This is a genomic window from Streptomyces nojiriensis (assembly GCF_017639205.1).
In the GTDB taxonomy this organism is placed as follows: domain Bacteria; phylum Actinomycetota; class Actinomycetes; order Streptomycetales; family Streptomycetaceae; genus Streptomyces; species Streptomyces nojiriensis.
Genome location: NZ_CP071139.1, coordinates 3,907,672 through 4,022,207 on the forward strand (window position 1 = coordinate 3,907,672; position 114,536 = coordinate 4,022,207).

General features: G+C 72.4%; 94 protein-coding genes, 2 tRNA genes, 1 pseudogene and 1 riboswitch (2 of these 98 only partly in view). Of the genes and pseudogenes, 35 read left to right on the forward strand and 62 right to left on the reverse strand.

All coding sequences use genetic code 11. The annotated features are described in order from the left end of the window. Positions 1 to 1,019, reverse strand: partial view of a urocanate hydratase gene (gene hutU, locus JYK04_RS18120; RefSeq protein WP_189735556.1) — the 5' portion only. 646 nt of this gene lie to the left of the window's left edge; only the first 1,019 of its 1,665 coding nucleotides appear in the window; it begins with the start codon at positions 1,017 to 1,019; its stop codon lies beyond the left edge, outside the window. A gap of 95 nt (positions 1,020 to 1,114) precedes the next feature. Here hutU and JYK04_RS18125 point away from each other — a divergent pair. Continuing rightward, positions 1,115 to 2,475 (forward strand): annotated as a pseudogene (locus JYK04_RS18125) (type III PLP-dependent enzyme domain-containing protein). A gap of 66 nt (positions 2,476 to 2,541) precedes the next feature. Here the strand turns inward: JYK04_RS18125 and JYK04_RS18130 are convergent. Then, a complete protein-coding gene (locus tag JYK04_RS18130; protein ID WP_189735554.1) occupies positions 2,542 to 3,099 on the reverse strand; it encodes a TetR/AcrR family transcriptional regulator in 558 nt (185 codons plus the stop codon). Positions 3,100 to 3,204: 105 nt separating this feature from the next. Here JYK04_RS18130 and JYK04_RS18135 point away from each other — a divergent pair, with 105 nt between their 5' ends. Then, the gene (locus JYK04_RS18135) at positions 3,205 to 4,353 is read left to right on the forward strand and encodes an FAD-dependent oxidoreductase (protein ID WP_189735552.1); all 1,149 of its coding nucleotides are present in this window, start codon (positions 3,205 to 3,207) and stop codon (positions 4,351 to 4,353) included. Positions 4,354 to 4,356: 3 nt separating this feature from the next. Here JYK04_RS18135 and JYK04_RS18140 read toward each other — a convergent pair whose 3' ends face one another. Then, complete coding sequence (locus JYK04_RS18140; protein ID WP_189735550.1) at positions 4,357 to 5,199, reverse strand: MurR/RpiR family transcriptional regulator; 843 nt, start codon at positions 5,197 to 5,199, stop codon at positions 4,357 to 4,359. Between the two features lie 140 nt (positions 5,200 to 5,339). Here JYK04_RS18140 and JYK04_RS18145 point away from each other — a divergent pair, with 140 nt between their 5' ends. Continuing rightward, positions 5,340 to 5,723: a hypothetical protein gene (locus JYK04_RS18145; protein ID WP_189735547.1), complete on the forward strand. Its 384-nt coding sequence runs from the start codon at positions 5,340 to 5,342 to the stop codon at positions 5,721 to 5,723. Between the two features lie 429 nt (positions 5,724 to 6,152). Here the strand turns inward: JYK04_RS18145 and JYK04_RS18150 are convergent, their stop codons facing one another. After that, complete coding sequence (locus tag JYK04_RS18150; protein ID WP_189735724.1) at positions 6,153 to 7,535, reverse strand: cystathionine beta-synthase; 1,383 nt, start codon at positions 7,533 to 7,535, stop codon at positions 6,153 to 6,155. Between the two features lie 128 nt (positions 7,536 to 7,663). On the opposite strand from JYK04_RS18150, the gene JYK04_RS18155 reads away from it, so the two are divergent. The 3 genes from JYK04_RS18155 to JYK04_RS18165 all read left to right on the forward strand — a co-directional run bounded on the left by JYK04_RS18155 (position 7,664) and on the right by JYK04_RS18165 (position 11,252). Continuing rightward, positions 7,664 to 8,662 carry an SGNH/GDSL hydrolase family protein gene (locus JYK04_RS18155; RefSeq protein ID WP_189735545.1) on the forward strand — a complete coding sequence of 333 codons (999 nt, stop codon included), beginning with the start codon at positions 7,664 to 7,666 and terminating at the stop codon, positions 8,660 to 8,662. A 130-nt stretch (positions 8,663 to 8,792) separates the two neighbouring features. Beyond that, on the forward strand, positions 8,793 to 10,013 hold the full coding sequence (locus JYK04_RS18160; protein ID WP_189735543.1) for an acetyl-CoA C-acetyltransferase: 1,221 nt from the start codon (positions 8,793 to 8,795) through the stop codon (positions 10,011 to 10,013). A gap of 423 nt (positions 10,014 to 10,436) precedes the next feature. Further along, a complete protein-coding gene (locus JYK04_RS18165) occupies positions 10,437 to 11,252 on the forward strand; it encodes a hypothetical protein (protein ID WP_189735722.1) in 816 nt (271 codons plus the stop codon). Here the strand turns inward: JYK04_RS18165 and JYK04_RS18170 are convergent. Continuing rightward, positions 11,236 to 11,580: a hypothetical protein gene (locus JYK04_RS18170; RefSeq protein WP_189735542.1), complete on the reverse strand. Its 345-nt coding sequence runs from the start codon at positions 11,578 to 11,580 to the stop codon at positions 11,236 to 11,238. The genes JYK04_RS18165 and JYK04_RS18170 overlap by 17 nt on opposite strands. Before the next feature lie 101 nt (positions 11,581 to 11,681). Here JYK04_RS18170 and JYK04_RS18175 point away from each other — a divergent pair, with 101 nt between their 5' ends. After that, a complete protein-coding gene (locus tag JYK04_RS18175) occupies positions 11,682 to 11,912 on the forward strand; it encodes a DUF4287 domain-containing protein (protein ID WP_030010339.1) in 231 nt (76 codons plus the stop codon). A gap of 122 nt (positions 11,913 to 12,034) precedes the next feature. Here JYK04_RS18175 and JYK04_RS18180 read toward each other — a convergent pair whose 3' ends face one another. Continuing rightward, entirely contained in the window at positions 12,035 to 12,883 is an 849-nt protein-coding gene (locus JYK04_RS18180) for a Bax inhibitor-1/YccA family protein (RefSeq protein WP_189735539.1), read from the reverse strand. Positions 12,884 to 13,136: 253 nt separating this feature from the next. On the opposite strand from JYK04_RS18180, the gene JYK04_RS18185 reads away from it, so the two are divergent. Then, positions 13,137 to 14,267, forward strand: a complete 1,131-nt coding sequence (locus JYK04_RS18185) for an FAD-dependent oxidoreductase (RefSeq protein ID WP_189735537.1) — start codon at positions 13,137 to 13,139, stop codon at positions 14,265 to 14,267. A gap of 82 nt (positions 14,268 to 14,349) precedes the next feature. Here the strand turns inward: JYK04_RS18185 and JYK04_RS18190 are convergent. After that, positions 14,350 to 14,434: transfer RNA gene (locus JYK04_RS18190), tRNA-Leu, on the reverse strand. A gap of 408 nt (positions 14,435 to 14,842) precedes the next feature. On the opposite strand from JYK04_RS18190, the gene JYK04_RS18195 reads away from it, so the two are divergent. After that, on the forward strand, positions 14,843 to 15,607 hold the full coding sequence (locus tag JYK04_RS18195; protein WP_189735720.1) for an ABC transporter ATP-binding protein: 765 nt from the start codon (positions 14,843 to 14,845) through the stop codon (positions 15,605 to 15,607). 58 nt (positions 15,608 to 15,665) lie between these two features. Then, the gene (locus JYK04_RS18200) at positions 15,666 to 18,215 is read left to right on the forward strand and encodes an ABC transporter permease (RefSeq protein ID WP_189735535.1); all 2,550 of its coding nucleotides are present in this window, start codon (positions 15,666 to 15,668) and stop codon (positions 18,213 to 18,215) included. Between the two features lie 82 nt (positions 18,216 to 18,297). Here JYK04_RS18200 and JYK04_RS18205 read toward each other — a convergent pair whose 3' ends face one another. The 9 genes from JYK04_RS18205 to JYK04_RS18245 all read right to left on the reverse strand — a co-directional run bounded on the left by JYK04_RS18205 (position 18,298) and on the right by JYK04_RS18245 (position 28,984). Continuing rightward, complete coding sequence (locus JYK04_RS18205) at positions 18,298 to 19,698, reverse strand: SAM-dependent methyltransferase (RefSeq protein ID WP_189735533.1); 1,401 nt, start codon at positions 19,696 to 19,698, stop codon at positions 18,298 to 18,300. A gap of 187 nt (positions 19,699 to 19,885) precedes the next feature. Further along, positions 19,886 to 21,268 (reverse strand): NAD(P)/FAD-dependent oxidoreductase, encoded by a 1,383-nt coding sequence (locus JYK04_RS18210; protein WP_030724662.1) that lies wholly within the window; start codon positions 21,266 to 21,268, stop codon positions 19,886 to 19,888. A 390-nt stretch (positions 21,269 to 21,658) separates the two neighbouring features. Continuing rightward, positions 21,659 to 22,600, reverse strand: coding sequence for a Ppx/GppA phosphatase family protein (locus JYK04_RS18215; RefSeq protein WP_189735531.1), 942 nt, complete (start codon positions 22,598 to 22,600; stop codon positions 21,659 to 21,661). Then, entirely contained in the window at positions 22,597 to 23,148 is a 552-nt protein-coding gene (locus tag JYK04_RS18220; RefSeq protein ID WP_189735529.1) for a DUF501 domain-containing protein, read from the reverse strand. The genes JYK04_RS18215 and JYK04_RS18220 overlap by 4 nt, the downstream gene beginning before the upstream one ends. A 56-nt stretch (positions 23,149 to 23,204) precedes the next feature. After that, positions 23,205 to 23,693: an FtsB family cell division protein gene (locus JYK04_RS18225; RefSeq protein WP_189735527.1), complete on the reverse strand. Its 489-nt coding sequence runs from the start codon at positions 23,691 to 23,693 to the stop codon at positions 23,205 to 23,207. Positions 23,694 to 23,792: 99 nt separating this feature from the next. Continuing rightward, positions 23,793 to 25,073, reverse strand: a complete 1,281-nt coding sequence (eno, locus tag JYK04_RS18230; RefSeq protein ID WP_189735525.1) for a phosphopyruvate hydratase — start codon at positions 25,071 to 25,073, stop codon at positions 23,793 to 23,795. 291 nt (positions 25,074 to 25,364) lie between these two features. Continuing rightward, positions 25,365 to 26,093 (reverse strand): transglycosylase family protein, encoded by a 729-nt coding sequence (locus tag JYK04_RS18235; RefSeq protein WP_189735523.1) that lies wholly within the window; start codon positions 26,091 to 26,093, stop codon positions 25,365 to 25,367. A 3-nt stretch (positions 26,094 to 26,096) separates the two neighbouring features. Continuing rightward, positions 26,097 to 26,269, reverse strand: a riboswitch (cyclic di-AMP (ydaO/yuaA leader). Positions 26,270 to 26,545: 276 nt separating this feature from the next. Further along, the gene (locus JYK04_RS18240) at positions 26,546 to 27,493 is read right to left on the reverse strand and encodes a LysM peptidoglycan-binding domain-containing protein (RefSeq protein ID WP_229875107.1); all 948 of its coding nucleotides are present in this window, start codon (positions 27,491 to 27,493) and stop codon (positions 26,546 to 26,548) included. A gap of 177 nt (positions 27,494 to 27,670) precedes the next feature. Then, positions 27,671 to 28,984 carry a cytochrome P450 family protein gene (locus tag JYK04_RS18245; protein ID WP_189735519.1) on the reverse strand — a complete coding sequence of 438 codons (1,314 nt, stop codon included), beginning with the start codon at positions 28,982 to 28,984 and terminating at the stop codon, positions 27,671 to 27,673. A gap of 130 nt (positions 28,985 to 29,114) precedes the next feature. On the opposite strand from JYK04_RS18245, the gene JYK04_RS18250 reads away from it, so the two are divergent. After that, complete coding sequence (locus JYK04_RS18250; protein WP_229875106.1) at positions 29,115 to 30,311, forward strand: globin domain-containing protein; 1,197 nt, start codon at positions 29,115 to 29,117, stop codon at positions 30,309 to 30,311. Between the two features lie 18 nt (positions 30,312 to 30,329). On the opposite strand, the gene JYK04_RS18255 is transcribed toward JYK04_RS18250, so the two are convergent. Next, a complete protein-coding gene (locus JYK04_RS18255; protein WP_189735515.1) occupies positions 30,330 to 31,367 on the reverse strand; it encodes a nucleoside triphosphate pyrophosphohydrolase in 1,038 nt (345 codons plus the stop codon). A gap of 54 nt (positions 31,368 to 31,421) precedes the next feature. After that, complete coding sequence (locus JYK04_RS18260; protein WP_030012746.1) at positions 31,422 to 32,045, reverse strand: SurA N-terminal domain-containing protein; 624 nt, start codon at positions 32,043 to 32,045, stop codon at positions 31,422 to 31,424. A gap of 278 nt (positions 32,046 to 32,323) precedes the next feature. Here JYK04_RS18260 and JYK04_RS18265 point away from each other — a divergent pair, with 278 nt between their 5' ends. Then, on the forward strand, positions 32,324 to 34,759 hold the full coding sequence (locus JYK04_RS18265; RefSeq protein ID WP_189735512.1) for a YfhO family protein: 2,436 nt from the start codon (positions 32,324 to 32,326) through the stop codon (positions 34,757 to 34,759). Here JYK04_RS18265 and JYK04_RS18270 read toward each other — a convergent pair. The 3 genes from JYK04_RS18270 to JYK04_RS18280 form a co-directional block, all read right to left on the reverse strand. Next, positions 34,743 to 36,251, reverse strand: a complete 1,509-nt coding sequence (locus JYK04_RS18270; protein WP_189735511.1) for a serine/threonine-protein kinase — start codon at positions 36,249 to 36,251, stop codon at positions 34,743 to 34,745. The two genes, JYK04_RS18265 and JYK04_RS18270, sit on opposite strands and share 17 nt — an antisense overlap. After that, entirely contained in the window at positions 36,248 to 36,838 is a 591-nt protein-coding gene (locus JYK04_RS18275) for a hypothetical protein (protein WP_229875105.1), read from the reverse strand. Before JYK04_RS18275 ends, JYK04_RS18270 begins: the two co-directional genes overlap by 4 nt. Before the next feature lie 168 nt (positions 36,839 to 37,006). Further along, the gene (locus tag JYK04_RS18280) at positions 37,007 to 39,037 is read right to left on the reverse strand and encodes an N-6 DNA methylase (protein ID WP_189735507.1); all 2,031 of its coding nucleotides are present in this window, start codon (positions 39,035 to 39,037) and stop codon (positions 37,007 to 37,009) included. Between the two features lie 210 nt (positions 39,038 to 39,247). On the opposite strand from JYK04_RS18280, the gene JYK04_RS18285 reads away from it, so the two are divergent. Continuing rightward, positions 39,248 to 39,961, forward strand: coding sequence for a hypothetical protein (locus tag JYK04_RS18285; RefSeq protein ID WP_189735505.1), 714 nt, complete (start codon positions 39,248 to 39,250; stop codon positions 39,959 to 39,961). Between the two features lie 96 nt (positions 39,962 to 40,057). Here the strand turns inward: JYK04_RS18285 and mfd are convergent, their stop codons facing one another. Beyond that, positions 40,058 to 43,591: a transcription-repair coupling factor gene (gene mfd, locus JYK04_RS18290; RefSeq protein ID WP_189735503.1), complete on the reverse strand. Its 3,534-nt coding sequence runs from the start codon at positions 43,589 to 43,591 to the stop codon at positions 40,058 to 40,060. Between the two features lie 232 nt (positions 43,592 to 43,823). Between mfd and JYK04_RS18295 the strand changes: the two genes are divergently transcribed. Continuing rightward, on the forward strand, positions 43,824 to 45,230 hold the full coding sequence (locus tag JYK04_RS18295) for a DUF2079 domain-containing protein (RefSeq protein WP_373297391.1): 1,407 nt from the start codon (positions 43,824 to 43,826) through the stop codon (positions 45,228 to 45,230). Positions 45,231 to 45,313: 83 nt separating this feature from the next. On the opposite strand, the gene JYK04_RS18300 is transcribed toward JYK04_RS18295, so the two are convergent. After that, positions 45,314 to 47,899: an ABC transporter permease gene (locus JYK04_RS18300; protein ID WP_189735501.1), complete on the reverse strand. Its 2,586-nt coding sequence runs from the start codon at positions 47,897 to 47,899 to the stop codon at positions 45,314 to 45,316. Continuing rightward, positions 47,896 to 48,672, reverse strand: coding sequence for an ABC transporter ATP-binding protein (locus JYK04_RS18305; protein ID WP_373297390.1), 777 nt, complete (start codon positions 48,670 to 48,672; stop codon positions 47,896 to 47,898). Before JYK04_RS18305 ends, JYK04_RS18300 begins: the two co-directional genes overlap by 4 nt. Positions 48,673 to 49,058: 386 nt before the next feature. Between JYK04_RS18305 and JYK04_RS18310 the strand changes: the two genes are divergently transcribed. Further along, a complete protein-coding gene (locus JYK04_RS18310) occupies positions 49,059 to 50,672 on the forward strand; it encodes an MFS transporter (RefSeq protein ID WP_229875104.1) in 1,614 nt (537 codons plus the stop codon). An 81-nt stretch (positions 50,673 to 50,753) separates the two neighbouring features. After that, positions 50,754 to 51,629, forward strand: coding sequence for a hypothetical protein (locus JYK04_RS18315; RefSeq protein ID WP_229875103.1), 876 nt, complete (start codon positions 50,754 to 50,756; stop codon positions 51,627 to 51,629). A gap of 17 nt (positions 51,630 to 51,646) precedes the next feature. Here JYK04_RS18315 and JYK04_RS18320 read toward each other — a convergent pair whose 3' ends face one another. Next, complete coding sequence (locus tag JYK04_RS18320) at positions 51,647 to 52,210, reverse strand: CGNR zinc finger domain-containing protein (RefSeq protein ID WP_189735497.1); 564 nt, start codon at positions 52,208 to 52,210, stop codon at positions 51,647 to 51,649. An 81-nt stretch (positions 52,211 to 52,291) separates the two neighbouring features. On the opposite strand from JYK04_RS18320, the gene JYK04_RS18325 reads away from it, so the two are divergent. Together JYK04_RS18325 and JYK04_RS18330 are read left to right on the forward strand one after the other, a co-directional pair. Continuing rightward, a complete protein-coding gene (locus tag JYK04_RS18325) occupies positions 52,292 to 53,167 on the forward strand; it encodes an alpha/beta fold hydrolase (protein WP_189735495.1) in 876 nt (291 codons plus the stop codon). Positions 53,168 to 53,244: 77 nt separating this feature from the next. After that, a complete protein-coding gene (locus JYK04_RS18330; RefSeq protein ID WP_189735493.1) occupies positions 53,245 to 54,342 on the forward strand; it encodes an alpha/beta fold hydrolase in 1,098 nt (365 codons plus the stop codon). Between the two features lie 228 nt (positions 54,343 to 54,570). Here JYK04_RS18330 and JYK04_RS18335 read toward each other — a convergent pair whose 3' ends face one another. The 3 genes from JYK04_RS18335 to JYK04_RS18345 all read right to left on the reverse strand — a co-directional run bounded on the left by JYK04_RS18335 (position 54,571) and on the right by JYK04_RS18345 (position 59,099). Further along, entirely contained in the window at positions 54,571 to 55,443 is an 873-nt protein-coding gene (locus JYK04_RS18335; protein WP_189735491.1) for a cellulose-binding protein, read from the reverse strand. Positions 55,444 to 55,582: 139 nt separating this feature from the next. After that, complete coding sequence (locus tag JYK04_RS18340; protein ID WP_189735489.1) at positions 55,583 to 58,096, reverse strand: SUKH-4 family immunity protein; 2,514 nt, start codon at positions 58,094 to 58,096, stop codon at positions 55,583 to 55,585. 7 nt (positions 58,097 to 58,103) lie between these two features. Continuing rightward, positions 58,104 to 59,099, reverse strand: a complete 996-nt coding sequence (locus JYK04_RS18345) for an SMI1/KNR4 family protein (RefSeq protein ID WP_189735488.1) — start codon at positions 59,097 to 59,099, stop codon at positions 58,104 to 58,106. A gap of 230 nt (positions 59,100 to 59,329) precedes the next feature. Here JYK04_RS18345 and JYK04_RS18350 point away from each other — a divergent pair, with 230 nt between their 5' ends. Next, entirely contained in the window at positions 59,330 to 59,908 is a 579-nt protein-coding gene (locus JYK04_RS18350) for a YwqJ-related putative deaminase (protein WP_229875102.1), read from the forward strand. A gap of 2 nt (positions 59,909 to 59,910) precedes the next feature. Beyond that, complete coding sequence (locus JYK04_RS18355; protein ID WP_189735486.1) at positions 59,911 to 60,417, forward strand: SUKH-3 domain-containing protein; 507 nt, start codon at positions 59,911 to 59,913, stop codon at positions 60,415 to 60,417. Between the two features lie 578 nt (positions 60,418 to 60,995). On the opposite strand, the gene JYK04_RS18360 is transcribed toward JYK04_RS18355, so the two are convergent. Continuing rightward, positions 60,996 to 62,264, reverse strand: a complete 1,269-nt coding sequence (locus tag JYK04_RS18360) for a sensor histidine kinase (RefSeq protein ID WP_189735484.1) — start codon at positions 62,262 to 62,264, stop codon at positions 60,996 to 60,998. A 161-nt stretch (positions 62,265 to 62,425) separates the two neighbouring features. On the opposite strand from JYK04_RS18360, the gene JYK04_RS18365 reads away from it, so the two are divergent. The 5 genes from JYK04_RS18365 to pth all read left to right on the forward strand — a co-directional run bounded on the left by JYK04_RS18365 (position 62,426) and on the right by pth (position 66,618). Continuing rightward, positions 62,426 to 62,497: transfer RNA gene (locus JYK04_RS18365), tRNA-Gln, on the forward strand. Positions 62,498 to 62,606: 109 nt separating this feature from the next. Further along, entirely contained in the window at positions 62,607 to 64,052 is a 1,446-nt protein-coding gene (gene glmU, locus JYK04_RS18370; protein ID WP_189735482.1) for a bifunctional UDP-N-acetylglucosamine diphosphorylase/glucosamine-1-phosphate N-acetyltransferase GlmU, read from the forward strand. 133 nt (positions 64,053 to 64,185) lie between these two features. Further along, entirely contained in the window at positions 64,186 to 65,163 is a 978-nt protein-coding gene (locus JYK04_RS18375; protein WP_030008898.1) for a ribose-phosphate diphosphokinase, read from the forward strand. Between the two features lie 180 nt (positions 65,164 to 65,343). Further along, a complete protein-coding gene (locus JYK04_RS18380; protein ID WP_189735480.1) occupies positions 65,344 to 65,928 on the forward strand; it encodes a 50S ribosomal protein L25/general stress protein Ctc in 585 nt (194 codons plus the stop codon). Between the two features lie 99 nt (positions 65,929 to 66,027). Next, positions 66,028 to 66,618, forward strand: a complete 591-nt coding sequence (gene pth, locus JYK04_RS18385; protein WP_030716980.1) for an aminoacyl-tRNA hydrolase — start codon at positions 66,028 to 66,030, stop codon at positions 66,616 to 66,618. Positions 66,619 to 66,694: 76 nt separating this feature from the next. On the opposite strand, the gene ppc is transcribed toward pth, so the two are convergent. Continuing rightward, positions 66,695 to 69,457 carry a phosphoenolpyruvate carboxylase gene (ppc, locus tag JYK04_RS18390; protein WP_373297389.1) on the reverse strand — a complete coding sequence of 921 codons (2,763 nt, stop codon included), beginning with the start codon at positions 69,455 to 69,457 and terminating at the stop codon, positions 66,695 to 66,697. Between the two features lie 354 nt (positions 69,458 to 69,811). Here ppc and JYK04_RS18395 point away from each other — a divergent pair, with 354 nt between their 5' ends. After that, a complete protein-coding gene (locus tag JYK04_RS18395) occupies positions 69,812 to 70,792 on the forward strand; it encodes an acyl-CoA desaturase (protein ID WP_189735478.1) in 981 nt (326 codons plus the stop codon). Beyond that, positions 70,789 to 71,463, forward strand: coding sequence for a TetR/AcrR family transcriptional regulator (locus tag JYK04_RS18400; protein WP_189735476.1), 675 nt, complete (start codon positions 70,789 to 70,791; stop codon positions 71,461 to 71,463). The genes JYK04_RS18395 and JYK04_RS18400 overlap by 4 nt, the downstream gene beginning before the upstream one ends. Positions 71,464 to 71,546: 83 nt before the next feature. On the opposite strand, the gene JYK04_RS18405 is transcribed toward JYK04_RS18400, so the two are convergent. Both JYK04_RS18405 and JYK04_RS18410 read right to left on the reverse strand, forming a co-directional pair. Further along, positions 71,547 to 71,939, reverse strand: a complete 393-nt coding sequence (locus JYK04_RS18405; RefSeq protein ID WP_189735710.1) for a VOC family protein — start codon at positions 71,937 to 71,939, stop codon at positions 71,547 to 71,549. A 2-nt stretch (positions 71,940 to 71,941) separates the two neighbouring features. Then, positions 71,942 to 72,799, reverse strand: a complete 858-nt coding sequence (locus tag JYK04_RS18410; RefSeq protein WP_189735474.1) for a trans-aconitate 2-methyltransferase — start codon at positions 72,797 to 72,799, stop codon at positions 71,942 to 71,944. Positions 72,800 to 72,960: 161 nt separating this feature from the next. Between JYK04_RS18410 and JYK04_RS18415 the strand changes: the two genes are divergently transcribed. Further along, positions 72,961 to 73,458, forward strand: coding sequence for a MarR family winged helix-turn-helix transcriptional regulator (locus JYK04_RS18415; RefSeq protein ID WP_030008906.1), 498 nt, complete (start codon positions 72,961 to 72,963; stop codon positions 73,456 to 73,458). Here the strand turns inward: JYK04_RS18415 and JYK04_RS18420 are convergent. From JYK04_RS18420 to rsmI, 14 genes are all read right to left on the reverse strand, one after another. Beyond that, positions 73,417 to 74,187, reverse strand: coding sequence for a response regulator transcription factor (locus tag JYK04_RS18420; protein WP_189735472.1), 771 nt, complete (start codon positions 74,185 to 74,187; stop codon positions 73,417 to 73,419). The two genes, JYK04_RS18415 and JYK04_RS18420, sit on opposite strands and share 42 nt — an antisense overlap. A gap of 471 nt (positions 74,188 to 74,658) precedes the next feature. Further along, positions 74,659 to 75,618, reverse strand: coding sequence for a UDP-glucose 4-epimerase GalE (gene galE / locus JYK04_RS18425; RefSeq protein ID WP_189735470.1), 960 nt, complete (start codon positions 75,616 to 75,618; stop codon positions 74,659 to 74,661). Between the two features lie 111 nt (positions 75,619 to 75,729). Beyond that, positions 75,730 to 76,422, reverse strand: a complete 693-nt coding sequence (locus tag JYK04_RS18430; RefSeq protein WP_189735468.1) for a response regulator transcription factor — start codon at positions 76,420 to 76,422, stop codon at positions 75,730 to 75,732. 142 nt (positions 76,423 to 76,564) lie between these two features. Beyond that, positions 76,565 to 78,259, reverse strand: coding sequence for an outer membrane protein assembly factor BamB family protein (locus JYK04_RS18435; RefSeq protein WP_189735466.1), 1,695 nt, complete (start codon positions 78,257 to 78,259; stop codon positions 76,565 to 76,567). A 43-nt stretch (positions 78,260 to 78,302) separates the two neighbouring features. Beyond that, a complete protein-coding gene (locus JYK04_RS18440) occupies positions 78,303 to 79,913 on the reverse strand; it encodes an outer membrane protein assembly factor BamB family protein (protein WP_189735464.1) in 1,611 nt (536 codons plus the stop codon). Between the two features lie 249 nt (positions 79,914 to 80,162). Further along, the gene (locus tag JYK04_RS18445; protein ID WP_189735462.1) at positions 80,163 to 81,785 is read right to left on the reverse strand and encodes an outer membrane protein assembly factor BamB family protein; all 1,623 of its coding nucleotides are present in this window, start codon (positions 81,783 to 81,785) and stop codon (positions 80,163 to 80,165) included. Positions 81,786 to 81,855: 70 nt separating this feature from the next. Continuing rightward, positions 81,856 to 83,658: an ABC-F family ATP-binding cassette domain-containing protein gene (locus tag JYK04_RS18450; protein ID WP_189735460.1), complete on the reverse strand. Its 1,803-nt coding sequence runs from the start codon at positions 83,656 to 83,658 to the stop codon at positions 81,856 to 81,858. A gap of 28 nt (positions 83,659 to 83,686) precedes the next feature. Continuing rightward, entirely contained in the window at positions 83,687 to 85,015 is a 1,329-nt protein-coding gene (locus tag JYK04_RS18455) for an acyltransferase family protein (RefSeq protein ID WP_189735458.1), read from the reverse strand. Between the two features lie 167 nt (positions 85,016 to 85,182). Then, the gene (locus JYK04_RS18460) at positions 85,183 to 86,100 is read right to left on the reverse strand and encodes a 4-(cytidine 5'-diphospho)-2-C-methyl-D-erythritol kinase (RefSeq protein ID WP_189735456.1); all 918 of its coding nucleotides are present in this window, start codon (positions 86,098 to 86,100) and stop codon (positions 85,183 to 85,185) included. After that, a complete protein-coding gene (gene rsmA / locus JYK04_RS18465) occupies positions 86,097 to 87,017 on the reverse strand; it encodes a 16S rRNA (adenine(1518)-N(6)/adenine(1519)-N(6))-dimethyltransferase RsmA (RefSeq protein ID WP_189735454.1) in 921 nt (306 codons plus the stop codon). The genes JYK04_RS18460 and rsmA overlap by 4 nt, the downstream gene beginning before the upstream one ends. After that, positions 87,014 to 88,297 (reverse strand): resuscitation-promoting factor, encoded by a 1,284-nt coding sequence (locus JYK04_RS18470; RefSeq protein ID WP_189735708.1) that lies wholly within the window; start codon positions 88,295 to 88,297, stop codon positions 87,014 to 87,016. The genes rsmA and JYK04_RS18470 overlap by 4 nt, the downstream gene beginning before the upstream one ends. 338 nt (positions 88,298 to 88,635) lie before the next feature. Then, the gene (locus JYK04_RS18475) at positions 88,636 to 89,526 is read right to left on the reverse strand and encodes a TatD family hydrolase (protein WP_189735452.1); all 891 of its coding nucleotides are present in this window, start codon (positions 89,524 to 89,526) and stop codon (positions 88,636 to 88,638) included. Positions 89,527 to 89,536: 10 nt separating this feature from the next. Continuing rightward, a complete protein-coding gene (locus JYK04_RS18480) occupies positions 89,537 to 90,031 on the reverse strand; it encodes a hypothetical protein (protein ID WP_373297388.1) in 495 nt (164 codons plus the stop codon). A 139-nt stretch (positions 90,032 to 90,170) separates the two neighbouring features. After that, positions 90,171 to 91,088, reverse strand: a complete 918-nt coding sequence (rsmI, locus tag JYK04_RS18485; protein ID WP_189735450.1) for a 16S rRNA (cytidine(1402)-2'-O)-methyltransferase — start codon at positions 91,086 to 91,088, stop codon at positions 90,171 to 90,173. A 79-nt stretch (positions 91,089 to 91,167) separates the two neighbouring features. Here rsmI and JYK04_RS18490 point away from each other — a divergent pair, with 79 nt between their 5' ends. Next, complete coding sequence (locus JYK04_RS18490; protein WP_189735448.1) at positions 91,168 to 92,937, forward strand: dolichyl-phosphate-mannose--protein mannosyltransferase; 1,770 nt, start codon at positions 91,168 to 91,170, stop codon at positions 92,935 to 92,937. Positions 92,938 to 93,165: 228 nt separating this feature from the next. On the opposite strand, the gene JYK04_RS41225 is transcribed toward JYK04_RS18490, so the two are convergent. The 4 genes from JYK04_RS41225 to JYK04_RS41240 form a co-directional block, all read right to left on the reverse strand. Continuing rightward, the gene (locus JYK04_RS41225) at positions 93,166 to 93,429 is read right to left on the reverse strand and encodes a pentapeptide repeat-containing protein (protein WP_237410260.1); all 264 of its coding nucleotides are present in this window, start codon (positions 93,427 to 93,429) and stop codon (positions 93,166 to 93,168) included. After that, complete coding sequence (locus tag JYK04_RS41230) at positions 93,411 to 93,674, reverse strand: hypothetical protein (protein ID WP_189735737.1); 264 nt, start codon at positions 93,672 to 93,674, stop codon at positions 93,411 to 93,413. Before JYK04_RS41230 ends, JYK04_RS41225 begins: the two co-directional genes overlap by 19 nt. 142 nt (positions 93,675 to 93,816) lie before the next feature. After that, complete coding sequence (locus JYK04_RS41235) at positions 93,817 to 93,993, reverse strand: hypothetical protein (RefSeq protein ID WP_229875100.1); 177 nt, start codon at positions 93,991 to 93,993, stop codon at positions 93,817 to 93,819. Positions 93,994 to 94,073: 80 nt separating this feature from the next. Beyond that, on the reverse strand, positions 94,074 to 94,364 hold the full coding sequence (locus JYK04_RS41240; protein ID WP_229875099.1) for a GNAT family N-acetyltransferase: 291 nt from the start codon (positions 94,362 to 94,364) through the stop codon (positions 94,074 to 94,076). Between the two features lie 159 nt (positions 94,365 to 94,523). Here JYK04_RS41240 and JYK04_RS18505 point away from each other — a divergent pair, with 159 nt between their 5' ends. Together JYK04_RS18505 and JYK04_RS18510 are read left to right on the forward strand one after the other, a co-directional pair. Beyond that, positions 94,524 to 96,167: a penicillin-binding transpeptidase domain-containing protein gene (locus tag JYK04_RS18505; protein WP_189735446.1), complete on the forward strand. Its 1,644-nt coding sequence runs from the start codon at positions 94,524 to 94,526 to the stop codon at positions 96,165 to 96,167. 75 nt (positions 96,168 to 96,242) lie between these two features. Continuing rightward, positions 96,243 to 96,728, forward strand: a complete 486-nt coding sequence (locus tag JYK04_RS18510; RefSeq protein ID WP_189735443.1) for a YbaK/EbsC family protein — start codon at positions 96,243 to 96,245, stop codon at positions 96,726 to 96,728. 33 nt (positions 96,729 to 96,761) lie between these two features. Here JYK04_RS18510 and JYK04_RS18515 read toward each other — a convergent pair whose 3' ends face one another. The 4 genes from JYK04_RS18515 to JYK04_RS18530 form a co-directional block, all read right to left on the reverse strand. Beyond that, positions 96,762 to 97,928, reverse strand: a complete 1,167-nt coding sequence (locus tag JYK04_RS18515) for a serine hydrolase domain-containing protein (protein ID WP_189735442.1) — start codon at positions 97,926 to 97,928, stop codon at positions 96,762 to 96,764. Between the two features lie 173 nt (positions 97,929 to 98,101). Then, a complete protein-coding gene (locus JYK04_RS18520; protein ID WP_189735440.1) occupies positions 98,102 to 98,875 on the reverse strand; it encodes an energy-coupling factor ABC transporter ATP-binding protein in 774 nt (257 codons plus the stop codon). Next, positions 98,863 to 99,624 carry a cobalt ECF transporter T component CbiQ gene (cbiQ, locus tag JYK04_RS18525; protein WP_189735438.1) on the reverse strand — a complete coding sequence of 254 codons (762 nt, stop codon included), beginning with the start codon at positions 99,622 to 99,624 and terminating at the stop codon, positions 98,863 to 98,865. Before cbiQ ends, JYK04_RS18520 begins: the two co-directional genes overlap by 13 nt. A gap of 1 nt (position 99,625) precedes the next feature. Then, positions 99,626 to 100,693, reverse strand: a complete 1,068-nt coding sequence (locus tag JYK04_RS18530; RefSeq protein WP_189735436.1) for an energy-coupling factor ABC transporter permease — start codon at positions 100,691 to 100,693, stop codon at positions 99,626 to 99,628. Between the two features lie 176 nt (positions 100,694 to 100,869). Here JYK04_RS18530 and JYK04_RS18535 point away from each other — a divergent pair, with 176 nt between their 5' ends. After that, entirely contained in the window at positions 100,870 to 101,286 is a 417-nt protein-coding gene (locus tag JYK04_RS18535; RefSeq protein ID WP_189735434.1) for an SsgA family sporulation/cell division regulator, read from the forward strand. A gap of 132 nt (positions 101,287 to 101,418) precedes the next feature. Here JYK04_RS18535 and JYK04_RS18540 read toward each other — a convergent pair whose 3' ends face one another. Together JYK04_RS18540 and JYK04_RS18545 are read right to left on the reverse strand one after the other, a co-directional pair. Further along, positions 101,419 to 103,617, reverse strand: a complete 2,199-nt coding sequence (locus JYK04_RS18540) for an MMPL family transporter (RefSeq protein ID WP_189735432.1) — start codon at positions 103,615 to 103,617, stop codon at positions 101,419 to 101,421. Between the two features lie 130 nt (positions 103,618 to 103,747). After that, positions 103,748 to 104,338 (reverse strand): TetR/AcrR family transcriptional regulator, encoded by a 591-nt coding sequence (locus JYK04_RS18545; RefSeq protein ID WP_189735431.1) that lies wholly within the window; start codon positions 104,336 to 104,338, stop codon positions 103,748 to 103,750. A 152-nt stretch (positions 104,339 to 104,490) separates the two neighbouring features. Between JYK04_RS18545 and JYK04_RS18550 the strand changes: the two genes are divergently transcribed. Continuing rightward, a complete protein-coding gene (locus JYK04_RS18550; protein ID WP_189735429.1) occupies positions 104,491 to 107,772 on the forward strand; it encodes a S41 family peptidase in 3,282 nt (1,093 codons plus the stop codon). A gap of 87 nt (positions 107,773 to 107,859) precedes the next feature. Here JYK04_RS18550 and JYK04_RS18555 read toward each other — a convergent pair whose 3' ends face one another. The 4 genes from JYK04_RS18555 to JYK04_RS18570 all read right to left on the reverse strand — a co-directional run bounded on the left by JYK04_RS18555 (position 107,860) and on the right by JYK04_RS18570 (position 111,689). After that, complete coding sequence (locus tag JYK04_RS18555; protein ID WP_189735427.1) at positions 107,860 to 108,039, reverse strand: hypothetical protein; 180 nt, start codon at positions 108,037 to 108,039, stop codon at positions 107,860 to 107,862. 76 nt (positions 108,040 to 108,115) lie between these two features. After that, the gene (locus JYK04_RS18560) at positions 108,116 to 109,000 is read right to left on the reverse strand and encodes an SDR family oxidoreductase (RefSeq protein ID WP_189735425.1); all 885 of its coding nucleotides are present in this window, start codon (positions 108,998 to 109,000) and stop codon (positions 108,116 to 108,118) included. Continuing rightward, on the reverse strand, positions 108,997 to 109,929 hold the full coding sequence (locus JYK04_RS18565) for an alpha/beta fold hydrolase (RefSeq protein WP_189735423.1): 933 nt from the start codon (positions 109,927 to 109,929) through the stop codon (positions 108,997 to 108,999). Before JYK04_RS18565 ends, JYK04_RS18560 begins: the two co-directional genes overlap by 4 nt. After that, on the reverse strand, positions 109,926 to 111,689 hold the full coding sequence (locus tag JYK04_RS18570) for a flavin-containing monooxygenase (protein WP_229875124.1): 1,764 nt from the start codon (positions 111,687 to 111,689) through the stop codon (positions 109,926 to 109,928). Before JYK04_RS18570 ends, JYK04_RS18565 begins: the two co-directional genes overlap by 4 nt. Before the next feature lie 190 nt (positions 111,690 to 111,879). Here JYK04_RS18570 and JYK04_RS18575 point away from each other — a divergent pair, with 190 nt between their 5' ends. Continuing rightward, positions 111,880 to 112,608 carry a MerR family transcriptional regulator gene (locus JYK04_RS18575; protein WP_189735421.1) on the forward strand — a complete coding sequence of 243 codons (729 nt, stop codon included), beginning with the start codon at positions 111,880 to 111,882 and terminating at the stop codon, positions 112,606 to 112,608. Here JYK04_RS18575 and JYK04_RS18580 read toward each other — a convergent pair. Next, complete coding sequence (locus JYK04_RS18580; protein WP_189735419.1) at positions 112,590 to 113,393, reverse strand: exodeoxyribonuclease III; 804 nt, start codon at positions 113,391 to 113,393, stop codon at positions 112,590 to 112,592. The genes JYK04_RS18575 and JYK04_RS18580 overlap by 19 nt on opposite strands. Before the next feature lie 38 nt (positions 113,394 to 113,431). Here JYK04_RS18580 and JYK04_RS18585 point away from each other — a divergent pair, with 38 nt between their 5' ends. Beyond that, a complete protein-coding gene (locus tag JYK04_RS18585; RefSeq protein WP_189735417.1) occupies positions 113,432 to 113,929 on the forward strand; it encodes a GNAT family N-acetyltransferase in 498 nt (165 codons plus the stop codon). A gap of 207 nt (positions 113,930 to 114,136) precedes the next feature. Here JYK04_RS18585 and JYK04_RS18590 read toward each other — a convergent pair whose 3' ends face one another. Beyond that, positions 114,137 to 114,536, reverse strand: the 3' end of a protein-coding gene (locus tag JYK04_RS18590) for a CoA transferase (protein WP_189735415.1). Its footprint extends 959 nt past the window's final position; the window shows 400 of its 1,359 coding nt (coding positions 960-1,359); its start codon lies beyond the right edge, outside the window; the stop codon is at positions 114,137 to 114,139.

A 114,536-nucleotide genomic window follows, 5' to 3' on the forward strand; every position in this document is an offset into this window, starting at 1 on the left:
ACGAAGCCGGGGAAGGCGAAGGCGCGGTCGTAGCCGGCCAGCTGGGCCTCGCCGCGGATGGAGTTGCCGTAGTCGAAGACCTCGGCGCCGGCGTCCATGAAGCCGACCATGGCCTCGACGTGCTTGGCCATGGACTCGCGGGCGCGGGTGGTGAAGCCGGCCGGGTCCTTGGCGGCGTAGGAGGCCATGTCGTCGAAGTCGACGCCGACGGGCAGGTACGCGAGCGGGTCGTGGGCCGAGGTCTGGTCGGTCACGATGTCGATCGGGGCGCCCTCGGCCAGCATCTGCGGGAGCAGCTCGGCGGCGTTGCCGAGGAGGCCGATGGAGAGCGGCTTGCGGGCGTCGCGGGCCTCGACGGCCAGCTGGAGGGCGTGGCGCAGGTTGTCGGCCTTGACGTCCAGGTAGCGGTGCTCGATGCGGCGGTCGATGGCGCGCGGGTCGACGTCGATGCAGATCGCGACGCCGTCGTTCATCGTCACGGCCAGCGGCTGGGCGCCGCCCATGCCGCCGAGGCCGGCGGTGAGGGTGATGGTGCCGGCGAGGGTGCCGCCGAACTTCTTGGCGGCGACGGCGGCGAAGGTCTCGTAGGTGCCCTGGAGGATGCCCTGGGTGCCGATGTAGATCCAGGACCCGGCGGTCATCTGGCCGTACATGGTCAGGCCCAGGTTCTCCAGGCGGCGGAACTCCTCCCAGTTGGCCCAGTCGCCGACGAGGTTGGAGTTGGCGAGCAGGACGCGCGGCGCCCACTCGTGGGTCTGCATCACGCCGACCGGGCGGCCGGACTGGACCAGCATCGTCTCGTCCTGCTTGAGGGTCTGCAGGGTGCGGACCATGGCGTCGTACGAGCGCCAGTCGCGGGCGGCCTTGCCGGTGCCGCCGTAGACGACGAGCTTGTCGGGGTGTTCGGCGACCTCGGGGTCGAGGTTGTTCTGCAGCATCCGCAGCGCGGCTTCCTGCTGCCATCCCAGGGTGCTGAGCTCGGTGCCTCGCGCGGCACGTACGGGGCGGGGTCCTGACATGGCGGTGCCTCCTCCGATGTTGGTCAATCTATTCACATCCTCTCGCTCTGAATAGATTCAGTCAACAGCTGCGGGCGGCCCTGTCGAATGATGGGATGGCCGACATGGGCACCGAGGAAGCCGCCGGGAGCGCTGCCGCGCGCCGCGATCTGGCCGTACGAGCCGCCGTCGAGCAGGGAATCGTCGGCGGGGCCGACCCCGCGCCACCCCTGGCCTGCCTGCTGGACGTCGCCGGGATCCGGGCCTCCGCCGCCGCCCTGACCGGCGCCTTCGCGGCCGCCCTCGCGCCCGCCACCCCCGTCCTGCACGCCTTCGCCGTCAAGGCCTGCCCGCTCGTCCCCGTGCTGCGGCTGCTCGCCGGCGCCGGACTCGGCTGCGAGGTGGCGAGCCCCGGCGAGCTGGCACTGGCCCGGGCCGCAGGGGTGCCCGCCGACCGGATCGTCCTGGACTCCCCCGCCAAGACGGTGGCCGAGCTGCGCGAGGCCCTGCGCTCGGCGTCGCCGTCAATGCCGACAGCCGGCAGGAGCTGGAACGCCTCGACGGGCTCGTCGGCCGCGCGCCGACCGCGTCCCCGATCGGCGTCCGGATCAACCCGCAGACCGGCGCCGGGGCCATCGACGCCCTGTCCACGGCCACCGCGACCTCGAAGTTCGGCGTCGCCCTGCGCGACCCCGGGGCGCGCGCCGGGCTCGTACGGGCCTACCTGGACCGGCCGTGGCTCACCCGCCTGCACATCCACTCGGGCTCGCAGGGCGTCCCCCTGGCCCTGATCGCGGAAGGCGTACGGGAGCTGCACGCGCTCGCCGAGGAGATCAACGCGGCGGCCGGGCGGCGCCAGGTCGACACCCTCGACATCGGCGGCGGCCTGCCGGTGAACTTCGCCTCGGACGAGGAGAGTCCCACCCACGCGGAGTACGTGGCCGCCCTGCGCGCGGCGGTCCCCGCCCTGTTCGACGGCTCGTACGGCCTGGTCACGGAGTTCGGGCGGTCACTGCTGGCCAAGCACGGCCTGGTCCTGGCCCGGGTGGAGTACACCAAGAGCAGCGGGTCCCGGCCGATCGCGCTCACCCACGCCGGGGTCCAGCTGGCGACCCGCACCGCGTACGCCCCGGCGGCCTGGCCGGTGCGGATCCTGCCCTACGACGCGAAGGGCGCCCCGAGGACCGGCGACCCGGTGGCCCAGGACGTCGCGGGCCCGGCCTGCTTCGCGGGCGACCTGCTCGCCTCGGCCCGCGAGCTGCCGCCGCTCGCCCCCGGCGACCTGATCGGCGTCCCGGACACCGGCGCGTACTTCTTCACGGCCCACTACGGCTACAACAGCCTGCCCCGCCCGGCGGTCCACGGCTTCACGCTCACCGCGTCGGGCGAGGTCCGCTTCCGCCTCGTCCGCCCGGCGCAGCGCCTCGACGAGATCGTGGCCGAAGCGGGCGGCGCCCACGGCGACGCCCTGCTGTAGCCGCTGCGCAGGGCCTCCCCGGGGCTCCGCCCCAGACCCCGCTCCTCGAACGCCGGAGCCCGGCCCTCAGGCGGAGAGGGTGGCCGCCAGCGCCGGGGCCAGGCCCTGGACCACGCCCTCCGGGGTCAGGGCGACCACCGCGGGAAGCCGCAGGAGGTAGCGGGTCAGGGCCAGGCCCAGAAGCTGCGCGGCGACCAGGCCCGCCGCCCGCGCGGCCCGCTCCGGGCCGACGGCCGCCGCCAGCGCCGGGGCGACCTGCGCCGCGAAGGCCTCCCGCATCCGGGCCGCGGCCTGCTCGTTCGTCACCGCCGAGCGCAACAGCACCAGCAGGGCGTCGTCGGCGGGGTCGCCCTCCCACCGCTCCACGAAGTGGCGCACGAGGGCGGCCGGGAGTTCCCCGGCGGGCACGGCGCCCAGGTCGGGCAGGCGCAGGTCCACCGCGAGGGCGGCGTCGAAGAGCTGCTCCTTGCTGCCGAAATAGCGCATGACCATCGACGGGTCGATCTCCGCGTCCGCCGCGACGGCGCGGATGGTGGTGCGCTCGTAGCCCTGCGCGGCGAAGCGCTCCCGGGCCGCGCGCAGGATCGCCGTCTTGGTCAGGTCCGAGGTGCGTCGCGACGTCATGCCAACAAGCGTAGGCCAACAAGTGTTGACATGCCAGAGAGGCAGGCGCACCCTGATACCAACAGTTGTTGGCCAACAAACGTTGGCATTCCGGAGGAGGCCCGCATGACCAACACCGCCGCACTCCCGGCCCGTACGGACGTGGCCATCGTCGGCGCCGGCCCCACCGGCCTCGCCCTCGCCGTGACCCTGGCCGCCGCCGGCGTCGACTTCGTTCTCCTCGACCGGCAGGCCGAGGGTGCCAACACCTCCCGCGCCGCCGTCGTGCACGCCCGCACCCTGGAGGTCCTCGACGAGCTCGACCCGAGCGGTACCCTCTCCGGCGACCTCATCGGCCGCGGCGTCCGCGTCTCCCGGTTCCGCATCCGCGACGGCGCCCGCCCGCTCGCCGCGATCGACTTCGGCGGCTTGCCCACGGCTCACCCCTACGCGCTGATGGTCCCCCAGTACGAGACCGAGGCCGTGCTCCTGGAGCGCCTGCGGGCCCTCGGCGGCGACGTCCACCGCCCCTGTGAGGTCACCACCGTCACCCAGGACGCGGACGGGGTCACCCTCACCACCGCCACCGGCGAAACCCTGCGCGCGGCCCACGCCGTCGGCGCCGACGGGATGCACAGCGTGGTCCGCGGGGCCGCCGGCATCGGCTTCACCGGCAGCGCGTACGAGGAGTCCTTCGTCCTCGCCGACGTGGCCATGGGCTGGGCCCCGGGCCCGGACGAGGTCACGCTCGCCTTCAGCACCGACGGACCCACCGTGATCGCCCCGCTGCCCGGAGGGCACTACCGGATCGTGGCCGCCGTCGCCGGGGCCCCCGCCGAGCCGGACCTCGCCTTCATCCGGGCCCTGATGGACGAGCGCGTCCCCGGCCGGGCCGCCGTCCGCGAACTCGTCTGGTCCTCCCGCTTCCGGATCCATCACAGGGTCGCCGACCGGTACCGTGCCGGACGGCTGCTGCTCGCCGGGGACGCGGCCCATGTGCACAGCCCGGCCGGCGGTCAGGGCATGAACACCGGCATCCAGGACGGCTACGCCCTCGGCCGCGCCCTGGCCACCGGGGACCTCGACGGCTACGAGGCCCGGCGGCGCCCCGTCGCCCGGCGCGTGGTGGCCCTCACGCACCGGATGACCCGGGCCGCGACCACCCGGAACCCGGTCCTGCGCGCCGCGCGCAACGCCCTGCTGCCGCTGCTCGCCCGCATCCCGGCGCTGCGCGACCGCCTCGCCGCCGAGCTGGCGGAGCTCAACTACCGCTGAGGCTCACTCCACGAAGAGGCCGCGGGCCGCGGCCCGCGCGTCGAAGGCCTCCAGACGGGCCTGGGCGTCCGGCAGGGCGTCCGCCATCGACTCCAGCAGCACCCGGCCCAGCAGCATCGGCGCACAGGCCGTGTCGAAGGCCAGCCCGGTGCCGACCTGTGCCGGGATCAGCAGGTCCGAGTGGCGGGCCACGGGGGCGAAGGCCGAGTCGGCGACCGTGACCACGGTCAGGCCGGCCCGCCGCGAGCGTTCCAGCGTGTCCACGACCTCCCGGGGGTGGCGGGGCAGCGCGAAGCAGAGCAGCGCCGTGGCCCCCTCGTAGCGCGCCGCGTCGATGCGGTCCTCCATCATCGAGCCGCCCTCGTCGAGGAGCCGGACGTCCGGGTGGATCTTCGACGCGAAGTACGCGAACCCGCGCGCCTGCGAGGAGGCCGCCCGCAGCCCGAGCACCAGCAGCGGGGTCGAGGCGGCGAGCAGCCGCCCCGCCTCCTGGACCGGCGTGGGATCGGCGAGCATCGCCGCCAGCTGCCGCAGGTTCTCGATCTCGCCCAGGACGGCCTGCTGGTACTCGTTGTACGAGTCGTCGTGCGCGGCCGCGGGCCGCTCGGCGGGGGCCACCTCGCGCAGGTGGCGGCGGAGCGCGGGATATCCGTCGAAGCCCAGCGCCACGGCGAACCGGGTCACCGAGGGCTGGCTCACCCCGGCCAGTTCGGCGAGCTCGACGCTCGACAGGAAGGGCACCTCCGCCGCCCCCCGCACCATGCAGTGCGCGATCCGCCGCTGGGTCGGCGTCAGCCGGTGTCCCTCGAACAGCTTCTGCAGCCGCGCGGCCGGGCTGTCACTCATCCCGTCCCCTCCGTCCCGGTGAGATATTCAGTCACGGAGCACTCTGCATGCGGTTATGCAGCGGGGCAAGCCGTGCCCGCGATCCGGATACGGGGGCTAGCCCCAGTGCCGGGGCCCACCGGGGTTCCTACGGTGGGGGCATGGACGCGCACGCCCAAGAGCTGAAGAAGGAATTCGACGCGACGATGGACGCCCGGCGCGAGCTGGGTCCGGAGTACGAGGCCGCGCTCGTGGACTCGTTCGTCGAGAAGGTCGACACGCAGGTACGGCGCCGGCTCGCGGAGGAACGCCTGTCCGCGGCCCGCGGTGACGGCCGGGCGCCGTCCGCCGCCCCGGGGGACGGGAACTTCGGCGAACGCTTCGGCTTCGCGATCATCACCCTCGTCCTGGCGATCCCGCTGTCGGCGATCGCCGTCACGCAGGCGCGGCTGCCGGGGCTGATCGTCGCCTGGGCGGGGATCGCGGGCGTGAACTTCATCCACGCCCATCGCCTCCGGCGCGGTACGCAGGAACCCCGGGACTGACCGGCCGCCGGGCGGGCGCGGGTCCGCTGCGGGGGCTCCGCCCCCGAACCCCCTCGCCCCAATCGCCGGCGGGGCTCGGGTGGAAACGGAACGCGCGGGGACCGCCGCACCCTCGGTCGCCCGAGGGGCGGGACGACGGCGGTCCCCGCGAAGGACACGGCCGGGTCAGGGCCGTCCGCGTCCGTGGCGTACGCGCGGTCCGGGAGCCGCTCCGGAGGTACGCACACGCCGTTCCGTGGTGCCGGCCGGGTTCCGGTCTCCCGGGCTTCCCTGCCGACGAACACCACTGTGCCCGAGCCGTGTTAAGCGGGTGCTGCCGTCACGTGTCATGCCCGTACCGTTTGCGCGAAGGCCGCGCCACGGGCCGGGCGGTGCCCGGGGCGGGATGCGGGACGTGGGCCCGCGCCCCGCTCCCGGGCGCGCCGCGGGCTACTTCCCGGACTTGGCCAGGAAGGCCAGCAGGTCCTGACGGCTCACCACACCGGTGGGCTTGCCCTCGACCAGCACGATCGCCGCGTCCGCCTCGCCGAGCACCGCCATCAGCTCGGACACCGGCTCGCCGGAGCCGACCTGCGGCAGCGGGGAGCTCATGTGCTTCTCCAGCGGGTCGGTCAGGGAGGCCCGCTGGGCGAACAGCGCCGCCAGGAGCTCCTTCTCGACCACGGAGCCGATGACCTCGGCGGCCATCACGTCCGGGTGACCGGCGCCCGGCTTGACGATCGGCATCTGCGAGACGCCGTACTCGCGCAGGACCTCGATGGCCTCGCCGACGGTCTCCTCGGGGTGCATGTGGACGAGGGAGGGGATGCCGCCCTCCTTGTCGTTCAGCACGTCGCCGATGCGCGCGGCGGGGCCGGCCTCCTCCAGGAAGCCGTGTCCCGCCATCCACTCGTCGCTGAAGATCTTGCTGAGGTAGCCGCGGCCGCTGTCCGGCAGCAGGACGACGACGACGTCGTCCGGGCCGAGGCCCTCGGCGGCCTTGAGCGCGGCCACGACGGCCATGCCGCAGGAGCCGCCGACGAGCAGGCCCTCCTCCTTGGCGAGGCGGCGGGTCATCTGGAAGGAGTCCTTGTCGGACACCGCGATGATCTCGTCGGTGACGTTCGGGTCGTAGGCGGTCGGCCAGAAGTCCTCGCCGACGCCCTCGACGAGGTACGGACGGCCGGAGCCGCCGGAGTAGACCGAGCCCTCGGGGTCGGCGCCGATGACCTTGACTTTCCCGCCGCTGACCTCCTTGAGGTAGTTGCCGGTACCGGAGATCGTGCCGCCCGTGCCGACGCCCGCGACGAAGTGGGTGATCTTCCCGTCCGTCTGGTCCCACAGCTCGGGGCCGGTGGTCTCGTAGTGCGACCGGGGGTTGTTCGGGTTGCTGTACTGGTCGGGCTTCCAAGCGCCGGGCTCGCGCGCGAGGCGGTCGGACACGTTGTAGTACGAGTCCGGGTGCTCGGGGTCGACGGCGGTCGGGCAGACCACGACCTCGGCGCCGTACGCGCGCATCACGTTGATCTTGTCCATGGACACCTTGTCAGGGCAGACGAAGATGCACTTGTAGCCCTTCTGCTGGGCCACGATGGCGAGTCCTACACCCGTGTTGCCGCTGGTCGGCTCCACGATGGTGCCGCCGGGCTTGAGGGCTCCGCTCTGCTCGGCGGCCTCGATCATCCGTACGGCGATCCGGTCCTTCACGGATCCACCGGGATTGAAGTACTCGACCTTCGCAAGGACGGTGGCCTGCAGGCCTTCGGTCACACGGTTGAGCTTCACCAGCGGGGTGTTGCCGACGAGGCTGATCATCGAGTCGTGGAATTGCACCATGTTCTCCAAGGAGGGGACTCCACGGGTTCTCCGGGAGGTCCGGCCAGAGTATGCGGAAAGGGATTGGCCGACCGTCCGTACGGGGCAGGTAGGGGTCAATGAGACGCGAGGAGGTGGCCTGAAGGATGTCCAGGGCGAGAACAGCCCGCCGGATCGCGGCGGGGGCAGCGTACGGCGGAGGCGGACTCGGACTGGTCGGGGCCGCCGCGGTCGGGCTGGTGGTGGCCGAGATGCAGTTCGCCCGGCGGGCGGTGGGCTCGGGGCTGCCGGAGCCACCGCGTGCCGACGGGCTGTACGGGAGCGAATTCGGCGGGCCGGAGCAGAGCCCGGGCCCGCTGCGCCTGGGCATGCTGGGTGATTCCACGGCCGCGGGACTGGGCGTGCGGCGGGCCCGGCAGACTCCGGCGGCCCTGATGGCCTCCGGGCTGGCGGCGGTGGCCGAGCGACCCGTGGAGCTGCGCAACGTAGCCCTTTCGGGGGCCATGTCGGACGACCTGGACCGGCAGGTCGGCCTGCTGCTGGACGGCCCCTCGCCGCCCCCGGACGTCTGCGTGATCATGATCGGCGCGAACGACGTGACCCGCCGGATGCCGCCGACCCAGTCGGTGCGGCTGCTCACCTCGGCCGTGCGCAGGCTGCGCATGGCGGGCTCCGAGGTCGTCGTGGGCACCTGCCCGGACCTGGGCACGATCGAGCCGGTCTACCAGCCGCTGCGCTGGCTGGCGCGCCGGGTCTCGCGGCAGCTGGCCGCCGCGCAGACCATAGGAGTGGTCGCGCTGGGCGCCCGTACGGTCTCCATGGGGGACCTGCTGGGCCCGGAGTTCGCCGCGAACCCGCGCGAGATGTTCGGCCCGGACTCCTACCATCCGTCGGCCGAGGGGTACGCGACCGCCGCCATGGCCGTGCTGCCGACCCTGTGCGCGACACTGGGCCTGTGGCCGGAGTCGGACCGGCTGGACGTGTCCCGCGACGAGGACATGCTGCCGGTGGCGAAGGCCGCGTCGGCCGCGGCGGGCCAGGCGGGTACGGAGGTCACGGCCGCCCGTGGCCCCTGGGTCCTGCTCAAGCACCGCCGTCGGCGGCGGGTGCCGGCCACGGACCCGGCCCAGCCGGTGGTGCCCTGACCACCGTCCGGGCGGTGCGCCGGGGGCGAGTGCGGCCCGTGTCACACGCCCCGGCCGGTGACCTGGACCGTACGGGGCGGTAACTTCGCTTGCGGTCCCGCTCAGAGCCGCAACACACCTTGGAGTCCCGATGCCCGAAGCCGTCATCGTTTCCACCGCCCGCTCCCCGATCGGGCGTGCCTTCAAGGGGTCCCTCAAGGACGTGCGGCCGGACGACCTGACCGCGACGATCATCCAGGCCGCCCTGGCCAAGGTCCCCGGCCTGGACCCGCGCGAGATCGACGACCTGATGCTGGGCTGCGGCCTGCCCGGCGGCGAGCAGGGCAACAACCTGGCCCGCATCGTGGCCGTGCAGATGGGCATGGACTTCCTGCCCGGCACCACGATCACCCGTTACTGCTCCTCCTCGCTGCAGACCTCCCGGATGGCCCTGCACGCCATCAAGGCGGGCGAGGGCGACGTCTTCATCTCGGCCGGCGTCGAGATGGTGTCGCGGTTCGCCAAGGGCAACTCGGACTCGTGGCCCGACACCCACAACCCGCTCTTCGCCGACGCCGAGGCCCGTACGAAGGCCGTGGCCGAGTCGACCGGCTCCAGCTGGCACGACCCGCGCGAGGACGGCCTGGTCCCGGACGCGTACATCGCGATGGGCCAGACCGCCGAGAACCTGGCCCGCATCAAGGGCGTGACCCGTCAGGACATGGACGAGTTCGGCGTCCGCTCGCAGAACCTCGCGGAAGAGGCCATCAAGAACGGCTTCTGGGCCCGCGAGATCACCCCGGTCACCACCCCCGACGGCACGGTCGTCTCCGGTGACGACGGCCCGCGCGCCGGCGTGACCCTGGAGGGCGTGCAGGGCCTCAAGCCCGTCTTCCGCCCCGACGGCCTGGTCACGGCCGCCAACTGCTGCCCGCTGAACGACGGTGCCGCGGCGCTGGTCATCATGAGCGACACCAAGGCCCGCGAGCTGGGTCTGACCCCGCTGGCCCGGATCGTCTCCACCGGTGTCACCGGCCTCTCCCCCGAGATCATGGGCCTCGGCCCGGTCGAGGCGTCGAAGCAGGCCCTGAAGCGGGCCGGCCTCACGGTCGGCGACATCGACCTCTTCGAGATCAACGAGGCCTTCGCGGCCCAGGTCATCCCGTCGTACCGGGACCTGGAGATCCCGCTCGACAAGCTGAACGTCAACGGCGGAGCCATCGCCGTCGGTCACCCCTTCGGGATGACCGGTGCGCGCATCACCGGCACCCTGATCAACAGCCTGCAGTTCCACGACAAGCAGTTCGGTCTCGAGACCATGTGCGTGGGCGGCGGCCAGGGCATGGCCATGGTCATCGAGCGCCTGAGCTGAGCCGTAGCGGAGGGTAGGGGCTGCCCCGACCCTGTCGACGTGCGGCTCCGCCGCGTGGCGAGGGGCGGCACCTGCCCGCAGCGGTGGCGAAGATCAGCGCGACCAGCAAGACCGAGCGCCTGAGCCAATTCGATCAAGAGCTCGACCCAGACGCCGCAAGGGATCCGGCCGGCCCCCTTGCGGCGTACTGACACCGGATCTAACCCGGTCGCGGCCGACCTGTGACCAAATTTCCCCCAGGATGTGACCTATCTCCTGGGGGATCGGTGTTTACGCAGGTCAAGGCTGGTACGGATGCGGCCTGTGTGACCAAAGCCCTGTCCATTTCGTGACGTAATGCACTGCACGCCATTCCCAGGTCGGGACACTCTGATGTAGGAAGTCGGGGGATCGAATCACCTCAGGAGTTAGTCAGTGAGCGCCATGTCTCTTGCCCTGCTGCTGACCACGGCCGCTGCCACGGCCGTGGGCGCTGCTGCGCTGCACGCCGTCCACGGTCTGCGTAAGCAGGTCGCCGCCCTGCGCACCGAGCTGGCGGTGCCGGTCCACCCCCGCGGTGCGACCGTCCCGCACGCCCGCAGCGCCGTGGAGTCCCCCGCCGCGGAGATACGAGCCGCTGTGGCCGAGGCCCTCGCCGAGGAGCGCGAGCGCGAGCTCGCCGAGGCGCGCGCCTTCTGGGCCGCGCAGGAGGCCCGTGACGCCGCGGACGCCCCCTCGCTGCTGGGCGGTCTGCCCGGGCTCGGCGAGGACAGCCCGGTCTTCCTGCCCCGGCAGGCCGACCTGGTGGGGCTGGAGCCCGTGCTCGGCGAGGAGATCCTCGACGAGCTTCCCGGGTATCCCGAGGATTCGGCCGAGCTGGCCGCCGCTCGCCGGCGCCACCCCTCGCACCCCGACTTCGTACCGGTCCAGGCCTCGCACCCCGGCGCCGATCACGAGCGCACCGTGAACCGCCTGGAGGAGCTCGCCGAGGCCCGTACGGCCCTCGCGGACGTCCGCCCGGGCCCGCTCGGCACGCTCGACGTGTACGTCTTCACCGACGGCACGACGCTGTGCATGACCCCGGGGCACCGGGAGACCGCGGAACGCCTCGCCGAGGCCCTGCGCTCGGGCACCGCGCCGGTCCTGCTGGGCGGCTCGGGCATTTCCGGCGCCTACGCGCTGACCTTCTCCTGCGGTGACGCCGAGGACCCCGACAGCAACGTCTACATCCTCGCGGACCGCGTCATCGCATCGCTCTGATCTCCGCCTGCTCCACCAGCCGCACGGCCTCGTCCAGCACCTCGGACGGGGCCTTCGCGCCGTCCGGGGCCGGGGCCGCGCCGCGCAGTGCCTCGGCGAGGTCCAGCCCGGTCACCGCCACCTGGTCGCCGACCACGAAGAGGCCGGCGTCCGGCACCTCCTTCGGCTCCTGCCCGGGCGTCTCGATCCGCTGGGCCCGTACGGAGAGTTCGCGGGCCAGGTCCAGGGCGGCGGCGGCGGCGCCCTGCTGCAGACGGCTCTGCGGCGCGGCCCGCAGCCGGTCGGCGAAACGTTCCACGACGGCGGTCAGGGGCGAAGTATCAAGCACCCGGCCGACCTTACGCGCCGTCCGGGCACCATTGCCAACGGGCGAACTCTCCGGCACGGTGGCGTGAAGAGAACAGCACGGCGATACCTCCGGAGGCGCCCATGTCCGTAGAGTTCTCCGAGCAGACACACCGCAACATGATCGACAGAATCCCCCAGACCACCGGTCGTGAAGTCTCCGACTGGCTCCGCACCGTGGACGACGGCCCCTCACTCGTCCGGTTCGAGGAGAAGGTCAGCTGGCTCCGCGGGGCGCACGAGCTGTCGTACGGCCAGGCCAAGGCGATCATCCACGAGTACGACCTGCGCAGAGCCGCACGCCGGTTCGGCTGAGCCCCCCTCCCCCGATACCCCGACCGTTCCCGCACCCTGGATGCGGGAAGGCCCCGCGAGCGGTGTGCTCGCGGGGCCTTCCCCATGCGCTGTGCAGGCCGGTGGCCGGCCTGCGGGTCCTGCTAGTCGTCGCCCGAGAGGATCGCGAAGATGCGCAGCATCTCGACGTAGATCCAGACCAGGGTCATGGTGAGGGCGAAGGCCGCCAGCCAGGCCTCCTCGCGCGGGGCACCGTAGGCGATGCCGTCCTCGACCTGCTTGAAGTCGAGGGCGAGGAAGCAGGCGCCGAGGATGACGCCGATGGCACCGAACAGCAGGCCGAGGCCGCCGCTGCGGAAGCCGAGGCCGTCACCGCCGCCGATGAACGCGAACAGCGTGTTCACGAGCATCAGCAGGATGAAGCCCAGCGTCGCCGCCATCACGAAGCCGTAGAAGCGGCGGGTGACGCGGATCCAGCGCATCTTGTACGCGAAGAGCACGGCGGCGAAGACGCACATCGTGCCCATCACGGCCTGCATGACCACGCCGGGGCCGATGTAGGTGCTGACGGCCGCGCTGATGACGCCGAGGAAGACGCCCTCGAACGCCGCGTACGCCAGGATCAGGCCCGGGGAGGGCTTGCGCTTGAACGACTGGATGATCACGAGGACGAACGCGACGAGCGCGGCACCGATACCGATGCCGTAGGACACGCCGAGGTTGTCCGGGTCGACCGGCAGCGCCACCCAGGCGAGGGTCGCCGTCACGATGAGCGTGCCGAGCGTCATGGCCGTACGGCTCACGACGTCGTCCATGGTCATCACGTTGGCGCGGGCCGGGGCCTGCGGCATGCCGGTGGTCGGGTCGGCGGCGTACGGGTTGGTCGCGTACGGGTTGGTCCCGGCCTGCTGCGGCTGCGCGTCAAAGCCCGCGTAGCCACCGTTGTCGCGGCTGAACCCCCGTCGCGAGAAGACCGGGTTACTGCTCCTCATCTCACTCCTCCATGGCCACCGAGCGCGGCCTTGCAACAAGAGTAATGCGCTCGCAAAAAAAGCACCCTACTGCTGGAGGAGGATCTTAGGAGAGGCCACGACCGAGCGCTGTCAATAAAGGGACCGATGCGCGGTGTCGGTCATCCGTCGGCGGCTGCCGGTCCGCTGTCGGTGGCTTGTCGGCGAGGCTCGGCAATGTTCCAGGGACGGCCGACCGGAACTCACCGGGCGGCCCCGATCCCCAGGAGCCACCATGCACATGCCAGTCACGATCATCGGCGCCGGACTCGGCGGGCTCACTCTGGCCCGCGTCCTGCAAGTCCACGGCATCCCGGTCACGGTCTACGAGGCGGAGTCCTCCCCGACGGTGCGCTCGCAGGGCGGGCTGCTCGACATCCACGACTACAACGGGCAGCTCGCACTCGAGGCGGCCGGCCTGATGGACGAGTTCCACGCCATCGTCCTGGAGGGCCGCCAGGCGATGCGGGTCCTCGACCCGGACGGGACCGTCCTGTTCGACAAGGCCGACGACGGCTCGGGCGGACGCCCCGAGGTGCAGCGCGGCGAATTACGACAGATCCTGCTCGACTCGCTCCCGGCCGGCACCGTCCGGTGGGGGCACAAGGTCGGCAGCACCCGCGCCCTCGGCTCCGGCCGCCACGAGGTGGCGTTCGCCGACGGCGGCACCGTCGTCACCAGCCTGCTGGTCGGCGCGGACGGCGCCTGGTCACGGGTACGGCCGCTGCTCTCCAACGCCATACCCGAGTACTCCGGCACGTCCTTCGTCGAGACCTACCTGTTCCACGCCGACACCCGCCACCCGGCCGCCGCGAAAACGGTCGGCGGCGGGATGCTGATGGCGCCCTCGCCGGGCAGGGAGATCTTCGCCCACCGGGAGAGCGGCGACACCCTGCACACCTACGTGGCGCTGACCAGGCCGCAGGACTGGTTCGCCGCCATCGACTTCGCCGATGCCGCCGCGGCCACCGCGCGGATCGCGCGCGAGTTCGAGGGCTGGGCACCGGAACTCACCGCCCTGATCACCGACGGCGACACGGCGCCGGTCCTGCGCCCCCAGTACGCCCTGCCGACCGGTCACCGGTGGGACCGGGTGCCGGGGGTCACCCTGCTCGGCGACGCCGCCCACCTCACGCCCCCGAACGGCGAAGGCGCCAACCTGGCCATGTACGACGGCGCCGAACTCGGCAAGGCGCTCGCCGCGCACCCCGACGACGTCGAGGCCGCGCTCGGCGAGTACGAGCAGGCCATGTTCCCCCGCAGCGCCGAGGTCCCCACTTTCGAGGGTGGAGAGGTTCCGGGGATCGACTCCGAGCAGAACACGGCCCAGGGCCTGATCGACATGATCACCGAGAAGAACCGATGAGCCCGGGCAATTCGTTCTCGTGCACAAGGCCATGCGGGTGGGTGGTCTGGGAAGACTTGCAGGCCGGACACCGTGCCATTGATGGTGCCCGGAGCCGGACTTGAACCGGCACGGCCCGAAGGCCAGCGAGGTTTAAGCTCGCCGTGTCTGCATTCCACCATCCGGGCAAGGCGTGGCGGCCCCCGTGAAAAAGCCTTGAACGCTGAGCCGAGCCTATCCGGATCGCTCCCCCTGCCAACCTGCGAACTTTCCGATGTTGTCTGATTTTATTGGCGCTTGAGGGTTCGTCAGACCCGAGAATGCGCGGTCGGCCCGTTCCGGACGTCGATCATCACCTGTACGGGAATGACGGGATTTCGATGGCCCACGCCACCCCCCGCGCCACCCTCCCCGCCACCCCGGACCATCCCCTGCGGATCAGGTCCCTGTCATACCAGAGGAGGACACGCGCCCGCCCGCCGTCAGACTCCAGTGGGCCGAAGAACAGGCACGGCGGCTGATCCGGTGCGGGGGGACCCCCGGCGAGGATGGAGGTGTCCCCGCACCGCAGATCGAGGAGCCGTCCCGTGACCACCATGAACTACGCCCCGCACACCGCCCAGGCCGTGGCCGCCCGCGCCACCGGCCTCTCCAAGGTGTACGGCCAGGGCGAGACCCAGGTGGTCGCCCTGGACAACGTCTCCGTGGACTTCGGCCAGGGGCATTTCACCGCGATCATGGGCCCCTCGGGCTCCGGCAAGTCCACCCTGATGCACTGCGTCGCCGGCCTGGACACCTTCTCCGCGGGCTCCGTCCGCATCGGCGAGACCGAGCTGGGCTCCCTCAAGGACAAGCAGCTCACGCAGCTGCGCCGGGACAAGATCGGCTTCATCTTCCAGGCGTTCAACCTGCTGCCGACGCTGACGGCCCTGGAGAACATCACGCTCCCCATGGACATCGCCGGCCGCAAGCCCGACAAGCAGTGGCTGGACACCGTGGTGGACATGGTCGGCCTCTCCGGCCGCCTCGGCCACCGGCCCACCCAGCTCTCCGGCGGCCAGCAGCAGCGCGTGGCCGTGGCCCGCGCCCTGGCCTCCCGCCCCGAGATCATCTTCGGTGACGAGCCGACCGGAAACCTGGACTCCCGCTCCGGCGCCGAGGTGCTCGGCTTCCTGCGCAACTCCGTCCGCGAGCTCGGCCAGACCGTCGTGATGGTCACCCACGACCCGGTCGCCGCCTCCTACGCGGACCGCGTCATCTTCCTCGCCGACGGCCGGATCGTCGACGAGATGCTCAGCCCCACCGCCGACGGCGTGCTGGACCGCATGAAGGCCTTCGACGCCAAGGGCCGCACCAGCTGATCCCGGTCCCGCCCCGGCCCTTCTTCCAAGACTTCCAGCCCCAGGACTGAGATCTCCCATGTTCCGTACCGCCCTGCGCAACGTCCTCGCGCACAAGGCCCGGCTGCTGATGACGGTGCTCGCCGTCACCCTCGGCGTCGCCTTCGTATCCGGCACCCTCGTCTTCACCGACACCCTCAAGAAGTCCCTCTCCGGCCAGTCCGCCAAGAGCTACGAGGGCATTGCCGTCTCGGTCACCTCGTACGGCCAGGGCCGCAACGAGCAGGGCGAGAAGGAGGGCGAGCCCGGCCTCGGCCAGCAGACCCTCGACAAGATCAAGGCGCTGCCGGGCGTCGACACCGTCTCCGGCCGCGTCTCGGGCTTCGCCGGCGTCGGTGACGAGAACGGCAAGCTGATCGGCTCCGGCTGGTCCAACCAGGGCGCCAACTACACGCCCGTCAAGGACGGCAAGGACCCGCGCTACGCCTTCGCCCAGGGCGCCGGCCCGGCCAAGGCCGACGAGGTCGCCCTCGACAAGGCCACCGCCGACAAGGGCAACTACAAGGTCGGCGACAAGGTCCGCGTCGCCACCAACGGCCCGGTCAAGGAGTACTCCCTCGCCGGCGTCTTCACCACCGAGGACGGCGCCGTCCAGGCCGGCGGCAGCCTGGTCCTCTTCGAGACCAAGGTCGCCCAGGAGCTCTACCTCAAGCCCGGCTACTTCCAGGAGCTGTCGGTCGCCGCGAAGAACGGCACCTCCGCCGACAAGCTGCTCGCCGACATCAAGCCGCTGCTCGACAAGAACGCCAAGGCGCAGACCGGCGCGGCGCTCGCCGCCGAGCAGGCCAAGCAGATCGAGAAGGGCCTCAGCAACCTCAGCACGATGCTGCTCGTCTTCGCCGGCATCTCGCTCTTCGTCGGCATCTTCCTGATCTACAACACCTTCACCATGCTGGTCACCCAGCGCACCAAGGAGCTGGCCCTGCTGCGCGCCGTCGGCGCCAACCGCGGTCAGGTCATGCGCTCCGTGCTCACCGAGGCCCTCGTCGTCGGCTTCCTGTCGGCCGCCGTCGGCCTGGTCAGCGGCATCGGCCTGGCGATCGGGATCCGCTCCGTCATCGGCTCCCTCGGCGCCAAGCTGCCGGGCGGCGCACTCGTGATCGCCCCCGGCACCGTCACCGCCGCCCTCGTCATCGGCGTCGTAGTCACCACCGTCGCCGCCCTGCTGCCGGCCTGGCGCACCGGCCGGATCGCACCCGTAGCCGCCATGGGCAGCGCCCACCTGCCGGCCACCTCGAAGTCCCTGCTCGTACGCAACATCCTCGGCTCGATCATCAGCCTCGGTGGCATCGGCCTGGTCTTCCTGGGCGTGTCCACGGGCGGCAACTCGGGCCGCATGACCATGGGCGCCGGCGCCTTCTTCATGCTGATCGGCATGATCGTGCTGCTGCCGCTGCTCTCCAAGCCGGTCATCGGCGCCGTCCGCCCGCTGCTGCAGAAGCTGTTCGGGATCCCCGGCAAGCTGGCCTCCCAGAACGCCGTCCGCAACCCGCGCCGCACCGCCGTCACCGCCGCCTCCCTGGCGATCGGCCTGACCCTGGTCACCACCCTGTCGGTGCTCGGCATCACCGTCGGCAAGGTCGTCGACCGGATGAGCACCGAGAAGCTCAAGGCCGACTACCGGGTCTCCATGTCCTCCGACGCGGGCAGCCTCGACAAGTCCGTGGCCGAGACCCTGTCCAAGGCCCCCGGCATCAAGGCGGTCTCCCCGCAGACGGCCGGCTACTTCCTGGTCGACGGCGACTTCCGGGCCGCCTCCGGCGTCAACCCGGCCACCATCGGCCAGCTCCTCAACGTCGAGGTCCTCAGCGGCTCGCTCGACAGCCTCGGCAAGGGCGAGGTCGCCGTCGCCGAGAAGACCGCCAAGAAGCAGAAGTTCACGGTCGGCACCCCGATCAAGCTGAAGTACGACGACGGCCAGGAGGCGTCCGTCAAGGTCGGCGCGATCTACAAGGACATGGAGGGCCTGCTCTCCCCCTACGTCATCGACAACAAGATCCTCGCCGAGCACAGCGAGGAGATGTACATCCCCGAGGTGTACGTCAACGTCGACGGCGGGGCCTCCAAGGCCGCCCAGCAGAAGGTCGTCGACGCCCTCGGCAAGAACCCGGCCATCACCGTCGCCACCCAGCAGGACATGCGCAACGAGATGGGCGGCATGATCAACACGATGCTGAACATCATGTACGGCCTGCTCGGCATGGCACTGATCATCTCGGTGCTCGGTGTGGTCAACACCCTGGCCATGTCCGTCTTCGAGCGGACCCAGGAGATCGGCATGCTGCGGGCGATCGGTCTCGACCGGGGCCGGGTCAAGAACATGATCCGCCTGGAGGCCGTGGTGATCTCGCTCTTCGGAGCGGTCCTGGGCGTCGCCATCGGCGTCTTCCTCGCCTGGGCCGTGGGCACCACGATCGCGAAGTCCATGCCGAACTACGAACTGATCCTCCCGTGGGACCGGATCGGCATCTTCCTCCTGCTCGCCGCCGTGGTCGGTGTCCTGGCCGCCATGTGGCCGGCCCGCAGCGCCGCCCGCCTGAACATGCTCACCGCCATCAAGACGGAGTAGCAGCGGCAGGGAGAGCGGAAGGGCCCCGGGGCATGTTGCCCCGGGGCCCTTCCGCGTTCCCGTGGTGCTGGTGCTGGTGGTGCTAGACCGTTTCTGCGTCCCAGGTGCGCAGCCGCAGCGGCAGCCGGGCGTCCCCGGCGGGCGTGGGACGCACCGCCAGCACCTGGTTGACGCCCAGCCGGCCCCGCTCGAAGCCGAGCGCGCAGGCCGCCATGTAGAGCTGCCAGACGCGGGCCCGCCCGGGCGAGGTCAGCCGGACCGCCTCCGCCCAGTGCTCCTCCAGCCGGGCCACCCAGGCCCGCAGGGTCAGCCCGTAGTGCTCGCGCAGCGCCTCCACGTCGCGGACCTCGAAGCCGGCCCGCTCCAGTTCCCCGACGGTGGTGCCGAGCGGGGAGAGCTCCCCGTCGGGGAAGACGTAGGCGTCGATGAACTCGTCGATCCGGTAGTCCTCCTCGTCCGGCTCCGGCGGACGGGCGATCTGGTGGTTCAGCAGCCGCCCGCCGGGGCGCAGCAGGGCGTGCAGGGTGCGGGCGTAGTCCCGGTAGCGGTCGGCCCCGACGTGCTCGGCCATCCCGATGGAGGAAATGGCGTCGTACGGGCCGTCCTTGACGTCCCGGTAGTCCTGGATCCGGATGTCCACCAGATCGGTCAGCCCCTCGTCCGCGACCCGCTTGCGGGCGTACACGGCCTGCTCGCGGGAGAGCGTGACGCCGGTGACCCGGACTCCGTACGCGCGGGCGGCGTGCAGCGCCATGGAGCCCCAGCCGCAGCCGACGTCGAGCAGCCGGTCCCCGGGCCGCAGGGCGAGCTTGCGGCAGACCAGGTCGAGCTTGTCGTGCTGGGCCTGCTCCAGCGTGGAGCCGGGGCTCCAGTAGGCGCAGGAGTACACCATCGAGGGGCCGAGCACCCGTTCGTAGAAGTCGTTGCCGACGTCGTAGTGGTGGCTGACGGCCCGGCGGTCCCGGTTCTTGCTGTGGGGTGTTCCGCCCCGCCGGGCCGCCTCCTCGGCGGGGGGCGCGGGCGGCGGCAGCGGCCCGGCGAGGGCGATCAGCTCGCGTGCGGCGGCCCGCTGGGCGGCGTCGCGCCACCTCGCCCCCGGCAGGTCGCGCAGCGCCGGGAGCCCGGCGCGGCGCGCGATGCCCCCGAGGGCCGCGAGCGGTCCGGGCCCGGCCTGGGCCGTGGACACGGCGGGGCCGACGGGCGGCAGCTCCGGCTCGCGTTCCCACAGCAGGCCCGCCACCCGGTCCAGTAGGTCGAACAGGTTTCCTTCGACCGTGAGTTCGCCCGCCACCCAGGCCCGGGCCAGCCCCAGCTCGCCGGGCCTCCACAGCATCCGGCGCACGGCGCGGCGGTCGTGGATGACGAGCACGGGGCCGTCGGGCGGGCCGGCCTCGCTGCCGTCCCAGGCCCGTACGCGCACCGGCAGCGGGGCACCCAGCAGGGTCTCGGCAACAACGGCGAGCCGCGGCGCGGCGTCGGTCATGGCGCACCTCCACAAAAGCTCCGACCCCTCCGTCTACCCATCCCGGGCCCCGGGTACGCCGAAGGGGCCGCCCGCACCACGGATGGCGGGCGGCCCCTTCGGGGTCGTACAAGTCGTACAGGTGAAGCGGATGGAGCAGGTGAGGCAGGTGAGGCAGGTGGAGCTCAGCTCCTGCCCGTCACACCGGTCAGGCCTTGGCCTTCGCGGCCGGGGCAGCGGCGGCGGCCGGGGCCGGCGCCGGCTTGGCTGCCTCGTAGAACTCCTCGCGGGGGGTCTCCAGCGCACCGAGGGAGACGACCTCGCGCTTGAGGAACATCGCGAGGGTCCAGTCGGCGAAGACGCGGATCTTGCGGTTCCAGGTCGGCATGGCCATGCCGTGGTAGCCACGGTGCATGTACCAGGCCAGCCGGCCCTTGAGCTTGATCTTCGTCTTGCCCATGACGATCATCGCGACGCCCTTGTGGAGGCCGAGACCCGCCACCGCACCCTTGTTGGAGTGCGAGTACTCGGCCTGCGGGAAGCCCCGCATGCCCGAGATGACGTTGTCGCCGAGGACCTTGGCCTGGCGCAGCGCGTGCTGGGCGTTCGGCGGGCACCAGGCGTTCTCGACACCGGCCTTGCGGGCGGCCACGTCCGGGACCTGGGCGTTGTCGCCCGCGGCCCAGATGTAGTCGGTGCCCTGGACCTGGAGGGTCGGGGCGGTGTCGACGTGGCCGCGGGGGCCGAGCGGCAGGCCGTAGCGGGCCAGGGCCGGGTTCGGCTTGACGCCGGCGGTCCACACGATGGTGTTGGAGTCGACCTCGAGGCCGTTCTTCAGCACCACGTGGCCGTCCACGCAGGAGTCCATGGAGGTGCTGAGGTAGATCTCGATGCCGCGGGACTCGAGGTGCTCCTTGCCCCAGGTGCCGAGCTTGGGCCCGACCTCGGGAAGGATCTTGTCGGCCGCGTCGACCAGGATGAAGCGCATGTCCTCGCGCTTGATCGTGGAGTAGTACTTCGCGGCGTCCCGGGCCATGTCCTCGACCTCGCCGATGGTCTCCGCACCGGCGAAGCCGCCGCCGACGAAGACGAAGGTGAGGGCCTTGCGGCGGACGTTCTCGTCCGTCGTGGACTCGGCCTTGTCGAGCTGCTCGAGGACGTGGTTGCGCAGGCCGATGCCCTCTTCGACGCCCTTCATACCGATGCCCTGTTCGGCGAGGCCGGGGATCGGGAAGGTGCGGGAGACGGCGCCGAGCGCGATCACCAGGTAGTCGAAGGGCAGCTCGTACGCCTCGCCGACGAGCGGCGTGACGACGGCGACCTTGCGGTCCTGGTCGATGCTGGTGACCCGGCCGGTGAGAACCTCTGCCTTGGGCAGCACGCGTCGCAGCGGGACGACGACGTGCCGAGGCGAGATGCTGCCTGCGGCCACTTCAGGGAGGAAGGGCTGGTAGGTCATGTACGAGCGCGGGTCGACGACCGTGACGGTCGCCTCGCCGTAGCGCATCTTCTTCATGATGCGCTTGGCTGCGTACAGGCCTACGTACCCACCTCCTACAACGAGGATCCTGGGACGCTCCGTGGTGCTCATGGAACGAGTATCCAGCACCCAATGGGGTGTCGCTCGTGAGCCCCTTCACAAGGACTGAGAGACCCTCTGCTACACTCCGCCGCCCACGTGACCGAGGTCATGGCGCGCGACGGGAACCAGAAGGCGTCCGGAGTCGTTGTTCACCCGTCCTGAACTGGCCTCCAAGGCCGAAAGCGGACTGGACCACAGGGGTTCGTCCATACCTCTGACGCGGATCCCGTCGCCTCCGCCGATCGCACGAACGCACGCGAAAAAGGGCCTGCGGGCCTCCGGAAGGCCCCAAAGGACCCTTCCGTTGACCCAACAGACCCTTTTTCCTTGTGAAGAACTTCACGAACTTGATGTGGATCATGGGCCCGAGAGCCCTTCACAAGCTGCTTCGAAGGTCGTTCAGGCGATGGACCAAGCGATTCCATCGAGGATGTCGTGCTCCGACACGACAACCTCGGAAGCGCCGATGCGCTCCATGATCGCCAGCAGGACGAGCGCCCCCGCGCCGATCACGTCCACCCGGCCCGGATGCATCACGGGGATCGCCGCGCGCTCGGCGTGCGTCTCCGTCAGCATCCGCTCGCTGATCTCCCGCACCTGCTCGTAGGAGATCCGGGAGTGGTGGATGGCCGACGAAAGGTACTCCGGCAGCCCCAGCGCGATCCCGGCGACCGTGGTCACCGAGCCGGCCAGGCCCACCAGCGTGCGCGCCTCGGCCAGCGGGACGCTCTCGCCGGCCAGGTCCAGCGCCGCCTCGATGTCGGCGCGGATCGCGGCGACCTGCTCCGCGGTCGGCGGGTCGGTGACGACCCCGTCCACCACCAGGTGCCGCTCGGTCATCCGGACGCAGCCGATGTCCACGGACCGCGCGGCCCGTACGTGCTCCTCGCCGACCACGAACTCGGTCGAGCCGCCGCCGATGTCCACCACCAGGAACGGCCGCTCCAGGTGCTCGTGGGCCGTCAGCTCCTTGGTCGCGCCGGTGAAGGAGAACTCCGCCTCCTGGTCACCGGAGATCACCTCGGGCTCGACCCCCAGGATGTCCAGGACGCCCCGGACGAAGTCCGCCCGGTTCTCGGCGTCCCGGGAGGCGGAGGTCGCCACGAAGCGCACCCGCTCCGCACCGAACTCCTTGATCACTCCCGCGTACTCGCGGCAGGCGGCGAAGGTGCGCTCCAGCGCCTCCGGGGCCAGGCGCCCGGTCCGGTCCACGCCCTGGCCGAGCCGGACGATGGTCATCCGGCGGTCCAGCTCGACCAGCTCGCCGGTGGCCGGGTCGCAGTCCGCCACCAGCAGCCGGATGGAGTTCGTACCGCAGTCGACGGCGGCGACCCGGGTCACGCCCCCGGCTCCTCGTCGTCCGTCTTCTTCTCGCCGCACGGGACGACGCAGGCACCCTTGGCCCACCACTCCGGCAGCATCGCCAGGGCCTCGTCACCGAACGGGTTCACCCCGGGGCCGGCGGCCAGGGAGTGGCCGACCAGCACGTGCAGGCACTTCACCCGGTCCGGCATGCCGCCGGCGCTCGGGAAGCCCTGGAGCACCTCGATGGCGTCGCGCCGCTGGATGTAGTCCTCGTGGGCGGCCTGGTAGGCGGCGGCCAGGTCCTTGTCCTCGGCGAGCCGGGCCTGCATCTCCTTCATCACGCCGTTGGCCTCCAGCGTGCCGATCGCGGAGGCCGCGCGCGGGCACGTCAGGTAGTACAGCGTCGGGAAGGGGGTGCCGTCGGGGAGCCGCGGGGCGGTCTCCACCACGTCCGGCTGCCCGCAGGGGCAGCGGTGCGCGATGGCGCGCAGCCCGCGCGGCGGGCGGCCGAGCTGCTGCTCGAACGCCTCGATGTCCGCGTCGGTCGGCTCGGTCCGGTCGGTCTGGGGCGGGGGCGTCTGCATGCCTGGAGGAAGTCTCTTCGTTCTCGTGGATGGGTGCTGCGGTACGGCGGTACGGATCACTCGCCGGGGCGGTCGGCCTTGTCGACGCCGTCCCAGACGTTGGAGTACCAGGGGCGGTCGGAGCCGGCGTGGCCGGTCCGGTGCGGCTGCGGGGGCTGGGCCCCGGGGTCGCTCATGATGTAACTGATCTCCCCCGGGCGCAGGAAGTGCAGGTGCTTGCGCGCCTGCTGCTCCGCGTAGGCGTCGTCCTGCCAGCGGGCCTTCTCGTCGCGGAGCCGCTCCAGGCGGTCCCGCGCGGCCGCGGCGGCCCGCTGCTGCTTCGCGATCTCCGAGCGCTGGGAGACGTACTGGCGCATCGGATACGCGAGGGCGACGACCAGCGTACAGAGGACGAGCACCAGGAGCGCGGCGCGGCCGGTGAGCCGGCTGCGGCGGACCTGACGCCGCGACTGCGACCGGTAGACGTGGGCGGCGGTCCGCTCGCCGAGCTGCTTGAGCCTCGTCGCGGTGGAGAAGGTGGAGAACCGATCCCGGTTCCCGGCCATTGGTCCGCCTCCCCTAGGTGCGCACTACGCAATACGTCCCCGCACACGGTACGGGACCGAGTGCGGGGACGTACGGAGGCCAGCCCCTCAGGGGGGTGATTAGCCCTTGAAGCGCGGGAAGGCGCTGCGGCCCGCGTACACCGCGGCGTCGTCGAGGATCTCCTCGATGCGCAGCAGCTGGTTGTACTTGGCGACACGGTCCGAGCGGGCCGGGGCGCCGGTCTTGATCTGACCGCAGTTCACGGCGACGGCGAGGTCGGCGATGGTGACGTCCTCGGTCTCACCGGAGCGGTGGGACATCATGCACTTGAAGCCGTTGCGCTGGGCCATCTCGACGGCGTCCAGGGTCTCGGTCAGCGAACCGATCTGGTTCACCTTCACGAGCAGGGCGTTCGCGGAGCCCTCCTCGATACCGCGGGCCAGACGCTCCGGGTTCGTGACGAACAGGTCGTCACCGACGATCTGGACCTTGGCGCCGAGGCGGTCGGTGATGGTCTTCCAGCCGTCCCAGTCGTCCTCGAACAGCGGGTCCTCGATGGAGACCAGCGGGTACGCCTCGACGAGCTCGGCGTAGTAGTCGGTCATCTCGGCGGCCGAGCGGGACTTGCCCTCGAACTCGTACTGGCCGTCCTTGTAGAACTCGGACGCGGCGACGTCGAGCGCGAGCGCGATGTCCTTGCCCGGGGTGTAGCCGGCCTGCTTGATGGCCTCGATGATGAGGTCGAGCGCGGCGCGGTTGGACTCCAGGTTCGGGGCGAAGCCGCCCTCGTCGCCCAGGCCGGTGGAGAGGCCCTTGGTGTGCAGGACCTTCTTGAGGGTGTGGTAGACCTCGGCACCCCAACGCAGCGCCTCGGAGAAGGACTCCGCGCCGATGGGGGCGATCATGAACTCCTGGATGTCCACGTTGGAGTCGGCGTGCGACCCACCGTTGAGGATGTTCATCATCGGAACGGGCAGCAGGTGCGCGTTCGGACCGCCGAGGTAGCGGAAGAGCGGAAGGTCCGAGGCCTCGGACGCGGCGTGCGCGACGGCCAGGGACACGCCGAGGATGGCGTTGGCGCCGAGCGAGCCCTTGTTGTCGGTGGCGTCCAGGTCGAACATGGCCTGGTCGATCAGACGCTGCTCGGTGGCGTCGTAGCCGACGAGCTCCGGGCCGATCTGCTCGATGACGGCGAGGACGGCCTTCTCGACACCCTTGCCGAAGTAACGGTTGGGGTCACCGTCACGGAGCTCGATGGCCTCGAATGCACCGGTGGAGGCGCCGGACGGAACTGCAGCACGGCCGGTGCTGCCATCGTCGAGGCCCACCTCGACCTCGACCGTGGGGTTGCCTCGGGAGTCCAGGATTTCCCGGGCTACGACGACGTCGATGGACGGCACGAGCATCTCCTTCTGGGATGTGACGCTGAGTGTGCGGTGGCGTGTCAGGCCGTGGGATGGCCTTGCCGCCTAGAGCCTAACCGGCTCCGGGCACTGGGCCGCCCGACCGCCCGGACCCTGGGACGAAAAAGCGACCGAATACCCCTCTTCCGGGACATAGGTCGCTTGATCATCGGCGTTCGGGGGCCGCACGCGGCACCGCCCGGCGCGTGGGGCACGCGCCGGGCGGTGGAAATCCTGCACGGGGTCAGCTGACGCCGCGTAGATGTTTTCGCGGCTTTGCCGCGGTGTTCAGCTGAGCTTCAGCTTCTGGCCCGGGAAGATCAGGTCGGCGTCCGAGACGATGTCCTTGTTCAGCTCGAAGAGCTGCTGCCAGCCGCCCTTGACGCCGTTGGCCTCGGCGATGGTGCCCAGGGTGTCGCCCGGCTTGACCTCGTACGAGCCGTTGCCGGTCTTCGGCGCGACCGGGGCCTCGGCGCGCTCGGAGCGGGTGGTCGGAGCCTCGGTGCGCTTGGTCTCCTGCTTCGGCGCGGCCTTGGTCTCGGTCTTCTTGGTCTCGGGCTTCGGCTGCGGCTTCGACTGCGGCTTGGACTGCGGCTTCGACGACGCCGGGGTCTCGGAGCCGCCACCGGTGTAGGCGGAGTTCGACAGACCCTTGCCGCAGGACGGCCAGGCGCCCTTGCCCTGGCTCTTGAGGACCTTCTCCGCGACGGCTATCTGCTGCGACTTGGAGGCCTGGTTGGCCTGCGCGGCGTACGACTTGCCACCGAACCCGGCCCACGTGGACGGCGAGAACTGCAGACCGCCGTAGTAGCCGTTGCCCGTGTTGATGGACCAGTTGCCACCGGACTCGCACTGCGCGACCTTGTCCCACTCGGACGTGGTGGCGGCGCTGGCGGTGCCCGCGGCCATCAGGGGGGCGGCCACGGCCACACCGGCGACACCGGCGAGCGTGACGATCCGGACAGACCGCTCGATTGCAGTACCGCGACGGTGCTTGCCCTTGCCGGAAAGCAGCATGGAGTTTCTCCTCACCGACGCCTACGAGGTGAGCTGTCGGGTTCGGGCGAGTGAGTTGCCCGGCCGTGCGACCTAGCGCACGTCTTAACCCCAAGCCGGTGGCGTGACCGTCTCTCAACGGCCGCTCCCGGCACCTACCTTGGTTCCCCCGCTCCTGCCTTCGGCGCTTGACGCGACGACTGTTCCCTTCGTCCGCCGGCAGGATTCGGCGATGCGGTCGAAGGAGCTCGCGGTGGCGAGCGATTCAGAAGGTAGACAGGTCTCTCCCCGATGTTCAACGAGGAACATCGGGGAGAAACGGCCCCTACTTGCACCCCCCGCAGGGGCATTTGCGCAGGTGAGGACGGGGTTTGCGGAAGCCCCGAGGCGGGACACGCCAGTTGACCGGAAGAGACACATGTCTCACTTATAGAAATCCGACATTCGGCTCTTTCCGGATAACTGAACTGTCCTTATTGCGGGGTTAGATCCAGGTTCTGGCCGGGCTTGATGAGGTCGGCGTCCTCACCGATGACTTGCTCATTGGCCTGGTAGAGACCGTTCCAGCCCCCCTTTACGCCCTTGGCAACCGCGATGGTCGCCAGGCTGTCGCCCGCCTGGACCGTGTAGGTGGGGTCCGACGCGGCATCAGACGACGCCTTCGGCTCGGCCTCCGGCGCACCGCGGTGCTTGCCGTTGCCCTCGACAGGAGTGGTGGCGGTGGTCTGCGGGACCGCCGGGGCCGTGGGGGCCGTCGGGTCGACCGGGGGCAGGCCCGGCGTGGAAGGCGAGGTGGTGGGCGCGGTCGGGTCCACCGGCAGCGTCGGCGCCGTCGGGTCGACGGGGGTCGGCGTACCGGTCGGGCCGCCCGGCTGGACCGGCGCCGTCGGGTCGGCCGGAGGCGTCGTCGGGACGTCCGGCGCGGGCATGACGGGCAGTCCGATGGACGGCGCGTCGGGGATCAGGAACGGGGTACCGGACGGGCTCGGGGCCGGGGCCGGGGTCGGGGACCCGTAGTCCGTGGACGGCTTGCCGCCCCCGGTGGACGGAACGGCGTCGTCCGGGCGGGACGGCGCGGGGGCGATGGGACCGTGGCCGCCGGGGAGACCGGGGTCCACCTGTGCGGCGGGGCTCTCCCGGACCAGACCGGCCGAGGCCGCGCACAGCGGCCAGGCCTGCGGCCCCGTCGAGCCCAGCACCCGCTCGGCGACGGCTATCTGCTGGGAACGGCTCGCCAGGTCGGGGCGCTCGGCGAAGTCGAGCCCGCCGGCGCTCTGCCACTCCTCCTGGGTGAACTGGAGTCCGCCGTAGGCGCCACTGCCGAAGTTCGCGCTCCACGAGCCGCCGCTCTCGCACTCGGCCACCTTGTCCCACGTGGACGTGTCGGCGGCGGTGGCGCTGGTGGCGGCCAACAGTGGCATGGCCAGCGCAGAGCCAGTGACTCCGGCTGTGACGACCAGCGCGGGGACCTGGCGGGGGCGTCTGTGACGGCCGTTCCCGGAGAGCATGAGGGATCACCTTTCGCATATAACAGCGGGGTAACGGCAGAACCTAGCGGCCTTCGAACGATTGTCACAAGTCAAGGCCGAACCTGACTTTTAATCAGCTTTCGCGCAAGTGTTTTGAGCCGCGAATCGAACGGGAAGAGTCCGCAGCCCTCGCATGATCAACCCCCCGCGCCAGCGCAGGTCTTGGGGTGGAACGGCCAGTTCCAGATCGGGCAGACGCGTCAGCAAAGTCGCGAGCGCGGTCTGTCCTTCGAGCCGGGCGAGCGGAGCGCCCAGGCAGTAGTGGATGCCGTGACCGTATCCGAGGTGCTGGTTGTCGGTCCGGGAGAGGTCGAGGGTGTCCGGGTCCGCGAAGCGCTCCGGATCCCGGTCGGCGGCCGCGAGGACGACCAGGACCGGATCGCCGGCCTCGATCCGCATGCCGCCGAGGGTCAGCGGCTCGGTGGCGAACCGCCAGGTCGCCAGCTCCACCGGCCCGTCGTAACGCAGCAGTTCCTCGACCCCGGTGGCCAGCAGTCCGCTCTCCCCCGCGGCGAGGGAGAGCTGGAGGCGCTCGCGCTGCCCGGGGTTCATGAAGAGGGAGTGGACCCCGTTGCCGATGAGGTTCACGGTGGTCTCGAAACCGGCGAAAAGCAGGATGAAGGCCATGGCGGTGGCCTCGCCCTCCGTCAGATGGTCGCCGTGATCGCTCGCCCGGATCAGGTCGGAGATCAGGTCATCACCCAGATCATCCCTTTTGCGGTGAATGAGTTCGCCGAGGTAGGTCCGCATCTGCTTGACCGACCGGGCCACTCCGCCGCGCGGACCGCCGCCGTGGCGGATCATCATGCCGGCCCAGTCGCGGAAGTCGTCCTGGTCCTCGCGCGGTACCCCGAGCATCTCGCAGATGGCGTAGATGGGGAGCGGGAAGGCGAACTCGTGAATGAGATCAGCCTCACCTTTCCCCGCGAAAGCGTCGATCAGGTGGTCGGTGAGCGCCTGCACCCGCGGGGCGAACTCGGCGACCCTGCGCGGGGTGAAGGCCTTCGACACCAGCCGCCGCAGCCGGGTGTGGTCCGGCGGGTCGATGTTGAGCAGGTGGGTCATCAGCTCCGCCTTGCGCTCCCCCGGGATCCCGGTCTTGCCCTTGGCGTGCGCCGGCTCCGCGTGGTGCGCCGGATTCTTGCTGAGCCGCTGGTCGGCGAGGGCCTGGCGGGCATCGGCGTACCGGGTGACGAGCCACGCCTCGACCCCGCTGGGCAGCTTGGTGCGGTGCACCGGGGAGTGCTCGCGCAGCCAGGCGTACGCCGGGTAGGGGTCGGTCGCGAACTCCCAGTCGAAGAGGGTGGGACCCTCGGCGGAAGAGGCGTCGGCGGGAAGGTCCGCGGGGGATTCGGCGGGGGTTCCGGAGGTCTGCTCGTGCACCCGACGACCGTATCCCGGCGCCGAGCCCCCATCCGATATGGGTGGTTCGTCGCGGCTGTCCGTAGATCGTCCATCCCTTGACCTGAACTTCTCCGGCATTCCTACTTTCGGTTTTGTGGATGTCAGGATCTTGAAAAGCAGTTTCGCGGTGGTGGAGAGACGGGCCGAGCACGCCGTCAAGTTCTTCTACACCCACCTCTTCTGGCACAACCCCGCAGTCCGCGCGCTCTTCCCGGATTCCCTCCACGACATGGAACGCCAGCGGGACCGGCTCTTCGCCGCGCTCACCCACGTGATCGCCCACCTCGACGACGAGCGCCTCGGCCCCTACCTGCGCGACCTGGGACGCGACCACCGCAAGTTCCTGGTCCGCCCCGAGCACTACGCGGCCGTCGGCGCCAGCCTGCTCGCCGCACTCGCCGAGACCTCCGGCGCGGCCTGGACCCCGCCGGTCGAGAAGGCCTGGGCCGAGGCCTACCAGGTGATGGCCGACGCGATGACGGCCGGCGCCGACGCGAGCGAGGACCCGCCGTGGTGGGACGCGGAGGTCGTGCGCCACCTCCGGTACGGACCGGACATAGGCGTCCTCACGCTACGGCCGCACGCCCCCTTCCCCTATCTCCCCGGCCAGTACACGAGCGTGAGCAGCGACCGGGTCCCGACGGCCTGGCGCACCTACTCCATCGGCAACGCCCCCCGCCCCGACGGCACCGTCGACCTGCACGTCAGCCGGGTCGACCGCGGGCGGCTGAGCACCGCCCTGGTCCGCGAGACCGGGCCGGGCGACGTACTGCGGCTCGGCGCCGCCGGCGGGCAGCTGACCTTCCGCCGCGAGGACCGCCCGGTCAGCCTGATCGCCGCCGGCACCGGCTGGGCGCCCATCCGGGCCCTGCTGGAGGATCTCGCGGAGCACCCCTGCGATCAGGACGTACGGCTCTTCGTGGTGGCCCGGGACGGCGCGCACCTCTACGACCGCCCGCTCATCGACGCGTACGCCGCCAGCTGCGCCTGGCTCGCCGTCACCTACATCACGCCCGCCCCCGGACGCCACCGCAACCAGGCCACCGACCGGCTGGCGACCGCGCTGGGCAACCGGGGCCTGTGGCCGGACCAGGACGTCTACCTCAGCGGTCCGCCGCCGTTCATCGCGGAGACCGCCCACCTCCTGCGGGAGCTCGGCGCCCGCCCCGGCCGCCTCTTCCACGACGCGGTGCCGGCCCGGGGCCACGGGTACGGGGAGCGCCCGCTCGGATTCGGCGAGTGGTTCCTGGACCGCCCGGCGCCGCACTGGCACGACCCCTCGGCCCGCGCGCCGAGGACGTACTGAAGGAGTGCCCGGGGCCCGCTACTCGCCCGGCTCCGCCAGGCCCTCGGCCGCCCGGATCGCGTCCCGGTAGGCACGGGCCGCCGCGCGCAGCGCGGTCTCGGGGTCGATGCCCGCCGCCTCGGCGCGGGCCGCGAGCTCCAGCAGCTCGTACCCGATGCCCTCGCCGCGGGGCAGTTCCACGGCCACGCCTCCCGTACGGGCCCGGCCCGCGAGCTTGGCGGCGAGCGCCAGGCCGGGCTGGCCCACCGGGATCCCGTCGGTGACCGACTCCCGCCGCTTCTCCACCGCCTTGGTGCGCTGCCAGTGCGCGCTGACGTCCTCCGGGGTCTCGGCCTCCGCGTCACCGAAGACGTGCGGGTGCCGGTGGATCAGCTTGGTGACGAGCGCCCCGGCCACGTCGTCGATGGAGAAGGCCTCGACGGCGTCCTCGCCGTCCCCGTCGGCTCCGTCGTCCCCGCCGGCCTCCTCGGCGATCCGGGCGTGGAAGACCACCTGGAGCAGCACGTCGCCGAGTTCCTCGCGCAGCTCCTCCCGGTCCCCGTCCTCGATGGCCTCGACCAGCTCGTACGCCTCCTCGATGGCGTACTTGGCCAGGCCCTCGTGGGTCTGCCGGGAGGTCCACGGGCACTCGCGCCGGACCCGGTCCATCACCTGGACCAGGTCGAGCAGGCGCGCGCCCGGCAGGTCGTAGGAGCCCGGGAGCAGTTCCAGATCGGGCATGGAGACGCGACCCGAGCCGGCCAGCCGGGCCAGCCCGTCGGTTAGCCGCTGGTCGCCCTCGCCGCCCGGGAGCACCACGACCGTACGGCCGCCCGCGCAGGCCTCGACCAGCGCGTGCGCGTCCGGGCTCTCGAACGTGACTTCGATGCCCGCCTCCCGCAGGTACGGCAGCTGCGGGTGGCCGGGGTCGGCGCACAGCACCCGGTCCGCGGCGTGCAGGGTCTGCCACGCCGGCCAGGACAGCACGCCGGGGGCGACCCGGTGGCTGGTGGTCAGCAGGACGATGCGGCCCGTGGGCTCGGCGGGGGCGGCGGTGGGTTCGGCGTGGTCGGTCACCCTCCGAACCTACCTCCGCCGCGGCGGCCCGCGGTCCGGGGGACCCCCGGAGCCTCAGGCTCCGGCGGGCGCCGCCTCGGGCCGCGTGCGCTGGGTGATCCAGGGCGTCTCCCCGGTGCCGAGCTTGATCTCCTTGGCGTCCCAGGCGCCGTAGCGCGGGTTCACCTCGATGTGCAGCGCCTTGACGGCGGCGCGGGCGGGCTCCTCCAGCTTCCCGGCTCCGTACTTGGCGGTGAGCGCGGTGAGCAGCACCCGGTCCCGGAGGAAGCGGTCGACCTGGCCGGGGGCCATGGCCCCCTTCTGCAGGAGCAGTGCCTCGAACTGCTCGTTGCCGCCGTTCTCGTCGACGTACGCCTTGCGTTCGTCCTCGATGTCCTTCTGGGTGGCCGTGAGCCCGGCGGTGTCGGCCATCTTGTCGATGATCCGGCTCTGGAGGAGCGCGTCGAGCTTCTGCCGCTCCAGGTGGGGGGTGCTGGCGATGAGCTCGGCGGCGGCCTGCCCGGAACGGTTCTGCGCCGCGCGGACGTCGTTGACCTGGGCCTGGAGCGCGGAGGTGGTGATCCGTTCGCCGCCCACGACGGCCGCGGTGCCGGGTCGCGGCTCGCCCGAGCAGGCGGACAGCAGGGGCGCCGCCACGAGCAGGGCGGCGGATACGGAGAGCGCTGTGCGACGGTGCAAAGGAGCCTCCAGGGCCGGGAGATTGTGCGTCGGTGCACAAAGGGCCGTGCGGTGATCGATGTTATGAGGTCACGGTGATCCGGACCACCGGTTCGACCAACGATTCACGCGCGGACCGAACACGCACCGTTCATAGGCGAGTCGGCGGGCGCCGGCGGGTCCGGCGCGCCACCCGTCACCCGTTCTGGGGAACCCGCCCCTCTCACGGCGCCCGGATCGGCCACCGGCAACCCTGAGGCCACCCTTCGGTCACCCGGCCCTGCCAAGGTCGGCCCACCATGTCGACAACGCACCGCTCGCCGCGTCCCGCAGCGCGTCCCTCGCCGCGTCCCGCACCACGCCCCTCACCGCACAGCTCACCACACCGCTCACCGCGCCGCCGGAGTCTGCTCGGCTCGGCGCTCGCCGCCCTGCTCACGGCGGTGGCCGTGTGCGCCGGGGACGCCGCCGCCCGGGTGTTCCCGTACGGACCGCGCCACCGCAGCATCAACGACCTCGGCAACCAGTTCGTCCCCTTCCACGCGCAGCTGTGGGACCTCCTGCACGGCCGCGCGGAGGGCGGGCTGCTGTTCAACTGGCGCTCCGGATACGGCATGAGCTTCCTGCCGGACCTGGGCACCTATCTGACCAGCCCCTTCGCCGTCCTCGTCGGCCTCTTCCCGCGCGCGGACATCGACCTCGCCGTGTACGTCGTCACGGTGCTCAAGACGTCGGCCGCGGCGGCGGCGATGGCCTGGCTGCTGCGCACGCAGCGCCGCGGGCCCTGGTGGGCGGCCGGACTGCTCGGGGCCTCGTACGCGCTGTGCGGCTGGTCGGTGATCGAGGCCTCGTACAACCCGATGTGGCTGGACGGGCTGATCGCCTTCCCCCTGCTGTGCCTGACCGGTGAATGGGCCCTGCGCGGGCGCCGGATCCTGCTCGCGCCGCTGGTCGTCGCGGTCTGCTGGACGGCGAACTTCTACACCGCCTACATGGCCACCCTGGGTGCGGCGCTGGTGCTGCTGGTCCGGGTGGTACTCACCCGGGAAGGCGTCCGGACCCGGCTGTCGGTGATCGCGCGGGGCGCCGGGACGACCCTGCTCGGGATCGCGCTGGCGGCGCCCGTCCTGCTCCCCCTCTTCCTCAGCTCCGGGCGGGCCTACCCGGGGTGGGTCAAGGAGTTCCGGCCGGTGACCTGGGCGGACCTGTTCGCGCGGCTGCTGCCGGGGACGTACTCCTTCTCCTCCCCCGCCGTCTTCGTGGGCACCGGGACCCTGCTGCTGGTGGCCGCGCTGCCCTTCCACCGGGCGGTCCCCCCGCGCACCCGGCTGTGGTGGGCCGGGCTGACGGTGGCCGTGGCCCTCTCCCTCCAGTGGGCGCCGACCCATCTGGCCTGGCACCTGTTCGCCACCCCGAACGGAAGCCCGTACCGGCAGACCTTCGTGCTGGCCGGGATCGCCGTGATCGCCGCCTGGACCGGGCTGGCCGCGGGCCTGCCGCGGCCGCCGGCGCTGGCCGCGGGCGCGGGCGTCCTGGCGGCCGCCGTGCTGTGGGCGTACGACAGCCCCCTGGTGACGGCGGCGGGCTACGCGCTGTTCGCCGGCGGGCTGGTGTCGGCGGGCGCGGCCTGGTGGGCGCTGCGCCACCGCCGTCTCGCACGGCCGGCGGCCGCACTGCTCGCGCTGGTCCTGCTGGCACAGGCGGCCGCGACCACCGCCTACGGGCACAAGGGCAAGCTGGGCGGCCTGGACGACTACCCGTCCTGGGGGCCGGCGCACACCGCGCGCGCCGAGGCCCTGGCCGGTGCCGAGGGCTGGCCCGCGTACCGCACCGATCCGAGCCGGCCCGCCCTGACGGGCAACGACCCGCTGCTGCTCGGCGGCGAGGGCGGCGCGTACTACAGCAGCCACACCCCGGACGTGTTCACCCGCACGATGGTCGCGCTCGGGGCGGGCTGGACCTCGCGCGGACGCAACGTCCAGAGCATCGACAACCCGGTGACGGACGCCGTCTTCGCGGTCGGCGCGCGCCTGCAGCCGAACGGCACGGTACGGCGGGCCCAGGTGCCCCCGCTGGTGACGGTCCGCCCGCCCGGCGCCCCCCTCTCCTACGCCGACGACTCCCCCTTCGCCAACCAGGAGGCACTGCTGGGCGCCCGGGTGTACGAGGACCCGCTCGCACCCGGCATCTGCCGCGCGGGCACGGAGGCCTACCTGTGGGCCCCCGAGTACAACGCGACGGCCCGCCTCGCGGACGGCCCCGCCTTCCGCCTGAACGGCAACGCCCCCCGCAACCGGGCCGCCCTCCAGCCGATGGGCCCCTCCCGCGGGGACTCCTCGGCCCTGGTCTTCGACGCGGCCCCGCCCCCGCGGTGGGCCCTGTCCTGCCTGGACCGGGCGCGGCTCGACGCCGCGGTGGCCGGCCTGCGGGCAACGTCCGCGACCTCGGTGAAGGTAGGCGCCTCCGAGGTCCACGCCACGCTCCCGCCGGGCACGACGGGCACCGCGGTCCTCTCGGTCCCCGCGATCGCCGGCTGGACCTGCAACGGGCGCCCGGCCGCCGACCACCTGGGGCTGGTGGCGATTCCGCTCTCCCCCGGCACCACCCGGGTGAGCTGTGAGTTCCGCCCGCCGGGTCTGGTCCCGGGGCTGGCGGTCCTGGCGGGCGCGCTGGGGATCCTGCTGCTCGCCGCCCTGCGGGCCCGCGCCGCCCGCTCGGTCAGCGGACCTGGCTGAGCCAGTGCAGAGTGCGGCGGATCTCGGCCGGGAAGGGGTGGGCCGGGCCGTGCAGCCGTTCCGCGTCGAACAGCAGCCGGGCCAGGGTGTCGTGGGCCGCCTGGCGGTCGCCGAGGGAGAGCAGCAGGTGGGCTATCCGGCGGCGGACCTCCAGCGGCAGCCCCGGGTCCGGGTTGGCGTAGTGGTTCTCGAAGAACGGCAGCAGCGAGCGGTACTCCGCCAGGGCGGCGGCCGGCTCGCCCAGTTGCTCCAGGCACTGGGCCGAGTCGTAGCGGAAGCGCAGCGACTGGGGGTCCCCGGCCGGGAACTCGTCGGCGAGGCGGCGCAGTTCCGGCAGGGCGCGCCGGTACTGGCCGTCGTCCATGAGCGTGGCGGCGTACTGCTTGCGCAGGGAGCGCACCACCGGGGAGTGCTCCCCGTGCTCGGCGGCCGCCGCCGGGAGGATGCCGCCGAGGATGTCCACGGCCTGGGTGAGGCGCCCCTCGTCCAGGAGTTTGCGGGCCTCGTCCACGGCTCCGGGGACGTCGGCCTTGGGCGGCGCGGGCGGGGTGCTCGGCCGCGGGGGGATGGCCGCGGCCCGGTCCGGCCAGGGTGCCTGCGGGCGCAGGAAGGGCCGGGTCGGGTCGAGCGGTCCGGCGGGGGTGCGGCTGCCGCGGGCGGGCAGCAGCGGGGCCAGGGCCTCGTAGACCTCCTGGGCGGAGGAGGGCCGGTCCTGCGGGTCCTTGGCGAGGAGGTGGAGCAGGAGCTTCTCCAGCTCCGGCGGGATCTCCGGGCGCATCTGGCGGACCGGGAGCGGGGGCTCGTACAGGTGGCGGTGCAGGACGCCGAGGGCGGTGGATCCGGCGAAGGGGACGTTGCCGGTGAGGAGTTCGTACAGCAGCACGCCGAGGGCGTACAGGTCGGTGTACGGGCCCACGGCGCCGCCCATGGCCTGCTCGGGTGCCATGTAGGCGGGGCTGCCGATGGGCGAGCCGGTGCTGGTGAGACGGGTGGTGTCGGTGTCCATCACCGAGGCGACGCCGAGGTCCAGGACGAGCACCGTGCCGTCCGGGCGGACCATCACGTTGCGCGGCTTCAGGTCCCGGTGCACGATCGGCACCGCGTGCACGGCCGACAGGACCGAGCACAGCTGCGCGACGACGGCGACCGCCCACTGCCAGGGGTAGGGGTCGTGCTCGGCGAGGTGGTCGGCGAGGTCGGCGCCCTCCACGTAGCCCATGACGAGGAAGAGTTCGTCGCCGTCGCTGCCCGCGTCGTGCACGGTGACCAGGCCGGGGTGGTCGACCTGCGCGGTGACCCGGCACTCGCGCACGAAACGGCGGCGCAGCTCCTCGGCGACGGTGCCGGGGCCCGCGACCTTGTCGGGGCGCAGCAGTTTGACGGCGACGCGGCGGTCGAGGCGCCGGTCGTATGCGGTCCAGACCTGGCCCATGCCGCCCTGGCCGAGGACGGTCGCGAGCTGGTAGCGGTCCCCGATGAGCCGGTCGGTCACTGCTGCGGGTCCTGGAACGGGGTCTGGTGGGGATCGGGGCGGGGGCCGCCGGCCGGCGGGGTCTGCTTGCGCAACAGCTCGCTGAGCTCGTCGAGCTCGGCCCGGACCTGCCCGATGCGCGGGGGCGGCGTCGGCTGCGGCGGCACCTGCGGGGGCGCCGGCGTCGGCGCGGGGCCCGGCGTCGGGGTGGAGGGCCGGGTGGTGGCCGTGGCGGGCGGGTACCCGTAGGCGGGCCCGGACGGCTGCGGGTGGACGTACGGAGCGGACTGCGCCGGGTACCACTGCGCGGTCGGGGCCGACCGCCGGGCCTCGTGGTGCTTGATGTCGGCGACGAGGAAGTACACGCAGATCGCGAAGCCGGTGAAGATGGAGCCGCCGGCCCCCAGGTTGCCCTGCCAGCCGTTGACCTCGGGCGTGGGGTCGGCCTGGATGAGCGCCATCCACACGACGGCGAGCACGCCGCTGGTCACCATCAGCGCCCAGTCACGGGACTTGCGCGTGACCAGGGCGAGCCGCAGCAGCGACCCCCAGGCGAGGAAGCCGCAGCTGAGGATGGGCAGCAGCACGAACACCACGCGCAATGCCATCACACCCCCCGGATCGGACTGGGGGCCGTGCTGCGGCGGAAGGCCGGGGCCGTGCATCGCTGCTCCTGACGGGCCGTGCGGAAGAGGTTTCGGGTCTGAGGGTATACAGCGTTCCCGGCCAGGGGTGAGGGGATGCGCGCAACCGTTGCACGCTCGCTGCACGGCCGTTCACTCCGGCGTGACCGTGCCGTCGGAGAGGCCGTCGTGGAAACCCTGTACGAGTTGTTCGCCGAGCCGCCCCGCCAGCCGCAGCGCGTCCTCGAACTCGGCGAGCGCGCGGAAGCGGAGCCCGTAGCTCTGCTGTTGCGCCAGGGGCAGCCGGGGCAGCTGGAGCCGGCGTACGTCGAGCCGGGTGGCGGTGGAGGCGTGGCTGCTGGCGCGGCGGGTGTTGGCGGTGCCGCGCAGGAATCCGGCCAGGAACCAAGGGTCGAGGGCGTCGGGGTCGGGGCGCAGCAGGGCCAGGCCGCGGCCCGGTACCGCGCCCGCGAGGGCCCCGTCGACGACCCGGGCGATGGCGGCGCCGCCGACGAGGGGGACGAGGACGTCGCCGGGGGCGGTGAGCACGGGCTCGTCGGCGGTGGGCACGAGGGTCCCGGAGGGGCCGTTCCCGGTGTAGACGTCCTGTTCGGTGAGGACGGGGGCCGAGCCGGTGCCGCCGCCGGTGCCGGTGTGCAGCTCCAGGGCTCCGGCGCGGGCGAGTTCGCCGACGGTGGTCATCGGCGGCCGGGCCGTGCCCCCGGCGGGCGCCGCCGCGGGCGGCGGGGTGAGCCGGGCGGCCCGGCCGAGGGTCTCGCCGAGCCGCTCGCGTACGGCGGTCAGTTCGGCGGGACCGCCACCGGCGGCCGGCGGGGGCAGGTGGCGGGCGGGGGTGAGGTCCACGTCGTCGTCCAGCAGCTCGATGACGGGGACGACGCGGGCGGCGCCCGGCTCCTGCGCGAGCGAGCCGGTGCGGTCGTACGTGCTCCAGGCGTCCGCCACCGCGCCGTGCACGGCGGGCCAGGCGGAGCGCAGCGGGGTGTCGGCGGCGAGCGCCGCGGTGTCGACGAGCAGCAACCCGGCCGGGGGCGCCGCGTGCGGGGCGGGCCGGCGCAGCACCCACAGGTGCAGCGGGATCCCGTACGGGGGCGCCGCGCCGGCCGGGAGCGCGACGACGGCCCGCAGCGCGCCGCGGCGCAGCAGGTCGGCGCGGATGCGGCGGCCGGAGCGGCGGGCGGCGACGGCGGGCGGCATGAGCAGGACGGCGGTGCCGCCCTCGCGCAGGTGGGCCAGGGCGTGCTGGACCCAGGCGAGTTCGGATTCGGTGCGGGCCGGGAAGCCGTACTCCCAGCGCGGGTCGTAGGCCAGTTCCTCGTGGCCCCAGGCGCGTTCGTTGAACGGCGGGTGGCACAGGACGGCGTCGACGGTGTCCTGGGCGAAGGCGTCGGCCCGCAGGCTGTCGGCGGCGGCCGCGCGGATCCGGGGCGTTCCGTTCAGGGCGAGGCGCAGGGCGGCGAGGGCGGCGAGTTCGGGCGCGGAGTCCTGCGCGTACAGGGCGGTGGCGCCGCGGACGGCCCGCAGCAGGGTGCCGGTGCCGCAGGCGGGGTCGAGGACGGTACGGGCAGAGGGCCCGGCGAGGGCGGCCATGAGCCCGGCGAGGCTGTCCGGGGTGAGCGTGTACTGGCGGGGGTTGGCGTCGAGGTGGCGCCCGAGGAGGAACGCGAAGGCCTGGCGGGCCCCGAGTTCGGCGGCGAGTTCGGCGGCGGCCCGCAGCAGCGGCATGGTGGCCGGGCCCAGCGGGATCTCGGCGAGCGCGTGGCCGGGCCCGAGGCGCGCGCCGAGCACCTGGTCCAGGACGGGCCGCAACAGGGTGGCCATGCGCGCGTCGGAGACGGCGGTCAGCTCCAGCCAGTCGGCGGGCCGGTCCCGTACGACGAGCAGGGCGCCGCCCGCCTTGACGAGTGCGGTGACGGCCCCGCCGGGGTGGGCGGTGATCTGCTGCCAGACGCGTTCGCGCAGCGGGACCTCGGCGAGTTTGCCCTGGGCGCGCAGCCAGTGCTCCACCTCGTCGAGGGAGAAGGACGGGCTGGTCTCGGTGCCGCCGACGGGCTTCGGGAAGTCGGCGTGGCGGCGCCGCCAGTTGCTCACGGCCGCGCGGCCGACTCCGGCCAGGCGGGCGACCTCGGCCGCGGTGACCTCTGCTGCGGCGTTCTCCTCGGGCATGCCGGGGAGCATACCCGCTCACACCCGAGAGACCGATTCACAGCGTGAACTCAAAAACTTCTGTGAACCTTGTTGACTCGGTTCACGGAAATCTGCTGTGATCGGTCCGTCTTCACCGGTCGGATCTTCGCGATCCCGTCGAGCGGAACACGATCTTCCGCTTCTCCTTTAATCTTCCTTTACCCCTTCCAGCTGCCCTAGAGAGTCCCCATGCGCACCGCTCGCCGATTCACCGCCACCGCCGCCCTCGCCTGCGCCGCCGCCCTCGGCCTCACCGGATGCTTCGCCTCCGGCCCGTTCGCGGACCTGACCGGCTCCGAGGTCGCGGACAAGTCCGTGGACGCCCTGCGCGGCGCCGCCTCGCTCACCGTCAGCGGCAAGGTCTGGGACGCGGGCAAGCCGATGGACCTGAACATGGCCGTCAGCAAGAGCGGCGAATGCCGGGGCACGATCGCCGGGCCGGAGGGCTCCTTCGAGCTGATCCGCAACGCCTCGTCCGTGTTCATCAAGGCGGACGAGCCCTTCTACCGCTCGCAGATGAAGGACCTGCCCAAGGCGGAGGCGGACGAGGCGGTCAAGCAGCTGGCGGGCCACTGGCTGAAGTCGAAGGCCTCGGACGCCGACGCCAAGGAGCTCGCCTCCCTGTGCGACCTGGACGAGCTGCTCAAGGAGTTCGACGACAGCAAGGGCGCGCAGAAGGGCAAGGTCACCTCGGTGGGCGGCCAGAAGGCCCTCACCCTGACCACGAAGGCCGACGAAGGCACCGAGACCCTGCTGGTCGCGACCGAGGGCACCCCGTACCTGCTCAAGGCGAGCGTCACCGGCAAGGAGCCGGCCGAGGTCTCCTTCTCGGGCTTCGACAAGCCGGTCCAGGCCGAGGCGCCGGCCGGCGAGGACGTCATAGACGCGGACAAGCTGGGCTGAGCCGCGCACGCGGGAACGGCCGTGGCCGGGGACCTGTGAGGTCCCCGGCCACGGCCGTTCCCGTCGTCGGCGCACCCGCTGCGGGCGCCACGGCCCCTACGAGCCGAGGATGGTGGTGAGGAACTCCCCCGTCCAGGCCAGCAGCTCCCGGCCGACCACCGGCTTCCCGCCGATCTTGCCCGCCTTCGGGCGCGGGACCAGCACCTGCGAGGTGGCGGGCTTGAGCACCGTTCCCGGATAGAGCCGCTTGAGCCGCAGCTCCTGCGACTCGCGCAACTCGACCGGCCCGAAGCGGATGTTGTTGCCCTGGAGGGTGATGTCGCCGACCCCGCAGGCCCGGGCCAGCATCCGCAGCCCGGCCACCAGCAGCAGGTTCTCCACCGGCTCCGGCAGCTTGCCGTAGCGGTCGGTGAGCTCCTCCCGTACGGCCTTGATGTCCGCCTCGGAGTTGGCCGAGGCGATGGACCGGTACGCCTGCAGGCGCAGCCGCTCGCCCGGCGCGTAGTCGTGCGGGACGTGCGCGTCGACCGGCAGCTCGATCTTGACCTCCAGCGGCGGCTCCTCCTCCACCTGGCCCTCGACCGCGGCCCGGTAGTCGGCCACGGCCTCGCCGACCATGCGGATGTAGAGGTCGAAGCCGACGCCCGCGATATGACCGGACTGCTCGCCGCCGAGCAGATTGCCCGCGCCGCGGATCTCCAGGTCCTTCATCGCCACGTACATGCCCGCGCCCATCTCGGTGTGCTGGGCGATCGTCGCGAGCCGCTCGTGCGCGGTCTCGGTCAGCGGCTTCTCCGGCGGGTACAGGAAGTACGCGTAACCGCGCTCGCGGCCGCGCCCGACGCGGCCGCGCAGCTGGTGCAGCTGGCTCAGGCCGAAGTTGTCGCCGCGCTCCACGATCAGGGTGTTGGCGTTGGAGATGTCGATGCCCGACTCGACGATCGTGGTCGAGACGAGCACGTCGAACTTCTTCTCCCAGAAGTCGACGACAACCTGCTCCAGGGCCTGCTCCGACATCTGGCCGTGGGCCGTCGCGATCCGCGCCTCGGGCACGATCTCGCGCAGCTTGGCGGCCGCCCGGTCGATGGACTCGACCCGGTTGTGGATGTAGAAGCACTGGCCCTCGCGCAGCAGCTCGCGGCGGATGGCCGCGCCGATCTGCTTCTCCTCGTACGGGCCGACGAAGGTCAGGACCGGGTGCCGCTCCTCCGGCGGGGTGGTGATCGTCGACATCTCGCGGATGCCGGTCACCGCCATCTCCAGGGTGCGCGGGATCGGGGTCGCGGACATGGTGAGCACGTCCACGTTGGCGCGGAGCTTCTTCAGCTGCTCCTTGTGCTCCACGCCGAAGCGCTGCTCCTCGTCGACGATGACCAGGCCGAGGTCCTTGAACCTCGTCTCCTGCGAGAACAGCCGGTGGGTGCCGATGACCACGTCCACCGAGCCCTCGTGGAGGCCTTCCAGGGTGGCCTTGGACTCGCTCTCGCTCTGGAAGCGCGAGAGCGCCTTCACCTTGACGGGGAACTGGCTGTAGCGCTCGGAGAAGGTGCCGAAGTGCTGCTGCACGAGCAGGGTCGTCGGGACGAGGACGGCGACCTGCTTGCCGTCCTGGACCGCCTTGAATGCGGCTCTGACGGCGATCTCGGTCTTGCCGTAGCCGACGTCGCCGCAGATCAGCCGGTCCATCGGGACCGACTTCTCCATGTCCTCCTTGACCTCGGCGATGGTGGTGAGCTGGTCGGGCGTCTCCGCGTACGGGAAGGCGTCCTCCAGCTCGCGCTGCCAGGGGGTGTCCGGCCCGAAGGTGTGGCCGGGGGCCGCCATGCGCGCGCTGTAGAGCTTGATGAGGTCGGCGGCGATCTCCTTGACCGCCTTCTTCGCGCGCGCCTTGGTCTTGGTCCAGTCGGCGCCGCCGAGCCGGTGCAGGGTCGGGGCCTCGCCGCCGACGTACTTGGTGACCTGCTCCAGCTGGTCGGTGGGGATGTAGAGCCGGTCGCCGGGCTGCCCGCGCTTGGCCGGCGCGTACTCCACCAGCAGGTACTCGCGGGTGGCGCCCTGCACCGTGCGCTGGACCATCTCGACGTAGCGGCCCACGCCGTGCTGCTCGTGGACGATGTAGTCGCCGGCCTCCAGGGTCAGCGGGTCGATGGTCTTGCGGCGCCGGGTCGGCATCCGGCCGAGGTCCTTGGTGGCGGTGCGCTGGCCGGTCAGGTCGGTCTCGGTGAGGACGGCCAGGCGCAGCACCGGGTCGACGAAGCCGTTGTCGATCGAGCCGCAGGCGACGTGGACCAGGCTCGGCTCCAGGGCGCGCAGTTCCGGCTCCAGCCGGGCCGCGATGCCCTCGCCGCCGAGCACCTCGACGGTACGGGCGGCCGGGCCGTGGCCCTCGGTGAGGTAGACGGTGTGCCAGCCGTCGGCGATCCAGCCCTTGGTGTCGGCCAGCGCCCGGGCGGTGTCGCCGCGGTAGGCCTCCGGGGCGTGCATGCCGAGCTTGAGGGTGTCGCCGCCGCCGGCGCTCTCGTCGGCGGCGAAGGGGGACACCGACCACCACATCATGTCCAGCTCGCGGGCCCGGTCGCGGACGTCGGCGATCCCGCGGAGCGAGGCCGCACCGACGTCGATGGGGGCCTCGCCGCCGCCCGCGGTGGCCGCCCAGGAGGCCATCAGGAACTCCTGGCTCGTCGCCACCAGGTCGGCGGCCCGGGTCCGGACCCGCTCCGGGTCGCAGACCACGGCCATCGACCCGGCGGGCAGCACGTCGATCAGCAGTTCCATCTCGTCGACGAGGACCGGGGCGAGGGACTCCATGCCCTCCACGGCGATCCCCTCGGCGATCTTGTGCAGCAGCTCGCCGAGCTCGGGGTGGGCCTCGGCGAGGGCCGCGGCCCGCTCCCGTACCGCGTCGGTCAGCAGCAGCTCGCGGCAGGGCGGGGCCCACAGCCCGTGCTCGGCGATCTCCAGGGAGCGCTGGTCGGCGACCTTGAAGTAGCGGATCTCCTCGACCTCGTCGCCCCAGAACTCGATGCGCAGCGGGTGTTCCTCGGTGGGCGGGAACACGTCCAGGATGCCGCCGCGCACGGCGAACTCCCCGCGCTTCTCGACGAGCTCGACCCGCGCGTACGCGGCGGCGGCCAGTGCCTCGGTGATCTCGCCGAGGTCGGCGCCGCCGCCCTGGCGCAGGCTGACCGGTACCAGCTCCCCCAGCCCCTTGACCTGCGGCTGGAGCACGGACCGGATGGGCGCGACGAGCACGCTCACGGGACCCGCGGCCGGGTCGTCCTTGCTCGGGTGCACGAGGCGGCGCAGGACGGCGAGCCGGCGGCCCATGGTGTCGCTGCGCGGGCTGAGCCGCTCGTGCGGGAGCGTCTCCCAGGACGGGTAGTCCACGACCTCGTCGGGGGGCAGCAGCGAGCGGAGCGCGGCGGCCAGGTCCTCGGCCTCGCGCCCGGTGGCGGTGACCGCCAGCACGGTCCGCCCGGTCTGGCGGGCCAGCGCGGCGATCGCGAAGGGCCGCGCGGCGGCGGGGCCGACCAGGTCCACGTGCATGCGCTTGCCGTCCCCGGCCGCGGTGACCGCCTCGGCGAGGGCGGCATCACGGGTGACGGCGTCGAGCAGTCCGTGCAGGCTCATGAAAGAGGCTTTCCGTCCGGTGAGGGTCTGAAGGTGTGCGGTGCGGTGGTGCAGTGCGGGTGCGGTGCGGGTGCGAGGGCAACGCGAAGGGCCCGACACGTCGCACGGGCCGGGGGTTCCCACCCTACGACGACGCCCCTCGCGCCGCTTTACGATGTTCCTGTTCTGACTGTCCGAGCTCGCCGTGTCGTCTTCCGCCGGGGAGACACTGCCTCCGGAGGAGCACGAGTCCGTGACGAGCGATGCAATAGCCCGCCCGGCGCCGGTGGTACCGGCATCCTCGAAGCCGGACCGGTACGCGTGGGCACCGCCCTGGCTGGTGGCCGCCGGGCTGTTCGCCGTCTACCTCATCCTGTCCGTCGGCCGGTTCCGGCGGATGGACTGGGCCTCCTGGGACCTGGGGATCTTCGAACAGGCGATCCGCGCGTACGCGCACCTCCAGGAGCCCGTCGCCGACCTGAAGGGGCCGGGGGCCAACATCCTCGGGGACCACTTCAGTCCGATCATCGCGCTCGTCGCCCCCTTCTACCGGGTCTTCCCCGGTCCCCTCACCCTGCTGGTCGTGCAGTCGGCGCTGTTCGCGCTGTCCGCCGTGCCCGTCACCCGGGCGGCCGTACGGTTCCTCGGCCGGGCCCGCGGGCTCGCGGTCGGCATCGCGTACGGGCTGTCCTGGGGCATCCAGCGGGCCGTGGAGTTCGACTTCCACGAGATCGCCTTCGCCGTGCCCCTGCTGGCCTTCGCCCTGGAGGCGGTCCTCGCCCGGCGGTGGCGGGCCGCCCTGCTGTGGGGGCTGCCGCTGGTCCTGGTCAAGGAGGACCTCGGCTTCACGCTCGCCGCGCTGGCCGTGGTGGTCGCCTGGCGGGCCCGCGACGGCAACCGGCGGATCGCCGTGACCGCGCTCTGCGTCGCCGCCGCGGCCTGCGTCTTCGCCGTCCTGGTGTTCACCGTCGTCATACCGGCCTTCGCCACCGCGGGATACGGCTACTGGGACAAGATCGACGGGGCGGGTCCGCTCGGCGGGATCGGCACCAAGCTCACCACCCTGGCATGGGTGCTCGTCCCCACCTCCGGGCTGCTCGCGCTGCGCTCGCCGCTGCTCCTGGTGGCCGCGCCCACCCTCGGCTGGCGGTTCCTGTCCGGAGACGACCACTACTGGTCCACCGACTGGCACTACAGCGCCGTCCTCATGCCCGTCGTGGCCCTCGCCCTGGTCGACGCCGTCGACACCGTCCGGCGGAGCGGGCGGCCCCGGCTGCGCGCGTACGCCCTGCAGCTGCCGACCGCCGTGCTGGCCGCCGCCCTCGCCCTGAGCGCGACCGCCATGCCGACGGCCAAGCTCGCGGAGGCCCGTACGTACCAGAAGCCCGAGCGGGTCACGGCGATCGAGCGGCTCCTCGCCCGGATCCCCGACGGGGCGACCGTGGAGGCCGACACCACCCCGCTGACCCGGCTGACCTCCCGCTGCCGCGTGCTGTGGATCGGCGGCAGCAAGGGCGTGGTCCCCGACTGGATCACCATCGACAACTCCTCCAAGTGGGCCGGCGAGGACCCGACCGGCTACGCCCGCCAGCTCCACCCCGGCGAGCGGTTCGCCCTGGTGGGCGAGGCCGGCGGCATCGTCCTGATGCAGCGGGAGTGACCGGGGCAGCCGCCCCCGGGAACGACGCCGGTCCGGGACCCTGAGGTCCCGGACCGGCATTCCCCCGAACGAACGCGAGCCGGTTACTCGCTCGCGATCGCGTTCAGTACGTTCATCCGCCCTGCCCGGAAGGCCGGGACCAGTGCGGCGAACAAGCCCACGAAGGCCGACGCGGCGAACACCCCGAGGATCGTCGGCCACGGGATCTCCAGCACCTTCAGGCCCTCGAGAGCCAGCAGCTGCTGCGCGCCGATCCCCCAGCCCATGCCGAGCCCGAGGCCGAGCACGGCGCCGAAGAGGGCGATGACCACCGACTCCAGGCGGATCATGCGGCGCAGCTGGCGGCGGGAGAGGCCGATGGCGCGCATCAGGCCGATCTCGCGGGTCCGCTCGACCACCGAGAGGGCCAGGGTGTTCACGACGCCCAGGACCGCGACGACGATCGCGAGGCCGAGGAGGCCGTAGACCATGTTCAGCAGCTGGCCGACCTGGTCCTTCAGGGCCTGCTTGTAGTCGGTCTGGTTGCGCACCTTGTACTGCGGGTACTCGGCCATCGCCGCCTTGACCGACTCGTACGCGCCGGCGTCGGACTTACCGTCCTGCGCGCTGGCCAGCAGCATGAAGGGGAGCGGCAGCTTGTCGGCCGGAATGTTCGCCCGGGCCGTCTCGGTGCTGATGTACTTCATGCCCTTGTCGAGGTTGCCCTCGTCGCTGGTGATCGCGGCGACCTTCAGCTTGACCGTGCTGCCGCCGGTGAAGGCGACCGTCAGCTCGTCGCCGGCCTTGACGCCGTGCTTCGTGGCGTATGCGGAACCGACCGACATCGCGTTCGCCCCGTACGCCGCGGCGTGCTCGCCGGCGACCATCTTGCGCCGGATGTCCTTGGCGTACGTCGGGTCGGTGGCGCCGAGCCCGTCCTCCTCGGTGGTGCCGTCGGGGGCGGTGACCTTGGCCGCCACCTCGCGGTAGGCGGTGACGTGGTCGAGGCCCTTGGTGGCGCGCAGGGCCTGCTCGGCCTGCGGCAGTACGGGCTGGCCGGTCTCGGAGTTGACGATGTAGTCCGCGCCGACCGACTTGTCGAGCTCCTCGGTCGCGGAGGCCACCATCGAGGAGCCGACCACCGACAGGCAGGCGACCAGCGCGAGGCCGATCATCAGCGCGGCGGCGGTGGCACCGGTGCGGCGCGGGTTGCGCAGGGCGTTGCGCTCGGCGAGCCGGCCCACGGACCCGAAGGGCCGCAGCACCACGCCGGAGAGCACCCGCACCACGCCCGCGGCGAGCAGCGGGCCGATCACGATGAAGCCGATGAGGCTGAAGACGACGCCCAGGCCCAGCCAGAGCGAGCCGGGTCCGGCCTTCTCGGCGGCGGTGGCGAGGTAGAGCCCGGCGCCGCCGATGCCGGTGAGGACCAGGCCGAGGACGGCGCGGACGACGCCGGCCTTCTTGTCGCCCGGGGTGCCGGACTCGCGCAGCGCGGCCATCGGGGAGACCTTGCCGGCCCGGCGGGCCGGGATGAAGGCCGAGACGACGGTGACCTTGATGCCGAGGTAGAGGCCGATGACCGGGGTGGTCCAGGCGATCGTCAGGTCGTCGGTGGACAGGTGCATGCCCATGGAGCCCATGAGCTGCATCAGGCCGACGGCGAGGCCGATGCCGGCGCCGATACCCAGGAGCGAGCCGACGATCCCGAGGAGGAAGGCCTCGAAGACCACGGACTTCAGGATCTGCCCGCTGTCGGCGCCGATGGCGCGCATCAGGCCGATCTCACGGGTGCGCTGGGCCACCAGCATCGAGAAGGTGTTGAAGATGAGGAAGATGCCGACGAGGAAGGCGATCCCGGCGAAGCCGAGCATCACGTACTTCATGACGTTCAGGAAGGAGCCGACGTCCTTGCGGTTGGCGTCCGCGGCTTCCTTGGCCGTCTGCAGCTTGTACGTGTCCGCGCCGACGGCGGTGGCGATGTTCCGCTTGAGCTGCTCGTCGCTCACCCCGTCCTTGGCGGTGACGTTGACGTGCGTGAAGGAGCCGGGGGAGCCGAGCAGCGCCTGCTGCGAGGTGGCGGTGTCGAAGTAGACGATCGCCGCGCCCGGGTTGGTCACGGTGAAGGTGGCGATCCCGCTGATCTTCGCGCGGATGTCGCCGGTGATGGTGATCGTGCGCAGTTCGTCACCGAGCTTGAGGTGGTGCTTCTCGGCGGTGTCGGCGTCGACCATCACCTCGGTCGGGCCGCGCGGAGCGTTGCCCGAGGTGATCTTCATGGACTTGAGCTCGTTGTCGTTCCAGTTGCCCGCGATGGTCGGGGCGCCGGTGGTCGAGCCCATGTTCTCGTTCTTGGCGTTGACGACCGTGACGGACATCGACACGACGCCGCCCTCGGCGCTCTTGACGCCCTCGGCCTTGCGCACTTGCTCGACGGCCGAGCCGGCCAGGATCTCGGGGCGGCCGCGTTCCGGGGTCTCCTCCCCCGCCTTGGCCTCCTTCGGGCTGACGGTCACATCGGAGTTGGTGACGGCGAACAGCTTGTCGAAGGTGGTGTTCATGGTGTCGGTGAACACCAGGGTGCCGCAGACGAAGGCGACGGAGAGCATGACCGCGACGGCGGAGAGCGCCATCCGCCCCTTGTGGGCGACGAAGTTGCGCCGCGAGGTCTTCAGGACGGTGTTGCTCATGAGGTCCGCCCGCGCGCGTCGAAGTCCTTCATGCGGTCCAGGACCTGGTCGGCGGTCGGACCGTACATCTCGTCGACGATCCGGCCGTCGGCCAGGAAGATGACGCGGTCCGCGTAGGAGGCGGCCACCGGGTCGTGCGTGACCATGACAATCGTCTGGCCGAGCTCGTCGACCGAGCGGCGCAGGAAGCCGAGGACCTCGGCGCCCGCCCTGGAGTCCAGGTTTCCGGTCGGCTCGTCGCCGAAGATGATCTGCGGGCGCGCGGCGAGGGCGCGGGCGACCGCCACCCGCTGCTGCTGGCCGCCGGAGAGCTCGGTCGGGCGGTGCTTGAGCCTGCCGGCGAGGCCCACCGTCTCCACGACCCGGTTCAGCCACTCCGCGTCGGGCTTGCGGCCCGCGATGTCCATGGGGAGCGTGATGTTCTCCAGGGCGTTGAGCGTGGGCAGCAGGTTGAAGGCCTGGAAGATGAAGCCGATCCGGTCGCGGCGCAGCTGCGTGAGCTTCTTGTCCTTCAGCCCGGTGATCTCGGTGTCGTCCAGGTGGATCTGGCCGCTGGTCACCGTGTCGAGACCGGCGAGGCAGTGCATCAGCGTGGACTTGCCGGAGCCGGAGGGACCCATGATCGCGGTGAACTGGCCGCCCATGATGTCCACGTCCACGTCGTCGAGGGCGACGACGCGCGTCTCCCCGGAGCCGTAGGCCTTGACGACCTTTCGCGCCCGGGCCGCGACGGCTGCATGCCCTCCAGTACCCCCGTGCCTGGTTTCGGTCATAGCCGTTGTCACGGTCTTTCTCCCTCTTCGAATGCGTGCGTCTGCGTCTGCGTCGGTGCGCCGCTGTACGGCCGTTGCGGCCGTTGCGGCCGTGCGCTCGTCGCCGTCATGAAGTCTCCGCCGGGCGGAGGCGCGGCGCGCTGGTGCCCATCGCCGTATCCGCCCGGGGGTTAACCCCACCCCCCGGCCTGTGGTGCGTAGGTTCCAGTCAAGAAGACGCCGGGGCGGCTCACCTCCTCCGCCGGGAGGAACGGCCCCTGGCCCGTTGTGCGGAGGGACCCCTAGGGGATCCGCACCCTTCGGCGCACCGACTCTGGGGGATACCGCCCCGCACGCGGCGGTGAGATGGTGTTCCCCGCAGTTACGTGCAGGGGGAAGGAATCTCGGTGGCATCGGCGGAGAGCACGGGCGCGGGCCCGGACGGCATACCCTCCGGGCCCGCTGCCGATACCCCCGGGGCCGGCGTTCCGGCCAAGAACGCGCCTGCGGCCGGGCCGGCCGCCAGGCCGCCGGCCCCGGTGGTCGCCTCGCTGATGCTCGGCATGGCCCTCGTCGCCCTGGACAGCACCATCGTGGCCACCGCCGTCCCGCAGATCGTGGGCGAACTCGGCGGATTCTCCGTCTTCTCCTGGCTCTTCTCCGGCTACCTGCTCGCGGTGACCGTCACCCTGCCCGTCTACGGGAAGCTGTCCGACACCTTCGGCCGCAAGCCCGTCCTGCTCTTCGGCATCGGCCTCTTCCTCGTCGGTTCGCTGCTGTGCGCGTCCGCCTGGAACATGGCCGCCCTCATCGCCTTCCGCATCGTCCAGGGCCTGGGCGGCGGCGCCCTCCAGGGCACGATCCAGACCCTGGCCGCCGACCTCTACCCGCTCAGGGACCGGCCGCGGATCCAGGCCCGGATGTCCAGCGTGTGGGCCACCTCGGCCGTGGCCGGCCCGGCGCTCGGCGGGCTGCTCGCCTCGTACGCGCACTGGCGCTGGATCTTCCTGATCAACCTTCCGCTGGCCGGGCTCGCCCTGTGGATGATCGCCCGTCACCTGACCGAGCCCGTCCGGTCGCCCGGGCGCCGGGGACCGGTCGACTGGGCGGGCGCGCTCGCCGTCTTCGCCTGCGGCGGACTGCTGCTCTTCGCGCTGGTCCAGGGCGGGGTCGCCTGGCCCTGGCTGTCCGCGCCCTCGCTCGGGCTGCTGGGCGCGAGCGCGCTGCTGGCCGCCGTCGTGGTCCGGGTGGAACGCCGGGCTCCGGAGCCGATCCTGCCCGGCTGGGTGTGGCGCCGGCGCACCATCGCCGCCGTCAACCTGGCCATGGGGGCACTCGGCCTGCTGATGGTCGCCCCCATGGTGTTCATGCCGACCTACGCGCAGTCCGTGCTGGGCCTCGGCCCCGTCGGCGCCGGCCTGGTCATGTCGGTGATGACCCTGAGCTGGCCCGTCACCGCCGCCTGCAGCCAGCACGTCTACCGGCGCATCGGCTTCCGCAACACCGCGGCCGTCGGGATCGCGCTCGCCGCGGTGATCCTGTTCTCCTTCACGCTGCTGCCCTACCCCGCCCGGCCCTGGCAGCCCGCGCTGATCATGCTGCTGCTCGGCGGCGCCCTCGGCCTCTTCCAGCTCCCGCTGATCGTCGGGGTCCAGTCCACCGTGGGCTGGGCCGAGCGCGGGACGACGACGGCCTCGGTGCTGTTCTGCCGACAGGTCGGCCAGAGCGTGGGCGCCGCCCTGCTCGCCGCCGTCGCCAACGCCACCATCGCCGCACGCCTGGCGGACGCCCCCGTACCCGGCCTCCCGGAGCACCTGGACGACGTGGCGAAGGCGCTGGAGCGGCCGGCGCTGCTGCCCGCTGCCGCCGCCGGCTACCTGCGCGAGGCCGTGGCCGCCGCCGTGGAGCACATCTTCCTCGGCGCGACGGCGGCCGCCGTGGCCGCGCTGCTGGTCCTGCTGCTGGTGGCGCCGCGCCGGTTCCCCGTCCTGCCGGAACTGCGCGAGGCGCAGAAGGAGTAGACGGTCCGCGGAAAGTCGCCTTGTCATGGCCGGGCCATTGGGTGACCCTCGTGCGAGGACCGTTTCCGGGGGGACGACGACATGGCATCCGCACTCTGCGCACTCGCGTTACTGGCCGCACTGGCCGGCCCGATCTGCCTGCGGCTCGGGCGCAGCCCGGGCTTCATCACCGGCCGCGACGGCCGCCTCTCCACCTCGACGGCGCTCGCCCTCGCCTGGACGGTGATCCTGGTCTGGCTGCTGCTGGCGATCCTCGGCTACGGGCTCACCGCGGGCGGCGGCATCGCGTACTTCCGCGGCGCCGACGGCCCGCTGTCCACCCTGACGACGGTGTACCTGCCGCTGCTCGGCGGCCCGTACGTGGCGCTGATCGCCGCGAAGGCGGTCGTCGGTCTGCGGGTGGAGCACGGCAGCATGGCCAAGCCCGCCGCGAGGCCGACGGTGTCGGGCCGGCGGCCGCTGCGCGAGCTGATCGCGAACGACAGCGGGCGCACCGACCTCGTGGACCTCCAGTACGTCGCCCTCAGCGCGGTCACCATGCTGTACGTGGTGCTGTTCTTCCTCGCGGACGTGGGCGGCGGACTGCCGCGCCTGCCCGCCGAGATGTGGGCCCTGACGGGCGCCCCGGCGGGCGCGTACCTGGTCAACAAGATGGCCGTCCGCGCCAACCCGGTGATCACGGACGTCGTGCTGGAGGACGGCCGCCTGACGGTCGAGGGCGGCGGCTTCACCCCGGACCCGGCGGGCCCGCCGACCCTGCTCACCGTCGACGGCACCCCCCTCCCGGCCCAGGCCGACCCCCTGACGGGCGCCCTGACCGCCACCCTCCCGACCCCGGGGACGCCTCCGTTCACGGTGGTCGTCACGGCCCGCGGCCTGCGCAGCGACCCGTACCGCTACGAACCCCCCGCGAAGCCGCCCGTCCCGGCCGGGCAGCAGCCACAGCCGGCCGGCTGACCGGGTCGACACCCGACCTAGGTCTGCGTGTCGCCCTTGTGGCGGGCGTAATAGCGGGCCACCCGGGCCCGGTTGCCGCAGACCGACGCCACGCACCAGCGGCGACGGGGGTGCGCCGGCAGGAAGAGCAGGACGCAGTCGTGCGCCTCGCACTCGCGCACCTGTGTCACCCGGGGGTCCGTCAGCAGCTCCGCGACCGCCTCGGCCAGCTCCGCCGCGAGCCGCCGGGCCGGATCGGCCGGCCGGTGCGCACCGGCGGTGATCCCGCCCGACCCGGTCCAGGCCAGCACGCGGTGCGAGGGCGCCGCGGCCAAGGCCTCGTTCAGCGCGGCGAGCGCCCCGGCCGGGGGCCGCACACCGCGCCGCACGGCGTCGAGCGCCGGGCCCGCGGCCTCCCGTACGGCCCGCACGGCGGCCACCTCGCCCGCGCCGACGGTGCCGACGGGGGTCAGCCGCCCGGCCTGCGCGGCCAGCCAGGCCGTGAGCCCCGCCGGGTCGGCGACGAGATCACCCACCGCGGTCTCGGTGTTGAGGAGGTCCAGCGCGAGGAGCTCACCGGTGAGCGGGAAGGTCACTGTCACCCGACTAATGCTACTGCAACGCCTTGACCCATTAACGATCACCGGCAACACTAATGGAAACAAGTACGCAGGAGGCATGTGATGACCGCTCGCCGCACCATTCCCACCATCCGGCACCGCACCGTCGACGTGGCCGGGGTCCGCGTCGCCTACCGCGAGAGCGGCCCCGCCGACGGCCCCGTACTGCTGCTCCTGCACGGCTTCCCCACCGCCTCGCACCAGTTCGCCCGCCTGATGGACGCCCTCGGCGACACCCCGTACCGCCTGATCGCCCCCGACTACCCGGGCTTCGGCCACACCGAGGCCCCGGCCGGATTCACGTACGCCTTCGACCGGCTCGCCGACATCGTGGAGGGCTTCACCGACGCCCTCGGGCTGGACCGCTTCGCCCTGTACGTCTTCGACTTCGGCGCCCCGGTCGGACTGCGGCTCGCCACGCGCCGGCCGGAGCGGGTGACCGGCCTGATCGTCCAGAACGGCAACGCCTACGAGGAGGGCCTCTCGGACGCGGCCCGCGAGTTCGCCGGACTCCGGCGCGAGGTCCCCGGCAACGAGGAGCGCGTCCGGGGGCTCTTCACCCTGGAGGGCACCCGCTTCCAGTACGAGACCGGCGTCGCCGACACCGGCCTCCTCTCCCCCGACGGCTGGACCCTCGACGTGCACCACCTCGGCCGGCCGGGCCGCGCCGACGCCCAGGCCGACCTCGCCTTCGACTACGCCTCGAACTTCACCCACTACCCCGCCTGGCAGGCCTGGCTGCGCGCCGCCCGGATCCCGGTGCTGGTCGTATGGGGCGCGGGCGACCCCTTCTTCACCCCGGCGGGCGCGAAGGCCTACCTCCGCGACGCCCCGCAGGCCGAGGTCCACGTGTTCGAAGGCGCGGGCCACTTCGCCCTGGAGACCCACCTCCCGCAGATCGCCCCGCTGATCGAGGAGTTCCTCGCCGAACTCCCTTGACGGGATACGGGTTCACAGATCGTCCACATCGCGTAGTCTTCCCCTCGTCAGCAAAACAGTGTCTGGGGGAAACAGTAATGTTCGGTGTCATCCTCGCCACCACCACCGCCGTACTCGCCACGCCCGTCGCCGGTCTGCTCGGCCACCGCGCCGTGCGGCGCTCGGCGAACGCCGCGCTCATGCGGATCGACGCGCCGGCCGGCATCGACGAGCAGGGCTTCGTCCGCATCGGCGGAATCGACCAGTGGATCTCGATCCGCGGCGAGGACCGCACCAACCCCGTACTCCTGGAGCTCCACGGCGGCCCCGGGGCGGCCAACTCCCCCTACGGAGCCCGCACCCGGGAGTGGGAGAAGCACTTCACCCTCGTCCGCTGGGACATGCGCGGCGCCGGGCTGACCTTCGCCCACGCCCCCGCGGACCAGGGCGGACCGGTCACCTTCGCCCGGCTCCACCAGGACGCCCTGGAGGTCACCCGGTACGTCCTGGACCGGATGCGCGTGGACCGGGTGGTGCTGATGCCGAGCTCCTTCGGCACCACCCTCGGCCTCCGGCTGGCCCGCAACCACCCCGAGCTCTACTGCGCGTACGTCGGCACCGACCAGAACGTCCAGGAGGCGGGCCGGGACACCTCCGCCTACGAGGGCACGCTGGAGCGGCTGCGGGCCGCGGGCCGGACCAAGGACGTGGCGGCGATCGAGGCGATGGGGTCCGACCCCCGGCGCTGGACCTCCGCGCAGCGGTCCTCGTACGACAAACTGTGCGCCGGCAGCGACCCGCTGACCCTGGACACGGTCAAGAAGGTGATCCTCGGGTCGCTGTGGCTGTCACCGCTCTACACCCTCGGCCGGATCAAGGCGTACTTCGGCGGTCAGGGCTTCTCGGAATCCGTCACCGAGGGAGTGTCGGAGTTCGACGACCTGGCCGACGGGACCCGCTTCGAGATGCCGTTCTTCATCTTCCAGGGAGCGCTCGACGTGATCACCCCGGCGGCGCGCGCCAAGGCGTACTTCGACGCCGTCGAGGCACCGGTGAAGGCCTTCGAACTGATCGAGGGAGCCTCCCACTTCGCCGCCCTCCGCCGCCCGGACCGCTTCCTGGACCTCCTCCTGACCCATGTCCGTCCGGCGGTCACCACCGCCGACCGCCAGGGAACGGCCACCTCCACGCCCTGAGCCCGCATCGGACCGCCAGGACGAAAACGCGGCGGCGCGCCGCCCCCGCCCCGGCAGGACACGGCCTGGGCCGTCTCTTCCGGATCTTGTCGGCCGAGCCCGCGGCGTCCGGTGCCGCATGGCAAGGCGGAGGGGCACGCCGTGTACTGGACGTACTCGGGTGCCCCGACAACGCGGCCAGGTGCGGTGCCGGGCGTCGCGGGCCCGGCAACATCCGGAAGAGACGGCCTAGCCCTCCGCCGGGGCGCGGCCCGTCAGTGCCGCCAGGCTGGAGCGCACGTGGTTCATGTGCGCCCGCATCTCCTCCGCCGCCTCCCCGTGCTCCCGCAGGATCCCCCGCGTCTCGCGCCCGATCCGCTCCTCCGCCACCCGCGCCTGCGCGACCAGCTCGGCCGCCCGCGCCTCCGCGTCCTCCTGCCCGTGCCGCGCCGACTCCTCCGCCTCGGCGAACTCGCGCCGCGCCTGCGCCAGCCGGGCCTCGGCGTACCGCTCCTGCTCCGCGTGGCGCGCCTCCAGGTCCGCCTCGCGCGCCGCCAGCTCCCGCTCCGCCGCCTCCCGGCGCTCCGCCTGCTCCTGCTCGCGCTCCGCCCGCTCCGACTCCGCCCGCCGCCGCGTCTCCGCCAGCGCGGCCGTCGCCTGCGCCCGCCACGCCGCCGCGTCCTCCCGCGCCCCCGACCGCACGTCGTCCGCCTCGCGCTGCGCCCGCAGCAGCCCCTGCCGGGCCCGGACCTCCGTCTGCTCGCGCACCGCCTCCGCGTCGCCCCGCGCGAGCTCCGCCGTCCGGTCGGCGCGCGCCTCGGCCGCGCCCAGCGTCGCCGAGGCGTCCACCCGCGCGTCGGCCCGCAGGGCGTCCGCCTCCTCCTCCGCCAGCAACAGGATCCGGCGGGCCCGCTCGCTCAGCTCGTCGTACGTCTGCGGAGCCAGCGCGGCGACCGCCTCCCGCAGCCGCGCCGCGTCCGCCTCCATCTGCTTGGCCAGGACCGTCAGCCGTGCCACCCGCTCCCAGGCCTCGTCCCGGCTCCCGGAGAGCCGGGCGAGATACCGGTCGACCTCTTCCATGCGGTAGCCACGACCGCGCACGGTCGCAATGGGTGCACTCATCCTGGATGCGCCTCTCTCGCGGGGATTCCCGTCAAGGATGCGCCATTTGATCCCAGAAGCCGGAATGGCCGGGCCGAGACCCTGTTCGAAGGCCCCGACCCGGCCATTCAGCCGATCACACGATCAGTGGATCAGCCGATCAGAGCAGTCCGTCCCACATCTGCTCCAGCAGCACCGACCACCAGCTCTCCGGCGAGGACAGCGCCGCGCTGTCGAGCCCCGCCAGATTCGCCTGGAAATCGACGGTCCAGCGGCCCGCCTGCTCCGGCGTCAGATGCTGGCGCAGCCGCCACATGTGACCCAGCATCGCCAGGGACCGCACGAACTGCGGCAGGCTCGAATTCACGAACTGCGGCGGTACGGGAGCACCTCCCGGGCCGCCTTCCACCGGCACCGCCACGATGTGCGCGGTGCCGTACTGGACGCACAGCGCCTTGCCGAAGTCGCTGCCGATGACCAGGTACGAACCCGCGTCCGAAGCCGGCTGCACCTGCCGCTGCTGCGCCAGCTCGGCCAGCGTCGGCACCGGCTGACCCGGCACCGCCTGCGCCCAGAAGAACGGCCCGAAATCGACCGGCAGACCCGACCACATCAGCGTCTGCGCCACGATCTCCGGCACGCCCTGACGGGACACCGCCCGCTGGTCGAAGCGGAACACGCCCTGCGGACCGAACGCCGCCGCCAGCTCCTGCCCGATCGCCTCCAGCGGGATCGCCGGCTGCAGCGGGACCTGCGGCAGCGGCGCCCGTACCGGCGCGGGGCGCGCCGGACCGTCCGCCACCTGGTGCAGCTCGCCCTGGTGGGTGAGCAGGTGCCGCATGCCCTGCTGACGGCCCGCGTGGTCCTTGCCGTACGGGGCCACGCTCGTGATCCGCACCTGCGGCCAGGTCTCCCGGATCATCCGGGCGCAGTAACCGCCGGGCAGTTCACAGGACTCCAGCTCGGTGTGCAGCTCCAGCACCTGCTGCGGCGGCACGTTCATGGCGCGCAGCTCGTAGAGGATCTGCCATTCCGGGTGCGGGGTGCCGGGCGCCGAGCGGCGGATGAGCTGCTGCTCGGAGCCGTCGGGCGCGCGGTAGCGGAGCACGGCCTGGTAGCCGGGGCCGACGGTGGGCGCACCGGTCGGGACCGGGGGCTGCCCACCGGGACCACCCGGACCACCGGGCGGCGGGCCGGGGGGCCCGGGCTGCTGCACCATGGCGGGGCCGGCCAGCATCGTCGCGGCATGGTCGAGCCCGCCACCGGGAGCGCCGGGCGCGCCAGGCGCCCCGGGGGCACCAGGCGGACCGGGCGGCTGCGGTACGCCGGGACCCGCGAGCATGGTGGCGGCGTGATGGGCCTCGCCACCGGGAGCGCCGGGAGCACCGGGCGGACCGGGAGGCGCGGGCGGCTGACCGGTGACGGCCGGACCCGCCAGCATCGTCGCCGCATGGTCGAGCCCACGACCCAGCGAACCCGGAGCGCCGGGCGGACCGGGCGGGCCCGGCGGCTGGGGCGCACCCGCACCCGGAGCCCCCGGCGGACCGGGCGGCGCCGGCGGCTGACCGGTGACGGCCGGACCCGCCAGCATCGTCGCCGCATGGTCGAGCCCACGACCCAGCGAACCCGGAGCACCGGGCGGACCGGGAGGCGCCGGCGGCTGCCCCGCGCCCGGAGCACCGGGCGCCCCGGGCGGACCGGGCGGCTGCGGAACACCGGGGCCGGCCAGCATGGTGGCGGCGTGGTCGAGCCCGCCACCGGGCGCACCGGGCGGACCCGGCGGCGTCGACGGCCGGGAGATCTGGGCCTTGCTGGTCGGGGCGTCCGCGATGTCGCTCGCCGCCGAACCGCCCTGCGAGCCGCCCTGCGAGCCGCCCGCCGAATCGCCCGGCGAGCCCAGCGCGGGCACGACCGCGGTCCTCGGCAGCTGGCTGCCGCCCGGCATCAGCGTGGTCTTCGCCTCCGGGGCCACCCCGGACGACGGCGCGTCCTCCAGGTCCGACCCGGACAGCGGCGGCGCGAACACGGTCGCGGGCAGCGGTACGGACACGTCGTCCGCACCGGAGTTCACATCGGTGCCCGCCCAGGGCGTGGCACCGATCGGCACCGCGGCCGCAGCCGGAGCCGGGCCCGGGGCCGTCGCCGGAACCCCGTCGTTGGCCGTGGGCTCGTACGGGATCTCACCCCCGCGCCGCAGCGGCACGGCCTCGACAGGCGTCGGCGCCGCAGGAGCGGGTGCGGGCTCGGGCACGACGTCGACGGGCGCGGCCGGAGCCGGCGCGGGCGTCGACCTCGGCGCGATCCCCGCCCGGTCCGCGGCCTCCTGCAGCCACTCCGGCGGGCTGAGCATGAACGACGTCTGCTCCGAGTCGATCCGCGGCGTCGGGACCGAAGCCTCCGAAACGGCCGCGGCCACGGCCCCGTACTCCTCCTCGTACCGGCGGATCACCTCACCCACCGGCAGACCCGGCCACAGCGTCACCTCCCCGCTGTCCCGCGCGATGACCAGCCGCTGCCGCCCACCACCGGACACCGGACCGGCCGCGCGGTCCTCCGCCCACACCACGAACCCGAGCCCGAACTCCCGTACGCGCACCTCCCGGTGCTGGTACGCGGGCACGTCCCCGTTGATCCACTCCTCGGCGCGCTCCTGCGCCTGCGCAAACGTCACCATCGCGCGCTCACCCCTCCACCGGTGCCGAACCCGACACCGGAACCGAACGTGCGAATCCGCCGTCCACCATCAGACCGGCCACCGTCTCCAGCTCCGGCGGGTTGCCGGCCAGCCGCTCGAGGAAGGCGTCGAAATCAGCACCGCACGGCAGCAACAACCGCTCCACGCGCTCCTGGACCGACCAGCCGTCCCGGTCGCGGGCATCGTCGTACGGGGAGAACCACACCGAGCCGATGCCCTCACCCTTGACCTTCAGCGCGAGCAGCCCGCCCTGGACGAAGGCCACGCACAGGTAGTCCTTCGTCAGGTGGTCCCGCAGACACTTGTTGACGTACACCAGGTCGTTGACCGCCGCCTCCTCACGCACCGTGAAGAAGGGCTGGTCCACCAGCAGACCGAGGTCCACGTCCAGGCCCGCGCCCACCGGCGCGCAGCCGCCCGCGGCCTTCAGGAACGAGCGGTACGGCTCCGGCAGCCGGTAGCCGAGGTCCTCCTCGACGCCCTGCACCTGCTCCTCGGAGACCGACACCACCGACTTCGGCAGCCCCAGGTGCGCCGGGCGCACCTCCTGCAACGGCCGCGTCCCGCGCTTGTCGTGGTCCACCGGAGCCGTCGTCAGGCCCGCGTGATGCCGCAGCAGCGCCTTCACCTCGACCGGGACCAGCTCCATGCGCCGCGAACCCGCCACGTGGTGCCAGGTCCAGCCGTGCGGGGTCGCCACCGGCCCGACCGTGTCCCACAACTCGTGCCCGGCGGCCTTCATCGCGGCGTTCGCGGACACGTAGTCCGTGAGCCGCAGCTCGTCCACGCCGAAGCCCTCCGGCGGTTCGGCGATCTCCACGGCCGCGCGCGCGTACGCGGAGAAGTCCGGATGCCCATTGCCGTCCATCCGCACCCCGTGGGGATGCCGAGCGGCCCGGACCGGGTCCGGGAAATGCACGACCTGCCCCGAGTAAGCGGCGTTGGGTGGCGCGGCCTGCTGCCCGAGCCGACCTGTCGTCATGGCGGTAGCCCCCTGCTGGATCTGGCTGGTTCACCACAGCCTATGCGCTGGGGCAAGACCCTTACCCGCGCCAGTCCGGCGCACCCGCCCGAGGGCCAGGAACATCCGAATTGATACGAATATTCGACCCCGCTTCCGCATGACAGGTGACATTTGGCAGGCTGTCCCCGCAGCACGGGGGCGTGAGCGACAGCGGTCACCACCGCCGCCACGGGAGGGAAAGCGCGAGCATGCACAACACTGCAACACGCACAGAATCCGGCGACACCGCGCCGGAGGCACCCGGCGCACCGGGCTCGACCGGCCCGGCCGGCGAGGCCGCCGGTCCCGCCGGCGACCCCCGCCTGCGCTGGAGCAGCACCGACGGCCGCCCCGCCGTACCCGTCCTGCGCTTCCGCCGCGACGGCATCCTCCCCACCGTCGCCGCCGCCCTCTCCGTACGCGGCGAGACCCTCACCGGCACCGCCGGCAAGGCCGATCAGCCGCCCGCGCTCCATCCGCTCGTCCAGGACTTCCTCGACACCCTCACCAGCGGCCAGCGCGAACGCTTCACGGGCCGGTGTCCGGAGGCGATCCTGCTCTCCCGCCACCTGACCGCCGTCGAGGGCGCCCGCTCCCGGCGCGCCTCCCGCAAACCGCTCTCCCCGAGCGAGGCCCGCCGCTCCCTCAAGCACGCGAAGATCACCGCCCGCCGCATCCGCGAGGACGGCGACCCCCTCCACGGCAGCTACGCACCGCCCTGCCGGTCCTGCGACGCACTCCTCGCCCACTTCGGCGTACGCTCCGTCGACCTCACCCCCTCCGAGTAGCCATGACCACCGCCTCCGCCTCCTACGACCGCTCCTCGGCCACCCGTTTCCCGGTCGCCGTGGACTCCGCCCTGCGCACCGCCGGCTGGGAACCCGGCCGCTGGGACATCAAGCAGGCCGAGTACTGGGCCGACGCCCTGCGGGACCACACCACGCCCGCCGGCCACCGGCACACCGTCTTCCCCGCCGCCGTCGAGGCGTGGGCCGAGTTCGGCGCCCTGACGGTCGCCGCGCACGGCCCCGGCCGCCAGATCGCCCCGACGCCCGTCCGGATCGACCCGCTCACGGGACTCCACCTCGCGCGCACCTTCGCCGACCTCGGCCGGGCCCTGTCCACCCAGCTCTGCCCGCTGGGCGTCGAGGCCGACGGCGGCTCCCACCTCGCGATCGACCGCGAGGGCCGCGTCTACGGCATCGACCACACCGGCGACTGGTACCTCGGCTCCACCCTCGACGAGGCCCTCACCCTCCTCCTGACGGGCCTCCAGCCGACCCGCCTGACCACCTAGGGGTGTCCGGCTCCTGCCGGTCGGTGGTGCCGGGGCTCCGCCCCGGACCCCGCGCCTCAAGCGCCGGCGGGGCTGGGTGGTGTGGGGCGGTGCCCCGCCGGAGTGTCTCCTCGGCTCGCGCGGTGCGGCATGTCGCGGTGGCGCTCGGTGGTGCGCGCTCGTCCTGCGGGGACACTCCGCCGTGTCCCCGCCCCACGGCAGGCTCCGGCAGTGCCCCGGAGCCGCCCCGGTGCGTGGGGAGCGGGGACGGGGAGGGGTGTCCCCGCAGGACGAGCGCGCGACCGCCGGGTACAGCCGAGATGGCTCGCACGCGCCGAGCCGAGGAGACACCCCTCCCCGGCCCCGCGGACCGACCCGCACCGCGCCCGAATCCCGGCCCGCACCGCGCCGGGATCCCGGCCCGCGGGACGGCGCGGACCGGCCCGGACCCGCCCTGCGGGATCGGCTCTGCAGAGTGCCGGGGAGCCCCGGGCGCAGCCCCGGTGCGTTCGGACCGTCACCCCCGCGGGAGCGGAACCGCCCGCAGGGCCGGGGGTACCCGGGGGCGCCCGGACTGCTTCCCCCGCGGGAGCGGACCGTCAGGCCGTCGGGAGGACCGCCGAGACCTTGAAGCCGCCCGCGTCCGTCGGCCCGGACACGAACACCCCGCCCAGGCCCAGGACCCGCTCCCGCATCCCGACGAGCCCGTTCCCCCCGCTGGGCAGCCCCGGCTCGGGGGCCTGCCCGTCGCACGGGCCGTTCTCCACCTGCATGGCCACCTCACCGGCCCGGTGCGCGAGCCGCACCACGACCCGCGCGCCCGGCGCGTGCTTGTGGCAGTTGGTGAGCGCCTCCTGCACCACGCGGAACGCCGTCTGCTCGACCTCCGCCGCGTACGCCGCCCACTCGCCGTGCACCAGCATCTCCACGGTCATCCCCGCCGCCCGCGACTGGCCGACCAGCGCCTCCAGCTCGCCGAGCGTGGGCCCGTCCTCCCCGCCTCCGCCCCCCGCGAACGCCACCGCCGCGACGGGCACCGCGGGCACGGGAGCCGGAGCCGGCTTGGGCGGGGCCCGGAGCACGCCGAGCATCTCGCGCAGCTCCGTCAACGCCTGCCGCCCCATGTCCCCCACCAGGGCCGCGTTCTTCGCCGCCCGCGCCGGGTCCTTGGCCGCCACCGCCTCCAGCGCGGCCGCGTGCACCACCATCAGCGACACCCGGTGGGCGACCACGTCGTGCATCTCCCGCGCGATCCGGGTGCGCTCCTCCGTACGGGCCCACTCGGCCCGCTCCTCCGCCCGGTCCGCCAGCAGCGACAGCTCCCGCTCCAGCGAGTCCGCCCGTTCCTGCAGGCTCTCCATCAGCCGCCGCCGGGCCCCGATGTAGAGCCCGAACAGCACCGGCGGCACGGTCAGCGCCACCGCGACGAACCCGGACAGCACGACCACCAGCGTCGTGTCGGCCTCCACGTCCCCGCGGGTGCGCAGGTACATCACGACGAAGGTGGCGGCCAGTGACATCGATGCCAGCGTGGCCGTGATCCGCCGGGGCACCTCGGAGGAGGCCAGCGTGTACATCCCGACCACCGCGAGCAGGAACCCCATCGCGGCCGGTGACACGGCGATCCCGACGAGCACCACGGCGATCGGCCACCGCCGGCGCAGCACGAGCGTGGCCCCCACCACGAACCCGAACAGCACTCCGACCGCGGTCGGCAGCCCCGCCTCGGCGGCGAAGGGCACGCCTTCCCACGCGCACTCGAGGGCGGACACCCCGCCGAGCACCAGGTCCCCCACGGCGTCCCGCCGCCGCGCCCACCACAAAGGCGGCCCGGCCCGGCCTTCCACTACTTCCCCCGTTTTGGTCATGCCGTCCAGCGTACGGGCGCCCTGCGCGACGCCCCGGGGAAATACCCCGCCACCGAAACGGCGGTTGCGGGTACCGTCGCGGTGAGGGCAGGTGGTACGGCATAGTAGGGACGGCCAGCTTGATCGGTACGCCAAAATGTTCGATTGAGCCACATTCACTATCCCCTGTGGTGTAATTGGCAGCACTGAGGCTTTTGGTGCCTTATGTCCGGGTTCGAGTCCTGGCGGGGGAGCTGCTCGATTCCGGGTCCGGACCTTCACGGTCGGGACCCGCGTTCGTTCGGGGCCACCGGCACCCCGGTATCCTTCACGGGTCCACCCCCGAAGCCGAAGGGCATCCCCGTGAGCGCCAACCGCCCGGCAGCCGTCGTCGTACTCGCAGCGGGTGAAGGCACCCGCATGAAGTCGGCGACTCCCAAGGTTCTCCACGAGATCTGCGGGCGCTCGCTCGTCGGTCACGTCGTCGCCGCCTCCCGCGAGCTGGACCCCGAGCACCTCGTCGTGGTCGTCGGGCACGCCCGGGAGCAGGTCACCGCGCACCTGGCCGGCATCGACGCCGACGTCCGCACCGCCGTCCAGTACGAGCAGAACGGCACCGGGCACGCCGTCCGCATGGCCCTCGAAGAGCTCGGCGGCGGCATCACCGGCACCGTGATCGTCGTCTGCGGCGACACCCCGCTGCTGACCGGGGAGACCCTGGCCGCGCTCGCACGGACGCACGAGGCCGACGGCAACGCCGTCACCGTGCTGACCGCCGAGGTCCCGGACTCCACCGGCTACGGGCGCATCGTCCGCGACGCGGGCGGCGCCGTGACGGCCATCGTCGAGCACAAGGACGCCTCCGACGCCCAGCGCGCGATCCGCGAGATCAACTCGGGCGTCTTCGCCTTCGACGGCGCCCTGCTCGCCGACGCCCTCGGCAAGGTCCGCACCGACAACAGCCAGGGCGAGGAGTACCTCACCGACGTCCTCGGCATCCTGCGCGAGGCCGGGCACCGCGTCGGCGCGGCCGTCGGCAGCGACCACCGGCAGATCCTCGGGATCAACAACCGCGTCCAGCTCGCCGAGGCCCGCGCGCTGCTGAACGCGCGTCTGCTGGAGCAGGCCATGCTCGCGGGCGTGACGGTCGTCGACCCGGCCGGCACCTTCATCGACGTGACCGTCACCTTCGGGCAGGACGCGATCGTGCACCCCGGCACCCAGCTGCTGGGCACCACGCACATCGCCGAGGGCGCCGAGGTCGGTCCCAACACCCGGCTCAAGGACACCCACGTGGGCGCGGGCGCCCGGGTGGACAACACGGTCGCCGAGAGCGCGGTCGTGGGCCCGCAGGCGAGCGTCGGCCCCTTCGCGTACCTGCGCCCCGGCACGAACCTCGGCGCCAAGGCCAAGGCCGGTACGTACGTCGAGATGAAGAACGCGACGATCGGCGAGGGCACCAAGGTCCCCCATCTGTCGTACGTGGGCGACGCGACGATCGGCGAGTACACCAACATCGGTGCCGCGAGCGTCTTCGTGAACTACGACGGTGAGCACAAGCACCACACCACCGTCGGCTCACACTGCAAGACGGGCTCGGACAACATGTTTGTGGCTCCCGTCACCATCGGGGACGGCGCCTACACGGCCGCCGGGTCCGTGATCACCAAGGACGTGCCGCCCGGCGCCCTCGCCGTGGCCCGTGGCCAGCAGCGGAATATCGAGGGCTGGGTGGCCCGCAAGCGTCCGGGCAGTGCGGCTGCCGCGGCGGCGCAGTCGGCGGCCCCGGAGGACGCCGAGCGCCCCTGAGGTGAACTGACCGGAAACAGGTACGCCCGGGACGGCGTACCGTGATAGGTGCACGCAATTCGGCTGGCTCACCGTGTGCGGGACGGACGCACATGGGGGCGAGCAGCTTCAACACGTCTGAGGAGACTGTGCTGTGACCGGGATCAAGACGACCGGCGAGAAGAAGCTGATGCTCTTCTCCGGCCGCGCCCACCCCGAGCTGGCCGAGGAGGTTGCGCACCAGCTGGGCGTCGCCCTCGTGCCGACCAAGGCTTTCGACTTCGCGAACGGCGAGATCTACGTCCGCTTCCAGGAGTCGGCACGCGGCGCGGACTGCTTCCTGATCCAGAGCCACACGGCTCCGATCAATAAGTGGATCATGGAGCAGCTGATCATGATCGACGCGCTGAAGCGCGCGTCGGCACGCTCCATCACCGTGATCGTCCCGTCCTACGGGTACGCCCGCCAGGACAAGAAGCACAAGGGCCGCGAGCCGATCTCGGCCCGCCTGGTCGCCGATCTGCTGAAGACCGCGGGTGCGGACCGCATCCTCACGGTCGACCTGCACACGGACCAGATCCAGGGCTTCTTCGACGGCCCGGTGGACCACCTCTCGGCCCTGAACGTCCTCGCGGACTACGTCGGCGCCAAGGTGGACCGTACGAAGCTCACGATCGTGTCCCCGGACGCCGGCCGTGTGCGCGTGGCCGACCGCTGGTGCGACCGTCTGGACGCGCCGCTGGCGATCGTGCACAAGCGCCGCGACAAGGACGTCGCCAACCAGGTGACCGTCCACGAGGTCGTCGGTGAGGTCAAGGGCCGCGTCTGCGTCCTGGTCGACGACATGATCGACACCGGTGGCACCATCTGCGCCGCGGCCGACGCGCTGTTCGCGCACGGCGCCGAGGACGTCATCGTGACGGCCACGCACGGCATCCTGTCGGGCCCGGCGGCCGACCGCCTGAAGAACTCCAAGGTCAGCGAGTTCGTCTTCACGAACACCCTGCCGGACCCCTCCGACCTTGAGCTCGACAAGATCACGGTGCTGTCGATCGCCCCGATGATCGCGCGCGCCGTGCGCGAGGTCTTCGAGGACGGTTCGGTCACCAGCCTCTTCGAGGAGCAGCAGTAACCGCTGCGCGGTAGATCCTTTTGGTGCGGCCTTCCCCGCCGGGTACACTCCATGAGTTGCTCGGCGAGGGAGGCCGTACCTGTTTCCGGTACGGATGCTCCGTTATCGACGCGCTCTTCGTAGCAGGCCGTTTCGGCCGGGTGACTTCCGTCCATTTCCGTCACCCCACGAGGAGTGAGCATGTCCGAGGTCAAGCTTTCCGCCAAGATCCGTGACACCTTCGGCAAGGGCTCTGCCCGCCAGGCCCGTCGCGACGCCCTGACCCCCGGCGTCATCTACGGTCACGGCACCGACCCGAAGCACGTCAACGTCGACGCCCACGCCCTTCAGCTGGCGCTGCGCACCCCGAACGTCCTGCTCTCCCTGGACCTCGGCGACGCCGGTACCGAGCTGGTCATCCCGAAGGCCGTGCAGAAGCACCCGCTGAAGCGCTCGATCTCCCACGTCGACTTCCTGATCGTCAAGAAGGGCGAGAAGGTCACCGTCGACGTCGCGATCGTCACCGAGGGCGAGCTGGCCGCCGGCGGCAACATGCTGGAGACCCTCCAGAACACCATCTCCGTCGAGGCCGAGGCCACGCACATCCCGACCGAGGTCACCGTCTCCATCGCGGGCCTCGAGGCCGGTGCCACCATCCACGCCTCGGACCTGGTCCTCCCGGCGGGCACCACCCTGGCCGTCGACGGCGACATCGCCGTCCTGCAGGTCGTCGCCCCGCAGGCCGAGGAGCCGGCCGCCGAGGCCGCCGAGGGCGAAGAGGCCTGAGCCTCGCCCCACCCCCTCAGCAGTTGCTGACCGACCGCCGTCCGGCTCCACTGGAGCGGGACGGCGGTCGTCTTCGTTAGAGGAACCGAGGAGCTTTTGATGTCGGACGACGCGGCGCCCTGGCTGATCGTGGGCCTGGGGAACCCGGGACCGGAGTACGCGGGCAACCGCCACAACATCGGGTTCATGGTGGCCGACCTGCTGGCGGAGCGGATCGGCGGGAAGTTCAAGGCGCACAAGGCCCGGGCCCAGGTGGTCGAGGGCCGTATGGGTCCGCCGGGGCCGGCCAACCGGCGGGTGGTGCTGGCCAAGCCGATGACGTACATGAACCTGTCCGGCGGCCCGGTGACGGCGCTGCGGGACTTCTACAAGGTGCCGCTGGAGCGGATCGTCGCGGTCCACGACGAGCTGGACATCGACTACCCGACGCTGCGGCTGAAGCTGGGCGGCGGGGACAACGGGCACAACGGCCTGAAGTCGATGACCAAGTCCATGGGCCCCGACTACCACCGGGTGCGGTGCGGCATCGGGCGGCCGCCGGGCCGGATGCAGGTCGCGGACTTCGTGCTGAAGGACTTCTCCTCCACGGAGCGCAAGGAGCTGGACTGGTTCGTGGACCGGGCCGCGGACTCGGTGGAGTGCCTGATCCAGGAGGGCCTGGAGCGCGCCCAGTCGGCGTACAACTCCTGACGGACACGAGGAAGCCCCCGCACCGGCCGGTGCGGGGGCTTCCTCGTGTCCGGGGCGCCGGGGCCCCGCGGGTGGCTCAGCCGGTGTTGCGCAGGCCCGCGGCGACGCCGTTGACCGTGAGCAGCAGGGCGCGGGCGAGCAGCGGGTCGGCTTCCTCGCCGCGGGCGGCGGCCGCGCGCTGGCGGGCCAGCAGGGAGACCTGGAGGTAGGAGATGGGGTCCAGGTAGGCGTCGCGTACGGCGAAGGTCTGCTGGAGCACCGGGTTCGAGCCGAGGAGCTCTTCGGCGCCGGTGATGCGCAGGACCTCGCGGACGGTGAGTTCGTGCTCGGCCTCGATGCGGGCGAAGACGTGCTTGAGGTGGTCGGGCACGAGGGTGTCGACGTAGTGGCGGGCGATCCGCAGGTCGGTCTTGGCCAGCGTCATCTCGACGTTGGACAGGAAGTTGCGGAAGAAGTGCCAGCGTCCGCCCATCTCGGCGAGGACGTCCTCCTGGCCGGCCTCGCGCAGGGCCTTGAGGCCGGAGCCGACCCCGTACCAGCCGGGGACGATCTGGCGGGACTGGGTCCAGCCGAAGACCCACGGGATGGCGCGCAGGCCGTCGAGGCCGGCCCCGGAGTCGGGGCGGCGGGAGGGCCGGGAGCCGAGGTGGAGGTCGGCGAGCTGGTCGACGGGGGTCGCGGCGAAGAAGTACGCGGGCAGGTCGGGGTCCTCGACGAGCTCGCGGTACGCGGCGTGCGCGGCGTCGGAGACGACGTCCATGGCCGCGTCCCAGCGGTTGAGGGCCTCGTCGGACTGGCGGGGCGCGGTGTGCAGGGCGGAGGCCTGCAGGGTGGCCGCGACGGTCAGTTCGAGGTTTTCGCGGGCCAGCGAGGGGACCAGGTACTTGTCGGAGATGACCTCGCCCTGCTCGGTGACCTTGATCTCGCCTTCGAGGGTGCCCCAGGGCTGGGCGAGGATCGCGTCGTGGGAGGGGCCGCCGCCGCGGCCGACGGTGCCGCCGCGGCCGTGGAAGAGTCGCAGGCGCACGCCGTAGCGGTGGGCCACGTCGCGCAGCCGGCGCTGGGCGCGGTGGATCTCCCACTGGGAGGTGGTGATGCCGCCGAACTTGGAGGAGTCGGAGTAGCCGAGCATGACCTCCTGGACGTCGCCGCGCAGGGAGACCAGGCGCCGGTAGGAGGGGTCGGCGAGCATCTCGTCGAGGATGACGTCGGCGGCGCGCAGCTCGTCGGTGGTCTCCAGGAGCGGGACGATGCCGATCTTGGCCCAGCCGGTGTGGAGGTCGATGAGGCCGGCCTCGCGGGCGAGGACGGCGGCGGCGAAGACGTCGTCGGCGCCCTGGCACATCGAGATGATGTAGGACTCGATGACCTCGGGGCCGAACTTCTCGAAGGCGTCCTTGACGGCGCCGAAGACGCCGAGGGTCTTGGCTCCGGCGGCGTCGAGCGGGGCCGGGGTGGGGGCCAGCGGGCGGCGGGAGCGCAGTTCCTTGGCGAGGAGCTTCTGGCGGTACTCGCGCGGCATGTCGGCGTAGCGCCAGGACTCCTCGCCGAGGCGGTCGAAGAGCTGGCCGAGCGCGTGGTGGTGGGCGTCGGCGTGCTCGCGCACGTCCATGGTGGCGAGCTGGAGCCCGAAGGCGGCCAGGGTGCGGATGGTGCGGTCCATGCGGCCGTCGGCGAAGAGCGCGCCGCGGTGTTCGCGCAGTGAGGTCTGGATGAGGGTGAGGTCGGTGAGGAGCTCGGCGGTGCCGAGGTAGTCGCGGCCTTCCTCGTGCGGGATGCCCTTGGCGAGGCGCTCGCGGGTGTTGAGGAGCTTCTGCCGGATGCAGGTGGCCTTGAGGCGGTACGGCTCCTCGGCGTTCAGCCGCTTGTAGCGCGGGCTGATCTCGGGGAGGCGCTCCAGGTCGGCCTGGAGGGAGGCGAGGAGTTCCTCGGTGGCTCCGGTGTAGCGGATGGAGTTGGAGAGGAGTCCGCGCAGGTAGTCGATGAGTTCGAGGGCGTCGGTGATGCCGTGCTCGTGCTGGAGGATCAGCACGTCGCGGGTGACCTCGGGGGTGACGTTGGGGTTGCCGTCGCGGTCGCCGCCGATCCAGGTGCCGAAGGTCAGCGGGCGGGTGCCGGCGGGGATCTCGACGCCGACGCGCTGGAGCTCGGCGGCGAGGTCTTCCAGGACGTCGCCGACGGCGCCGGCGTGCAGCTCGTCGAGGTAGTAGATGGCGTTGCGGGCCTCGTCGGCGGGCTCGGGGCGCACGACGCGCAGTTCGTCGGTCTGCCAGACGAGGTCGATGTTCTCGGCGAGGCGCAGGTCGTGGCGGCGGCGGTCGCCGGCGCCGGTGACGGGCTCCTCCAGCAGGGTGGCGATGCGGCGCAGCTTGTTGAGGACGCTGCGGCGGGCCGCCTCGGTGGGGTGCGCGGTGAAGACCGGGCGGACGTTGAGGTTCTTGACCGTCTCGCGCAGGTGTTCGGGGTCGGCGTCCTTCAGCATGTCGGCCGTACGGGCGAGGAGCCCGCCCTCGGCGGCACGGTGGGCGCGCAGCTCCTTGCCGCGGTGCACCTGCTCGGTGACGTTGGCGAGGTGGAAGTAGGTGGAGAAGGCGCGCACGAGCTTGGCGGCGGTCTCCAGGTCGGTGTCGCCGAGCAGGGCGGCGGCGGCCTCGCCGTCGGTGCGGGTGAGGGCGCGGACGCGCTCGACGAGGTCGAGGAGGTCCTGGCCCTCCTGGCGTACGAGGGTCTCCCCGAGGAGGTCGCCGAGGCGGCGGATGTCCGCGCGCAGTTCCGCGTTGGCGGTGTCGGCCGGGGTGACGGGGGCCTGGCCCTGGGGGGCCTGGTCAGCACTGCTCACAGGTGCGGCTCCTTGCAGTGTTCGAGCGCTACTGGGCGGTGGGCTCCCGGCGACGTGCGGCGATGCCTTCCCCGGACTCGGTCCGGGGGCGGGATCTCCGCTCCTGATGCGCAGCTCGGGCTGCCCGTGCGGACCGCGCTGTCCGACGGGACCCAGGATAGGTGTCCGATGCGTGTGCCTGGACAAACGTCTCATCAGGCGGCGCGTGAACACCTCGCGCGCGCTCCTCCTCCCGGCGCTGCCCCTCTTGCCTGCGTACCCGGCTTTGCCATACTTACGATGCCGTAGGTTACGGGTCCGTAGGGTTCGTGACCCGGGAGCCCGCCGACTTCTCACACCCCCCAGGGGACACCCATGACCACCAGTCCCGATCTGATCGAGGGTGCCTCCGCACCCTCCGACACGTCCGAGCCGTCCGCGACGCTGGGCGGCGAGAACAAGCGCTCCATCGAGCAGATCGCTCTGCTGCTGTTCATCACCGTGCCCTTCGTGGCCCTGCTGGCGGCGGTCCCGCTGGCCTGGGGCTGGGGGGTGAGCTGGCTGGACCTCGGCCTGATGGTCTTCATGTACTTCCTGGCCTGCCACGGGATCACCATCGGTTTCCACCGCTACTTCACGCACGGTTCCTTCAAGGCGAAGCGGCCGCTGCGGATCGTCCTCGCCGTGATGGGGTCGATGGCGGTGGAGGGGCCGCTGGTGCGCTGGGTGGCGGACCACCGCAAGCACCACAAGTTCTCGGACCACGAGGGTGACCCGCATTCGCCGTGGCGGTTCGGGGAGACGCTGCCGGCCCTGATGAAGGGGCTGTGGTGGGCGCACATCGGCTGGCTCTTCGACGAGGAGCAGACCGATCAGCAGAAGTACGCCCCCGACCTGATCAAGGACCCGGCGATCCGCCGGATCTCGCGGGACTTCGTCTTCTGGACGATGTTCTCGCTGGCGATCCCGCCGCTGGTGGGCGGTCTGGTGACGATGTCCTGGTGGGGTGCGTTCACGGCGTTCTTCTGGGGCTCCCTGGTGCGGGTCGCGCTGCTGCACCACGTGACGTGGTCGATCAACTCGATCTGCCACGCGGTGGGCAAGCGGCCGTTCAAGTCCCGGGACCGCAGCGGCAACGTCTGGTGGCTGGCGGTGCTGTCGTGCGGGGAGTCCTGGCACAACCTGCACCACGCCGACCCGACCTCGGCGCGGCACGGTGTGCTGCGCGGCCAGGTCGATTCCAGCGCGCGGCTGATCCGCTGGTTCGAGCAGCTGGGCTGGGCGACGGACGTCCGCTGGCCGTCGGCGGCCCGCGTCGACGCCCGGCGCAGGGAAAACGAGTCGAACGCGGCATGATGGGGGGCGTGGCGATCGACGGCAGTAATTCCAGCAGCGACAAGCCCAGGCGCGGCCGCCGGGTACGGATGACGGGCGCGGAGCGGCGCCAGCAACTGCTGGACATCGGCCGGACGCTGTTCGCGGAGAAGGGCTTCGAAGGCACCTCGGTGGAGGAGATCGCGGCGAAGGCCGGGGTGTCCAAGCCGGTGGTGTACGAGCACTTCGGCGGCAAGGAGGGCCTGTACGCGGTCGTCGTGGACCGGGAGATGCGCCAGCTGCTGGACGGGGTGACGGGCGCGCTGACGGCCGGGCACCCGCGGGAGCTGCTGGAGCAGGCGGCCTTCGCGCTGCTGGACTACATCGAGTCCTACACGGACGGTTTCCGGATCCTGGTGCGGGATTCCCCGGTCGCCCAGTCGACCGGCACCTTCGCCTCGCTGATCAGCGACATCGCCACGCAGGTCGAGGACATCCTGGGTCTGGAGTTCAAGGCGCGGGGCTTTGACCCCAAGCTGGCGCCGCTGTACGCGCAGGCGCTGGTCGGGATGGTGGCGCTGACCGGGCAGTGGTGGCTGGACGTGCGCAGGCCCAAGAAGGCGGAGGTGGCGGCGCACCTGGTGAACCTGGCCTGGCACGGGCTGGACGGGCTGGAGTCGAAGCCGCAGCTGGTGGGCCGGCGCAAGAACTGAGCCGCAAGCCCCGTACGCACGACGCGACGGCGCCCCGTCACCGCAGATCCGGTGACGGGGCGCCGTCGCGTCGTGCGTACGTCTTATGCGCAGGGCTCCAGCGCTGCCGGTTCCGGGCGGTGCCGTTCCAGGAATTCGAGCCGGTTGCCGACGGGGTCCTCGGAATAGAAGCGGCGGTGCCCCGGCAGGTCGTCGTCCCAGACCACCTTGGCTCCCCGCTCCCGCAGTCTGCTCGCGTACGCCTCGATGTCGGTCACCCGCAGCCCCGGATGGGCCTTGCGGGCGGGCCGGAAGTCCTCCTCGACGCCGAGGTGCAGCTGGACGGGCCCGGCGGCGAACCAGCATCCTCCGCGGGCGGCGAGGACGGGCGGCTTGGGGATCTCGGTCATGCCGAGGACGTCCGTGTAGTACGCGCGGAGCCGGTCCTCCGAGTCCGGCGGCGCGGCGAGTTGCACGTGGTCGACTGCGGTCAGCACGGTCATGCCTCCTTGCGGGCTACGGCGAAGATGCGGCGGAACGGGAAGACGGTGCCGCGCGGGCCGGTCGGGTAGGCCGCGCGCAGCCGGTCACGGTATTCGGTGAGGAAGGCGTCCACGGCGTCGCGGTCGTCGCCGAGGGCGGTGAGGACGGGCCGCAGGGCGGTGCCCTTGACCCAGTCGAGCACGGGGTCGGGGCCCTGGAGCAGTTGGTGGTAGGTGGTCTCCCAGATGTCGGCGGCGCAGCCGAGCTCGGTGAACCGGGCGAGGTATTCGGCGGGTTCGAGGAGATGGATGTAGCGGGCGCCGTGACCGGCGAGCCGGGCCCGCCAGCGCGGGGTTTCGCACTGCTGCGCGAGCAGGGCGTGGCTGGGGGCCGTGAAGTTCCCGGGGATCTGGAAGGCGAAGGTGCCGCCGGGGCGCAGGCCGTTGATCCAGGCGCCGAAGGAGCCGGGGTGGCCGGGGACCCACTGCAGGGCGGCGTTGGAGACGATCAGGTCGTAGGGCTCCTCGGGGAGCCAGGTGGCGAGGTCCCCGTGGCGGAAGTCGAGGCCGCCGCCGCCGGGGGTGGGCCCGGCGTACTCCTCGGTGGCGCGGCGGAGCATCTCCGGGGAGAGGTCGAAGCCGGTGATGCGGGCCTCGGGCCAGCGCTCGGCGAGGAGGGTGGTGACGTTGCCGGGGCCGCAGCCGAGGTCGGCGATACGGGCGGGGCGCTGGGGGAGCTCGGGTATGCGGGTGAGCAGGTCGAGGAAGGGCCGTGTGCGGTGGCCCGAGTGCCGGAGGTACTGCTGGGGATCCCAGGTGGGGGCGGATGGCGCGGTGGACGTGGGGGTCCCGGCGCGCGCGGTATCGGAATACATGTTCGAGCCTCCCTGCTGGCGGGGCGATCGGAAGCGGAATCCTTTCCGGCCCCCTCCATGCCCCATGCTCGCTTCATTTATATCTCGATGTCAAGATACTCGTGATCGAGATACTCGGTATGAAGAGACTTCACATCGACAGACCCCTTACACTGATCGGCATGGAGGACGAGGTCGACCGACTGGTGGCGGCATGGCGGCGGGAGCGCCCTGACCTCGACGTGGAACCGCTCGAGGTACTGAGCCGCGTCAGCAGGCTCGCGCGCCATCTCGACCGCGCCCGCAGACTGGCCTTCTCCGAGCACGGCCTGGAGCCGTGGGAGTTCGACGTCCTGACGTCGCTGCGCCGCGCCGGCGCGCCCTACCAGCTCTCCCCCGGCCAGCTGTTGACCCAGACCCTGGTCACCTCCGGCACCATGACCAACCGCATCGACCGGCTCGCCAAGAAGGGCCTCGTCGAACGGCTCCCGGACCCCAACGACCGCCGGGGGGTCCTGGTGCGGCTCACCCCCGAGGGCCGGGACCGCGCCGACCAGGCCCTCGCCGGGCTGCTGGCCCAGGAACGGGCGATCCTGGCCCAGCTCTCACAGAGCCAGCGCGGCGATCTCGCCGGGCTGCTACGCCAGTTGACCGCTCCGTTCGACAACATCCCCGGCTAGGTCGGCCGGTCGTACGCCGGCCCGCCGGGCCAGTGCCACCGCGGCCAGCGTGGAGTGCACGCCGAGCTTGCCCAGCACGTTCTGCATGTGCGTGCGGACCGTGTGCGGGGACAGGAACAGCCGTGCCGCCACGTCCTTGCGGCCCAGCCCCGCCACCATGCAGCGCAGCACCTCGTGTTCGCGCGGGGTCAGCGACTCCACCAGCCGTTCGCTGTCCGTACGGTGCTTGCGCGCCGCGGTCAGCTCCCGGAGCACCCCGGTGAGCAGTGCGGGCGGCAGATGGGTCTCCTCGCGCAGGACCCCGCGGATCACGGCCAGCAGCCGGGAGAGCGAGCAGTCCTTCGCCACCCAGCCCGAGGCTCCCGCCTGGAGCGCGAGGGCGGCCCGGCGCGGGTCGTCGCGCTCGGCGAGCACGACGGTGCGGACCCCGGGGTGGGACACCCGCACCCCCGCGACCAGCGCGATCCCGTCCGAGGCGGGCGGCGGCGGTGGCCCGGAGCCGGACTCCCGCTGGGCGGGCACGGCCCCCGGGACCGCGCCGAGATCGGCGTCGACCAGCAGGACGTCGAAGCGGCGGCCCTCGGCCGCCGCGCGTTCGAGGCAGCGCAGCGCGGCGGGGCCGCTGCCGGCCGCGGACACGTCCACGTCCGGCTCGGCCGCGAGCGCGGCTGCGAGCGATTCGGCGAAGATGCGGTGATCGTCGACGACGAGAACCCGGATACGAACCACAAAACCCCCAAGGGTAGGGGAACGGACGACGGCGGGTACGGCGCCCGGACCGGGTGATCCGCAGCTGCCCCGGCCGCCGCCGTGACATCTCTGCACTACCCCGGACCGGACGACGTACCCGACTTGTCTCGACCCCTGAATCAACACCGGCCCCCACCGGTGTCACGCATCAGCGTAGGGCCGGGCGCGTCCGGCGGTTGGCCGAATAGCAGAAGTTTTCCCGGGGATTTTCCGGCGCGGGCGTTCCGAACCTACTGCATCGTGGCTTGAAATAGCCCGCGCCGAGGGTCCTGATGGCGGCTTCGGTACCGGCGTGTGCCGCGGGCAGTTGCGCGGGGGGCATTTCACCCGGCGTGTGCACGCCGGGCGCCCGCGCACAGCGCCCGTCCACAGCGCACGGCCGACACGCACACGCCCCCCGCACCGATCGGGGTGCGGGGGGCGCGCGGGACAGGAGGAGATCCGGGAGGTTCAGGAGGCGTGCGTACGCGCGAAGTTCCACGCGTCCGTGATGATCCCGGTGAGGTCCGGGCGGCTCGGGGTCCAGCCGAGGCGCTCGTGGGCCGTGCGCGCGGAGGCGACGAGCATCGCCGGGTCGCCGGCCCGGCGCGGGGCGACCACCTCGGGGATCTCCCGGCCGGTGACCTTGCGGACGGTCTCGACGACCTCGCGGACCGAGAACCCGTTGCCGTTGCCCAGGTTGCAGATCAGGTGCTCCCCGCCGGTGGCGGCACTCAGGGCGGCCAGGTGGGCCTCCGCGAGGTCGGCGACGTGGATGTAGTCGCGTACGCAGGTGCCGTCCGGGGTCGGGTAGTCCTCGCCGAACACCGAGATCGACTCCCGCTCGCCCAGCGCGACCTGGAGGACCAGCGGGATCAGGTGCGTCTCGGGGGTGTGGCGCTCACCGAACTGCCCGTAGGCGCCGGCCACGTTGAAGTAGCGCAGGGACACCGCGGCCAGGCCGTGCGCCACGCACTCCCCCGCGATCATGTGGTCGACGGCCAGCTTGGAGGCACCGTACGGGTTGGTCGGCGCAGTCACCGAGGCCTCCGTCAGCAGGCCCTCCGTCGGCTCCCCGTAGGTGGCGGCGGTGGAGGAGAACACCAGCTTGCGCACACCCGCCCCGCGCATCGCGGCCAGCAGGGCCAGCGTCCCGCCGACGTTGTTCTCCCAGTACTTGCCCGGGTTCACCACGGACTCGCCGACCTGCGAGGAGGCCGCGAAGTGCAGCACCGCCTCGTAGGAGCCGTCCACGTACCGGGCCGCGTCCTGGATCCGGCCCTCGATGAAGGTGGCGCCTTCCGGAACCCCTACGCGAAAGCCCGTGCTCAGGTCGTCGAGGACGGTGACCTCGTGGCCGGCCTCCAGAAGGTGGGCCGCGACCACGCTGCCGACGTATCCTGCACCACCGGTTACCAGGTACTTGCTCACTCGCCTACTGCCTCTCGCGCGGGAGCACGCGCGGGTACGTGCGCGTGCTTGGACACTGGCTTACCCGATTCCGCGCCCACGGGGAAATCGGGGCCCGCCCCGGCCGCTGCGTCAGCCGCGTGCGGCGGCGGACGGCAGCGTGGGCAGCGCCCGGTCCAGCAGACCGGTGCGGGCGGCCAGCGCGGCCGCCTCCAGCCTCGATCCCACGCCCAGCTTCATCAGCACCCGCTGCACGTGCGTACGGGCGGTGCTCGGGGCGATCTCCATGCCCGCGGCGATCAGCCGGGTGTCCTCGCCCTCGGCGACCCGGACGAGCACCTCCACCTCGCGCGGGGTGAGCAGCCGCAGCAGCCGGCTCCCCTCGTCGTCGGGCTGGGCGGCGGGGTTCAGCAGCTCCGCGAAGGCCCCCTGCAGCAGCTGCGGGGCGATCGCCACCTCCCCCGCCCTGGCCTTGGCCAGGGCCCGCTCCACGCCCTCGATGCGCTCGTCCTGGCGTACGTACCCCGAGGCGCCGGCGGCGAAGGCGGCCGCGATCCCGCGCGGGCTGGGGACCGGGCCGAGGACGACCACGGCGATCTGCGGGCGCTCCCGCTTGATGCGGGCGACCGGCTCGAAGACCCCGGGCTCGGCAGGGGTGGCGGTGCCGAACAGGCAGACCTCCGGAGCACGGCTGATGACCAGCTCGGCGGCGCCCGCCGCCGGGGCGGCAGCGGCCAGTACCCGGTGCCCGCGCAGCTTCAGGGCAGAGGCGAGCGCCTCGGCCAGCAGCCGGTGCTCGTCGACCACCACGACCCGTACGCCCATCGAGGAAACACCCCCCACCCTTCTGACCCGGCAAGCTACACGCTTGTTCGACGGTACGCGGGGGATACCGCGCAGAAGCCCCCGATCGGTACGGACCGTTCGGGGGCTTTCGGCGGTGCTGTGCGAAGCGGGCGCGGCCCGGTCAGCTCGCGGTGAAGGAGACGAAGAGGTACTCCGGGTCGGCCTTGTCCGAGTACGGCTTGGAGACCGTGGTGCGCGAGATGAAGAACTTGCCGTTGTGGTAGCGGTACTCGGAGTACTCGGGCGAGTATCCGGTCTCGGCGCGCTGGCTCGCCTTGTCCGCCGGGTTCTCCATGAGGACGGTCTCCTTCATCGTCTTGCCGTCGATGCTGACGATCTGACCGCCCTTGTCGTACGGGGGGTACTTGTAGGCGATGATGTTCGACCCGTCCATGCGCAGCGGGGACATCGTGAACCGCTCGCCCGCGTCGGCGCGGTCGGTGGTCTGCTTGCCGGTCTCCAGGTCGAAGGAGAGCAGCTCGTTGGTGCGGCCGCTGGAGGCCTGGCCCTGGTGCTCGTACGACGGCAGGTAGAGCTTGCCGTTGCCGACCACCATGTTCATGCACTTCTCGACCTCGGATCCGCACTTGGCGGCGAAGTCTCCGGAGGCGAGCGGGATGCGGGCCTTCAGCTCGCCCTTGGGGTCGACGACGAAGAGGTCGCTGATGCCCGTGGCGTTCTTCGCGGTCTTGCCGACGTCGGCCGCCACGATCAGGGGCTTGGTGGCGACGATGTACGCGTCCTCGATGCCCTGGGAGAGCTTGTACGAGGCCGTGGGCGCGCCGGTGGCCGGGTCGAGGAGCTGGCCGTACAGCGTGTAGTTGGGGCTCTGCCCGCACTTGCGGATCGCGGCGAGGGCCTCGCCGCCGCCGTAGCCCACGTCACGGCAGCCTTCGCCGTCGACCTTGGGCAGCCACAGGGACTTGCCGTCGGCGAGGTTCCAGGCGGCGCCGCCCGCGGAGATGCCGGCCGCGGCGACCGTCTTGCCGCTGAGGGTGACGCTGGTGAACGCGACGGGCTTGTCTCCGCCGGTGGCGCTCTTGGCGTTGCCGGACCAGACGAGCTTGCCGCTCTCCAGGTCGATGACGCCGACCTCGGTGCACTGGACGTACTTGTTCTCGGGCGTCGGCTGGGCGGCCTTGAAGAGGACCGCCGTCCTGTTCTCGCTGACGTGCTTGGTCGCGCCGCAGAGCTCGCCGGGGAAGGGCAGCTCCCACTTCTTGCCGCCGTCGACGAGGTTGTAGCCGACGACCTTCGCCAGATCGGACTTGATGTACGTGGAGTCGGTCAGCCAGGAGCCGGCGACGACGGCGACGTCGGCCGGGACCGGGCTCGGCAGGTTGAAAAGCGGCTTCGACTTCGTGTTGCCGGGCACCTTCTCGGTGCCGGGCACGGAGTCCTGGGGCTTGTCGTTGCCCGGGGAGGCGCTCGGGTTGCTGTCGGCCTTGTTCCCGCCGCCGCTGTCGCCGGAGGTGTACCAGAGGCCGCCGCCGACGATGAGGGCGATGGCCAGGACGGCCGCGCCGACGATCGTCAGCTGGGTGCGCTTGGCGTTGCCGGCGGCCGGGGCCGCGGCCGGGGGCTGCGGGGCGGGCACGGGCGCGCCGCCGGGGGCGCCGGGGGCCCCGTACGGCGACGGGGTGCCGGGCTGCTGCGGGTAGCCGTAGCCGGGCCCGGTCTGCGGGTACCCGTACGCGGGCTGGGCCGCGGCGGGTTCGGGCGGTGGCACGGGCGCGCCGAACCCGCCCGGCGGCGGGTCCTGCGGCTCGCCGAAGCCGCCGGACGGCGGCTGGCTGGGGGGCGGCGGGATACTCATCGGTTGCTGTTGCCTCTCGGTGGGCGGGTCGTGGGACGCATGTTCACTTGCCGAAGGCCATCAGGAGCTTCTCGTCCTTGTTCTCACCCAGCAGCCGGGTGGTGGAGAGGAAGAACCGCCCGTCCGCGTAGGCGGCGCTCTGGGAAGTCAGGAAGGAGGATTCGATCCGTGCGGAGGTGCCCGAGGGGAGCTTCAGCAGCGTTTTGGGGGCGCCTCCGTCGGCCGGGAACGAGACGATCTCGCCGGGCTCGCCGACAGGGCTGGCGCGGTAGGCGGTCAGCTGGCCGTTCGCGGCATCGAGCGGGATGAGGGCCTTCTTGTCACCGGCCTTGGCGCGCCACTTGACCTTGCCCGTGCCGAGGTCGAAGGCGACGATCTCGCTGCCGGTGGACTTGTCCCCGGAAGCGAGGTAGGCGGTGTCCGCGTCGACCACGGAGTTCCCGCAGTACTGGAGGCCCTCGCTGGAGCCGTAACCACCGCAGTTGACCAAGAAGTTGCCTTCACCGGAGAGCGTGTTGCGCTTCTGTCCCTTCTCGTCGAGGACGAGGATGGCCCGCTCCTTGGTGTCGCGGTTGCCGGCGTCGATGACGGTGGGGCTGACCGAGTAGACGGCGTTGACCTGGTAGCCCTTGGGCAGGCGGTAGCTCCATGTCTTCTTGCCGGTGTTCGGGTCGGCGTCCTGGATCTCGATGGTCCGGTCGGCGTCCAGGCAGAGGGCCACGGCGATCATCTTGTTGTTGCCCGCGGCGTAGGTCATGGGCTTGCAGCCCTCGGGGCCCGCGTCGGAGAAGAGCTTGTCACCGGTGCTGAGGCGGTGGGCGCTCTGGCCCCCCGTCCAGGCGAGGGCGAAGGTGTCGCCGCTGAGGGTGACCCTGGTGGAGTCGGCGGCATTGAAAGGCCCCTCCATGACAAGCTCCTTCGTCCAGCCCTCCTTGCCGGTCTTGAGGTCGATGAGCTTCATCTGGTTGCAGCTGGAGCCGTCGGCGTTCTTGACGACCATGACGGTCCTGCCATCGGGGGAGGTCTGACCGGTGAGTCCGCAGATCTCCGTGCGGAGGTCGATCTTCCACTTCTCGTTGCCGTCACTCACCCCGTAGCCGATGACGGACTTGTCGACGGTCTTGACGACGGTGTCGCCGACGACCCACAAGCCCTTGGCGGGGATTCCGGCTCCCGGGCCCTCCATCTTGGCGGTCTTCAGCCAGAGGGCCTTGTCCTCACCCGGCTTGCGGCCCTCGTTGAGGTCGGTCGGGATTTCGCTGCCCTTGCCGTTGCCGTTGCCGTCGCCCTTGTCCACGGAAGGGGAAGCGGAGGGCTTGGCGTCGGTCGGCTCCTGCGCGACCGGCTTCGGGTCCTTGTCGTCGCCGGAGAAGGCCACGTAGCCGACGCCCCCGAGAACGAGGACGGACGCCACCGAAGCGGCGATCAGCAGGACCGTCTTCTTCTTCGGCGCAGCGCCCGGGCCCGAACCGGGGCCGCCCGGGGCCGCCACCTGCTGCGGCACGGTGGGCGGCTGCGGCGGGTACGCGGGCTGCTGGGCGTACGGGTTCTCACCCTGCGGCGGAAACCCGTACCCCTGCTGCGGCGGACCGGGCAGGTGCCCGTAACCGGAAGGCGTCGGCGGCTGGTTCGGCGGCTGGGGCAGCTCGGTCATCAGCGCACGCTTTCGGCATCGGGGAGGTCGGGGAGGATGACCTTTCTATCACTGACAGCGCGCATACATCGGGCGGGTCCGCCCCCTGTTCCCAAGGGAGGACCCGCCCGTGACGCCGTCGTTATACGGCCAGTTGCCCCCGAAGTCCGCCGGAATCCAGGCTTCCTCGGCCGTCTCGCCTCGGCGCGTCGCCAAATCCACGCGCTGCGGACGGAGTTCGCGGAGCCCCGCGCCGGCCCGGACGCCTCCTCACTTGCCGAAGACCATCAGGAGCTTCTCGTCCTGGCCCTGGGCCCGCAGGTGGGTGGAGGAGATGAAGAACCGTCCGTCCACGTAGTCCAGCCTCGGAAGGGTGAAGGTCCGCTCGATCGGGGCGGCGGGGCCCGAGGGGTGGCGCAGGAGCGCGGTCGGGGTGCCACCGGCGGCGGGGATGGAGAGGACCTCGCCGCCCTGCTCCTCCTCGGCCTTCCGGTAGGCGATGAGCTGCCCGTTCACGGCCTTGAGCGGGGTGAGGATGCGCTTGCCCCCGGCCGGGACGCGCCACTTGTCCTTGCCGGTCGCCAGGTCGAAGGCGACGATCTCGTTGGCCTTGCCGGTGCCCGCCGCGGTGGGCAGGTAGAGGGTGTTCGCGTCGACGACGGCCGAGGGGCAGGTCGCCAGGGACCGGAAGATGCCGGTGTCGCCGCAGCCGACGGCGAAGCTGCCCTCGCCGGCGAGGGTGGCGGTCTGCTTCCCGTCGGGTCCCAGGACCACGATGGAGCGCTGCTTCGTCTGCTCGTTGCCGATGTCGATGACGGTCGGGTTCACCGAGTAGATGCTGGTCACCTTGAACTTCGCGGGGAGCCGGTAGGCCCAGCCCTTCGCGCCGGTGACGGGGTCGATGCCGTGGACCTCGGCGGTGGAGTCCTCGTCGGTGCAGGTGACGAGGGCGATCATCTTGCCGTTGCCGGCCTCGTAGGAGTCCGGGTTGCAGCCGTCGCCCACCGGGCTCGCGAAGAGCTTGTCACCGTTGCTGATCTTGAAGGCGCTGGCATTGCCGCCGCGGCTGACGGTGACGGTGTCCCCGATCATGGACAGGGTGGGGCTGGTGAAGATGTCGAAGAGCCCCTCCTTGGGCACCTCCTTCGACCAGACCTCCTTGCCCGTCTTGAGGTCGACCACGCGCAGCTGGGTGCAGGAGGTGTTCTCCCCCTCGCCGTCGCGGTACATGACGACCGTCCGGCCCTCGGCCGTGGTCTGCGGGGCGACGGAGCAGATCTGCGCGGGGAAGGGCAGTGACCACTTCTCCTTGCCGTCGGTGACGGAGTAGCCGGTGAGGTTCTTCCAGAGGCTCTTGACCACGGTGTCGCCGACGACCCACTGGCCGGCGGCGTCGACGCCCATGCCGGGGCCCTCGATCTTGGTCGTCTTGAGCCAGAGGACCTTGTCCTCGCCCTGCTTGCGGCCGGAGTTCAGGTCCGCCTGCTGGGCTCCGCCGTCGCCGTTGCCGTCTCCCTTGTCCGCGGAGGGGGAAGCGGAGGGCTTGGCGTCGGTGGGCTCCTGCGCGACCGGCTTCGGGTCCTTGTCGTCGCCGGAGAAGGCCACGTAGCCGACGCCCCCGAGGACGAGGGCGGCGGCCACCGAAGCGGCGATCAGCAGGACCGTCTTCTTCTTCGGCGCAGCGCCCGGACCGGAACCGGGGCCGCCCGGGCCGCCGGGGCCCGCCGGCCACTGCTGCGGCACGGTGGGCGGCTGCGGCGGGTACGCGGGCTGCTGGGCGTACGGGTTCTCACCCTGCGGCGGAAACCCGTACCCCTGCTGCGGCGGACCGGGCAGGTGCCCGTAACCGGAAGGCGTCGGCGACTGGTTCGGCGGCTGGGGCAGCTCGGTCATCAGCGCACGCTTTCGGCATCAGGAGGTCGGGGAGGATGACCTTTCTATCACTGACCCGGCCCGGCCCCGCTCAGGCCTCCTCGGCCAGCTCCAGCCAGCGCATCTCCAAATCGTCGCGGTCCGCGAGGAGTTCCCGCAGCTCCGCGTCGAGCTTGGCCACCTTGTCGTAGTCGGTGGAGTTCTCGGCGATCTGGGCGTGCAGGTTGCCCTCGCGGTCCGACAGCTTGTTCAGCTGCCGCTCGATCTTCTGGAGCTCCTTCTTCGCGGCGCGCGAGTCCCCCGAGGCGGTGGACTTCGCGGCGCCGGCGGACTGGACGGGCGCCGGGGCGGCCGCCTCGATCATCCGCTGCCGGCGCTCCAGGTACTCGTCCAGACCGCGCGGCAGCATCCGCAGGCTCGCGTCGCCGAGGAGCGCCATCACCGTGTCGGTGGTGCGCTCGATGAAGAAGCGGTCGTGGGAGATCACGATCATCGAGCCGGGCCAGCCGTCGAGGAGGTCCTCCAGCTGGGTCAGGGTCTCGATGTCGAGGTCGTTGGTGGGCTCGTCGAGGAAGAGGACGTTGGGCTCGTCCATCAGTAGGCGCAGGATCTGCAGGCGGCGGCGCTCACCACCGGAGAGGTCGCCGACCGGCGTCCACTGCTTCTCCTTGGTGAAGCCGAACTGCTCGCAGAGCTGGCCCGCCGTCATCTCGCGGCCCTTGCCGAGGTCGACGCGGTCGCGCACGCGCTGGACGGCCTCCAGGACGCGCAGGGACGGGTCGAGTTCGCCGACCTCCTGGGAGAGGTAGGCCAGCTTGACGGTCTTGCCGACGATGATCTTTCCGGCGGCGGGCTGGACCTCGCCCTGGGTGCGGGCGGCCTCGGCGAGGGCGCGCAGCAGGGAGGTCTTGCCGGCGCCGTTGACGCCGACGAGGCCGACGCGGTCGCCGGGGCCCAGGTGCCAGGTGAGGTGCTTGAGGAGTTCCTTCGGGCCGGCGTGGACGCTGACGCCTTCCAGGTCGAAGACCGTCTTGCCGAGGCGGGCGTTGGCGAACCGCATCAGCTCGGAGGTGTCGCGCGGCGGCGGCACGTCGGCGATGAGCTCGTTGGCCGCCTCGATGCGGTAGCGCGGCTTGGAGGTCCGGGCGGGTGCGCCGCGGCGCAGCCAGGCCAGCTCCTTGCGCATCAGGTTCTGCCGCTTGGACTCCTCGGTCGCGGCGATGCGGTCGCGCTCGGCGCGGGCGAAGACGTAGTCGCTGTAGCCGCCCTCGTACTCGTGCACGTCACCGCGCTGCACGTCCCACATGCGGGTGCAGACCTGGTCGAGGAACCAGCGGTCGTGGGTGACGCAGACGAGCGCGGAGCGGCGTTCCTGGAGGTGCTTGGCCAGCCAGGAGATGCCCTCGACGTCGAGGTGGTTGGTGGGCTCGTCGAGGATCAGGAGGTCCTGGTCGGCGATGAGCAGCTTGGCGAGGGCGATCCGGCGGCGCTCGCCACCGGAGAGCGGGCCGATGACGGTGTCGAGGCCCTGGCCGAAGCCGGGCAGGTCGAGGCCGCCGAAGAGTCCGGTGAGGACGTCACGGATCTTGGCGTTGCCGGCCCACTCGTGGTCGGCCATGTCCCGGATGATCTCGTGGCGGATGGTCGCCCGGGGGTCGAGGGAGTCGTGCTGGGTGAGGACGCCCATGCGCAGGCCGCCGGACTGGGTGACCCGGCCGGTGTCGGGCTCCTCCAGCTTGGCGAGCATCCGGATGAGGGTGGTCTTGCCGTCGCCGTTGCGGCCGACCACGCCGATCCGGTCCCCCTCGGACACGCCGAGGGAGATGCCGTCCAGCAGGGTACGTGTGCCGTACACCTTGCTGACTGCCTCGACATTGACCAGATTGACGGCCATCAGACGCGCTCCAGGGAAAGGGTGTGGATCAGCCCCTCAGCCTAACCCTCCGGGCCGGGGCAGACCGTTCTACGAGATACCAGCCGCCCAGTGCCATCGCGATCGCGGCCGGCGCGGTGACGGGCAGGGCGATCAGCGTGGCGCTGTGCCCGTCGAGCAGGCCGCCGAGGCCGGTCATGGACAGGCCCAGGATGCCGAGCAGGCACAGGGTGATCCCGAGGGCGGCGACGGGGCCTCCCGTGCGCCGGGCGGGGGCCGGCGCGCCGGGCCGGGGCGCCTCGAAGCGGCGGAACAGCGCGACGAGCACACCCGTCAGGGCGGCCGCGGCCAGGAACCGCACCGGGACCTGCGCCCACCAGGCGGCCGTGGCGGGGGCCGGCAGGTCGAGGCCGAGGGCGAGCTGGGCCGCGTACACGCCGAGCATGGCGGTCAGGTGCCACAGGAAGGCGGTCATGGCCAGGCCGTTGGCCGCGACCACCCCGCGCCAGACGCGCGGCCGGCGCAGCCAGGCGGTGGCGGGCCGGGCCGCCAGCTGGACGGCGCCGACGAGCCACAGGCCGTGGCAGAGCAGGGCGAGGGTGGGCGGGGCCATGTTGGAGACCTTCTCGCCCGGCATCCCGACCATGGACAGCGGGTACGGGCCGTACGCCACCAGCAGGGCGGCGGAGGCGAGTCCCGCGGCGGCGAGGGCGGCGGGCCTGCGGATGCGGCCGTCGGCGCGCAGGAAGCCGAGCTGGTGGACGGCGAGCCAGACGAGGGCGAAGTTCAGGAACTCCACGTAGGGGACGCCGAGCGCGAAGCGCAGTACGTCGACCAGGGCGGCCGCCCCGGCCAGGGCGGCGAAGGCGGCCCAGCCGGCGCGCTCGTGCAGCTTCAGCAGCGGCGGGGTGAAGGCGACCATGGCGAGGTAGATCCCGATGAACCACAGCGGCTGGGTGACGAGGCGCAGCGCGGCCCCGGTCAGCGTTCCGCCGCCGTGGCCGGCGAGCTGCACGGCGAGTGCGACCGCGGCCCACACCAGGACGAAGACGAGGGTGGGGCGCAACAGCCGTTGGAGCCGGGCCCGCAGGAAGGCGGCGTAGACGGGCCCGTCGGTGCGGCGGGCGAGGGAGCGGTAGGACAGGGCGTGCGAGAACCCGCCGACGAAGAAGAAGACGGGCATGATCTGCAGCCCCCAGGTGAGCACCTGGAGGGCGGGCACGAGGGCGAGCAGATTCCCTATGCCGTCGCCGCTGACGGCGGCCATCAGCCAGTGTCCGGCGATGACGGTGCCGAGCGAGGCGACCCGCAACAGGTCGACGTACCGGTCACGGTCGGCGGGGGTGGCCTCGGCCAGGGCGCGTGCGCTAGCTGTCATGGGGCCACGGTGTCCCCTGCCGGGTGTCTCCCGACAGGGCGCGGATACTCAACTCGGGCCTGAGTACCGCCCCGGGGCTCCGCCCCGAACCCCGCGCCTGGGATTCAGCCTCGCCGGCGTTTGGGGCGCGGGGTCTGGGGCGGAGCCCCGGCAGCGGACCCGCGGGGTCAGGACGGCAGGACCGTGGCTCCGGGGGCCGGGCTGGACGCCACGCGAGTGGCCCGGCAGGTACCGGACGCTTCGAGCGCGGCAGCGACCTTGGCGGCGGCTTCCTCGTCCGCGACGAGGAACGCGGTCGTCGGGCCCGAGCCCGAGACCAGCGCGGCGAGCGCGCCACCCTCCACGCCCGCGGCCAGCGTCCGCGCCAACTGCGGCCGAAGAGACAGCGCCGCCGCCTGGAGGTCGTTGGCCAAGGTGGCGCCCAGCCGGTCCGCGTCGCCCGAGGCCAGGGCCGCCAGCAGCGCCGGGGAGGCCTCCGGCTCGGGGATCCGCGTACCCGCGGCCTCGGCGAGGCGGTCGAACTCGCGGAAGACCGCCGGGGTGGACAGCCCGCCGTCGGCCACGGCGAAGACCCAGTGGAACGTCCCCGCCCCGACCGGCGTGAGCAGCTCACCGCGGCCGGTGCCGAGCGCGGCCCCGCCGACCAGGCTGAAGGGGACGTCGCTGCCGAGCTCCGCACAGATGTCGAGGAGCTCGGCGCGCGGGGTGTTCAGGCCCCACAGGGTGTCGCAGGCCAGCAGGGCCGCCGCGCCGTCCGCGCTGCCGCCCGCCATGCCGCCCGCGACCGGGATGTTCTTCGCGATGTGCAGGTGGACGGCGGGTTCGATCCCGGCCCGGGCCGCGAGGATCTCGGCGGCGCGCGCCGCGAGGTTGCTGCGGTCCAGCGGCACCTGGTCGGCGTCCGGGCCGGTGCAGGTGATGGTCAGGGCGTCGGCCGGGGTGGCGGTGACCTCGTCGTACAGGGAGACGGCGAGGAAGACGTTGGCCAGGTCGTGGAAGCCGTCGGGGCGGGCCGCGCCCACCGCCAGCTGGACGTTGACCTTCGCGGGGACCCGTACGGTCACGGGCGCCTGGGGCGCGCTCACAGGGCCGGCCTCTCCGCCGCGGGCTTGTGCTCGGCGATGGCCGCGAACTCCTCGACCGTCAGGGACTCCCCGCGGGCCTGCGGCGAGACACCGGCGGCGACCAGCGCCGCCTCCGCGCCCGCCGCCGAACCGGCCCAGCCGGCCAGCGCGGCGCGCAGCGTCTTGCGGCGCTGGGCGAAGGCGGCGTCGACGACCGCGAAGACCTCGGCCTTGGTGGCGGTGGTCTTGATCGGCTCGGTGCGGCGCACCAGCGAGACGAGACCGGAGTCGACGTTCGGGGCGGGCCAGAAGACCTTGCGGCCGATGGCACCGGCACGCTTGACGTGGGCGTACCAGTTGGCCTTGACGGAGGGCACCCCGTAGACCTTGTTGCCCGGTTCCGCGGCCAGCCGGTCGGCGACCTCGGCCTGCACCATCACCAGCGTGCGCTCGATGGTCGGGAAGCGGTCGAGCATGGTGAGCAGGACGGGCACGGCCACGTTGTACGGCAGGTTCGCGACGAGCGCGGTCGGCGCCGGGCCGGGCAGTTCGGTCACCAGCATCGCGTCGGAGTGGACCAGCGCGAAGCGGTCCTTCTTCGCGGGCATCCGGGCCTCGATGGTGGCGGGCAGGGCGGCGGCGAGGATGTCGTCGATCTCGACGGCGACGACCCGGTCCGCGGCCTCCAGCAGCGCGAGCGTCAGCGAGCCGAGCCCCGGGCCGACCTCGACGACCACGTCGTCGGGGCGGACCTCGGCGGTGCGCACGATCCGGCGGACCGTGTTGGCGTCGATGACGAAGTTCTGCCCCTTCTGCTTCGTCGGGCGTACGCCGAGGGCGGCGGCCAGCTCCCTGATGTCGGCCGGGCCGAGGAGGGCGTCGGGCGCGGCGGGGGAGGTCTTCTCGGTGTTCTCGGGCTGCTGCTCTGCGGTGCTCACCGGTAAAGCGTACGGCCGCAGTGCGGCCACGGACTCGCCCCCCGCTGCACGTAGAGCTTCTTCGCCCGGTACGTCTGTTCCGCGCCCGGGGCGTCCTGCGGGCGTCCGCTGCCGCCGAGGGCCTGCCAGGTGCGGACGTCGAACTGGTACAGCCCGCCGTAGGTCCCCGAGGCGTCGGTGGCGGAGGGGCGGCCGCCGGACTCGCACTGGGCGAGGGCCGCCCAGTTGAGGCCGTCGGCGCCGGCGACGGAGCTCGGCAGCGCCTTGGTGCCGACCTTGACGAGCTGGGTGACGGGTTCGCGGACGACCTCGTCGGCGATGGGCCGCGGCGTCTGCCGGACCCCGTTGACGGTGCGCAGGCTGTACGTGACCCTGCGCGCCCCGGGGCGGCCGGCGCGCTCGACGACCTCGGTGCCGGCGAACAGCTCGGGGTCGTCGACCTTCTCGGTCTCGTACGGGATCCGCTCCTCGCGGACCTCGCGGGTGCCGGTGATGCGCAGCACGGTGACCGTCTGGCCGTCGCGCGGGAAGTCGGTGGGCGGTACGGAGGTGGTGTCCTGGTCCTGGAGGGTGATGCCGGCCTGGTCGAGGGCCTCCTGGACGGTGGCGGCGTTGGTGCGGATGGTGCGTTCGCGGCCGTCGGCCATGAAGGTGACGCTGCGTTCGGTGCGGACGCTGAGGGCCAGCCCGGCGCGCGGGACGGGGGCGGTGCGGGGGGCGGAGAGGTAGGCGCCCTCGGCGCGGATGCCGAACTGGCGCAGGGCGCCCTCGACGGTGCGGGCGGTGGTCCACACCTGGCGCTGCTGTCCGTCGAGGGTCAGGCGCAGGGGGCGGCCGTAGCGGACGACGACCTCCTCGCCGTCGCCGAGGGGTTCGCCGGGGGCGGGGGCGACCAGGTCGTGGGGGCCGACGCCGAGGCCTTCGGCGGCGAGCAGTTCGCCGATGTCGTCGGCGAAGGTGTGGAGGTTGCGCGGGACGCCGTCCACGGTGAGCCGTACGGCCTTGTCGGCGGCGACGAACGCCGAGGTGCCGCCCGCGAGGAAGGCGACGACGAGGGCCTGCGGCACGATCCGCCGCCAGTTCCCGGCGAGGATCTCGGCGGGGGCGCCGCGGCCCCGGGCCCGGCGGCGGCCCGGCGCCGCGGGGCTGAGGGTGGGAGCGGGGGCGGCGGGTGCGGCCGGCGCCGCGACCACGGGGGGCGCGGCCCTGCGGCGGCCCGGGCCGGGCGCGACGGGCGCCGCGGCCAGGGTGTCGGCCTCCGACAGCTCGGCCGGTGACATGCCGGCCCGGCGGCGGCGCCCGCCGCGCGGGCCCGGTACCGGGGGCGGCGCCGGGACCGTGGTCGGGCCCGGGACCGGGGGCTCCGGGTGCCACGCGGCGGGCCCGGGATCTCCCGTACCGGCCGCCCGGGCCGCCGGTACGGACAAGGGTTGGGCCTCGTACGCCTCGGGGACGGAACCGCCACGGCGGTGACTGCCCTGGGTATCGCTCACGACGCTCGCTCCACTGGTGATCCGGCACCCTCCGGTGCGGGCACGGCACCCTAGCGGAGGAGTCGTCACACTCCAAAGCGAAACGATTACTCAGTGTGTCGGAGCGGGTGGGGCGCCAGTGGCGGTCAGTAGTCGAAGGCGCGCGCCGTGTTGGCCGCCAGGGCCGTGGCCATCGCGTCCTCGTCGATGCCGCGGACCGCGGCCATCGCCCGGACCGTCAGCGGAATGAGGTACGGCGCGTTGGGCCGTCCGCGGTACGGCGCAGGGGTGAGGTAGGGCGCGTCCGTCTCGACGAGCACCAGCTCCAGCGGGGCCACGGCCAGGGCCTCGCGCAGCGGCGCGGCGTTCTTGAAGGTGACGGTCCCGGCGAAGGACATGTAGTACCCGGCGGCGGCGCACTCGCGGGCCATGTCGGCGTCCCCGGAGTAGCAGTGGAAGACGGTGCGCTCGGGGGCGCCCTCCTCGCGCAGGACGCGCAGCACGTCCGCGTGGGCGTCCCGGTCGTGGATGACGAGCGCCTTGCCCTGCCGCTTGGCGATCTCGATGTGCGCGCGGAAGGAACGCTCCTGCGCGGCCATGCCCTCGGGTCCGGTGCGGAAGTAGTCCAGGCCGGTCTCGCCGACCGCCTTGACGTGGTCGAGCGCGGCCAGCGCCTCGATCTCGGCGAGCGCCTCGTCGAGGGCGGCCTCGCCGCCGCCGGCCCGGGCGCCCTGGCGCGACCAGCCGTCGGGGTCGCCGAGCACGATCCGCGGCGCTTCGTTCGGGTGAAGCGCGACGGCCGCGTGGACGTTCTCGTACGCGGCCGCGGTCTCGGCGGCCCACCGGGAGCCCTTCACGTCGCAGCCCACCTGGACGACGGTGGTCACGCCCACCGAGGCGGCCTTCGCGAGACCCTCCTCGACGGTCCCCGACTGCATGTCGAGGTGGGTGTGCGAGTCCGCCACCGCCACCCGGAGGGGTTCGGGCAGCGGCGGCGGTGCGTCCTTGGGCTGCGTCTTCTCCACGCGTGTGCTCATACGGCCGATCTTATGACCGGCGGAAGAGCCCCTTCAGACGGGAGAGCAGGCCCCGGCGCTCCCCGGCGGGGTCGGCGGCCACCGGCCCCGGGGAGGCGTGGGACCGGGCGGGCTTGCGCGGCTTGGGCGTCCGGGGGACGTTCGCACCGGCCGGCACCGGTCCGGCGATCCCGGGCGCGATCTGGTGGTGGTAGATGTGGTCGATCATGCCCAGCACCGAGGAGACCTGTCCGGCCCGCATGATCCGTACGACGTGTCCGCCGCAGTTGAGGCAGGTCGGGTTGGACAGGGGGGAGGGCACCCGCTCGTCGTTGACCTTGTACATGATGAACGGCTCGCCCTTGCCGTCGACGTGGTGCTCGATCGCGTACGCCTGCTCCCAGCCGTATCCGCACCTCATGCACGCGAAGGAGTAGGCCTCGTGCACGGTGTGCACGTCGGAGGCGGTCACAGCGACAGGGACTGCGGCGGGGACGGGTATCGGGGTGTCTGCGATCTCACTCATGCCAGCTCCTCTTGTTCCACTGGTGCCATTGCCAGTGGACGCCTCTGCGGGCGGGAGCGCATCAGGCCCTGTCTACTGTTGGACGGTCTTTGGGCGACTCATGCCCAAAGCGCCCGGTGCGCGGTCTGAGCTTTGCTTTTCAGGCTAGCTCTTTACCGATCGGCGGCACCTTTTGTGCCGCGTTCTTTGCCGCCACCACAGCGTCGAACACCTCGCGCTTGGGTACGCCGGCCTCGGCCGCGACCGCCGCGATGGCCTCCTTGCGCCGCTCACCGGCCTCCTCGCGCACCCGCACCCGGCGCACCAGCTCCTCGTCGTCCACGTCTCCGGGCGCGGCGGCCGGGGCGCCCTCGACCACGACGGTGATCTCTCCGCGCACCCCTTCGGCGGCCCAGGCCGCGAGCTCGCCGAGCCCGCCGCGCTTGACCTCCTCGTAGGTCTTCGTCAGCTCGCGGCAGACGGCGGCCCGCCGGTCGGCGCCGAAGACCTCGGCCATCGCGGCCAGGGTGTCGTCGAGCCGGTGCGGGGCCTCGAAGTAGACGAGCGTGCGCCGCTCGCCCTCGACCTCGCGCAGCCGGCCCAGGCGCTCCCCCGCCTTGCGCGGCAGGAACCCCTCGAAGCAGAACCGGTCCACCGGCAGCCCGGACATGGCGAGCGCGGTGAGCACCGCGGACGGCCCGGGGACGGCGGTGACCTTGATGTCCTTCTCGACGGCGGCGGCGACCAGCCGGTAGCCGGGGTCGGAGACCGACGGCATGCCCGCGTCCGTCACCAGCAGCACGCGCGCCCCGCCGGCCAGCGCCTCGACCAGCTCCGGGGTGCGCGCCGACTCGTTGCCCTCGAAGTACGACAGGACGCGCCCGGTGGTGTGCACGCCGAGCCCCTGGGTCAGCCGGCGCAGCCGCCGGGTGTCCTCGGCGGCGATCACATCGGCCCGCTCCAGCTCGGCCGCCAGACGCGGCGGGGCGTCCGCGAGATCGCCGATGGGGGTGCCGGCGAGTACGAGGACGCCATCGGTCGTGGTGGGCTGGGTGTCGCGGGGCTGGTCAGTCGTCACCCGCCCATCCTCTCAGTCCCGTGCCCCGCCGCCCCCCGCCACTGGTGGCGCACACAGATCTCTTCCCTACGATGTGCCGGTGACCAGTACCGCGACGCCGCCGCCCAGCCCCGCGGGGGCCCCGCCCGCCTCATCGGTGGGACGCGAGGACGAGCCGCCCACCTGGCTGCGCCGGCTGCGCGGCTTCGGCTACGTGCCGCCCGCCGCCGCTTCCGCGCGCTCGGACGTCCGCACCCGCCTGGTGCCCCCGTACACCAGGCCGTCCAAGCAGCTGTGGATGACCTTCGGGCTGCCGCCCCAGGTGTGGGGGACCTGGCGGCTGATCGTCTCGTGGGTGGGGCCGCTGCTGGTGGCGCTGGTCGCCGGGGTGCTGCGGTTCGTGCACCTGGGCAGCCCGAAGGCGGTGATATTCGACGAGACGTACTACGCCAAGGACGCCTGGGCCACGATCCGGCAGGGCTACGAGGCCAGCTGGCCCAAGGACATCGACGCTTCGATCCTCGCGAACCCGGACGCGGTCGCCCTGCCGGCCGACCCGGGCTACGTCGTGCACCCGCCCGTCGGCAAATGGGTGATCGGGCTCGGCGAGTGGATGTTCGGCTTCACGCCCTTCGGCTGGCGGTTCATGACCGCCGTGCTCGGCACGCTGTCGGTGCTGATGCTGTGCCGGATCGGGCGCCGCCTCTTCCGCTCGACCTTCCTGGGCTGCCTGGCGGGCGCGCTGCTCGCGGTGGACGGCCTGCACCTGGTGATGAGCCGCACCGCGCTGCTGGACCTGGTGCTGATGTTCTTCGTGCTCGCCGCCTTCGGGGCCCTTCTCATCGACCGCGACCGGGCCAGAGCCCGGCTGGCGGACGCGCTGCCGGTGGACGAGGAGGGCCGGACCCGGCCGGACACGAAGATCGCCGAGACGCTGCGGCTGGGCTGGCGGCCGTACCGGATCCTGGCCGGCGTGTGCCTGGGTCTGGCCGCGGGCACGAAGTGGAACGGCTTCGTCATCCTCGCCTTCTTCGGCGTCCTCACCGTGCTGTGGGACGCCGCCGCGCGGCGCACCGCGGGCGCGGGTGCCCCGTACGTCTCGATGCTCCGGCGCGACGCGCTGCCCGCCTTCGTCTCGACCGTCCCGGTCGCGGTCGCCACGTACCTGGCCTCGTGGTCGGGCTGGATCCTCAGCCCGGACAACGGCAAGGGCGGCTATCTGCGCGACTGGGCGGCCAAGTACGACCAGGGCAGCTCGCTGGGCTTCCTGCCGGAGTGGCTGCGCAGCCTGTGGCACTACGAGACCGAGGTCTACGCGTTCCACGTCGGCCTGACCTCGGGGCACACCTACGAGTCCAACCCGTGGAGCTGGCTGGTCCTGGGCCGGCCCGTCTCCTACTTCTACGAGTCCCCCGAACCCGGCGCCGACGGCTGCCCAGCGACCGCGGCGGGCAAGTGCGCCCGCGAGGTCCTGGCCCTGGGCACCCCGCTGCTGTGGTGGGCGGGCTGCTTCGCGCTGCTGTACGTGCTGTGGCGGTGGTTCTTCCGCCGCGACTGGCGGGCGGGCGCGATCGCGTGCGCACTGGGGGCGGGTCTGCTGCCCTGGTTCAACTACCAGGAGCGGACGATCTTCTACTTCTACGCGGTGGTCTTCGTCCCGTACCTGTGCCTGGCGGTGGCGATGATGATCGGCGCCCTGCTGGGCCCGGCCGGGTCGAGCGAACGCCGACGCGCACTGGGCGCGATCGGCGCGGGCGTACTGGTCCTGCTGATCGCGTGGAACTTCATCTACTTCTGGCCGATCTACACGGGCCAGACCTTGCCCATGGACTCCTGGCGCGGCCGCATGTGGCTGGACACCTGGGTCTAGCAGCGCAAACGAAGGGCCCGCCACCTGACGGTGCCGGGCCCTTCGTGGTTGTTGCTGGTCCTCGCTGGCCGTCCTGAGCCGCCCCTCGACGGCCCGCAGACGACCTCAGCGAGCGGCCGCCCGGTGGTTATCAACTGATGCGAACGCCCTGCGCAGAGATGGCTCCGGAGGACCTCGGCGGCCCTGGTGGGCGGAAAACCTCTGGTCGGGGCCGCCTGGGCTGAGCGTTCACCTGTCCCGCACTTCAGCAGGAATCCCCTTCGCCCCCCGTAGGGCTCCGTTCAGGTTCGCGCCGGTGAGATCAGCGCCGGTCAGGTCTGCCTGGCGCAGGTCCGATCCGTTCAGGTCGGCACCATGCAGGTCCGAGGACAAGGCGGAGGGGCACCCGTGTACTGGACGTACTCGGGCGCCCCGAAAACGCCGCCAGGTGCGGTGCCGGGCGCCGCAGGCCCGGCAGGATGCGCGGAGACGGGCTAGCGGGAGGCCTCGCAAGCCGCGGAGGCCACGTCCTTGCTCGCGCCGACCGCGACGAGGCTGGCGTCGCAGCTGGTCTGGTTGCCGATCGACCCCTGGTAGCAGGCCTCCGCGGCGCCGTCCGTGGCCTTCGGGGCGTGCTGGGCGACGTACTGCTCGCAGGCCTTCACGTCCGCCTGGGCGGACGGGGCGGCGATGACGGTGCCGCCGACGGCGAGGGCCAGGCCTGCCAGGATGCTGGGGATACGAGCCGACGGACGCATGCGGATGCACCTGCTCTCTCGGTGGGGTGCGGTCCGCCGACGCGCCGGACCGCGGGCGGGGGCGGCGGCGCGGAGCGGGGGCCCTCGCTCTTCCGACGCTAGAACACGGCACCGGTGCACGCATGTTCGGGCCGTGCCGGGGTCAGTCCTCGGCCGTGTGCTCGTCGTCCCAGGCGGGGGCCGTGACCGTGCCGTCGGCCCAGTCCCGCCGCAGGATCGCGTAGCCGACCGCGTCGTGGACCGTGCCGTCGGCCGAGGGCCAGCCCTCCCGGTAGTGCGCCTCCTTGACGTACCCGCACCGCCGGAAGGTGCGCCGCATCGCCGCGTCGTCCTGGCGCGTGGTGCCCTCGATCCGCCGGATCCGCGGGAGTTCGGTGAACAGGTGTCCCGTCAGCCAGGTCAGTGCGTGGCGCCGATCCCCCGGCCCCGGTACCGGGAGCGGATCCGCAGGTCGAAGACGGGCGTGCTGTCGCCCAGGTCCATCAGGCGGACCAGGCCGAGGGCCTCCCCGCCGCCGTCGATCCAGAACGACCTGGTCTCCGCGTTGTCGAAGCGGCCCTCCGCGGCCCATTGCCGGGCCTGCTCCGGATCGACGACGGCCGAGCCGTGGAAGGGCCAGGCGTCCCCGGCGAGGAAGGCGACCAGGTCATCGGCGTCGGCATCGGCGTAACGCCGGTAGGTGAGGTCCACGGCGGCACTCTAGGGAGGGAAGCCGCAGGTGACGACCCGATTACGTTCGGATGTTCCGGTCCGGTAACAATGACGTACTGAGTCGCTGCACAGAGTAAAGTCCGCACCAAGGGTTCTTTGAACATGTTCAGGAACCGTCATCATGGGGGAAGGACTCACGTGAACGGGGCAGCGAAGGGTGCCGTCATCGGCGGGGTGTTCCTCGCCATGCTCGGCGGCGCCGGGTACGGGGTGTACACGCTGGTCGGAGACGCCGGCGGGGACGCGAAGGAAGGCAAGGACGGCGAGACCACCGTCCAGGCCGAAAAGGGCAGCGGGCCGGTCGGCGACAAGGACGCGGCGAAGACCGCCAAGGCCTTCCTGGCCGCATGGGCGGCCGGGGACGAGCGGGTGGCCGCCGACCTGACGAACAACCCCGCGGCCGCGCAGGCCGCGGTCGGGGATTTCAAGACCAAGTCGTACGTGTCCAAGGCCGTGATCACCCCCGGCACGCCGAACGGCACCACCGTGCCGTTCAAGGTCGAGGCAGAGATCACGTACGAGGGCACCACCAAGCCGCTGGCCTACGACTCCCAGCTGACCGTGGTGCGCGGCCTGACCAGCGGAAAGCCGCTGGTCGACTGGCAGCCCTCGGTGATCCACCCGCAGCTCCAGAAGGACGAGAAGCTGCGTGCGGGCGCCCCCGCGAACCCGCCCGTCAAGGCCGTGGACCGCAACGGCGAGGAGCTGACCGCGGAGAAGTACCCCTCGCTGCGCCAGATCCTCGACGAGCTGCGCCAGAACTACGGCAGCAAGACGGGCGGCAAGACCGGGGCCGAGGTGTGGATCGAGCCGGCCGCGAAGGACGCGCCCAAGCGGACCCTGCTGACCCTCGTCGAGGGCGAGCCGAGCACGCTCAAGACGTACCTGGACGCGAAGGTGCAGGCGGCGGCCGAGCAGGCGGTCACCAAGTTCCCGGAGGCCTCGGTGGTCGCCGTCCAGCCGAGCAACGGACACATCCTGGCCGTCGCGAACAACCGCAAGGACAACTTCAACGCGGCGATGCGGGGCACCCGGGCACCCGGATCCACGATGAAGATCGTGACGGCCGCGATGCTGCTGGACCGCGGCCTGGTCGCCGCGGACAAACCGGCGGAGTGCGGGAAGACGGTGACGTGGGGCCGCGAGTTCCACAACCTGAACAACTTCGAGCTGCCGCCCGGCACCAGTTTCGCGACCTCGTTCGCCCGCTCCTGCAACACCGCCTTCATCAAGCAGATCAAGCCCGTCGACGACGACTCCGCACTGCCGAAGGAGGCCACGGAGGTCTTCGGCATCGGCATGGACTGGAAGACGGGCATCCAGTCCACCGACGGCAAGGTCCCGCCGGCCACGGGCGCGGCGGCGGCCGCCGAGTACATCGGGCAGGGGCAGATCACCATGAACCCGCTGAACGTCGCGTCCATCACCGCGACCGCGCGCACCGGGGTCTTCCGCCAGCCGGTACTGGTCTCGCCGGAGCTCGACGGCCGGACGATAGCGACGGCCCAGCGCCGGATGAAGTCCTCGGTGCAGCAGCAGCTGGTCAGCATGATGAAGCTGACGGCCTCCAGTGGCACCGCGCAGAAGGCCATGGCCCCGGTCCACGGCTCGGACAAGGGCGCGAAGACCGGCTCGGCGGAGGTCGGCGGCGCCGGGGACAGCCCGGACAGCTGGTTCACCGGCTTCAGCGGTGACGTGGCCGCGGCGGCCATGGTCGAGGGCGGCGGCCACGGCGGCGACGCGGCGGGCCCGATCGTCGCCCAGGTACTGAACGCGGGCTGACCGAGCGGCGGCGACGCGACCGGCCGGGCCCGAAATCGGTCGTGTCGCCGCGCCCGGCGGCGCTAACGTCGCGGCATGACGACGTCCACGCACCCCCTGTTCGCCGAGGCCCTTGCCGAGCTGGGCCTCGACCTCACCGTCCGGAGCTTTCCCGAAGGCACCCGTACGGCCGCCGACGCGGCGGCCGCGATCGGCTGCGAGCTGAGCCAGATCGTCAAGTCGCTGATCTTCGCGGCGGACGGGGTCCCGGTGCTGGTCCTCATGGACGGGGCCTCACGGGTGGACGTGGAGGCCGTACGCCGCGAGCTCGGCGCCGGGAAGGTGACGCGGGCCGATGCCGCGCTGGTCCGGGAGACCACGGGCTACGCGATCGGCGGGGTCCCGCCCTTCGGACACCGCACCCGCACCCGGGTGCTGGCCGACCGGTCACTGCTCGCCCACGAGGAGATCTGGGCGGCGGCCGGCACCCCGACCACGGTGTTCCCGATGGCCCCGGACGAGCTCATCGCGTACGCGGGGGCCGAGCTGGCCGATGTGCGCGAGCACACGACAGAGGGCTGACGGGGCGGACGGGACTGACCGGGTTGACGGGGCCTACCGGGTCGACAGGGCCGACTTCAGGGCCCTGACCAGGGCCTGCGCCCGGGGGTCCGCGGTCACCGACTTGGCCAGGGCATTGGTGACGTAGCCGAAGCCGATGCCCGCCTCCGGGTCCGCGAAGGCCAGCGAGCCGCCGCGGCCGGGGTGGCCGAACGAGGCCGGCGAGAGCAGCGGGGAGGCCGGTCCGTGCAGCATGTAGCCGGGGCCGAAGCGGGTGTTGACGACGAGCACCCGGTCCGGTCCGGCGGAGTGCTCCCGGCCGGCCAGCTCGGTGGTGGCCGGGGTGAAGATCCGCGCGCCGTCCTCGACCACGCCGATGGTGGCACCGTAGAACCGGGCCAGGGCGCGGGCCGTCCCGATGCCGTTCGACGCGGGGAGCTCGGCGGCCCGGTAGGCGGGGTCGTTCTCGTCGGGCAGCGGCGCGATGGCGGCGAAGGCGCGGCGGGTGAGGGAGTCCGGGTCGGCGTAGGCCTCGGAGACGTTGCGCCGCGGCCGGGTCCGCAGCATGCCCGCGCTCTCGGGCGGCTCGACCGGCGCCACCCGGCCCACCCGGTGGGCCTCGGTCTCCGGCAGGCCGATCCAGAACTCCAGCCCCAGCGGTTCGGCGATCTCCTCCGCGAGGACGGAACCCACCGTGCGGCCCGTCGCCCGCAGCACCAGCTCGGACAGCAGCCAGCTGTAGGTCTGCGCGTGGTAGCCGTGCTCGGTGCCCGGCTCCCAGAAGGGCTGCTGGGCGGCGACCGCGCGCGCCCCGGACACCCCGTCGGCGGCCTCGGCGGCGCTCAGCCCCCGGTCCAGCGCGGGTATGCCGGCGCGGTGCGCGAGCACGTCGCGGACCAGGATCCGCTCCTTGCCGCCCGTCTTGAACTCCGGCCAGTACGAGCCCACGGGCGCGTCCAGGTCCAGCAGTCCGCGCTGGTGCAGCAGCAGCGGCACGGCGGCCGCCACGCCCTTGGTGGCGGAGCGGACGATCTGCGCGGTGCCCTCGGTCCAGGGCTCGGTGCCCTCGGCGTCCCGGGTGCCGCCCCACAGGTCGACGACCTTGCGGCCGTCGCGGTACACGGCCACGGCCGCGCCCCGGTCCCCGAGTACCTCGAAGTTGCGTACGAACGCGTCCCTGACGGGCTCGAAGCCCTCTGCCACCGTCCCGCGGACATCCACGTCTACTCCCAGCACCTGCCGCAGCGCCCCGACGGCGCCTACGCCACAATGCAACGCCTGCCGGACGGCCCTGCTTCCCGGGTTGCCCGGAGCGGCTCACCGGGGCCCGGCCCCCGCCCGGCGGGCGGAGTCCGACGCAGCGGCTCGAAGCCTGGGAGGCGCCCCGGCGCCGATCAGCGCGAGGGGCGCGTCAGAAGGGGCGTGCGCGGGTCGAAGCCGAACGGGAGCTCCAGCCGGTGGGCCCGCATCAGCTTGTCGTCGCACAGGAGCTCCTGCGTGCGGCCGTCCGCCGCGATGACCCCCTCGCTCAGGATCACCGAGCGCGGGCACAGTTCCAGCGCGTACGGCAGGTCGTGCGTGACCATCAGCACGGTCACGTCCAGCGAGCGCAGGATGTCCGCGAGCTCGCGGCGCGAGGCGGGGTCCAGATTGGACGAGGGCTCGTCCAGGACCAGGATCTCGGGCCGCATGGCCAGTACGGTCGCCACCGCGACGCGGCGGCGCTGGCCGAAGGACAGGTGGTGCGGCGGCCGGTCGGCGAAGTCCGCCATCCCGACCTGGTCCAGGGCCGCCCGGACCCGCTCCTCCAGCTCCGCGCCCCGCATCCCGGCCGCCGCCGGGCCGAAGGCCACGTCCTCGCGGACGGTCGGCATGAACAGCTGGTCGTCGGGGTCCTGGAAGACGATCCCGACCCGGCGGCGGATCTCGGCGAGGTTCCGCTTCGCCACGGGCAGCCCGGCGACGGCCACGGTGCCGACCCCGCCGGTGAGGATGCCGTTGAGGTGCAGCACCAGCGTGGTCTTGCCCGCGCCGTTGGGTCCGAGCAGGGCGACCCGCTCGCCCTGCCCGACGGTGAGGTCCACCCCGAAGAGGGCCTGGTGGCCGTCCGGGTAGGCGTAGGCGAGGCCGGCGACTTCGAGGGAGGCAGTACTGGTCACAGGGTCCATCCCATCAGACAGACGGCGAGGGCCGTCACCGGGAGCACGGCCGCGTACGCCCACTGGGCGCGCGAGGCGACGACCTCGTCGATCACCGGCATCGAGCCGGCGTAGCCCCGGCTGACCATCGCGAGGTAGACCCGCTCGCCGCGCTCGTAGGAGCGGATGAACAGCGCGCCGGCGGTCTTGGCCAGCACCCCCCAGTGCCGGATCCCGCTGGCCTCGAAGCCGCGGGAGCGGCGGGCGATGGACATCCGGCGCAGCTCGTCGCTGATCACATCGCCGTAGCGGATCATGAAGGAGGCGATCTGGACGAGCAGGGGCGGCAGCTTCAGCCGTTGCAGGCCCAGCAGCAGGGCCCGCAGCTCGGTGGTCGAGGCGAGCAGGACGGAGGCGGCCACGCCGAGGGTTCCCTTGGCGAGGACGTTCCAGGCGCCCCAGAGGCCCGAGACGCTGAGCGACATGCCGAGCACCTGCACGCGCTCGCCCTCGGCGACGAAGGGCATGAGCACGGCGAAGGCGACGAAGGGCACCTCGATCAGCAGCCGCCGGAGCAGGAAGCCGGCCGGGATCCGGGCGACGGCGGCCACCGCCGCGAGGAGGACGGCGTACAGGCCGAAGGCCCACACCGCCTCGCGCGGTGTGGACACGACGACCACGACGAAGGCCAGGGTCGCGGCGAGCTTGCAGTGCGCAGGCAGGTCGTGGACCGGTGAATGGCCGTGGCGGTAGAGCTTGTGGGCGTGGCCGGCCCCCATGTCAGCCCGCCGAGACGGGGGTGGAGGAGGAGGTGGCGGTGAGGTCTTCCGTCCGGCGGCGGCGCACGGCCCAGAAGATCCCGGTGCCGACGACGACGGTCACGCCGACGCCGATGACCCCGGCGAGTCCGCCGGAGAGGCGGGCGTCGTCGACGTCCTTGACGCTGTAGTCGGCGAGCGGGGAGTTCGCCGCGGCGTGCTCCTCGACCTTCTCGTCGATGCCCTTGTCCGCGGCGACCTTCTCCAGGCCGTCGGGGTTCGCGGAGGCGTAGAAGGAGACGAAACCGGCGAGCACGAGGGCGGTGACCAGGCCGGTCACCCACACCTTCTTCGTCGACCCGTCGCCGGCGGCGGCAGCGGGCGCGGCGGCCGCGGCCGGTGCGTCGACGAGCTCGCCGCCGACGCGCAGCTTTAGGGACGAGGTCAGCCCGCGGGCCCCGTGCACCAGGTCGGGACGTACCGCGATCACGGCGCCGACGGTCGCGGCGGTGATGGCGGCCTCGCCGATGCCGATGAGGACGTGGACGCCGACCATGGCGGTGAACACCTTGCCGATGGGCACGTCCGTGGTGCCGCCGACGGCGTAGACGAGGGTGAAGACGGCGGCCGCGGCGGGCACCGAGAGCAGGGCGCCGGTGAAGGCGGCCGCGGTGACCGAGCGGCGGGTGGGCGGCAGGAGCCCGAGCAGCCCGCGGAAGATCGCGTAGGCGACGACGACGGTGACGACGCCCATGACGGTGACGTTCACGCCGAGGGCGGTCAGGCCGCCGTCGGCGAAGAGGATGCCCTGCATGAGCAGGACGACGGACACGCACAGCACGCCGGTGTAGGGGCCGACGAGTATCGCGGCGAGCGCCCCGCCCAGGAGATGGCCGCTGGTACCGGCCGCGACCGGGAAGTTCAGCATCTGCACGGCGAAGATGAAGGCGGCGACGAGACCGGCGAGCGGCGCGGTGCGCTCGTCGAGTTCGCGGCGGGCGCCGCGGAGGCTGACGGCCACCGCGGCGGCCGCCACCACTCCGGCGGCCACCGAGACGGGTGCGTTGATGAATCCGTCGGGCACATGCATGGAGGGGCTCCGCTTCCGCGTCTTATGCAGTCTTTAGCTGTTCAACCATAGTGCCCAGTTGCAAACCATTGGCAAGAGCGGACGCATCACAAATGGACCCGTGCGGTTTCGTGGGAATGTGCGAGGCTGGACGGGACAAAAGGACGCAAATGTTCTGATTTCGAGGAGTCTTGTCGATGTCAGCAACCGCCGAGAATCCCCCAGCGACCGCCACCACCACCGCGACCGCGACCGCCGTCGAGGAACGGGTCCGTGCCCGCGTCATCACGGACGACCCCCTCTACCGGACCATCCCGGTCGCCCTGCGCTTCGCCGTCGCCGAGCCGCTGGCCGTACGGATCGTCTTCCCGGCGGGCCTGTCCCCCGAAGGCACCGACAACGAGTGGGTCTTCCCCCGCGCCCTCCTGGAGGCGGGCCTCCAGGCCCCGACCGGGACCGGGGACGTACGGATCTGGCCCTGCGGCCGCGTCCAGGCGGTCGTCGAGTTCCACTCCCCCGAGGGCGTCGCCGTGGTCCAGTTCGACATCGCCGCACTGCGCCGGTTCCTGCGGCGTACGTACGCCCCCGCGGCCGCCGTCACCCGTCGGGCGTAACGAGGCCGGCCGCAGAAACCGGCCGCAAAAAAAGGGGCCCGGCCCCGTACCGCCTGATCATCAGGCGGTACGGGGCCGGGCCGTCCCGTCGGCAGGTGCGGGGCCGACGGGTTCGGACGGGGTCGGGCCGGGTCAGGCGTTGACCAGCTCGCGGTCCTTGTCCGGGCCCTCCGGGGACTGCGCGGACTCCAGGTGCTTGCGCAGGCTCTCGCCCTCCACGTCCACGTTCGGCAGCAGCCGGTCCAGCCACTTCGGCAGCCACCAGGCCTTGTGCCCGAGCAGGGCGAGCACCGCCGGGACGATGGCCATGCGGACCACGAAGGCGTCGAAGAAGACGGCGACGGCCAGACCGAAGCCGATCATCTTGACCATCTGCTCGCTGGCCCCGATGAAGCCCGCGAACACCGCGATCATGATGATGGCGGCGGCCACGACGACCCGCGCGCTGTACTGGAAGCCGGTGACCACGGCCTGGCCCGGGCGCTCGCCGTGGACGTACGCCTCACGCATCCGGGTGACGAGGAAGACCTCGTAGTCCATGGCCAGACCGAAGACGACACCCACCATGAAGATCGGCATCATCGACATGATCGGACCGGTCTGCTCCACCCCGAAGACCGAGCCGAGCCAGCCCCACTGGAAGACCGCGACGACGGCGCCGAGGGCGGCGACGACCGAGAGCAGGAAGCCGAGGGCCGCCTTGAGCGGGACCAGGACCGAGCGGAAGACGAGCATCAGCAGCAGGAAGGCCAGGCCCACGACGAGCGCCAGGTAGGGCAGCAGCGCGTCGTTCATCTTCTGCGAGAAGTCGATGTTCATCGCGGTGGCGCCGGTGACGAGGACGTCGTCCCCGCTGCCGTCGCGGATCTCGTGGACCAGTTCCTCGGTGTGCGTGGAGGACGGGCGGTCCTTCGGGATCACGGTGATCACCGCGGCGTCGCCGGCCTCGTTGAGGGTCGGCGGGGTGACCGCGACGACCCCGTCCAGGCCCTTGATCCGGTCGACGGTGGAGTCGGCCAGCGCCTTGTTGCCGTCCACGACCACCATCAGCGGGCCGTTGAAGCCCGGGCCGAAGCCGTCGGACAGCAGGTCGTACGCCTGGCGCTGGGTGGTGGAGACCGGCTGGGCACCGTCGTCCGGCAGGCCCATCTCCAGCTTGCTCGCCGGGATGGCGATGACGCCGAGGCCGATCACACCGGCCAGCAGCACCATGACGGGGCGGCGCAGGACGAAGCGGGCCCAGCGGGTGCCGCCGTTGGCCTTCTTCTCGGCGCCCGCCGGCTTGCCCTTGCCGAACAGCCGGCTCTTCTCGCCCGCGGGCAGCACCTTCTTGCCCGCGAAGCCGAGGATGGCCGGGACCAGGGTCAGCGCGACGAGCACGGCGATGACCACGGTGCCCGCGGCCGCGAAGCCCATCTTGGTCAGCATGGGGAGGTTGACGACGGCCAGGCCCACCAGGGCGATGACCACGGTCAGACCGGCGAAGACGACGGCGGAGCCGGCGGTTCCGACAGCGCGGCCGGCGGCCTCGTCCCGCTCGCGGCCCTCGGCGAGCTCCACGCGGTAGCGGGAGACGATGAAGAGGGCGTAGTCGATGCCGACCGCGAGGCCGATCATCGTCGCGAGGGTGGCGGTGGTGTTGCCGAGGTCCAGCACGTTGGCGAGCGCGGTGATGGAGGAGACGCCGATGCCCACGCCGATGATCGCGGTCAGCAGCGGCAGACCGGCGGCGATCAGTGAGCCGAAGGTGATGACGAGGACGATCGCGGCGACCGCGATGCCGATGATCTCGCCGGAGCCCGTCTCGGGGGCCGCCATCAGCGCGTCGCCACCGATCTGGACGTTCAGCCCGGCGGCCTTGGCGGCCTCGCCCGAGCCCTTGAGCGCCTCGCGGGTGTCGTCCTTCAGCTCCATGCCGCTGACGGTGTACTTGGCGCTGATGTAGGCGGTGGAGCCGTCCTGGCTCACGGCCTGGACCTCGTACGGGTCGGCGACGGAGGAGATCTCGGCCGCGCCCGGACCGGTCTTCAGACCCGAGACGATCTTCTGGACCTCGGCCTTGGGGCCGGGGTCGGTGACCTTGGCGCCCTCGGGGGCCTTGATGACGATGCGGGCGGTGGCGCCGTCGGCGGCCATGCCCGGGAAGCGCTTGTCCAGCAGGTCGAAGGCCTTCTGGGCCTCCGAACCGGGTATCGAGAACGAGCCGGAGGTGGGCGCGGCCGCCGAGGCGGCGCCGAAGCCGGCGGCGAACAGCAGCGCCACCCAGAGGAGGGCGACGAGGCCGCGGCGCCGGAAGGCGCCTCTGCCGAGTCGGTAGAGGAAGGTAGCCACGTCGGTGGTTCTCCCGTTCAGGTCGTGGGATGGATCCGGATCGGATCAGGGCGTGAAAAGCCGGCCCGACGACGAGAGCGGCGTGTCAGGAGCAGCAGAGGGGCGTGCCGGGGACGGGGAGGAGTGAGGATCAGACGCCGAGGGCGGGGAAGACCACGGCGTCGATGAAGTCACCGAGGAAGGCCCGGTCCACCGGGCGGTCCTCGATCAGCGGGAGCGCGATGAACGCCCCGATGAGCATGTGCGGTACGAAGTCGAGCGCCGGACAGTCCGGGCGGATCTCGCCCCGGTCCACCGCGCGCCGCAGCATCGTCTGGAGACCGTTGATCTCCGGGTCGACCAGCAGGTCGCGCAGGGCCTTGTGCAGCTCCGGGCTCTCGTGGACGGCGTGGGCCAGACCCCGCATCAGCGCGGTGTCCTTGGCCATCTGCGCGTCGTCGGAGTGCTCGACCATGCGCGCGAAGTCCCCGCGCAGGCTGCCCGTGTCGATCTCGCGCAGCGAGACCGGCTGCGTGCAGCGCAGGGCCTTGGCGACCAGCTCCGGCTTGCTCCCCCACTGGCGGTAGAGGGTGGCCTTGCTGGACTTCGTACGGGCGGCGACCGCGTCCATGGTCAGCGCCTCGTAGCCGACGTCACGCAGGAGGTCGAGGACCGCCTCGTGCAGTTCGGCCTGTCGCTCGGGGGTGATCCGGCTACGCCGAGCCGCCATCGCCTCGGTCATGTCCGTGCCTCCCATCGAAGCGAAACTGTTCCGTACGCTTAAGACGATACCCCTCCCCCAAGCGAAACGAAACCGTTCCGTTTCGCTTGGGGGAGTGGCATGGATCACCTGTACGAGTTGCCAGGGCCCTCCTCCGCGGAAAGCATTGGGGGGTGAGTCACGACGTCGCGTACCTCCGTTTCCCGCACCTGCACGACGACCTCCTCTGCTTCGCCACCGAGGACGACCTCTGGGTCGCCCCGCTGGTCCCCGACGGCCGGACGCCCGGACGGGCCTGGCGCATCACCGTCGACCGGACCCGCGTCGGCCACCCGCGCTTCTCCCCCGACGGCAAGCACATCGCCTTCACCACCTGGCGCAGCCTCGACCCCGAGATCCACCTCGCCCCCGTGGACGGCGGCCCCGCCCGCCAGCTGAGCCACTGGGGCGCCCTCGACACCCGCGTCTGCGGCTGGACCCCGCCCGACGAGGACGGGCGCAGCGACATCCTGGCCGTGTCCTCGCACAGCCAGCCCTTCTCCTACTTCGCCTGGGCCTACACCCTCCCGACCGACGGCAGCCCCGGCGGGCGCCTGCCCTGGGGGCCCGTCTCCGACATCCAGGTGCACGCCACGGAGGAGGGCGAACGGCACTCCCTGCTGCTCACCGGCAAGCCCCCGCACGAGCCCGCCGCCTGGAAGCGCTACCGCGGCGGCGCCACCGGCCGGCTGTGGCTGCACGGACAGCGCCTGCTGGAGGACGTCGAGGGCCACCTCGACTCCCCGATGTTCGTGGACGGCAGGATCGCCTTCCTCTCCGACCACGAGGGCATCGGCAACCTGTACTCCTGCCTGCCCGACGGCACCGATCTGCGCCGGCACACCGATCACGAGGAGTTCTACGCCCGGCACGCCTCCAGCGACGGCTCCCGCGTCGTCTACCAGTGCGCCGGGGACCTCTGGCTCGTCGAGTCCCTCGACCGGGACGCCGTCCCGCGCAAGCTCGACGTCCGCCTCGGCGGGCCGCGCGCGGGCCGCCGTACGTACCAGGTGCCGGCCGCCAGCCACGTCGACTCGCTCTCCGTGGACACCACCGGGCGCGCCAGCGCGGTCGTGGTGCGCGGCAGCCTCTACTGGCTGACCCACCGCGACGGCCCGGCCCGCACCATCGCCGACACCCCGGGCGTGCGCGTACGGCTGCCGGAGATGCTCGGCAGCGGCGGGCAGGTCGCCTACGTCACCGACGCCGAGGGCGAGGACGCGATCGAGATCGCCTACCTGCCGCGGGCCTCCGGGGAACGGGAGCCGCGCCGGCTGGCCTCGGGCGAGCTGGGCCGGGTCACCGAGCTGCTCTCGGACCCGGACGGCGAGCGGCTCGCCATCGCCTCCAACGACGGCCGGCTGCTGCTCATCGACGCCACCGAGGAGTCCAACGGCGAGGTCACCGAGCTGATCCGGTCCATCAACGGCCCGGTCACCGACCTCGCCTTCTCCCCCGACGGGGACTGGCTGACCTGGTCGCACCCGGGCATCGGGCGTTCGCTGCGGCAGATCAAGATGGCCCGGATCTCCGGCCCCGGCGCCCGCACCGTCGTCGACGTCACCAACGGCCGCTTCGAGGACGAGAATCCGGTCTTCACCCGGGACGGGCGCTACCTGGCCTTCCTGTCCTGGCGCGGTTTCGACCCGGTCTACGACGTGCACACCGGCGACCTGTCCTTCCCGCTGGGCTGCCGCCCCTACCTGGTGCCGCTGAACTCCGCGACCCCCTCCCCCTTCGCGCTCTCCGCCGAGGGCCGGCCCGCGGCCGGCGGACTCGACGTGGCGGAGGGCGACTCGGGCGAGGCCGACGGCGCCGTCACCGTGGAGGTGGAGGGACTGGAGAGCCGCGTCACCCCGTTCCCGGTGACCGCGTCCAAGTACTCGGCCCTGTACCCGGTGCACGGCGGCGGGCTGGTGTGGCTGCGCTGGCCGATCTCGGGCGCGCTCGGCGAGACCTTCGCCAACCCGGCCGACATCAGCGGCAAGCCGACACTGGAGCACTTCGACCTCACCAAGGCCCGCAAGACCGAACTGGCCTCGGGGCTGGACTGGTTCGCGGTCAGCGGCGACGGCACGCGACTCGTGATCAACGACGACGGCGACCTGCGCGCGGTCCCGGCGACCGAGTCGGGCGACAGCGACTCGACCGTCTACCTGGACCTGCGGCGCATCCTGCACGAGGTGGACCCGGCGGCCGAGTGGCGCCAGGCCTACGAGGAGGCCGGGCGGATCATCCGCGCGTACTTCTGGGAGCCGAAGATGTGCGGCATCGACTGGGACGGGATCCTCGCCCAGTACCGCTCCCTGGTCGAACGGGTCGCCTCACCCGACGAGTTCGCCGACCTGCTGCGCGAGGTCCTCGGCGAACTCGGCACCTCGCACGCCTACGTCTCCCCCGCGCGCCGCAACGAAGGCCCCCCGCACTACCAGCGGGCGATCGGCCTGCTCGGCGCCAACCTCTTCCCCCGGGACGGGGAATGGGTGGTCAGCCGGATCCTGCCCGGCGAGTCCTCGGACTCCAAGGCCCGCTCCCCCCTGGCCGGCACCGGCATCCGGGAAGGCGCGGTGCTCACCCACGTGGACGGCCGGCCGGTGGACCCGGTCACCGGGCCCTATCCGCTGCTGGCGGCGGCGGGCGGCACCACGGTGGAGCTGACCTTCCGGCCCGCGGCGGGCGAGGGCCGGGCCCGCCGGGTCGCCATCGTGCCGCTCATCGACGAACGGCCGCTGCGCTACCAGGACTGGGTGTCCAAGCGGCGCGAGGCGGTCCGGGAGATCAGCGGCGGCCGCTGCGGCTACCTCCACATCCCCGACATGGGCGGCTCGGGCTGGGCGCAGTTCAACCGCGACCTGCGGATGGAGATGTCCCGGCCCGCACTGATCGTGGACGTACGCGGCAACGCGGGCGGGCACATCAGCGAGCTGGTGGTGGAGAAGCTGACCCGCTCCATCCTCGGCTGGGACCTGACGCGCAACGCGCAGCCGGTCAGTTACGCCTCCAACGCGCCCCGCGGACCGATCGTGGCGCTGGCCGACGAGGCGACCTCCTCGGACGGGGACATGATCACCGCGGCCTTCAAACTGCTGGGCCTGGGACCGGTGGTGGGCCTGCGCACCTGGGGCGGGGTGGTCGGCATGACCGGCCGCCACACCCTCGGGGACGGCACGGTGATCACGGTGCCGATGAACGCCGCCTGGTTCCCGGAGTACGGCTGGTCGGTGGAGAACCACGGCGTGGAGCCGGACCTGGAGATCCAGCGCACCCCGCTCGACTGGGCGGAGGGGCGGCACGCCCAGCTGGACGACGCCGTGCACCTGGCGCTGGAACTGCTGGAACAGGACCCGGCCGCGGTGCCGCCCGGCTACACGGACGTACCGGACCGGCGCCGTCCGAAGCTGCCGCCGAGGGAGTGAGCGGGCGCATGCGGGAGGGGCGCGATCCCCGGCGGGGATCGCGCCCCTCGGCGCTGCGTGCGGGCCCGTAACGGTCGGGCCAGAAGCCTAGGTCCGGTCGTCGAGCTCGTCCCGGATGTCGTCGAAGGACCGCTGCGGCGAGTCCTTCGGCTGCGGGGTCCGCTGGGACTTCTTGTCCTGCGGGCCCTTGCCGGGCTGCTTCTGCCCCTTCTGGGCCTTCTCCTTGAGCTCCTGCGCCTTGTCCTGGAACTGGTCCTTGATACCCATGCTGTTCACTCCATGAGGGGTGTAGGTGGTGGGGCCTCGACCAGACTTGCATGAGCGGACAAAGGTCGCATTTCGATCAGTGACTCTGCGTGCGCTCCTTCTCGTCCGCCGCCCCGCCGGCCCCGACGAGCCCCTTGGACACACCGCCCAGGCGCGGCTCGAAGCGCTTCATCTCGCGCTGCCCGACCGTCGCGATCAGCCCCGGCAGGTAGCCGCGCACCCCCTGCATGCCGCGCAGCCACCACTGCGCGTACACGTGCGGCGAGCGCCGCTCGATGCCCGCGACGATCCGGTCGACGGCCGGCCCCAGCGGGTACGTACGGTTCGACGGCCACGGCAGCCGCTGGCGCAACTCCCGCATGACCTCGTCCTGGTCGGCGCCGCGCACCATGTCCGTGTCGGTCCAGGAGAGGTAGCCGACCCCGACCTTGACCCCCTTGTACCCGACCTCCGCGCGCAGGCAGTGCGCGAAGGCCTCGACCCCGGACTTGGAGGCGCAGTAGGCGGTCATCATCGGTGCCGGGGTGATCGCGGCGAGCGAGGCGATCTGCAGGAAGTAGCCGCGGCTCTCCATCAGTACGGGCAGGAAGGCGCGGGCGGTGACGGCCCCGCCGATCAGGTTGACCTCGATCACCCGGCGCCAGGCGTCCGGGTCCGAGTCGGCGAACGGCCCGCCGGCGGCCACGCCCGCGTTGGCGACGACGATGTCCACCTTGCCGAAGCGCTGCTTGACCTCCTCGGCCACCCGGGCCATGGCCTCGTGGTCGGTGACGTCGGCGTACCAGTGGTCGCTTTCGGTGTGCAGCCGCTCGGAGACCTCTTTGAGGACCTCCGGCTCCAGGCCGACGAGGGCGATCTTCGCGCCGCGGGCCGACAGCTTGCGCGCGAGCAGCTCGCCCACCCCCCGGGCGGCGCCGGTGACGACGGCGACCTGGCCTTCCAGACTCCTGCGAGCGCTCACGTCGTCTTCTCCTTCGCGGTGGTGTCGAGATACAGATCGGCGAGCTCGCGCAGGGCGCCGGTGACGGCCTCGGGGGCCTCGACCGGGGTCATGTGCCCCATGCCGGTGAGCTCGGTCAGGCCCACGCAGTTCGGCAGCGCGGCGGCGAGTCCGCGGGCGTGCACGATCGGGGTGAGCCGGTCGGCGGTGCCGCCGATGACGGCGGTGGGCACCGTGAGGCGGGCCACGTCGGCGTCGAGGTCCAGGCCGGCCAGCACCCGGGACCAGGCGTGCCGCACCCCGGTGGGGCAGGCGTGGACGATACGGGCGCACGCCTCGACCTTGTCCGGCGCCGACCCGGGGCCCATGGTGGCGTACTTGAGGACCTTCCGGGCGATCGGCGTGACCGGCCCGAGGGGGGCGCGGGAGCCGAGGACCGCGCCGGTGACACGGGTCCGGACGCGCCCGGGGCGCACCGGCAGGACCAGTGCCTCGTCGACCAGCCGGGAACTGCCGGTACTGCACAGCAGCGCGGCCGCGGCCCGCTCGGCGAACTCCGGCCGGCCCGCGGCCGCCATGATCGTCATACCGCCCATGGAATGCCCGGCGACGACCGCCCGCCGCCCGGGGGCGAGGGCGGCCTCCAGGACGGCCACCAGGTCGTCGGCGAGGGCGGTGGTGCTGTGACCGGCCGCCCGGACGGCGGGGCTGCGCCCGTGCCCGCGCTGGTCGTAGACGATGACCCGGTGGGTGGCGGCCAGGGCCCTGGTCTGGGCGGCCCAGAAGGCGGTGGAACAGGTCCAGCCGTGGGCCAGCACCACGGTCGGCGCGTCCTCGTCCCCGTGGACCTCGACGTGCAGCCGGGCCCCGTCGGCGGAGACGGCGACGAGCTCCCGCCGCGCGACGGGCGGCGCGTAGGGCCCGGAGACGACATGCATCAGCCGACTCACGCGCCCGCTCCAGGCCCGCCGACGTTCGAGACGCCGCCGGGGGCAACTCCACCCCCGCCGCCCGAGACGCCGCCGGGGGCCAATCCAGCCTCGCCACTCGAGACACCGTCCGGGGCCAATCCAGCCCCGCCGGGAGCAACTCCAGCCCCGCCGGCGTTTGAGGCGCGGGGGTTCGGGGGCAGCGCCCCCGGCAGCGGCGCCGCACCGGACCCCACGGAGCCCCCGCGGGAGCGACGCGGCCCGGCGACAGCCGAAACGGCAACGGCAACGGTCGGGACCCGCTCGCGCTCCCCCGCCCGCAGCACCTCGTACTCCGCCAGATCGACGCTCCGCGTCTCCCGGCGGAACTCTCCCGTCGTGCCCGGCCAGACCGTCGTGTTGCGGCCCTGCGCGTCCAGGTACCAGCTGGTGCAGCCGCCGGTGTTCCACACCGTCCGCTCCATCCGGGCCTGCACCTGCCGGTTCCACCGGTTCACCGCGGAGGGCCGGGCGCCGAGCGCGACCCTCCCGCCCAGCATGCCCAGCTGCCGCAGGTAGTCGGCCATGTAGGTGAGCTGCGACTCGATCATCAGGATCATCGAGCTGTTCCCGAGCCCGGTGTTCGGCCCGATGATCGTCATCCAGTTGGGGAAGCCGGCGGCGGTGGCCCCGCGCAGCGCCTGCATCCCGTCCTTCCAGGCGTCCGCGAGGGTCTGGCCCTCCGCGCCCACCACCCGGTCCGCGATCGGCATGTCCGTGACGTGGAAGCCGGTGCCGAAGATGATCGCGTCGACCTCGGTCTCGGTCCCGTCGGCGGCGACGAGCACCGAGCCGCGGATCTCCTTGAGCCCGGAGGCGACCAGGTCCACATCGGGCCGCGCCAGGGCCGGGTAGTACTCGCTGGAGAGCAGGATCCGCTTGCACCCGATCCGATAGGAGGGCGTCAGCTTCGCGCGCAGGGCCGGGTCCTTGATCGAGCGCGCCATGTTGGCCTTGGCCAGGGACTCGATGAGGCCGAGCTGGTTCGGGCGCTTGGTGAAGGCGCCGACCTGGAGCTCCCGGATCCCCCACAGCAGCCCGCGCCGCGCCGCCCGGGTGAAGGGCAGCTGGCGGTGGAGCCAGCGCTCCACGGCGGTGATGGCCCGGTCGGTGCGGGGCATGACCCACGGCGGGGTCCGCTGGAAGAGGGTGAGGCGCTCCACCTCGGGGGCGATGGCGGGCACGATCTGGATGGCGGAGGCGCCGGTACCGATCATGGCGACGCGCTTGCCGCGCAGGTCGTAGTCGTGGTCCCAGCGGGCGGAGTGGAAGACCTTGCCGGGGAACTCGGCGAGCCCCGGGATCTCCGGCATCTTCGGGTCGGACAGCGGCCCGGTCGCGGAGACGACGACGTCGGCGGTCAGTTCCCCGGCCGAGGTCTCGATCTCCCAGCGCAGCTCCTCCGCGTCCCAGCGCATCATCCGCACCTCGGAGTCGAGCCGGATGTGCGGGCGCAGTCCGAAGGTGTCGGCGACGTGCTCCAGGTAGGCGCGGATGGCCGGCTGCCCGGAGAAGGTCCGCGGCCAGTCGGGGTTGGGGGCGAAGGAGAACGAATAGAGGTGGGAGGGCACGTCGCACGCGCACCCCGGGTAGCTGTTGTCGCGCCAGGTGCCGCCGACCGAGTCGGCCCGTTCCAGTACGACGAAGTCCGTGATCCCTTCGCGCCGCAGCCGTACGGCCGCGCCGAGCCCGCCGAATCCGGACCCGATCACCGCCACCCGTACGTGCTCGCGTCCGCCCATGCCGCCCGTGCCACCCATGCCCGCCGCCTTCCGCTCATCCGCAGTCCCAGCCACGCAACGCCCGCAACGCGCCACACCATCGAAACACTGCCAGCAATCACTGGCACAATCGGGAGGGTAGAGCAGCCCCGTACTCATGGGTAGGGGGCGGACCCGGAAAGTTACTGCCGGTACGCCATAAGGTGCGACTGTGGCGAAGGAAGAGACGCGAGCGACGAAGACGGTGCGCGAGTACCGCACGGAGGAACTGGCCGAGGCGGCCGGCATCCCGGTGCGCACCCTGCGCTTCTACCGCGAGCGCAAACTGCTCCCACCGCCCCGCCGCGAGGGGCGGATCGCCTGGTACGACGACCATCACCTGGCCCGGCTGCGCACCATCGCCGCCCTGCTGGAACGCGGCCACACCCTCGGCGGCATCGCCGAGCTGACCGCGGCCTTCGAGAGCGGCCGGGACGTCGGCCAGCTCGGGGAGCTGCTCGGCATCGGCTGGTCCGAGGAGACCCCGGTCCGGCTCACCCCGGAGGCGCTGGCCGACTACTTCGAGGGCGAGGTCACCCCGGAGAACCTGGCGGCCTCCCTGGACCTCGGCTACCTCGCCGTCGACGGCGACGTGATCGTGCACGTCAGCCGCCGCCTGCTGGACGTCTCCTCGGCCCTGGTGCGCGAGGGCGTCCCGCTGGCGGCCGTCCTGGAGACCGGCCGCCGCGTCCGCGAGCACGCGGACGCGATGGCCCTGCTCTTCACCGAGCTGATATCGGCCCACATCTCACCGGACGCGCTCACCCGGCTGCGCCCGCTGGCGAAGAGCGTGGTCGAGGCCGAGCTGACGATGGCGATGGACCGCCTGCTGGCCGCGGGCGGCGGACCCGCCGCCGACACCGCCGCCGACACCGGCTCCGGTCAGACGCCCAGCTCGTAGACCACGGTCACGGGCGCGTGGTCGGACCAGCGCTCGGGGTGCGTCTCGGCGCGCTCCACGAAGGCCTTCACGGCCTTCGCCGCCAGCCCGGGGGTGGCCACCTGGAGGTCGATCCGCCACCCGGCGTCGTTGTCGAAGGCCCGCCCGCGGTAGGACCACCAGGAGTACGGCCCTTCGGTGTCCGGGTGCAGCTCCCGCACCACGTCGACGTAGCCCGCCTGCGCGTACACCTTGCCGAGCCACTCCCGCTCCTCGGGGAGGAAGCCCGCGTTCTTCCGGTTCGTCTTCCAGTTCTTGAGGTCGGCCTCCTGGTGGCAGATGTTCCAGTCACCGCACACCACGACCTCGCGGCCGTCGGCGGCGGCCCGCTCCTTCAGCGCCGCCAGGTACGTCAGGAACTCGTCCATGAACCGGTACTTCTCGTCCTGCTTCTCCGTCCCGGCCTCGCCCGAGGGCAGGTAGAGGCTGGCCACGGTCACCCCCGGAAGGTCGATCTCCAGGTACCGCCCGGCGGTGTCGAATTCCTCACTGCCGAACCCGACCTGCACGCGCTCGGGCGCCCGCCGCGTGTAGAGCGCGACCCCGGCCCGCCCCTTGGCGGCGGCCGGCGCGAAGACCGTGTGCCAGCCCGCGGGGGTCCGGACGTCCGCCGGAATCTGCCCCTCCTCGGCCCGTACCTCCTGCAGGCAGACCACGTCGGCGTCGGATCCCTCGAGCCACGCCCCGAAGCCCTTCTTGGCGGCGGCGCGGATCCCATTCACATTCACGGAGGTCACTGTGAGCATCCCAGCACCATAGCGGGAGGGTTCCGTACGATATTCGAATGTCTCACCGGATAGACCTCCGCACCGTGCCGTACGACCACCCGGACGCGGTCAAACTCAACGACCAGGTCCAGCTGGAGTACCAGGAGCGGTACGACGGTGAGGGCGACGCCACCTTCCTGGACCCGGCGATGTTCGTCCCGCCGCACGGCCTGTACCTGCTGGCGTACGACGCCACGGGCACCGCGGTGGCGAGCGGCGGCTGGCGCACCCAGGACGAGAACGACGAGGGCTACGCGGACGGCGACGCGGAGCTCAAGCGCATGTACGTGGTCCCGGAGGCGCGGGGCCTGGGCCTCGCCCGCCGCATCCTGGCGGTCCTGGAGGCGGACGCCCGCGCGGCGGGCCGCCACCGCATGGTCCTCGAAACGGGCGACCAGCAGCCGGAGGCGATAGCCCTGTACCTCTCCTCGGGCTACGCCCTGTCCGCGAAGTTCGGCCACTACCGCTTCTACGACTCCAGCCGCTGCATGACGAAGCCCTTGACCGACACCTGATCCGCCATCCCGACCCGCAGCCCCACCCAGCCCCGCCGGCACCACCCAGCCCCGCCGGCGCTTGAGGCGATCTCTCAGCCTCGCCGGCGCTTGAGGCGATCTCTCAGCCTCGCCGGCGCTTGAGGCGATCTTTCAGCCCCGCCGGCGTTTGAGGCGCGGGGGTCCGGGGGCAGCGCCCCCGGCAACGGCGCGGCACCCGCCCCACCCCTACCGCGGGAGCCAGACGGCCGGGTCCGTCCCCCACCGGGACGGCCCCACCGCCCACTCCCCGAAGGGACTGGCGGCGTGCCGCAGCACCCCGTACCCCGACGGAGTCGCACGCAGCCACGGCTCCGCCGCATACCCCGAAGCCCCCGCACCCCCACCCGCCCCCGCTCGGGAGAGCCCCCGCACCAGCCACGACCCCGTCCCCGCGAGGGAGAACCGCAGCCCCCGCCCGCCCCCCTCCGCCAACGCCCGCAGCACGCCGGCCGCCACCAGGTACCCCGTCCCGTGGTCCAGCGCCTGCGCCGGCAACACCCCCGGCCGCCCGTCGGGCCCGGCGCACGCGGCGGCGATCCCGTACCCCGCCTGCACCAGCGAGTCGAACCCCCGCCGCCCCGCCCAC

Excerpts from the sequence above, each read along its gene's own strand:
- JYK04_RS18130 (WP_189735554.1), bottom strand. The coding sequence starts at position 3,099 with ATGACGTCGCGACGCACCTCGGACCTGACCAAGACGGCGATCCTGCGC.
- JYK04_RS18135 (WP_189735552.1), top strand. The coding sequence starts at position 3,205 with ATGACCAACACCGCCGCACTCCCGGCCCGTACGGACGTGGCCATCGTC.
- JYK04_RS18140 (WP_189735550.1), bottom strand. The coding sequence starts at position 5,199 with ATGAGTGACAGCCCGGCCGCGCGGCTGCAGAAGCTGTTCGAGGGACAC.
- JYK04_RS18145 (WP_189735547.1), top strand. The coding sequence starts at position 5,340 with ATGGACGCGCACGCCCAAGAGCTGAAGAAGGAATTCGACGCGACGATG.
- JYK04_RS18155 (WP_189735545.1), top strand. The coding sequence starts at position 7,664 with ATGTCCAGGGCGAGAACAGCCCGCCGGATCGCGGCGGGGGCAGCGTAC.
- JYK04_RS18160 (WP_189735543.1), top strand. The coding sequence starts at position 8,793 with ATGCCCGAAGCCGTCATCGTTTCCACCGCCCGCTCCCCGATCGGGCGT.
- JYK04_RS18165 (WP_189735722.1), top strand. The coding sequence starts at position 10,437 with ATGTCTCTTGCCCTGCTGCTGACCACGGCCGCTGCCACGGCCGTGGGC.
- JYK04_RS18175 (WP_030010339.1), top strand. The coding sequence starts at position 11,682 with ATGTCCGTAGAGTTCTCCGAGCAGACACACCGCAACATGATCGACAGA.
- JYK04_RS18180 (WP_189735539.1), bottom strand. The coding sequence starts at position 12,883 with ATGAGGAGCAGTAACCCGGTCTTCTCGCGACGGGGGTTCAGCCGCGAC.
- JYK04_RS18185 (WP_189735537.1), top strand. The coding sequence starts at position 13,137 with ATGCACATGCCAGTCACGATCATCGGCGCCGGACTCGGCGGGCTCACT.
- JYK04_RS18195 (WP_189735720.1), top strand. The coding sequence starts at position 14,843 with ATGAACTACGCCCCGCACACCGCCCAGGCCGTGGCCGCCCGCGCCACC.
- JYK04_RS18200 (WP_189735535.1), top strand. The coding sequence starts at position 15,666 with ATGTTCCGTACCGCCCTGCGCAACGTCCTCGCGCACAAGGCCCGGCTG.
- JYK04_RS18205 (WP_189735533.1), bottom strand. The coding sequence starts at position 19,698 with ATGACCGACGCCGCGCCGCGGCTCGCCGTTGTTGCCGAGACCCTGCTG.
- JYK04_RS18210 (WP_030724662.1), bottom strand. The coding sequence starts at position 21,268 with ATGAGCACCACGGAGCGTCCCAGGATCCTCGTTGTAGGAGGTGGGTAC.
- JYK04_RS18220 (WP_189735529.1), bottom strand. The coding sequence starts at position 23,148 with ATGCAGACGCCCCCGCCCCAGACCGACCGGACCGAGCCGACCGACGCG.
- JYK04_RS18225 (WP_189735527.1), bottom strand. The coding sequence starts at position 23,693 with ATGGCCGGGAACCGGGATCGGTTCTCCACCTTCTCCACCGCGACGAGG.
- JYK04_RS18235 (WP_189735523.1), bottom strand. The coding sequence starts at position 26,093 with ATGCTGCTTTCCGGCAAGGGCAAGCACCGTCGCGGTACTGCAATCGAG.
- JYK04_RS18240 (WP_229875107.1), bottom strand. The coding sequence starts at position 27,493 with ATGCCACTGTTGGCCGCCACCAGCGCCACCGCCGCCGACACGTCCACG.
- JYK04_RS18265 (WP_189735512.1), top strand. The coding sequence starts at position 32,324 with ATGTCGACAACGCACCGCTCGCCGCGTCCCGCAGCGCGTCCCTCGCCG.
- JYK04_RS18275 (WP_229875105.1), bottom strand. The coding sequence starts at position 36,838 with ATGGCATTGCGCGTGGTGTTCGTGCTGCTGCCCATCCTCAGCTGCGGC.
- JYK04_RS18280 (WP_189735507.1), bottom strand. The coding sequence starts at position 39,037 with ATGCCCGAGGAGAACGCCGCAGCAGAGGTCACCGCGGCCGAGGTCGCC.
- JYK04_RS18285 (WP_189735505.1), top strand. The coding sequence starts at position 39,248 with ATGCGCACCGCTCGCCGATTCACCGCCACCGCCGCCCTCGCCTGCGCC.
- mfd (WP_189735503.1), bottom strand. The coding sequence starts at position 43,591 with ATGAGCCTGCACGGACTGCTCGACGCCGTCACCCGTGATGCCGCCCTC.
- JYK04_RS18300 (WP_189735501.1), bottom strand. The coding sequence starts at position 47,899 with ATGAGCAACACCGTCCTGAAGACCTCGCGGCGCAACTTCGTCGCCCAC.
- JYK04_RS18305 (WP_373297390.1), bottom strand. The coding sequence starts at position 48,672 with ATGACCGAAACCAGGCACGGGGGTACTGGAGGGCATGCAGCCGTCGCG.
- JYK04_RS18315 (WP_229875103.1), top strand. The coding sequence starts at position 50,754 with ATGGCATCCGCACTCTGCGCACTCGCGTTACTGGCCGCACTGGCCGGC.
- JYK04_RS18325 (WP_189735495.1), top strand. The coding sequence starts at position 52,292 with ATGACCGCTCGCCGCACCATTCCCACCATCCGGCACCGCACCGTCGAC.
- JYK04_RS18330 (WP_189735493.1), top strand. The coding sequence starts at position 53,245 with ATGTTCGGTGTCATCCTCGCCACCACCACCGCCGTACTCGCCACGCCC.
- JYK04_RS18335 (WP_189735491.1), bottom strand. The coding sequence starts at position 55,443 with ATGAGTGCACCCATTGCGACCGTGCGCGGTCGTGGCTACCGCATGGAA.
- JYK04_RS18340 (WP_189735489.1), bottom strand. The coding sequence starts at position 58,096 with ATGGTGACGTTTGCGCAGGCGCAGGAGCGCGCCGAGGAGTGGATCAAC.
- JYK04_RS18345 (WP_189735488.1), bottom strand. The coding sequence starts at position 59,099 with ATGACGACAGGTCGGCTCGGGCAGCAGGCCGCGCCACCCAACGCCGCT.
- JYK04_RS18350 (WP_229875102.1), top strand. The coding sequence starts at position 59,330 with ATGCACAACACTGCAACACGCACAGAATCCGGCGACACCGCGCCGGAG.
- JYK04_RS18355 (WP_189735486.1), top strand. The coding sequence starts at position 59,911 with ATGACCACCGCCTCCGCCTCCTACGACCGCTCCTCGGCCACCCGTTTC.
- JYK04_RS18360 (WP_189735484.1), bottom strand. The coding sequence starts at position 62,264 with ATGACCAAAACGGGGGAAGTAGTGGAAGGCCGGGCCGGGCCGCCTTTG.
- JYK04_RS18380 (WP_189735480.1), top strand. The coding sequence starts at position 65,344 with ATGTCCGAGGTCAAGCTTTCCGCCAAGATCCGTGACACCTTCGGCAAG.
- pth (WP_030716980.1), top strand. The coding sequence starts at position 66,028 with ATGTCGGACGACGCGGCGCCCTGGCTGATCGTGGGCCTGGGGAACCCG.
- JYK04_RS18395 (WP_189735478.1), top strand. The coding sequence starts at position 69,812 with ATGACCACCAGTCCCGATCTGATCGAGGGTGCCTCCGCACCCTCCGAC.
- JYK04_RS18400 (WP_189735476.1), top strand. The coding sequence starts at position 70,789 with ATGATGGGGGGCGTGGCGATCGACGGCAGTAATTCCAGCAGCGACAAG.
- JYK04_RS18410 (WP_189735474.1), bottom strand. The coding sequence starts at position 72,799 with ATGTATTCCGATACCGCGCGCGCCGGGACCCCCACGTCCACCGCGCCA.
- JYK04_RS18415 (WP_030008906.1), top strand. The coding sequence starts at position 72,961 with ATGGAGGACGAGGTCGACCGACTGGTGGCGGCATGGCGGCGGGAGCGC.
- JYK04_RS18430 (WP_189735468.1), bottom strand. The coding sequence starts at position 76,422 with ATGGGCGTACGGGTCGTGGTGGTCGACGAGCACCGGCTGCTGGCCGAG.
- JYK04_RS18435 (WP_189735466.1), bottom strand. The coding sequence starts at position 78,259 with ATGAGTATCCCGCCGCCCCCCAGCCAGCCGCCGTCCGGCGGCTTCGGC.
- JYK04_RS18440 (WP_189735464.1), bottom strand. The coding sequence starts at position 79,913 with ATGACCGAGCTGCCCCAGCCGCCGAACCAGCCGCCGACGCCTTCCGGT.
- JYK04_RS18445 (WP_189735462.1), bottom strand. The coding sequence starts at position 81,785 with ATGACCGAGCTGCCCCAGCCGCCGAACCAGTCGCCGACGCCTTCCGGT.
- JYK04_RS18450 (WP_189735460.1), bottom strand. The coding sequence starts at position 83,658 with ATGGCCGTCAATCTGGTCAATGTCGAGGCAGTCAGCAAGGTGTACGGC.
- JYK04_RS18455 (WP_189735458.1), bottom strand. The coding sequence starts at position 85,015 with ATGACAGCTAGCGCACGCGCCCTGGCCGAGGCCACCCCCGCCGACCGT.
- JYK04_RS18470 (WP_189735708.1), bottom strand. The coding sequence starts at position 88,297 with ATGTCACCGGCCGAGCTGTCGGAGGCCGACACCCTGGCCGCGGCGCCC.
- JYK04_RS18475 (WP_189735452.1), bottom strand. The coding sequence starts at position 89,526 with ATGAGCACACGCGTGGAGAAGACGCAGCCCAAGGACGCACCGCCGCCG.
- JYK04_RS18480 (WP_373297388.1), bottom strand. The coding sequence starts at position 90,031 with ATGAGTGAGATCGCAGACACCCCGATACCCGTCCCCGCCGCAGTCCCT.
- JYK04_RS41230 (WP_189735737.1), bottom strand. The coding sequence starts at position 93,674 with ATGCGTCCGTCGGCTCGTATCCCCAGCATCCTGGCAGGCCTGGCCCTC.
- JYK04_RS41235 (WP_229875100.1), bottom strand. The coding sequence starts at position 93,993 with ATGCGGCGCACCTTCCGGCGGTGCGGGTACGTCAAGGAGGCGCACTAC.
- JYK04_RS18510 (WP_189735443.1), top strand. The coding sequence starts at position 96,243 with ATGACGACGTCCACGCACCCCCTGTTCGCCGAGGCCCTTGCCGAGCTG.
- JYK04_RS18520 (WP_189735440.1), bottom strand. The coding sequence starts at position 98,875 with ATGGACCCTGTGACCAGTACTGCCTCCCTCGAAGTCGCCGGCCTCGCC.
- cbiQ (WP_189735438.1), bottom strand. The coding sequence starts at position 99,624 with ATGGGGGCCGGCCACGCCCACAAGCTCTACCGCCACGGCCATTCACCG.
- JYK04_RS18530 (WP_189735436.1), bottom strand. The coding sequence starts at position 100,693 with ATGCATGTGCCCGACGGATTCATCAACGCACCCGTCTCGGTGGCCGCC.
- JYK04_RS18535 (WP_189735434.1), top strand. The coding sequence starts at position 100,870 with ATGTCAGCAACCGCCGAGAATCCCCCAGCGACCGCCACCACCACCGCG.
- JYK04_RS18545 (WP_189735431.1), bottom strand. The coding sequence starts at position 104,338 with ATGACCGAGGCGATGGCGGCTCGGCGTAGCCGGATCACCCCCGAGCGA.
- JYK04_RS18555 (WP_189735427.1), bottom strand. The coding sequence starts at position 108,039 with ATGGGTATCAAGGACCAGTTCCAGGACAAGGCGCAGGAGCTCAAGGAG.
- JYK04_RS18570 (WP_229875124.1), bottom strand. The coding sequence starts at position 111,689 with ATGGGCGGACGCGAGCACGTACGGGTGGCGGTGATCGGGTCCGGATTC.
- JYK04_RS18580 (WP_189735419.1), bottom strand. The coding sequence starts at position 113,393 with ATGCTCACAGTGACCTCCGTGAATGTGAATGGGATCCGCGCCGCCGCC.
- JYK04_RS18585 (WP_189735417.1), top strand. The coding sequence starts at position 113,432 with ATGTCTCACCGGATAGACCTCCGCACCGTGCCGTACGACCACCCGGAC.